General features: G+C 45.5%; 75 protein-coding genes. 22 read left to right on the forward strand and 53 right to left on the reverse strand.

All coding sequences use genetic code 11. The features are described from left to right. Nucleotides 1–1,706: 1,706 nt before the first annotated feature. The 16 genes from JJU34_RS12020 to JJU34_RS12095 all read right to left on the reverse strand — a co-directional run bounded on the left by JJU34_RS12020 (nt 1,707) and on the right by JJU34_RS12095 (nt 21,702). Entirely contained in the window at nt 1,707–2,477 is a 771-nt protein-coding gene (locus JJU34_RS12020) for a CRISPR-associated endonuclease Cas6 (RefSeq protein ID WP_228692619.1), read from the reverse strand. Then, nucleotides 2,474–3,589 (reverse strand): type III-B CRISPR module RAMP protein Cmr6, encoded by a 1,116-nt coding sequence (gene cmr6, locus JJU34_RS12025; RefSeq protein ID WP_228692620.1) that lies wholly within the window; start codon nt 3,587–3,589, stop codon nt 2,474–2,476. Before cmr6 ends, JJU34_RS12020 begins: the two co-directional genes overlap by 4 nt. Before the next feature lies 1 nt (nt 3,590). Further along, entirely contained in the window at nt 3,591–3,992 is a 402-nt protein-coding gene (locus tag JJU34_RS12030) for a hypothetical protein (protein ID WP_228692621.1), read from the reverse strand. Then, on the reverse strand, nt 3,989–4,771 hold the full coding sequence (cmr4, locus tag JJU34_RS12035; RefSeq protein ID WP_228692622.1) for a type III-B CRISPR module RAMP protein Cmr4: 783 nt from the start codon (nt 4,769–4,771) through the stop codon (nt 3,989–3,991). The genes JJU34_RS12030 and cmr4 overlap by 4 nt, the downstream gene beginning before the upstream one ends. 122 nt (nt 4,772–4,893) lie before the next feature. After that, the gene (locus JJU34_RS12040) at nt 4,894–5,982 is read right to left on the reverse strand and encodes a type III-B CRISPR module-associated Cmr3 family protein (RefSeq protein WP_228692623.1); all 1,089 of its coding nucleotides are present in this window, start codon (nt 5,980–5,982) and stop codon (nt 4,894–4,896) included. Then, nucleotides 5,975–7,654: a type III-B CRISPR-associated protein Cas10/Cmr2 gene (locus JJU34_RS12045; protein WP_228692624.1), complete on the reverse strand. Its 1,680-nt coding sequence runs from the start codon at nt 7,652–7,654 to the stop codon at nt 5,975–5,977. Before JJU34_RS12045 ends, JJU34_RS12040 begins: the two co-directional genes overlap by 8 nt. Continuing rightward, nucleotides 7,651–8,862 carry a hypothetical protein gene (locus JJU34_RS12050; RefSeq protein ID WP_228692625.1) on the reverse strand — a complete coding sequence of 404 codons (1,212 nt, stop codon included), beginning with the start codon at nt 8,860–8,862 and terminating at the stop codon, nt 7,651–7,653. The genes JJU34_RS12045 and JJU34_RS12050 overlap by 4 nt, the downstream gene beginning before the upstream one ends. A gap of 12 nt (nt 8,863–8,874) precedes the next feature. Next, nucleotides 8,875–10,560, reverse strand: coding sequence for a CorA family divalent cation transporter (locus JJU34_RS12055; RefSeq protein ID WP_228692626.1), 1,686 nt, complete (start codon nt 10,558–10,560; stop codon nt 8,875–8,877). A gap of 120 nt (nt 10,561–10,680) precedes the next feature. Then, nucleotides 10,681–11,457: a hypothetical protein gene (locus JJU34_RS12060; RefSeq protein ID WP_228692627.1), complete on the reverse strand. Its 777-nt coding sequence runs from the start codon at nt 11,455–11,457 to the stop codon at nt 10,681–10,683. A 244-nt stretch (nt 11,458–11,701) separates the two neighbouring features. Beyond that, nucleotides 11,702–13,711, reverse strand: a complete 2,010-nt coding sequence (locus JJU34_RS12065; protein WP_228692628.1) for a hypothetical protein — start codon at nt 13,709–13,711, stop codon at nt 11,702–11,704. A 277-nt stretch (nt 13,712–13,988) separates the two neighbouring features. Beyond that, entirely contained in the window at nt 13,989–15,590 is a 1,602-nt protein-coding gene (locus tag JJU34_RS12070; protein ID WP_228692629.1) for a SusD/RagB family nutrient-binding outer membrane lipoprotein, read from the reverse strand. Between the two features lie 2 nt (nt 15,591–15,592). Then, nucleotides 15,593–18,649 (reverse strand): SusC/RagA family TonB-linked outer membrane protein, encoded by a 3,057-nt coding sequence (locus tag JJU34_RS12075; RefSeq protein ID WP_228692630.1) that lies wholly within the window; start codon nt 18,647–18,649, stop codon nt 15,593–15,595. Between the two features lie 478 nt (nt 18,650–19,127). Continuing rightward, the gene (locus JJU34_RS12080; protein ID WP_366512701.1) at nt 19,128–20,108 is read right to left on the reverse strand and encodes an acyl-CoA desaturase; all 981 of its coding nucleotides are present in this window, start codon (nt 20,106–20,108) and stop codon (nt 19,128–19,130) included. A gap of 134 nt (nt 20,109–20,242) precedes the next feature. Then, a complete protein-coding gene (locus JJU34_RS12085) occupies nt 20,243–20,584 on the reverse strand; it encodes a cupin domain-containing protein (RefSeq protein ID WP_228692632.1) in 342 nt (113 codons plus the stop codon). 145 nt (nt 20,585–20,729) lie between these two features. Further along, nucleotides 20,730–21,248, reverse strand: a complete 519-nt coding sequence (locus JJU34_RS12090) for an AraC family transcriptional regulator (RefSeq protein ID WP_228692633.1) — start codon at nt 21,246–21,248, stop codon at nt 20,730–20,732. A gap of 163 nt (nt 21,249–21,411) precedes the next feature. After that, on the reverse strand, nt 21,412–21,702 hold the full coding sequence (locus JJU34_RS12095) for a hypothetical protein (protein WP_228692634.1): 291 nt from the start codon (nt 21,700–21,702) through the stop codon (nt 21,412–21,414). Between the two features lie 368 nt (nt 21,703–22,070). On the opposite strand from JJU34_RS12095, the gene JJU34_RS12100 reads away from it, so the two are divergent. Then, nucleotides 22,071–22,346 carry a hypothetical protein gene (locus JJU34_RS12100; RefSeq protein WP_228692635.1) on the forward strand — a complete coding sequence of 92 codons (276 nt, stop codon included), beginning with the start codon at nt 22,071–22,073 and terminating at the stop codon, nt 22,344–22,346. Nucleotides 22,347–22,422: 76 nt separating this feature from the next. Here the strand turns inward: JJU34_RS12100 and JJU34_RS12105 are convergent, their stop codons facing one another. Together JJU34_RS12105 and JJU34_RS12110 are read right to left on the reverse strand one after the other, a co-directional pair. After that, a complete protein-coding gene (locus JJU34_RS12105) occupies nt 22,423–22,932 on the reverse strand; it encodes a hypothetical protein (RefSeq protein ID WP_228692636.1) in 510 nt (169 codons plus the stop codon). Between the two features lie 122 nt (nt 22,933–23,054). Beyond that, entirely contained in the window at nt 23,055–23,375 is a 321-nt protein-coding gene (locus tag JJU34_RS12110; protein WP_228692637.1) for a hypothetical protein, read from the reverse strand. A gap of 372 nt (nt 23,376–23,747) precedes the next feature. On the opposite strand from JJU34_RS12110, the gene JJU34_RS12115 reads away from it, so the two are divergent. From JJU34_RS12115 to JJU34_RS12135, 5 genes are all read left to right on the forward strand, one after another. Further along, nucleotides 23,748–24,881 carry a sialidase family protein gene (locus tag JJU34_RS12115; protein WP_228692638.1) on the forward strand — a complete coding sequence of 378 codons (1,134 nt, stop codon included), beginning with the start codon at nt 23,748–23,750 and terminating at the stop codon, nt 24,879–24,881. A 194-nt stretch (nt 24,882–25,075) separates the two neighbouring features. Next, a complete protein-coding gene (locus JJU34_RS12120) occupies nt 25,076–25,597 on the forward strand; it encodes a hypothetical protein (RefSeq protein ID WP_228692639.1) in 522 nt (173 codons plus the stop codon). Then, entirely contained in the window at nt 25,594–26,076 is a 483-nt protein-coding gene (locus JJU34_RS12125) for a phosphoribosyltransferase (RefSeq protein WP_228692640.1), read from the forward strand. The genes JJU34_RS12120 and JJU34_RS12125 overlap by 4 nt, the downstream gene beginning before the upstream one ends. Then, complete coding sequence (locus JJU34_RS12130; RefSeq protein ID WP_228692641.1) at nt 26,066–27,913, forward strand: TonB-dependent receptor; 1,848 nt, start codon at nt 26,066–26,068, stop codon at nt 27,911–27,913. Before JJU34_RS12125 ends, JJU34_RS12130 begins: the two co-directional genes overlap by 11 nt. Nucleotides 27,914–27,926: 13 nt before the next feature. After that, nucleotides 27,927–28,961, forward strand: coding sequence for an aldo/keto reductase (locus JJU34_RS12135; protein ID WP_228692642.1), 1,035 nt, complete (start codon nt 27,927–27,929; stop codon nt 28,959–28,961). Between the two features lie 62 nt (nt 28,962–29,023). Here JJU34_RS12135 and JJU34_RS12140 read toward each other — a convergent pair whose 3' ends face one another. From JJU34_RS12140 to JJU34_RS12180, 9 genes are all read right to left on the reverse strand, one after another. Next, nucleotides 29,024–29,323, reverse strand: a complete 300-nt coding sequence (locus JJU34_RS12140; protein WP_228692643.1) for a hypothetical protein — start codon at nt 29,321–29,323, stop codon at nt 29,024–29,026. Between the two features lie 44 nt (nt 29,324–29,367). After that, a complete protein-coding gene (locus JJU34_RS12145) occupies nt 29,368–30,405 on the reverse strand; it encodes a glycoside hydrolase family 43 protein (protein WP_228692644.1) in 1,038 nt (345 codons plus the stop codon). Between the two features lie 101 nt (nt 30,406–30,506). Then, nucleotides 30,507–31,625, reverse strand: a complete 1,119-nt coding sequence (locus JJU34_RS12150; protein WP_228692645.1) for a Gfo/Idh/MocA family oxidoreductase — start codon at nt 31,623–31,625, stop codon at nt 30,507–30,509. A gap of 34 nt (nt 31,626–31,659) precedes the next feature. After that, entirely contained in the window at nt 31,660–32,427 is a 768-nt protein-coding gene (locus JJU34_RS12155; RefSeq protein WP_228692646.1) for a ThuA domain-containing protein, read from the reverse strand. 16 nt (nt 32,428–32,443) lie between these two features. Next, on the reverse strand, nt 32,444–33,028 hold the full coding sequence (locus JJU34_RS12160; RefSeq protein WP_228692647.1) for a plastocyanin/azurin family copper-binding protein: 585 nt from the start codon (nt 33,026–33,028) through the stop codon (nt 32,444–32,446). Nucleotides 33,029–33,035: 7 nt separating this feature from the next. Continuing rightward, nucleotides 33,036–36,146, reverse strand: a complete 3,111-nt coding sequence (locus JJU34_RS12165; RefSeq protein ID WP_228692648.1) for a PVC-type heme-binding CxxCH protein — start codon at nt 36,144–36,146, stop codon at nt 33,036–33,038. A gap of 343 nt (nt 36,147–36,489) precedes the next feature. Further along, nucleotides 36,490–36,819, reverse strand: coding sequence for a BRO family protein (locus JJU34_RS12170; protein WP_228692649.1), 330 nt, complete (start codon nt 36,817–36,819; stop codon nt 36,490–36,492). Between the two features lie 18 nt (nt 36,820–36,837). Next, nucleotides 36,838–38,307, reverse strand: a complete 1,470-nt coding sequence (locus JJU34_RS12175) for an ATP-binding protein (RefSeq protein ID WP_228692650.1) — start codon at nt 38,305–38,307, stop codon at nt 36,838–36,840. Then, the gene (locus JJU34_RS12180) at nt 38,297–39,244 is read right to left on the reverse strand and encodes a DUF4062 domain-containing protein (RefSeq protein WP_228692651.1); all 948 of its coding nucleotides are present in this window, start codon (nt 39,242–39,244) and stop codon (nt 38,297–38,299) included. The genes JJU34_RS12175 and JJU34_RS12180 overlap by 11 nt, the downstream gene beginning before the upstream one ends. A 737-nt stretch (nt 39,245–39,981) precedes the next feature. Between JJU34_RS12180 and rpsA the strand changes: the two genes are divergently transcribed. Next, complete coding sequence (gene rpsA, locus JJU34_RS12185) at nt 39,982–41,760, forward strand: 30S ribosomal protein S1 (protein WP_228692652.1); 1,779 nt, start codon at nt 39,982–39,984, stop codon at nt 41,758–41,760. Between the two features lie 42 nt (nt 41,761–41,802). Here the strand turns inward: rpsA and JJU34_RS12190 are convergent, their stop codons facing one another. Beyond that, nucleotides 41,803–43,047, reverse strand: a complete 1,245-nt coding sequence (locus JJU34_RS12190) for a metallophosphoesterase (protein ID WP_228692653.1) — start codon at nt 43,045–43,047, stop codon at nt 41,803–41,805. A gap of 120 nt (nt 43,048–43,167) precedes the next feature. Between JJU34_RS12190 and JJU34_RS12195 the strand changes: the two genes are divergently transcribed. From JJU34_RS12195 to JJU34_RS12210, 4 genes are all read left to right on the forward strand, one after another. Continuing rightward, the gene (locus JJU34_RS12195; protein ID WP_228692654.1) at nt 43,168–44,244 is read left to right on the forward strand and encodes a metallophosphoesterase; all 1,077 of its coding nucleotides are present in this window, start codon (nt 43,168–43,170) and stop codon (nt 44,242–44,244) included. An 85-nt stretch (nt 44,245–44,329) separates the two neighbouring features. After that, nucleotides 44,330–44,743 carry an META domain-containing protein gene (locus JJU34_RS12200; RefSeq protein ID WP_228692655.1) on the forward strand — a complete coding sequence of 138 codons (414 nt, stop codon included), beginning with the start codon at nt 44,330–44,332 and terminating at the stop codon, nt 44,741–44,743. A gap of 10 nt (nt 44,744–44,753) precedes the next feature. After that, a complete protein-coding gene (locus JJU34_RS12205) occupies nt 44,754–45,173 on the forward strand; it encodes a hypothetical protein (RefSeq protein ID WP_228692656.1) in 420 nt (139 codons plus the stop codon). A gap of 21 nt (nt 45,174–45,194) precedes the next feature. Beyond that, nucleotides 45,195–45,755: a DUF1349 domain-containing protein gene (locus tag JJU34_RS12210; RefSeq protein WP_228692657.1), complete on the forward strand. Its 561-nt coding sequence runs from the start codon at nt 45,195–45,197 to the stop codon at nt 45,753–45,755. 31 nt (nt 45,756–45,786) lie between these two features. Here JJU34_RS12210 and JJU34_RS12215 read toward each other — a convergent pair whose 3' ends face one another. Genes JJU34_RS12215 through tsaD form a run of 4 tightly spaced genes read right to left on the reverse strand, consistent with a single transcriptional unit; the run spans nt 45,787 to nt 48,556 of the window. Further along, nucleotides 45,787–46,293, reverse strand: coding sequence for an HNH endonuclease (locus tag JJU34_RS12215; RefSeq protein WP_228692693.1), 507 nt, complete (start codon nt 46,291–46,293; stop codon nt 45,787–45,789). An 8-nt stretch (nt 46,294–46,301) separates the two neighbouring features. Next, nucleotides 46,302–47,117, reverse strand: coding sequence for an NlpC/P60 family protein (locus tag JJU34_RS12220; RefSeq protein ID WP_228692658.1), 816 nt, complete (start codon nt 47,115–47,117; stop codon nt 46,302–46,304). Further along, a complete protein-coding gene (gene smpB / locus JJU34_RS12225) occupies nt 47,083–47,547 on the reverse strand; it encodes an SsrA-binding protein SmpB (protein WP_228692659.1) in 465 nt (154 codons plus the stop codon). Before smpB ends, JJU34_RS12220 begins: the two co-directional genes overlap by 35 nt. After that, nucleotides 47,540–48,556, reverse strand: a complete 1,017-nt coding sequence (gene tsaD, locus JJU34_RS12230; RefSeq protein ID WP_228692660.1) for a tRNA (adenosine(37)-N6)-threonylcarbamoyltransferase complex transferase subunit TsaD — start codon at nt 48,554–48,556, stop codon at nt 47,540–47,542. The genes smpB and tsaD overlap by 8 nt, the downstream gene beginning before the upstream one ends. Nucleotides 48,557–48,567: 11 nt before the next feature. On the opposite strand from tsaD, the gene JJU34_RS12235 reads away from it, so the two are divergent. The 4 genes from JJU34_RS12235 to JJU34_RS12250 all read left to right on the forward strand — a co-directional run bounded on the left by JJU34_RS12235 (nt 48,568) and on the right by JJU34_RS12250 (nt 56,430). Continuing rightward, nucleotides 48,568–53,175 (forward strand): translocation/assembly module TamB domain-containing protein, encoded by a 4,608-nt coding sequence (locus JJU34_RS12235; protein WP_228692661.1) that lies wholly within the window; start codon nt 48,568–48,570, stop codon nt 53,173–53,175. 37 nt (nt 53,176–53,212) lie between these two features. Then, nucleotides 53,213–54,508 (forward strand): deoxyribodipyrimidine photo-lyase, encoded by a 1,296-nt coding sequence (locus JJU34_RS12240; RefSeq protein ID WP_228692662.1) that lies wholly within the window; start codon nt 53,213–53,215, stop codon nt 54,506–54,508. Nucleotides 54,509–54,631: 123 nt separating this feature from the next. Beyond that, nucleotides 54,632–55,594: a DUF2027 domain-containing protein gene (locus JJU34_RS12245; RefSeq protein WP_228692663.1), complete on the forward strand. Its 963-nt coding sequence runs from the start codon at nt 54,632–54,634 to the stop codon at nt 55,592–55,594. Nucleotides 55,595–55,596: 2 nt separating this feature from the next. Continuing rightward, nucleotides 55,597–56,430, forward strand: a complete 834-nt coding sequence (locus JJU34_RS12250; RefSeq protein WP_228692664.1) for a hypothetical protein — start codon at nt 55,597–55,599, stop codon at nt 56,428–56,430. An 11-nt stretch (nt 56,431–56,441) separates the two neighbouring features. Here JJU34_RS12250 and JJU34_RS12255 read toward each other — a convergent pair whose 3' ends face one another. After that, complete coding sequence (locus JJU34_RS12255) at nt 56,442–57,587, reverse strand: cystathionine gamma-synthase (RefSeq protein WP_228692665.1); 1,146 nt, start codon at nt 57,585–57,587, stop codon at nt 56,442–56,444. A 209-nt stretch (nt 57,588–57,796) separates the two neighbouring features. Between JJU34_RS12255 and JJU34_RS12260 the strand changes: the two genes are divergently transcribed. Continuing rightward, nucleotides 57,797–58,474, forward strand: a complete 678-nt coding sequence (locus JJU34_RS12260) for a VTT domain-containing protein (protein WP_228692666.1) — start codon at nt 57,797–57,799, stop codon at nt 58,472–58,474. A gap of 45 nt (nt 58,475–58,519) precedes the next feature. On the opposite strand, the gene JJU34_RS12265 is transcribed toward JJU34_RS12260, so the two are convergent. The 13 genes from JJU34_RS12265 to JJU34_RS12325 all read right to left on the reverse strand — a co-directional run bounded on the left by JJU34_RS12265 (nt 58,520) and on the right by JJU34_RS12325 (nt 71,531). Then, nucleotides 58,520–59,377: a TraB/GumN family protein gene (locus tag JJU34_RS12265; RefSeq protein ID WP_228692667.1), complete on the reverse strand. Its 858-nt coding sequence runs from the start codon at nt 59,375–59,377 to the stop codon at nt 58,520–58,522. 32 nt (nt 59,378–59,409) lie between these two features. Continuing rightward, complete coding sequence (locus JJU34_RS12270) at nt 59,410–60,141, reverse strand: RluA family pseudouridine synthase (protein ID WP_228692668.1); 732 nt, start codon at nt 60,139–60,141, stop codon at nt 59,410–59,412. A gap of 54 nt (nt 60,142–60,195) precedes the next feature. Further along, complete coding sequence (locus JJU34_RS12275; protein WP_228692669.1) at nt 60,196–61,776, reverse strand: peptide chain release factor 3; 1,581 nt, start codon at nt 61,774–61,776, stop codon at nt 60,196–60,198. A gap of 137 nt (nt 61,777–61,913) precedes the next feature. Continuing rightward, a complete protein-coding gene (locus tag JJU34_RS12280) occupies nt 61,914–63,137 on the reverse strand; it encodes an ATP-binding protein (protein WP_228692670.1) in 1,224 nt (407 codons plus the stop codon). Between the two features lie 120 nt (nt 63,138–63,257). After that, on the reverse strand, nt 63,258–64,568 hold the full coding sequence (locus JJU34_RS12285) for an ABC transporter permease (RefSeq protein ID WP_228692671.1): 1,311 nt from the start codon (nt 64,566–64,568) through the stop codon (nt 63,258–63,260). Then, nucleotides 64,558–65,460, reverse strand: a complete 903-nt coding sequence (locus JJU34_RS12290) for an ATP-binding cassette domain-containing protein (RefSeq protein ID WP_228692672.1) — start codon at nt 65,458–65,460, stop codon at nt 64,558–64,560. The genes JJU34_RS12285 and JJU34_RS12290 overlap by 11 nt, the downstream gene beginning before the upstream one ends. A gap of 47 nt (nt 65,461–65,507) precedes the next feature. Next, the gene (locus JJU34_RS12295) at nt 65,508–66,401 is read right to left on the reverse strand and encodes a hypothetical protein (RefSeq protein WP_228692673.1); all 894 of its coding nucleotides are present in this window, start codon (nt 66,399–66,401) and stop codon (nt 65,508–65,510) included. Between the two features lie 73 nt (nt 66,402–66,474). Next, nucleotides 66,475–67,581 carry a molecular chaperone DnaJ gene (gene dnaJ / locus JJU34_RS12300; RefSeq protein ID WP_228692674.1) on the reverse strand — a complete coding sequence of 369 codons (1,107 nt, stop codon included), beginning with the start codon at nt 67,579–67,581 and terminating at the stop codon, nt 66,475–66,477. A gap of 6 nt (nt 67,582–67,587) precedes the next feature. After that, nucleotides 67,588–68,166 carry a nucleotide exchange factor GrpE gene (locus tag JJU34_RS12305; protein WP_228692675.1) on the reverse strand — a complete coding sequence of 193 codons (579 nt, stop codon included), beginning with the start codon at nt 68,164–68,166 and terminating at the stop codon, nt 67,588–67,590. A 75-nt stretch (nt 68,167–68,241) separates the two neighbouring features. Next, nucleotides 68,242–69,234, reverse strand: coding sequence for a GTPase ObgE (obgE, locus tag JJU34_RS12310; protein WP_228692676.1), 993 nt, complete (start codon nt 69,232–69,234; stop codon nt 68,242–68,244). A 156-nt stretch (nt 69,235–69,390) separates the two neighbouring features. Continuing rightward, nucleotides 69,391–69,963, reverse strand: a complete 573-nt coding sequence (locus tag JJU34_RS12315) for an adenylate kinase (protein WP_228692677.1) — start codon at nt 69,961–69,963, stop codon at nt 69,391–69,393. Nucleotides 69,964–69,994: 31 nt separating this feature from the next. Next, complete coding sequence (hpt, locus tag JJU34_RS12320; RefSeq protein WP_228692678.1) at nt 69,995–70,531, reverse strand: hypoxanthine phosphoribosyltransferase; 537 nt, start codon at nt 70,529–70,531, stop codon at nt 69,995–69,997. An 82-nt stretch (nt 70,532–70,613) separates the two neighbouring features. After that, nucleotides 70,614–71,531 (reverse strand): aminopeptidase, encoded by a 918-nt coding sequence (locus JJU34_RS12325; protein WP_228692679.1) that lies wholly within the window; start codon nt 71,529–71,531, stop codon nt 70,614–70,616. 178 nt (nt 71,532–71,709) lie between these two features. Here JJU34_RS12325 and JJU34_RS12330 point away from each other — a divergent pair, with 178 nt between their 5' ends. The 4 genes from JJU34_RS12330 to JJU34_RS12345 all read left to right on the forward strand — a co-directional run bounded on the left by JJU34_RS12330 (nt 71,710) and on the right by JJU34_RS12345 (nt 75,099). Then, nucleotides 71,710–72,987, forward strand: coding sequence for an OmpA family protein (locus tag JJU34_RS12330; protein ID WP_228692680.1), 1,278 nt, complete (start codon nt 71,710–71,712; stop codon nt 72,985–72,987). A gap of 67 nt (nt 72,988–73,054) precedes the next feature. After that, nucleotides 73,055–73,708 carry a uracil phosphoribosyltransferase gene (gene upp / locus JJU34_RS12335; RefSeq protein WP_228692681.1) on the forward strand — a complete coding sequence of 218 codons (654 nt, stop codon included), beginning with the start codon at nt 73,055–73,057 and terminating at the stop codon, nt 73,706–73,708. A 6-nt stretch (nt 73,709–73,714) separates the two neighbouring features. Further along, the gene (locus tag JJU34_RS12340) at nt 73,715–74,644 is read left to right on the forward strand and encodes a calcium/sodium antiporter (RefSeq protein WP_228692682.1); all 930 of its coding nucleotides are present in this window, start codon (nt 73,715–73,717) and stop codon (nt 74,642–74,644) included. Then, nucleotides 74,638–75,099: a hypothetical protein gene (locus JJU34_RS12345; RefSeq protein ID WP_228692683.1), complete on the forward strand. Its 462-nt coding sequence runs from the start codon at nt 74,638–74,640 to the stop codon at nt 75,097–75,099. The genes JJU34_RS12340 and JJU34_RS12345 overlap by 7 nt, the downstream gene beginning before the upstream one ends. Before the next feature lie 61 nt (nt 75,100–75,160). Here the strand turns inward: JJU34_RS12345 and JJU34_RS12350 are convergent, their stop codons facing one another. From JJU34_RS12350 to JJU34_RS12360, 3 genes are all read right to left on the reverse strand, one after another. Beyond that, complete coding sequence (locus JJU34_RS12350; RefSeq protein WP_228692684.1) at nt 75,161–76,117, reverse strand: hypothetical protein; 957 nt, start codon at nt 76,115–76,117, stop codon at nt 75,161–75,163. A 65-nt stretch (nt 76,118–76,182) separates the two neighbouring features. Continuing rightward, nucleotides 76,183–77,547 carry a hypothetical protein gene (locus JJU34_RS12355; RefSeq protein WP_228692685.1) on the reverse strand — a complete coding sequence of 455 codons (1,365 nt, stop codon included), beginning with the start codon at nt 77,545–77,547 and terminating at the stop codon, nt 76,183–76,185. Then, entirely contained in the window at nt 77,531–78,076 is a 546-nt protein-coding gene (locus tag JJU34_RS12360; protein WP_228692686.1) for an RNA polymerase sigma factor, read from the reverse strand. The genes JJU34_RS12355 and JJU34_RS12360 overlap by 17 nt, the downstream gene beginning before the upstream one ends. 230 nt (nt 78,077–78,306) lie before the next feature. Between JJU34_RS12360 and JJU34_RS12365 the strand changes: the two genes are divergently transcribed. Continuing rightward, nucleotides 78,307–79,029, forward strand: coding sequence for a hypothetical protein (locus JJU34_RS12365; RefSeq protein WP_228692687.1), 723 nt, complete (start codon nt 78,307–78,309; stop codon nt 79,027–79,029). A 58-nt stretch (nt 79,030–79,087) separates the two neighbouring features. Next, a complete protein-coding gene (gene lipA / locus JJU34_RS12370; RefSeq protein WP_228692688.1) occupies nt 79,088–79,966 on the forward strand; it encodes a lipoyl synthase in 879 nt (292 codons plus the stop codon). 64 nt (nt 79,967–80,030) lie between these two features. Here lipA and lpdA read toward each other — a convergent pair whose 3' ends face one another. The 4 genes from lpdA to JJU34_RS12390 form a co-directional block, all read right to left on the reverse strand. Further along, nucleotides 80,031–81,428 (reverse strand): dihydrolipoyl dehydrogenase, encoded by a 1,398-nt coding sequence (gene lpdA / locus JJU34_RS12375; RefSeq protein WP_228692689.1) that lies wholly within the window; start codon nt 81,426–81,428, stop codon nt 80,031–80,033. Nucleotides 81,429–81,531: 103 nt separating this feature from the next. Further along, entirely contained in the window at nt 81,532–83,082 is a 1,551-nt protein-coding gene (gene odhB / locus JJU34_RS12380) for a 2-oxoglutarate dehydrogenase complex dihydrolipoyllysine-residue succinyltransferase (protein WP_228692690.1), read from the reverse strand. An 84-nt stretch (nt 83,083–83,166) separates the two neighbouring features. After that, nucleotides 83,167–85,965: a 2-oxoglutarate dehydrogenase E1 component gene (locus JJU34_RS12385; RefSeq protein WP_228692691.1), complete on the reverse strand. Its 2,799-nt coding sequence runs from the start codon at nt 85,963–85,965 to the stop codon at nt 83,167–83,169. Nucleotides 85,966–86,204: 239 nt separating this feature from the next. After that, nucleotides 86,205–87,203 (reverse strand): NAD(P)H-binding protein (locus JJU34_RS12390; protein ID WP_228692692.1); only part of this gene is annotated, 999 nt, incomplete at its 5' end.

The raw sequence follows: 87,203 nt of genomic DNA on the forward strand, positions 1-87,203 counted from the left end.
TACATCAAGTCTTACGTCTTGAGTCTTATATCTTGTGTCTTTCTATAAGTCTACCCTTTTTAAGATGCTCACTTCAACGCTTTATATAAACCAAATAAATATGAAAAAACCGTTTCAGTCTACCCTTTTTAAGATGCTCACTTCAACCCTTGATTTTTGAAACATGTTGAAAAACAAATTATTAAACCATCTTTTCCAATATGCAATATGGCTATATTCGGAATCGGGGTCTTTTTTCAATGTTTTTTTGAATGGTCTACTATCAAGGGGATTTCTAAAGGTAAATATAGAGAACTGAGTCGTACCAAACAAACCTACCACCATAAAGTATGGGCCGTTCCCGTCATTTCAGCCAAATCAAAGGGCAGGGTTCCTTTAAAAGAATTAACATCTTCGAAGCCTTTGGAAAAGCGCGCTTTCGTATTCACTAGTACATCAAGTCTTACGTCTTGAGTCCTATATCTTGTGTATTTCTAATCAGTCTACCCTTTTAAAGATGCTCACTTCAACCCTTGGTTTTTGCAACATGCTGAAAAACATACTTTTAAACCATCTTTTCCAATATGCAATAGGACTATATTCAGAATCGGGCTCTCTTTTCAGTGCTTTTTGCATTGATCCGGATGGGGCTTCCTTATAGGAATACACCTATCCCATACTGTATAAAAATATGGTTTGTATTATACTATCATCCGTTTATCAAATACACCACAAACATCACAAAAAGTAAAATAGCAAGAAAAATTGCCCAAAAATGGGCTGATTCTGATTCTAGGCCAGCATCCTTCGACATGAGCAATATTAGCGAATGAATTAGATAACAAACTATCAGAAAGAACAATAGGCCAAAATATTGAATACTGGAAACTAATTCTTTATTCGAATAAAGTATTTCTGTAACATTAAAAATCGTAAGCCATCCAACAAGTAATACGAAGAATAATGAATAGACGTTTATCAAGAAAACACTTTTGAGACGGTTCAATTGAAGAAGTGTTGAAGAATGAAAAAAACCAGTGGCAAGCTGAAAAAACAAAATTAAGCCAAATTTAAGCGCAAAATTCCGTTCAGTGATTTCTGCGAAATAGGTTAATTCAATGTTATTAAAAATAGAGGGTATAGCTAAATATACATTTAAAATTGTAAGAATGGACGCTGTTAAATGTATCAGCCCTAATAAAACTCTGCCCATATTCGAATATAGCAAATTCTATTGATAGTCAAAAAACCAAAAATATTCGTCAATCGCCGCTTACGACGCATTAAATTAATACTTTTTTCCGAAAACTTATTCTTGATAAAATCAGACTCCCAATCGATTTTAAACCAACTACTTTAAAAGTGTCGCAACCAACCCATTGGTAATTACCCCGGCAACAATCCATTTTACCAAATCATATTTGGGCTGAGAAATTGCCTGGGTTTCTTCCCCTGCCTTTTGAAAAGTGTACATGACACATAAGATTTTGTCCTAAGTCTTGAGTCCACCTACAGTTTGAGACTTGAACCAGTCTACCCTTTTTAAGATACTCACTTCAACTTATGATACTAGGTGTTGTAATGAACACGTCCGGTTTCAGTCTACCCTTTTTAAGATACTCACTTCAACCATCCGCGCTTTCATGGACGATACGTCCATGTTACCGTTTCAGTCTACCCTTTTTAAGATGCTCACTTCAACCTGAACCCCATTCCCATGACGTAGGCTATTCGGGATCGTCCGTTTGTTTGGAAGTAATCGGCTGCAATTTGCCAAAGCCTATACTTACCCCCTGCCCTATACTCAATTCCGGCGGCAGGTTGAGGTTGGCAATCAGGGTAACATCTAGCGCAAGGCGTTTAATTCCATAACTGTCCTTGAAGCCCATCCAGTCAATCGTGCTCAGGTGAATCTGCAGCTTTTCCCGATCGGGAGCCACCTCCAATGCATCCAATGTTTGCCAGAGATGCCCCCAAATAAGCCGTTCAAGAATGACGACCCGATCGCTTAGCTTGGGGGTTCGCTTCCAATGGGCAAATTGGGAGGCATTGAAGGGAAGCCACTTGTTTAGGCGGTATTGGGTCATTTTGCTTTCAATAGTTGGCCGCCAAATACCATGCGTATGTGCTGCCATAATCAATTGAACCTCTTCGCCACCCAAACTAAGCGAATCCCCAGCCAGCGACATCCAAAGCTGCAATGCCTGGGCTCCAGGGCCTATCCCGAATATGGCTGCTTTTCGGTGGCGGATTTTATATTGGATAAGGGGATAACGAAAGTGAGTATCGGCCAAAGGGGGCTGATCCGATGATGTAGCCTCATCGGAAATCAAGACCTCTTGATGATTGTGAAAAAGATCGGACGCCACTCCGGCCGCTTCAAAAACAGCCTTGAGACCTGCCACACTCTCAATTACCGCTCCTCGAAATTTTCTCAGTTGGCTTGGATGTAGCGGTATGTCAAACTGGATATAGGTATAGGGAATTCTATCGCTCATGACTCAGAAAGGGTTAGTGTACAAATGATGTTTTCGAAGGCTATATAGTCCTTCTGGATTTTTACAGTAACAGGCTTCCCCACCAATTCCGCTGAAAACTGCTGAATTTTTTTATCTCCCACTTTAAGGCTTTTACGGTATACCAGCGCACTTTTTTTTCCGCTATCATTGGAAAACCGGACCTTTAAATACCCGATATGTACCCCAACAATTTCACCGGGATAAGCCTTATCCTTTTCGATGAACCCTGCTCCATTCCCATGCAGCTCATCCAAATACTGGACGGGATTCAGCTGTCCATAGCCTACATTGGTCTTGGCACCAATTCCCCGAGCCATTAGCAATTGCTTAAAAAGTTCCAGCTTCACCTCCTTTGTCACCTCTGGTATCACCATGCTGTCGAATAGCCTAAAATTAAATAGAAGTATAATTCCCGGCATTACTTTCAGGAACATAAGCGGCACGGGATCTTTAAACCAATCCGGATGCGGAGTAACGTAATCGGTGCCAAGAAAGGGATAAGACCTTCTATTAGCCGGAGAGAGCAAAGCTCCGTAAAAACAATCCCTGCGATAACTCGAAAGAAAATTTCCATCAGGCTTGGAATAGTCCACCCCCTCGAATATCTCCATTTCAAGCCGTCTAAGTTGGTCTCCTTCAATGTTTACAGATTTACCTTGCTTTTCGAGTATCTCATTGATCAGGGTGCTTATCCATTCGATTTTCGCGGCTTCTAGCTCACCTTCTTTGTTACCCGGAAAATTGGACCGCAGCATGCCCTTGACAGAAGATCCTGGGACTTCTGGAAGCCCGGTGGTATAGTCAAAATAAAACCCAATTTTAGATTCACCTTCCGCTCCGGATTCGTGTTGGTATCCACTTCCGATCAATAGGCCTGGATAGGTTAGGGAAAGCTCAAAAGAATGTGCGGCGAAGAACACATCCTCCCGCAAGTGTTTTAACGGTTGACTAACGATGCTTTCAGAGAGGGTTTGATAATTTTCCTTTTCAGCATGTTCTAGATTTTTTACCTTATCCAACGCTGCATACATACCCCGGTAAAAGCACCAGCCGGAATTGGCATCTGGCGAAAATTTCTCTATCCGAGTCATATTATTTAAGGGGGAAGGTTCGAATAACAAGCTTAATCGCCACTGCGGCATCCAATATCTGCCTACGAAGCATTTGTTGGTCATTGCTCTCCCGATAGTAATCAAAGAGGTTTTTTGCATCCGAATTTAGCGTTCCCCGGTACTCTTTGACTACCTGAAAAATAGCTTTCATCATGGGCTCACGGTCCACTTCTCTGCCGGATTTGAGCTTTTCATTGCCTTTGCTATTTTTACTTCGAAGATTATAAAGTAAAGCCAAGGGCATGCCGGCTTGAATCACGGATGCTCCAAAAGAAGCTATATACCCATTGTATTGCTTGCTGATGGAATCATCCGGATTTTTCATCCATTTCCTCACCGCTTTAAAAGCCATGGGAATCATTTTTTCTACACGGTTATTCATGGCCTATTGGGGATAAAAAATTTACAAAGACCGTAGCCAATCGACGCATTGGCTCCGATTTGAACCATATCTTCGAGCCCTTTTTCGAATGTATCCCGCATTTCGGGGGATTGGATGATAAATGTGGCAAAACGTGAGTCGTAGGGTACAACTTCTTCATACCATAGGTTTTCACTTTTACCGTTTTCCAGGTGGTTTCGTGCGATTACCGGCAGCTCCAGAGATTGGAAATCATCGGGATGCAGCAGTGCTAAATTTTCCCCAAACGCTGCATTTACCCACGGCAATAGCGTTATATTTTGAATTTGCGAATCATCCTTTATAACCCAGTCAAGTTCTTCAATGATGGCCCCTCGGTATTCATCACTAAAAACAATGGGGTGTCCTTTTTCAGGGGACTGAAAAGATAAGCTCAGAAGATCATTCGGTACAGGCAAACCAAAGTTAGTCAGTTTTTGGATTAGGGATTTAACAACACTTGTGGACGTTGCGTTAAAGTAGGGTGATTTGCTACTACGAAGTGGCCTTGAAAGAAGGTCAGCGGAAAGAAACTGCCATTTTCCGGCATTCTTTTCGTCTCCAAATATAGGTAAGACTTCGGTGTTATTATTTTGAAAGAATTCCCGTAAGGCTCCTTTGATACTGGATGAATGAATGGTAGGAAGCTGGGTGTTAACATCCCGCTGCACCAGGTTGTCCACCACCCCAAAGCTCGTCTCACCACTGCCTACGTGCAGATTGGTGATGCACTTGATGACATAAAAAGCTGTGTCCTTCATAAATTTAGTTTTTTATTTTTTTGGTCAAAATTGTCTGCTCCTGACTCATATTTGAGAGATCTTGCCACTATAATAATTCGTTGTTGTTTCTTTTGTGTCATGGTCTATTCCTACTAATTCTATTAAATTTCTCTGAAACAGTGATTGAACCCTACACAGGTCAAATGTCTAAGATCGTTTTCGTTTTCCTTTTTCTTTTCCTCTGACCCCTCTCCTGATTGAGTGCTGCCTACAGTGATTTGGTCGGCAATCCTTTCAGCATCTTCGGCACTATTGGCAAACAAGACCGAACCCTTCTTGAGTAGGTGATATTTATTACTTTCTTTTTTAGACTCGAATTTTCCGGAAGGAAAAATACCAGCCCGGAAAACATTGGTATCCGTAAGTGCAAAGTCGCAGTAGGAAAATAAGGATGGGTACACAAAAGCATCGCTGAGAAGACATACCTTATTTCCAGCGTCTCCGGAAAAAAAACTAGGTAAGTCGTCTACCTTCGACTCAATACGCACCCGGAATTGCCGCTGTTCCCCTCCAAAAAACACGATGGTATCCGACAAATTCACCGGATATTCCTCTTCCTTGAAGACATAGACATTTTTCACCCGGGCATAGAAAACAAACGCACCGTCATCCCGAAACCTGTAAAACTGTTGTTTGAAAAACCCTTTAGTTTTAGAACCCTTTTGTATGCCTACCTGTGTGGCTTGTTGGAAAACCGTACCAAATGGGATAGCCATCTGATTTTCATCAACCAACAAATCCGGATACTGCATTTTCGGGTCAAAATCTGGCATAAAAGGAACCTTTGGAATTGATTGATTTGCCCAGAGGCAATTGCCGGTTTTCTCCCAGCTTAATTCCATTTGGGAAAGTGGGTGGGCAATTCGGAGCGAAACTCCCCCATAGGAGACTAATAAGGGCGATATTTCTTCTATCGCCCCAAAGTTTGTCACCTTTGACTCGGGATGAAAAGATTTTTCACCAATGAGTGCTTTTGCTTTTTCGGAATGATTTGAAAGGGGAAGGCATTCATTTTCCTGTAGTAACAGAAAGCGAAGCAAACCCAAAAGGCCGCTTTGCTGGGGATAGGGATTGCTGTAGGCAAGGTAGTTTCTTCCCTTTTCATCGGAAAGCTCCCCAAAAGTTCTCTCCCCTCCAAAATAATAATCCTCCAACGGAGTAAGCGTAATTTTGCAGTTATACTCAATCATTATCGTCGCGATTTAAAAATTTGACCAATCGGATGGCACCATACAGATTTTCCTTGCGGTCCCCTTCCTGATAATCCTGAAACACTCCTTGTATAAGCGCTCGAAAGCCTTCGATAAATACCTGAATCTCTTGTTTCTGGTGAAAGGATTCATTGAAATTTTTATTAAGAAGATGTTCCAATGACGTATCATCCATTCCAACCTCTTCGAGCAAAGGCCAATCACGTCCGAGATGGTAAATAACTGAATTTAGAAAACTATTTTCTTCAATATTAAGCCTAACCAGCTTTTTGAAGACAGAATAACTATCTATTCCCTGGCTCTCCGCATCTAATCTCGCCTCTTTCCGAAATATCGCCGAAAACGTTTGCCCACTGTGCTTTTGTATTTGAATGGCCACCGCATTTTTCATCCCGTTTCGAAATTCAAAATGTTTTGCTTTTCCAAATAGTTGACCTCGTGTAATCTCCAAATTCTCATACATGGGGAATTTGTGATATCCCACCGAAACCCCATAAGAAAGGGTAGGGAATTCTGTCAATGGTAAGCCGGAGAGCTCCTTGCTAAATAACTCATCCAGGCTATCGATCAAGGAAAATAGATCTTTTTTGCCATACCTCAACGGAGCAAAAAAGAGAATATCATCCCCACCTACAAACGCAGGCACTCCACCGTATTCCCGAACTTTATCGGCAGCTTGCAGTGAAAAACTAAGCAACGCCTTCGAAAACACACCGTACATCTGATCATCCAACGCTTTGATGCAGTTGCCAATGCCATCCCCGTCTGCCTGCACAATGGCAATATACTTGTGGTAGGTTTTGAATTCTCTTGGAAAAGAACGCTCCAAATAAATTAAGGGGTCGGATATTTCTTCGCTAGAATCCGGTAAAGACACAGAAGCATCATCCGATTCTATTAATGTACGAAATGCATTTGATGGTTCCTCTTCAAGTTGTTCAATCAAATCCCTCGAAGAAATTTCCACAAGACTTTCAAATCGGTTCTTGGCAAAGCGATCGTTTCCGAGGGCATCTTTTACCAGAAAGGAATTCACATTCCGGTGCATCAGGCTAACACTGCCTAGTAAGATCTCCAACCAGTCCATCTTCTCTTCGGGGAAAATCTGGGTGTGCAGCTCCAAAACATCCAATTTGGCAAACAGGGAAGCTACTATTTCTTTCTTTTGAAGCTTTTTTGCCTCGGGGGATTCGTCTACATTAATTGATACGGCATATACTTGGAAATAATCCAAAAAAAATTCCTTCATGTCCTTACAGGCTTTTTTAGGGCTTTCCTTAAACAATTTTGGATTCTGATCTAACAAAAACCTATAAGATGACTTAAACAAGCTTGTTTTTACTTGATTGATCAGTTTGACAACTTTCTCCCAGTCAAATTCTCTATTTTCTGATGGAATGGAAAACACACAACGGTCTGCAAAAATCCCCGCTCCGTTAGGACTTTTTAAAATATCATGCTCCTGTCCTCTCCAAGTTACCAAATCTACATAGGGGACTAAAAAATCTGCTTTTTTCTCTTTAAAAGCTATGATCAATGATTTCATCAAGTAGGAAAAGAGGTAACTTGCCGCCCAGAGTTCTCTCGTTTTTCGGGCTTTGCCCAGCGTCTTGATCAGCGGGCCTAGGGTGATGGCGTAGTATATAGTCATGGATTAAAAATTTTCGCTGTTCCAACTGTGAGATTAAAATCATAAGCGGTGAAGCTACTACCCAGATGCTTGTGGAATTCTAATATCAGATCATTTATCTTTATAACTTCAACTGGAGTGGCTAATTTCGCTGAAGCTTCGTCACTGGAAAAACGAAACAACTGGTTTTTCATTAACTCGGGAATGGAATCTGCTATAATATAGACCCTCCATTTGCCCTGATAAAACACTGGTTTAAAGGTGATGGGGGACTTAAATCTTGCGATTTTAAGTTCCGGATTAGCTGCCAAGTGCTCAATTTTAATATTCAATTCCTTGTTAGGGTAAACCTCTCCTCGTCTCTTATTTTTAAATTTCGGAAAAAAAACATATCCCATTGATAAACCAAGAAAGGCTCTTGAAAATTTAGGGCTAGTTCCATCGGCTGGCAATCCTATAAATTTCTCCTTCAACCAACGCTTCTCCCAAGTATACGTCGATTTTAGTTTTACTTGCTGATATTTATACAGGAATGACTTTTTAAACTCTCTGGGAAAATTAACCCCAGATTTTAGCCGCTGATGGTAGTAACTGATAAATTTCATTACCTGAACAAAATCCTCTCTTCTAGCCACCCTTTTGTCTCCATCTACTTTTCTAGGTTTACCTTCATGCTTGACAAATTTTGGATCGACAAGCTCTAAAATTTCAAAATAAGGGTAACTGAAATTTTCACACTCCATTTCTAGAAAGGAAAAAGAGCCATATCCTTTGGACTGTCGTGTCCCAAAGTTTGTCATAAATAAAAATTCCGCGAAATACGTTTCGATTTCTTCCAGAAGCCCGGCATAAAAACTAAAAATAACCACCTCCAAAGGAGCCTTTGCATGATTTAGATGTTTAATTTCCTTTTTATTTCCCGTACTCCCAGGTTTAAATTCCTTTTTACTTCCAGTATCCCCAAAATACATGGGTGCATTGGTTCTAGAAGTTACATTGTTTTCGCATGATTTTGTCAACAAAACCCTTACTTTGTAGTTTAATGCCTCTTCTTGTTCAGGAATAAGCCATTTATTATAATCCTCTTTATTTTGAATTTTCTTTTTTAAGAACTCATCCAGCTTCGGCTTCAGTTCTGAGGCCCGAAGTGTGGCACCCATTTGATCACCCTGAAAGTGGATCATGGGGGTGTGTTGAATTAGTTGGAAGCGGCGTTCAAATTTGGACATAGTAGGTTAGTGTTAAATAAAAGACCATATCAGATAAATTCCAAGTGCCATAAATGTGAAGTAGAAAACTACTCGAATGGCAGTATGGTACCGACGATGTTTGGACTTATATTTAAATTTTGTCAGCACATCCATTACCAACACCATCAATACACTTATAAAAATAACCACGCCGATCCTAGACCAAAACGGCCCCGAAAAAGCCCCACCACGTAGAAAATCATCCTCCAACACATGCCATTCCATCAATGATGCCACAAATCCTAGTGGCAGGAAAACAGCACCAATAATGGAAATCGTAGCTAGCAGACTATTTCCCTTTTCATTTTTCTCAAACGCAGAATAGTTGTGCAACTCTTCAATTTGCTTATCCAAAGCCATAACATCCTCCCTAATCCGCATTTGTCGATGCATCATGTCATACAGCTCAATTCCCTGCTCTTGGGGAGTGACTTCGTTAAAATAGATCTTGTTGATGAAAACGAGGTATTTTTTATACAAAGTGGCAATTTTCTCAAGCGTTAAATCCCCCTGACTGCTGTCTAACAATAAATGAGACACATGAGTAACTTCATCCGCATAATTGATCACAGTAGCGCGTTGCACTAAACACAGCTCTGCCATTTTATAGTACATGGTTTGGAGGTGCCGGACTAAATACAAGGGCACCCTATCTTCTGTAAACATTACAAAACTATAGCGGCTTACGCCAAAAAGCGTCCCCAACTCAAGCCATCTCTTATAGGTAGCCTGTTGAACCAACGAATTCTTCATTTCCAAATTCCAACAGGTAATAAATCCAGCATTATCGACAAACACATATTTATACCACCAATCATGTGCTTTATTAGACCATGCATTTAAACCTATATTGAAATAATCTCTTAACCTTTTAAAAACCTTGGAATTCGCATACCAACAGACCAAATGCATACGACTATCCAATATAGGGTCAACACTTACTTCGAATGCAAGTCTATTCGCCCTCTGATTCGTTTTTGCAGATTTCCTTCCTACTCCTAAAAACCCCACCGGAAACAGCGCATTGATGAAGGCTGGTATTTGAAAGACTCCTCTTTCGATATTTTTCGCGTCGGTGTAGGACTGAAAATCCTCATAAAAGCCCGATGTCCGAAAGCCATCGTATGTCCCTAAAGAAATAAAATGGGGTAACTCATTGGACTTGGTGTCATCTAATCCGTCTTGAAAACTAGTCTTATCTTGGATGCCTGTGATTACTGAAGTATTTGACAGCCCAAAATGAGGAGGATAGAGCCTTCTCCCTAATTGATTTATGCGAAGGATCTCATCGGGGTCAGCGTATTTAAAATTTCGCAAATGAAAAGATAATACAGCTACACCTGTGCTGTAGATATTAAGGAGGATACTATCTAAAGTAAGGAAAAATGTTTCAACGTTCTTAGGGACTTTTTTATTCGGCAATTCGTCTGTCTTGTTTTTATTTTCCTCCCATTCCGTAACGTTTCCGATTACATAATACCAATCAGCAATTTTAGACTTGTCGAATTCAAAATGATTGATGAGTTCTTTATTTCCCTCACAGGATTCATCCCGCAACTCAGCGGATAAATCGTAAAGAATCTCACGAACATGCCCAAAAAAATAATTGAACTCATTGTATTGCTCTCCTCCTTGGATGCTGAATTCTTTTCGTTTCCAATCAGTGGCATCAAGCAAACCCCTAATTTCCTCGATTCTGCACCGCTTTAGCAGACTTTCATCCTGCCGATATTTGGTGAGTTCCCATTTAAATGGGAAAATAAAAACATGGTGACTATACAGCTTTTGTTCCATGGATTATGTCAAATGAGAGGTGAGGGAAACGATTTTATTTTTTACTTTTAGAATATCATCCTTTGGCAGCGCGCTTTTTGATATGCCAAAATAGCCTGCATCACCTCCTCCTTCGTAGGCCTTGCCATTGGTAATAAATTCCCTGAAATGACCTGCGACTAGATTTTTTCCAATACCATAAAAATTCAGCGAACTATCACTGTATATAAGTAACTTGGATGTTTTTCCGAACAATTTATCTGGAATAGGGCTAAATCTGGACAAACAGGTATAGATGACCCATAATTCATGTCTTACTTCAGCATTCGAAATGTCGATGTCCGCCTGCTTTTCCTCCTCTTCCGTCACTCCCTGCACTTTCCTATCCGCCCTCCGTATTTCATCAATCTCATCCTGGGAAGCCCCCATCTCCTTCATCGCAGGAATATATCCCTTATCGTTGGCCGCAACCAGCAACTGCCGTCGATCTAATTCCAACCCCAACAGAGAAGCAACCTGCTCTATTGCAGACGGTAAATGCTGCAGTTCATTATGATGATCGATCAGTCCGCAGCCTTCAATCGACTCTCCCCGCAATTCAATACCGAAAACCTGCTTGTCTTCTTCAAGAGCCTGATGGATCTGGGAAAGATAGGGTTCCTGACGATAGGCTTCCCAAATGGCGTTGTCCCAACCGAGCTTCGCATCCAAAAAGGGCACGTTATGCGCTGCTAGCAGTTTCTGGATTTCTACCATTTCCAGATCGTACCCGCCTAAAAGAAAGAGAAAATTTTTTAACATTTCCGCCACATAAAAAAAACAAATGTTATAAACCGTAATTGACAGTGTAAAATATGCACTTTGAATCAAAAACCAAACTTTATTTCAAATAATTTTAAAATAAAGTTTGGTCGGGAATTCCCTAGTAACGACAAACCAAACTTGGAAAATCAACCAAAATACGCATTCACTTTCCCTATTGTCTTCGACTAAAGTACGCGAATCCCAAAAACACGAACCCGAAAGTCAGCTAGTTTTATTCCTGCTATTCCTCCAAAAAACTATAAAACACAAACTGCTTTTGATCCGGCATCAGGTAGTACATCCCTGCCAACACATCGTCCACGTAGATGGAGGGACTTTGGTCATCCAAGCGAAGCCGAAAAAGCTCCTCCCCTGTCTCGATGTCCACCTTTTTTATCCCATTGCCACCATCGTCAAACTTGGTGGAAACCATGACGTAGTCTCTCGACAACTGCATCAGCGACCGGCGTTCCGCAACCCGCGAAAAAGCCTGCGTAAACAGATCCGTAGTAACGGCCACCGACGCAGATCCACCGTATAGGGCATCAGCTAGTACTACTTCGCGGTAGTCCGAAGCACTCATCGCCCCAACTTCGTACATCGCTTGCGTTACCTTCTGGGTTTCCTCACGGAATACATAACCCGCAGCTAAACTCCCCAACCGCAAGTAGATGGCCCTTGCCTTATCCGACATGCAGGGCTTTGCAAAATGGTGCTGATAGCGTATCGTGCGGTCAAAATTCACAAACATCATGTTCTGATTCGCTCCGATAAAATACCCATCTTCCCGTACTTCCAGTCGATTAGGTGTCTTGTCCGCGGGATCTCCTTTGAAATTGGTTCGCAATAACCGAACACACCTCCCTTTTTCAACATCCAGCTCGTACAGGTCATTGTCCTGAATCAATGCCAAACGGCCCCGATCCAACGCGTTTGCAATAAATAAAGGTAGATCTGGGTTCAATTTCCTATCTCCCTGGGACAGCCTCGACAGTCCGCGATCCAAATCTACCAAGTCTATCGCCTGGTCGGTAACCACCACCACACCATCCGGAGTATATTCCATAAACCGCAATCCATTGCCCTTTAGGGGATAAGCCTTTTTCCAGCTCGTTCCTCCTTTGGCATCCGTCACAGCAATCGCAAGCTCACCAGAATCATTCGCCTTGAGTGTTACTAGGTAATTGCCGTCATCTTGCTGCGTAGACACCTTGGTGATGCTGTAACCTTTGAATGCTTTGACGTATTGAATCAGCGGCGTGAGTGTTTCGATATCCATCAGATTAAATGCACCGCGACCCGATATCATCATATGCTGTCCTACTGGAAGCATATACTGCAGGTTGGTAAGAATGTCCACCGGACTTAGAAAATTTTCGGATGCCTGGAAATCGTCCTTTGATGGGGCGTATTCATGTAATAATTCACCGGAGGCCAGATCGTACTTCTTAAACGCACCGCTTTTTACGGTAAAAAACCACTCTTTGTCTGAATGAAACCGATAGAACGGAACTTCACTCTTGGGTAATTTCCACAAATACTCTCCCGATTGACGTTGTAAACGATACAGGGTATCCGCGTACTCGGCAAACAAATGACCGTGAGGGTCGGCTTTAACCGTCAATTTATCGTTTACCGTAAACCCAGCAAATTGTACCGGCTTTTCCTTTACCCAGCTTACATTTCCAGTTTTAACGTCGGCCAAGCCGAACATCCTGGTTTTACCATTTACCCCTTCGAAAACAAAAGAACTTACTTCTCTCAGGTAATACTTTCGGGTAATGTAGTCTATAGCCACATCTTTGGTATCAAACAACACTTGACCCGATAATGGATCAAAAACACAGGCTCTAGCAATTTGTTCTCCCTCATTGAATGTGCGGGAAGCATTTTCCTTAAATTCCTTGAAGGCCCCTTTCAATCCCTTTTTCTCACCATCCTCTTTTTCCTTTTTGATTTTTGGCAAACCAACAATTTCAAAAAAGGGTGTATCCGGAACGGGTCTAAAATTCGCCATGGGCCAACCTCCAAACTCCTCCAACGTCCAAATAATCTGTCTACTTTCCGGATCCAATCCATGGATCCCTTCAGAGGTGGATACCAGCATCACCCCGGTAGCAGTTGGGTAGTACCATTGGATATTTTTCTCAAAATCAACTTTCCAGGAGGGCTCCTGTGCCTTCAATTGGGGTAAAAACGATGACGCAGCTAGCAGTATACTGCAAACGAGAAATTGAACGTAGCGATCCATAGCGGTGTGGGATTTTTTATTTACCTGAAAATAAACTGCTTGTGTAACTCAAAAAGCATTTTATTCGCTATCAATGTCGTTTTATTCGTGAACACCCCCCAAATCGGGGTGAACCTAATCCATGAAGAGGACTTGCTGTCATACCGTTGGTACACAGACCTATCCCTTCGAGAGCAGCAGATTCCCTACACATCCTCTGCGCACCAAAAAAAATAAGGCCCCGGATTGCTCCGAGGCCTCTTTCTATTCCTCAAGGGAAGGGCATGGCGACCTAAGATCAGTTACCGCCGTCCCACCAAATTCTCGTCAACCAGCTATCGCCTCCCATTCGTGCGATCGCGTTTCGCAGACCTTCTTCGTTCACACCAGCCTCACTTACCGGGAAGGGCTGTCTTCTCGGAATTTGGCCGGAAGCGAAGTTGCCTGGGAAGTTTACAGGAGTCAACTCGGGATATCCAGACCGTTTCCAGTTGTTCCAGGCCTCCACAAAATTCGCAAACATGCTGGTGGTTGCCCAGATCTGTTCGTTGATCATTTTCAGCGACGCCTCTGTAGTGCTTACATCTAGGGGATTGGCGGTTGCATAATTTGCCGCAGCCGTTGCAGATAGGGTAGGACCACCGAAGTGGTTCATAGATATCATTGCGGCTTCAACTCCGTTTCGGTAGAATTCGGCCGCAGAACCTGATATCAGACCCCTAGCTGCTGCATCTGCCAACAACAATTGAACCTCCGCATACGTCAAAATAAACACCGGAGCCTCTCTGTCCCGGTAGATACCTGTGGGCCTGGAGTAGGCACCGATCACAGCCACGTCGCCTCCCGAACCAGTGGCACCGGGAAAGTCGGGGTGATTGGATATGTCAAATTGACCACCTGCCATATCAAATCCATTGGGCAGTCCAATTTGTACCGCAGGATCGTTGTTTCCCACTACGACACCGTTTCGATTAGCCGACAGACCTGCCGGTGGCACCTCCGCCACAATACTCAAGCGGGGATCGTTGGTAGCCTGAAGGAAATCGATCATCACCTTGGACCAACGTACTTCATAGATATCATCGGGCACATTCAATGCATTTGCACTGGAATTGGCATACCCATTGGCTTCATCAGAAGGGACCAACGCGTCGTCTTCCGATGACGTAAACACACCACCGGCAACCGCCCGTTGCGCCCAAGTCTGGGCCAACGTAGGGTCCACGTTGACGAGACGAAGAGCCATTTTAAGCATCAGCGAGTTGCCAAACCTTCTCCACTTTTCAATGTCACCTCCAAAGATGATGTCATTTTGGATCGGATCTCCAGCAGCATTTAACACATTCACAGCAGCCTCCAGCTCGCTCAGCATCCCGATATACGCGTCAGATTGACTGTCGTAGCTGGGCTGCATGATTCCCTCCTCTGCGCGCAACGCCTCCGAAAAAGGGATATCCCCGTAGATATCCGCAAGGAAGGACAGCGTATTCACCTTAAAGATACTGCCCACTGCATTCAGGTTGGTTAACTCCCGTGTTTGGGCCAATCGCTGCATTTGATTGATTCTGGAGGCCGTTTCAAATCCCGTAATCCAGGCGTTTTGGATGTAGGAATTGGTGCTTCCGGAAATCACATACTTGTCCCCATTGGAGTAGTAATTGGCACCCCCTGTAGACGTGGAAGCCAATGCCTGAATCCACATACTCTGAAACAAAATCGCCCCAGTATATCCCGTGGTCATGTTACCATACCCAAACGAAGCGGTAGGAAGCAATAGATTAGGATCAAAAACGTCGGCACCGGGTCTGTTTGGATCGGTATTCACCTCTTGAAACCGGTCATCACACGAAGTGGAAATCAGCATGCCGCTGACTAATAAAAAACCTATGTATTTTTTCATGATTAGTTCAATTTGAAATTTAGATTGAATCCAACTGATTGCACCGGTGGCAGTGCAGTACCTTCAATGCCCAAGAAGTTAATATTGGAACCGAAAGTAGCCTCAGGATCTATGTTCTCTGCTTTTCTCCAAAGGATGGCAAGGTTTCTTGCCACGACCGATGCGGTCAGTCCCTTAAACACCGGAACAGAATTGAACCAAGTTTCTGGGAAAGTATAACCGAACGTCAATTGGCGTAACTTGATAAAATCGCCATCTACCACACTTGTTTTGGTGACATTTTGCGCAAGCGCCTGATAATAATTCTCTGCAGGTGCAGTCACGCCATTGGTCGTAACACCACCTTCACGTCCTACTAGCGTGTTCTGGTGAAGTCCTCTGAAAGTGGAATAAAACTCGGTAGCCGATAACACTTTGTTACCAAAATTGTAGTCAATCAAGAAGGAAAACGAAAGCCTTTTGTAGGTAAACTCGTTGTTCAATCCGCCAAAGTGCGTAGGCAGAACCGAACCCCAGTTCTTTAGCTCTCCTCTCATGGGCAAGCCAGCTTCGTCCACCATGATGTTGCCATTTGCATCGTATTGATAATCAAACGCACGGATTTGAGGACCTGGCAGACCCGGCACATAGGCTGTAACCGCGTTTCCTAAGGTAGCCCTGTTTTGTCCCAAATTGATGGGGGTGTTTGCCGCGTTGGTGCTCAACACTTCGTTTCTCACGTTGGTAAAGTTCAAGGAGGTTCTCCAAGTGAACACCTGATTTTGTATCGGTGTACCTGATACCAAGACTTCTAAGCCCCTATTGTTGACCGAACCTGTCGCCACTACGGCCGAGTTGAAACCGGAGGCTATGCTATAGCTTGCGTTCATGATCTCGTCTCGGGTAGTTTTGGAGAAGTAGGCAACGTCAAAGGTCAACCGGTTGTTGAACAAGTTCAGGTCAAGACCAATCTCTATTTCGTCTGTCGTGAAGGGCTTCAGGAAGAGGTTTGGTAGATTGAGCGGTGAATTTCCTGCCGCAACACCGTTGATAGAATTCGCTGAACTATAATAAAACTGCGTCTGATAGGCTGCGAAAGGCTCCCCACTGGTCACCGCATAGGAAGTTCTGAATTTACCAAAATCCAAGGCTGGAATATTGAGGAATTTGTCGAACAAAAACGCTCCGGTCACCGATGGAGAGAAGATACTGTTGTTATCCACAGGCAAAGTGCTGTAGACGTCGTATCGCCCAGTGGTTGTTAAAGTCAAGAAGTCTTTGTATTCGAACGCCATGGAATAAAATCCGGAAAGTACTTCCCTCTCGTTGAAACCATAGGAACGGTTGAACACCTCCACGTTGAAGGGAGAGTACAAACCTGGAATTACAAATCGCTGACCTCCCACGCCTACAGATTCGAATCGGTTGTTACGGAAAGTACCCCCAACCAATGCATCGAGTCCTAGGTCATCTGTCAAGTCCAGGTCGGCTCCAAAAAGTGCATCTACGTTCAGTTCGGAGCGTGTAGAAAGTCCCCTTGAATTCAAGTTACCTTTCAAGTCCGGCGCATAAGCCAGCCCGGTTGGCTCCACGGAAAAGACATCGTCGTTTGACACGTCGCTACCTACCCGAAACATCGTGTAGATTTTCGGAGTAAAATTATAGGTGGCAGCCAGTGCGGAAATGTTTCTTTTCCTTCCTAGGTCATTTATCCCTTTGTTTGCAATAAAATAGGGGTTAGTCACGAAAATATCATCGCTAAACACAATTTCATTTCCCTGCGCATCGTATCCTGGAGCAAAAATGCTTGGTGCGATATTCGGAGCTAGAAATAGAAAGTTGTTGGGGTTTCTAGGACCGTCGCTTAGATTCGGAGCGTTGGTTGTCCTTTGGTCAATATAGTTGATCATCGCAGAAATGTTAAACTTCTCTGTGATGTTCTGATCTACGTTTAAGTTGATGCTCAACCGGTCGTTTCCGCTGTTTGGCACGATAGAGTTGGACGCTACATTGGAAACAGACATGCGGAAGGACCCATCACCGACACCCTTAGAGACTGCAACAGTGTTGGTTACGTTTGTTCCAACATTGTAAAAATCCAAGTAATTTTCATTGGATGGCTGATATGGGTATTGGTTACCGTCATAACCGATCACTGTGCCACCCATGCGCTCACCCCACGCAAATCGTCCCGTAGTGCGTGCGTCGGCCACCGTCTGTGGACGCTGTCCATTTCTTCCCTGACCAAACTCATTCTGGAAATTCGTAAAGTCCATCGGGCGGTCGGTCATTACGTTTAAGTTGTAGGTAAGCGACCAGTCATCGCCTTTTTTAGCTCCCTTGGTGGTGATCAAAATCACCCCGTTAGACGCCCTTGCTCCATACAAAGCAGACGCTGCCTGACCCTTCAATACCGTCATCGACTCGATGTCGTCAGGGCTGAGGTTACCGATACCGTCACCGTTATCCGAACCTCCCCATTCTCCAGCTGCTCCTCGCTGCGTGTTATCCATCGGGATTCCATTGATCACAAACAAGGGGGACCCTGTACCAGAGATACTGGGCAGACCCCGCAACACGATGTTTGAAGAACCTTGGGGACCGCCGTTGGTGCCCTTTACCACCAATCCGGCTACCTGCCCGATGAGTGAGTTGGCCACGTTCGGTTCCCTGGCCTTGTCCATTACGTCGCTACTAACCGTTGTAATGGCATAACCAAGTTTCCGCTTTTCTTTGGTCAAACCCAGAGCGGTTACTACCACCTCTCCTAGTTCACTTGCTTCCTCTACAAGCGATACATCCAACTGGGTGCGGTTGCCCACTGTAAATTCCTGATTGGCAAAACCGATGTAGGAAAAAACCAACACGGTGCTTTCCTCTACGTTGATGGAATATTTCCCGTCCATGTCCGTAGTTGTTCCGGTTTGTTTACCCTTCTCAAATACCATCACACCCGGTATGGGCATTCTGTCCGACTGGCTTACCACCGTCCCCGTGAGGGTTCGGGTTTGTGAGTAGGCTTCGATGCTGACAAACAGCAGCAGCAACAGCCCAAAATAGGTAGTCAACTTTGTTTTCATAATTAATGGTTTAGTTTATTATTAAATCAGACTCGAGTGAATCAATAGTGGATAATCACCCGTACAATTAAGCAGTGGAATCCTAGTGCGCCACTGAAAATCAACTACTTAAATTTCTTTTTTTATCAATGACCATATTTTGTATATTATTGTTTATTTTTTGTTAAATAAAATTTATTCGAGTTTATATGCCCAAATATATTAATTAATTAAAAAAAGTCAAATGCGAAAACTAAAAATTGTTAACCGAAATTCAATTCTTTGTTAAATTTATCTTAAAATACCGATTCAAAATATCACACAAAGAACTCTAGACATTACACATATAATTATTCCGTGTTTTCGTAAAAAAAGAGAAGAATATTAAATCAAATGTCAAAATCACATTTTAAATGAGAAGTTAAAAACCCGCGCAAAAAATTAATTGCGCGGGTCAGAAGGTATTCCCCATGGTCAGTAACGGCAATTGCCGGGCAGTCTATTTGATTTCACCCGACGATACGGGTCGCCCCATCTGCTTTAAAAACCGGACATGCGAGCCGAATGCAGAAAAAAACGTGGGACTTTCGTGATAAGGCAAGCCAAACTCTTTGGCGGTAGCCTGGACAATCTTCGAAATCTCCGGGTAGTGCACGTGGCAAACATTCGGAAACAGGTGATGCTCAATCTGAAAATTCAATCCCCCTACCAGGTAGCACACCAATTTGCTTTCACGGGCGAAGTTCGCCGTAGTTTTCATCTGGTGAACAGCCCACGAATCCTCCATCGTAGCTTCCTCATGGGGATTAGGCATGCTTGTCAGTTCTACCAAATGGGCTAACTGAAAGACATTACCCATCACGGTTCCCTCTACCAGATTCATTACCAACAGGACCAACAAAATTTGCCACCAGGCATGATCCATCACCAAAAACGGCAACACCAAAAACAACACATAATACAAGCCCTTGTAGAGAAACAGCTTGTACACCTCACTCTTTGGGTGAGAATGCCCACCTCTACCTATGGTCCTGCCAAAAAACTTGATATAATCCTTTCTGTAAAACCAAGAAAGTGACGATAACGAGTAAAGGAAAAACGCATAGATGTGCTGATACTTGTGCACAGGCTTGAGCTCTTCCTCCGCATGTATGCGGATCATCCCTGGAGCCACTTCCAAATCCGCATCATGACCCACGATATTGGTATATGTATGGTGTATCTGGTTATGGGTAATTTTCCAGATATAGGCATTTGCGCCGATAATATTGAACAACCATCCAAGCAGGTGATTCTTCCAGGGCTTGCTGGAGTAGGCTCCATGAAGCGCATCGTGGCATACATTGAAACCAATGAATGCCATGCTGCTTCCAAGTCCCGCCGCCAGCAGAAAATTTACATAGAGAGGAAAACCTCCAAACAGCAGACTAACATAAAAAATTACCGTTAAACTCAGAAACAACAAGGTCTTGCTTACCATTGTCCAGTTAGCTTTCTTTGAAATATTCCTACTTTCAAAATGCTCATTGATCCTAGTTTTAACCGTATCGAAAAACCGTACGTTATCGGATTTTCTAAATTTCAAATTACTTCTCATATATTACTTTTCTGATCTTATTCTCCTAAACCTACTTCGTCATACCCACTTTTGATTACTGTGGATATCATTTTAAACCGCTCCTTAGCCTTAAAACTACAACTTGCATGGGCAGGGATAATGATGGACTCTCCTGCAAGCAGCACCTTTGCTACATTATTAATCAGGATTACCGCTTCCCCGTCAATTACCTGCACAAACACATCAAAGGCGGAGCGCTGTTCCAGCCAAGACTTGCCGGTATCAAAGGAAGATGCCGTCACCTCCCCGGTAGCCTTACGAATGATGGCCATACTTTCGATTGTGTCGGGAATATACTCCAACATGTCAACCATTACCATTACCTTGGATTTTTCCATTTCAATTTCCTCCGTTCCTAATACGTACAATTAAGCTCAAAGTAATTCGAGCTAACAAAGCTAGACAATCTATGGCAGCTTGCACTACCGTATAAAATAAAAGAAACCAATCCCTCAAACTACTTTTCTAGGAGAAAAGTCAACGCTATAGCTTTTCCAGGTTCTCCTCCCTGCGCTTTTTAACCTTCCTGAAAAAAGACGGGGTTAAGCCTGTCTCCTTTTTAAACTGATTTGACATATGGGCAGCACTACTGTAATGCAGCTTGTAAGAAATCTCCGAAAGGCTCAATTCATTATACAAAATTAATTCCTTCACCCGTTCTATTTTATGTTTGATGATAAACTTCTGGATCGTAGTCCCCTTCACTTCGGAAAATAAATTGGCAAGGTAGGTGTAATCATAGCCCAGCTTCTCACTGATGTAATCGGAATAGTTCACCTTCGGCAACTCATCGTCATAATGAATCATTTCAATGATAACATTTTTGATGCGCTCTATCAGAATGCTTTTATGATCTTCCATTACCAACAACCCGGATAGCTTAAGGCCTTTCGAAAACTCTTCCAACTGAACGGGCGTCACTTCACCAAGAATATCGACAACACCTAGTTGAAGTGAATCATATTTTAGGCCAAGTTTTTCAAGTTCGGCCTTTACTACCATTTTACACCTCAAGCTGACCATATATTTGATGTACACTTTCACCGCTCAGTAGCCTTTTACTATATGTACGTAATTCATTTCAAAACAACCGATACTTCCTAAATATATATCTTGCATTTAATCAAATATTCATGATTTCATAAAATAAACAAACTACTTCTTCTCAAATTACCAAAATCAACGCAATAACGATCAACAAAACGCCCACCGCCCAAATAGCACCATTTCCCCTTCGCCTCTCTTTTTTTTGCTCCTTGTGCTCTTCGACTCTCTTTTCTATGTCAAAATCAAGCTTTTCCGACGCAATTTTCGTTAAACTGTCCTCTTTAGGTACAATGTCACTCATAATTTCCAAACTTAAGGAATTCTGCAAACCCACTCCAGCTTGACTCGACCAAGCATTTTGAGAAACCAAAAGCAGAAAAGTCAACGCGATGACTCTGTGTAATTTCATAGTTATATCATATTGATTCACTGCAATTTCGGCATTTTTCACTAAAATATTTTACGCTAACCAACTTATTAATTACATAAATCACAGGCTGCTAATAAACCCCCTTAAAATGGGATTTATATAAAAAATACTGATTATTTTAAAATTTTAAAAACGTAAAAATAGCGACCTTTATAACGTTAAATTATCAAGTTAGTACATTCGAGCATTGCGTATACGCAACGAAGGAGAACAACTATCAGCTACCTGAACGACGGCAGACCGGTGAAAGGCACCTTAACTGCAGAGGGTAGCACCTAGATAATCTAAGGACTAGCTGTGCCCCTACTCGAAACAAGTTACATCCAGTGAAAAACAAGTAATATCCTATGAAGACTTACCTGAAAATCGACCGATTTATGTTCAGTAAAACGATGAACGAAAACTATGAAGAACAAAAATTCTTCATAAATAACAGAGAGACAACCACTACTATGTATCAAATCATGATCCAACGGGACAAACATGACGAAAAAGACTTCATGGTAGTCACTGAAAGCAGATTTGAACATGTGGAGGACAACCAATGCCTACTAGTGCAAAACTGGTTCAACAGAAAATTCTACATAAACGGGGTACAAAGGGCATTCACGCACTTTAACTAACGAGAAAAGCACCAAAACTTACTTCTTTTTTCTAGTCATTAGATAGACTCCTAATGCCAGTTTGTATCCTACGCCATTAATTCCCGGATGGATTTGGTGATTTATGTAGCTGCTGCAATAGTTGCTCCCACTTCCTTCCCAATACAGCCTCCCCATCCAAATCGGAATACCTGTTGCCATCATACACTTCCAGCCGATATGCAACCCGTCCATCTTGTGTAATCAAATGAAGCTCAATGGAATCAAAAACCTTTCGCTTTTCCACTTTGGTGACGACTTCATGGTAACGCTCTATCATACTGACCCGGAGGATAGACCCTAATTCAATACAAATTGGCGCACTTTCTTTCAAATTATTTGTATATATCAAGATATTCTTACTCCTATCCAAGCCAAGGAAATAGCGGTTTCTCCAAATTTCCGTGTCTGAAAACACCAATCCCTGAGAAGCAGCAAAACCTTCCAAACGCTTAATAGCCCTTGCCTTGGCACGATTGGTTTTGCGTATGTGCAAGTAAAGAGGGACAACAAATAGTGCGATGAGCGAGGTGGCCACCGCCAATGACATATAATCTATAGCAAACATGATTGTAGCGTGTTTTTATCACAGATTTACTCTACTAGCCAATCTGTACAGGTAAATAAAAATTACTGATTTAGGGAGACGCAGCACCTAGCCGCGAAGTGTCCAACTGGACAGGTTAAACCCTACCAAAAATAATGGGTGGGAAACTTCAATTCGCGTATGTCAAAAGACGGATACACCGATAAGCACCGCGCTAGCACGTGCGCAATCGAAGTTCGCAGATATACCTGTGAAAAGACAATATTGGGAAGTAGTGGTACGCCCCATCCCAAAAACTGACCCACGGACACTTTACCCGCTAACTCTGAACCAAGGATAGCAGGCATTTCTACCCATCCTGAAACAGCGGTACCTGAGAGGGAAATGCTATCAGCATCATGCGCTGAGCCGACCACAGAATCCGTCGGACCGAAAGCGTCTATACCTCCCCTGACTACTGTCAAAAAAAACAATAGGAGGCATATATACGGCCTCAAGCGCTTGGTAAAATCAGACGTTTTCAAAAGACCTAATAAGATAAAATCCTCTTTTTAATGGTACCGGTGAAAAAACAAAAACAGGGTAAAATAAGTGCTAGTAAGTTGCTATTTTTTTCTGCTAACAGAAAAATATTTACACTCCCCTTTCAACCACTCCCAGCGCAAAGCCCAATCATTCATAAATTCACGGAATCGTTTTTTAGTTGATTATTTTCTAACACTTCTTTTGTCACCATTGGAATTCAAACCCTCCCCGGCGAACTTGGATAAAAACACCCTATTTCTAGTCCATTTCCCAAAAATACCGTATATCCTAAAATAGTTCAATCCAAGTCCATGAAATCCATTCTGCTCCTCCTAACCCTTGCGATCACCAGCGTGGGCTTGTATGCCCAGCCCCATCCAATCCATGTAAAAGTCTATCATGAACAAGGCAAATTCGGTGGATGGCCGGCCAATTGGGGAGTATGGATTTGGGAAAACGAAATCCTAGTGGGTTTTGCGCAGGGAGATTACGAAGACCTCGGCGAAGAGCGCCATCACCTGGCAAGAAACAAGACAGAACGGCACCTTCTCGCCAGAAGTAAGAACGGAGGAATCACCTGGACGATCGAAGATCCCGGTAAAAAGGGCAGTCTTTTGCTGCCAAACAATGGAGTGTTTCATGGACAACTCCGCACAGACGTTGCTCCAGAAGAACCTATCGATTTCCTGGAACCCATTGATTTCCTGCACCCGGATTTGGCATTTACCGTGCGAACCGACAATATCCACGCCGGTCAGTCCCGGTTTTGGTATTCCTATGACCGCGGACAAAATTGGAGAGGGCCGCACTTGCTGCCGAATGTTGGGACTCCGGGTATCGCCGCACGAACAGACTATCAGGTATACGGCAACCGGGAAGCCCTGCTGTTTGTAACCGCTGCCAAAGAAGATGGTAGAGAAGGCCGCCCGGTGACTCTTCACACCGAGGATGGAGGTCTGAGTTGGCGCTTACTATCCTACCTGGGGGATGAACCCGAAGGCTTTGCTATCATGCCTGCCAGCGCGAAACTAAGTGACACGGAACTTTACGTAGCTGTGAGACGTAGGGAAGGAGACAGGCGCTTTATCGGTGCCTTTCGGTCTCTGGATAAAGGAAAAACCTGGCACCAAGAGGCGGACCCCGTCGAAGATTGCGGGATCGGAAATCCCCCTGCCTTGGTGAAGCTACAGGATGGCAGACTATGCCTGATTTATGGATACCGAGCTGAACCTTACTCCATCATGGCCCGCCTTAGTAACGATGGCGGGAAAAGCTGGTCTTCCGATTACGTGATCCGATCGGATGGCGCCAACCGAGACATGGGCTACCCAAGGGTCGTACAAAGGCCGGATGGCAAACTGGTCATTCTCTATTACTTTAACGATCTAACAAGCGGCCCCGAGCGCTATATTGGCGCCAGCATTTGGGAACCACCTCTTCCCTAGCAAGGCCTAACTACGCCTCTTTTAAGCGTTTACCCACATACTACCCATCAGAAGGAGATCAGACGGCCAAAACCATACAAGACACGTAGCCGCTCATTGGCCACTCACCAGGTAAAGAAAGTGCCTCGGGGCAAAAAGGTTGAAAATCCGCCTTAATTTGCGTACCTTCAAGTTCTTACAAAACCTGAAATCACATGCAAGCATCTCTGACCCGCTCCCAAAAGATCAGCACGGTAAAAACAAGCGCAGCATGGCTCGTGGCCGCCGTCATTTTCCCGATTCTCGTTCACCTTATTCCCCCTTACCAAGGTATACCGATCGGAGCTTATTTATTGCCCGTGTTTTATATACCGCTAATCGCCCTTTGGCTGAGCGGTTGGAAAACGGCCATTTTCATTACCATACTGGCTCCGCTGGTGAATTTTTTCCTTACCGGTAGCCCCCAATCCGGCATCATGGGCATGCTCACCATAGAGGTTTTGTTGTTCACCGGAATGGCGGCTCTTTGGATGACCACTCCGGTACGTTGGGCGGCAGGTCCCTTAAGCTATGTAGGAGCTAAAGTGATTTCCTCCACCCTGCTCATCCTATGGCCGATCCTTCCCGCATCACCTTGGGAGTTTTTTACAAACTCACTCCAAAATGGAGCCCCCGGAATCCTCATCCTTCTCTTGCTTAACTTATTGCTGGTGAGATTCGCTCCAATACAAAAATGAACCATCCCGTTCCGGAATCCATAGCCAAAGGAACAACTGCCTTGAAGCCCTTGGTGGATTTGTCCACTGTCAGCGAGGCAATTCGGTCCTATCCCTTTCCACAGGCTGACCTGATCTTGGGCATTGCGAGTGGCGGTACTTTTCCCGCTATCCTGATAGCCCATCAGCTGGGGCTACCTTTTCGGTCGGTACAGGTAAATTACCGAAACGAGCTCAATCAACCCCATCGCCAAGCACCGGAATTCCTTTCGGCCCTGCAGCTCCCTGTTATATCACCTTCTTCAACCATTTTATTGGTGGATGATGTCAGTGTGAGTGGTAAGACCCTTGGTAAGGTGAAAGCGGCACTACCGGATTATTATAAGGTCATCACTTTGGTGCTGAAGGGAAAGGCAGACCACGTGCTTCTACCTCACTTGAACACCTGTGTGACATGGCCCTGGCATCCTCCAATAAACACCCCGCAGCATGAAGGTTAACGCGCTACTGCTTGGCATAGTATACCTCCTTTCGGGATGGGTCTGTGCACAGGAAAGAGACAGCTTACAGGTAGACTTAGATCCGGTGGTAGTCACCGGAACCCGGATGGAGATGCCCAAAAGAAAGGTTGCAGCCGCCATCACAGTGATAGACCGAGCCACCTTGGAGCAATCCGGCGAAATAAATATCCTCCCGGTTCTGGTGCACCGAGTGCCTGGATTTTTCTTAAATGACCGGGGAACCACGGGATTTGGCGTTGGTCCAAACTCTGGAGGCAATATCAGCATCCGGGGCATCAGTGGCTCTCCCAACAACCGGGTATTGGTACTGATTGACGGTCAACCACAATACATGGGGATCTTTGCCCACCCCATCGGAGATGCCTACACCACTTCCGATATCGAACGGGTAGAGGTGCAGCGTGGAGCCGCATCCCTCCTCTATGGGTCCAATGCCATGGGGGGCGCCATCAACCTGATCACCCGAAAAACACATACACCCGGCTGGCAGGGCAGCGGTAACCTGGCCTATGGTTCCTTTGGCACCCTGTTGGCAAACGTACATGCGGGATTTCGATCGGGAAAATTTCACAGCACAGCCTCTCTGAACAGAAATCAAACAGCTGGTTTCCGCGAGGATGCCGAGGACAGCTTTGAAAACACTGCCTTTTACCTAAAGACTGGATACGACTTCACCCAAACCTATCAATGGTCTTCGGAAATCCAACTTTCTGACGCAACCTATTTTCAACCTGGCACAGTAACCGCTCCTCAGCAGGATGACCGCAGGGAATTTCTAAGAGGCAGAATCGCTACTTCCTTAATAACCAACCATGGGCCCGTATCCGGTGCCCTACTCCTTTACCACAATTTCGGAGACCATCGCTTCGACAGTGGCTTTGAATCCAAAGACCAAAACCAAGGCATTACCTTTTTCCAAAATATCACCCTTTTGCCCGACCAGGTAATCACAGTGGGATTAGATTACAAACGCTTTGGAGGAACTGCGTTTAACGAGACACTTCCTCCCCCTGCCCGTGTGGGATTGGGTGTGCAACATTGGGTGCAGGAAACGGATGTGTATGCACACATTCAGCAAACCTTTGGCGAAAAGCTACACCTGAATGCGGGAATCCGTCAGGTAGAAAACTCACAATTCGGTAGTGCTACACTCCCAGGATTTGGTCTTTCGTGGGAAGCCGGTCCCAATAGTACCCTAAAAGCGTCTTCAGCCAAAGCCTTTCGAAGTCCCTCAGTGGTAGACCTCTTTTTGTTCCCCGCCTCAAACGAGGCACTGAGACCAGAGGAAATGTGGAACCATGAAGTCGGAGTCTTGCAGGAACTCATCGGCCAAAAACTAGCTATCGAAGCCAACATCTTCCTGGCAGTGGGCGATAACCTCATCGTGGTAAACCCCATGGAAACTCCGGCTAGAGGAAGGAATATTGGTAGCTTTACCAACCGCGGAGTGGAATCCCAGATACGGTTTACGCCCTCCGAGGGACTGGAATGGATCTTAAATTATTGTTTTTTGGATGCATCCGAAAACGTTCTCTTCGCACCCAAACACCACATGAACTCGCAGGCTACGATACGAAGTGGAAAATTCAACCTCATGCCTTCTATCCAATACTTAGCAGACATGAGCATAAGCCCCGAACCGGGACACCAAACGGTAAGCTATGCCCTGATCAACCTCCGCGTAGGCTATGCCATCACCCCAAAGATCCATGCTTACCTAGCAGGCAACAACTTGACCAATACAAGTTACGAAGTAGAACGGGGCTTCCCCATGCAGGGAATCAATATCATGAGTGGAATTCACGTGAAAATTTAACAAAATGTGCCTTATGGAAAATCGAGACAACAAAAACAAACGGAGGGACTTTCTGAAATCTTTGGCTGGACTAACGGCCGGCATGATGCTCCCCCTAACGGCCACCTCAGCAGGCCTTGGCAGTTCAGAGGTCAATTCACCAGCTTCCAGAAATGTGGATCGTCTCGGCGAATTGCTCCCTTTGCGGAAATTTGGACGAAGCGGAAAATCCATCACCATGTTGGGGCTGGGCGGTGCCCACATCGCTCGGATGAGCGATGCCGAAGCGGAAAAAACCATAGAGAAAGCACTGGAAGAAGGCGTTCGCTTTTTCGACAATGCGGAGTCTTACGGAGGAGGTGAAGGGGAGCGGAAATACGGACGCTTTTTGACACCCAAATACCGGGACATTGCCTTTATCCAAAGTAAAACGACCGCTAGAGACGCCAATACAGCCAAAGCACACCTGGAAGGCACCCTAAAACGTATGAATACCGACTATTTGGACTTGTATTATATCCATGCCGTGACCAGCCCTGCGGATGTGGATAGTCGGTTGAAAAATGGGGTGTTGGATGTACTAATAGAAGCAAAAAAAGCAGGAAAAATCCGGCACATTGGCTTCTCGGGCCACTCCGATTTTAAGGCCCATATTCGCATCCTCGAAAGCACCGACCTGATGGAAGCCTGCCAAATGCCCATTAACGCATTTGATCCCAATTACAAGAGCTTTATCACCAACGTCCTGCCAATTCTTTCCGAAAAACAAATTGCTCCAGTCGCCATGAAAACCCTTGCCAATGGAGGCTTTTTTGGCGGCACCACCCATTTCAACCACGGTGATAATCCGAAAATTGTACCTGCTGTACTATCCATCCAGGAAGCCCTTCATTTCTCTTGGTCCATGCCGATCAGCACACTGGTAACCGGTGCCGATCACGCAGCGATGCTCATGGAAAAAGTGGAACTCGCCCGGAGTTTTCGAATGATGGATGAAGCCAAAAGGCAACAACTGGTAGAAAAGGTAGCCAGCTTTGACGGTAGACTGGTAGAATACTATAAGGTGTAACAACAACTACGTTACGGGTAAATTAGAGTAAAATGAATACGGATGCTCCGCAAGGCGTCCTTCTACCCTAGCCAATGCCGCCTGCGTCTCGCCATCGATATGGAAGGCTGTACGATCTGAATTCTCGATGATGACTTGATCGCATGGTATGGGAAGATCGGCAGGTCAAACTGGAATTTGTTGTACTCAAAAGCCTGATCTACGGGGCTCTTGAAATACCCCGCCATGCCCCGCTGTTCCTCTTCTTCAAAACGCTTGATCAAACCAGCATTAAACCCAAAATCAGCCGAGTGAAGGCATAACTCTCCAATTCTTCCTACAAAAGAAGGGGAATACACAGATCCCGGAATTGAAAGGGCCATTTTCTGGATCTGTACAAATTGCGTCGGGTGGCTCCCTCGCACAGTTACTCCCCTGAGGGAACCGGAATTTGCACCCCAGCGGGAATAGGCGTTCCAAAATCAGGGGATCCGTCAATATGCCAGGTAAATGACTGAAGCCTGATATCCCGATCCCAGCCTGGCTGCTCCGTTTTCTTGGAATGGTATACTATCCAATCTTCGGTACCATCCGGCGACTTGGCAAAACTACAGTGCCCGGCACCAAGGACTTGGTCGTTTCCGATAAATACCGGCCCTCTTTTCACCCAGCTTTCCGGCACCAATGGGTCGGCCCCATCGCGTAGGGTCAGTTGTCCCAGTCTGTATTCCTTCAGCCAAGACTCCCGGGTGGAATAAATGATAAAGGTCTTACCGTTTCGCTCCAGCATTTGGGGCCCTTCTATCAGGTTCAGTGGCCCTCCCGCCTCCCAGGGCTCTATGGGAGAGGTGATCTTGACCCGGTTACTGGAGATCGTATACGGATTACTCATCTCAGCTATATAAAGATGTTGTTCAGTCTTATCCGTATCCCGGTTTTCTTCCCAGCCTGACCAGATGGCGTACATCCTACCTTTGTGTTGCCATGGGGTGAGGTCAATAGCCCAAACTACGGAGCTTGGGTCCTTGATAGTATCTCCGGTATACAGCATACCGAGATCTTCGTAAGGGCCAAAAGCATCGCTTCCTACTGATCGCAATACGCCGGAGCGTTGATGAATAAAGGGGCCACCCGGCTTACTTCCTGCTGTGTAATAGATATACCAGCGTCCGTCTATATGGTGTATTTCAGGAGCCCAGATATTGGCAGCGTTCCATCCCGTTTCGGGAGATTTCCATACCTGTACCATTTCTCCCTGATCGGTTAATTTTTTGGACTTGGAGATGGCTATTCCACCTCCTTGGCTGGCGCAATAATAGTATTCGCCATCTTTTTGAAATACCCAAGGGTCCGCACCATCCCTGATCGGGTTGGAAAAGGTGGATTGTGCAAAACCCGAAAAATTCACCGCTAAAAACATAACAAGCAATGCGCCGGAAAACCGCTTTATGTTGAGTTGTATCATATGAGGAATAGGTTATCGCCTCTGTAAATCCTTCTGCAAAACGGAAAAAATTACGGGTATCTAAATTCGATACCCGTACACTAAATCCAATTGAGGGTCAATTAATCCTCAAAATCCGGAATGGTGATGCGCTTACCCCCATTCATAGCCGATTCATGGGCACAGATTCCCGCGCAGGTATAGTTTGCCGCCAAGGCAGCATCCACCGCGGAGTCTCTTCCCTCAATGATCGCCGCCACAAATTCCTGTACCAGGTGTGGATGCGACCCTCCGTGCCCTGCACCCTGTAAAAAGGACACGTGGTTGGGGTCATCAATCTTTTCGCGTTTGGTAAAATGCTTGATCGGTTCGATCAGCAGTTCATCCGTATCGGGCACCTCAATGCGTTCCGCGTCTTCTCCTCCAGGGAATATCACGTGGTGTTCGTCTGCCAGCTGCTCCCATTCAAAAGACATCCTTGTTCCGTACACATCGTAGGACTCTCTATACTGCCGCACCACATCGAACAAAGAACGGGTAGCTTCTGCTACCACATCGGAATGCTTAAGCGTAAACGTCGCTGTTTCTACCGCAAATGGAGAACCGTATCGCTTCGCCAAATCCTCAGAAAGACGGCCGGAACCGTGGCAAACCACCGTCTCTGCCTTGGTATTATTGATCCTGAGCAGGGGAGATATCGCATGGGTACCGTTCAGCATCGGCGGGAAACCCTTCCAATATTCTGCCCAACCTTCCATACTCATATCCTGTATATGTGATCCGCGCACAAACTGTATTTTCCCTAACTTGCCCGTTTCGGCCAAGTTTAGGCCATAGAGAAACTCCCGCGTGTAAAGGGCGGTTTCCATCATCATATATACCTTGTTGACACGCTTCTTGGCCTCCACAATGGCCTTGCAATCCTCCACGGTCATCGCCATGGGAATGGTACAAGCCGTGTGCTTGTGTGCATTGAGTGAGGCCAAGGTCATCTTAGCATGCTCCGGCACGGGGGTTACAACGTGTATCGCATCCACATCATCGCGCTTGGGAACATCCTCAAAATCAGTGAAGCACAGATCTCGGTTCAAATTGAAGCGGGTGGCAAGGTCATCGAGCGTTTCTTGATTACGCGTACAAATACCCACTTCCTTGATATTGGGGTGGCTTTGGTATATCGGAATAAACTCTTTGCCAAAACCCATGCCTACGATGACGACGGTTATTTTTTTGTCACTCATGATAAATAAGTTGTGTTTATGGTTTGGTTAAAAATTACTTTGCTGCCCAACGGATCGCATTTCTAAGTAGTTGTTTATAGGCTTTCAGTTCGTGGGATTCCCCATCGTGCCCAAGTGCAATCCCTACGATGCGGGCATTGGGGTGCTTTACCACAAAAACTGAGGGGTATTCCTCAGGCTTTTCATTCTTGGCTGTGGCCAGTATCTCTATCCCTGCTCCGTTGGGATCCACTTTGTGATAATAAAGCTCGTCCTTCAGTGTAAACTTCGCAGGCACCCCTTTCATAACGGGATGCTTTCTGTTGACCGCAGTTACCTCAAACGGACCGTATTTGTCGTGACCCCGAGATCCCCCGCTTACGAGCTTTAAATTATATTCCGGCCAATCTGCCCAGTTGTACCATAGCGCTGCGTGTCCAAGCACAAGCCCCTTGCCACTATCGGCATATTTCATGATCGCCTCCCGCGTCTTCGGATCTTTAAATGGCTGATTGTTGGTTAGGTAGAGCACATCAATCCTATCCAAATACCCCAAAACCGCATCTGTATCATCGGTATACGTCACGTCTGCAAAGCCCTTTTCGGAGAGCGTCTTTACGTCGGTTCCTTTGTACCAAGTATCAAAATCGTGAGATGCCCCCCCTCCCACCATAAGTACCCTAATGGGCTTTTTAGGTGGATCGGCCCTTAGTTGGGCAAACAACGCTCCCCAAAGGAGCAGCAAAATCGTAAGTCCCGGAATCAGCAAACGACTCCGGCGGAAGTGGGGGGCCATTTCATTGGGTTTTAACTTCATCTTCATAGCGTTATTGGGAAAATTAAGGTTTTTCTACCACCATCACCCCATTCATCATTCGCCAGTGTCCTGGGAAGGTACAAACAAAGGGATAATAACCGGGCTGGGTAGGTGCGGTAAATTTCAGGGTATATACATCGTTTGGTCCTAGCATTTCGGTGGCAAACAGCACTTCGGGCATTTCGGGGACATAATGCTTTTCCGAGGCCTTAGGATCTCGAAGCATGGCGTCCGCAGCCTCTCCTACCTTTTGCAGGGAATTAGGCTTCAGGATCAGAAGGTTATGCTGCATCCCATCCCTATTATCGAGTTCAAGGATTATCTTCTTGCCTGCTTTCACTGCAAAGGTATCTACATCGAATTTCATCTGTTCAGGTATCACCTCTATCCATATCGTCGTGGCATCATGCTGATCAGACTGGGAATCCCTGTTTCCTGCAATTCCCACCGCACGAATCGGTACAGCGGGCATATCAATAGCACATAGCGTGATCCCATCTGCCGTCGAAGTGGGTGGGCTGGAAAGCTTGCTAAGCAGATCTGTCCAACCCAAGAAAATTGAAGAAATCACTAATGCCAATAGGCCATTCCTTGAAATTAGATACATAAATCCGTTAATTTAATTCAAGTGTCAATTGCTGAAGATTACCTTCAAATGGGAAATCCTTTTCGTATGGTCCGATATTATCCTGTCCGCCTAAGTCACGTCCGGAACGAACACTCGGATGCAAGTCTTGGCTGAAAAGGCGTAACCCGGTTGATTCTCCAAGCAGCTGATTGTCCATATACAGTGCCGCCCTTCCTTTGGCATCCAGTGTCGCATTCACCACAAAACTGGAAGGAAGGACCTTACTACCTGAGGTGACTTTGGTTTGCTTGCCATCTTGGGAGATTTCCCATACCAAGGTATCGTCCTGCACATAAAGCGCATAGCCATTTTGCCCGTCGCCGTGAGCGACGATAACTCCTGAGATCTTTTCATCTCTTCGACCCGATACCGTTGCACCCACTCGGATCTCTTTTCCCGATACGGCAGGTGAGTGGTTTAGATAGCTTCTTCTGCCAAGTTCGTAACGTTCCGCCTCCACTCCGGCCAGAAGCCGGGCAGCCAATCCACTAATAGCTTTCCCATGTGCCGCTTCGGAAAAAGATGCTCCGTGTGCAGAAGCTGCCGCAAACAGAGCACGTACCAACCAATCGTCTTGGGCGTGGGTATCATCCTGGGCTGCCTGTAGAAGCAGCCGACCTACGGACGGTGTTGACGGCAATTCGGCCAACTCAAGAAATGCATGCATACGGACATTCAGATCCGAATCGCGGAATACACCGGCGCTTTCAAACGTACTCAACGTAGCCTGGGTACGCGGCAACGCCGCCATGGCTGCCTTTCTTACTCCTGCGGCGGGGTGCGTTAGGGCAGCTGTCACCGCCTTTGAGGCCTCGGCATGACTGCCGTCAAGAAATCCAAGGCCATGTAGTGTCCAGATAGCATGCAGGGCCGGGCCATTCAACCCGATTTCGTCCACGTTCCGATCATTGACCAGGCGAATAAGATCTACTGCCACCGATTTATCCTTGGATTCGACCAACAAGCGCTGGGCGGTCATTCTCCAAAACAGATTGGTATGGGAAAGTGCGGCCAGCAATCCTTGTGTGTCCGACTTGGAAAGACTCATCGGCTTGGTGTCCGCTGCACCTTTGTAGACCACTCGGTAGATTCTCCCGTGATTGGTATCCCTTAGCTCACTGTGAAATGCATTGCCTTGCCCATGCGGTTGATCCTCAAAGGGCAACACCATGCGGGAGGGTGCCTGCCGCTCCACAAATACATTGTGCTGTATGATAAAATTGTACCAATCGGCAATCCATACGGCACCGTCTGGGCCTACTTCGGCATGTACCGGCCCAAACCACTCGTCGGAACTGGCCAGCAGGTTCCAACCATCTTTTTCCTGAAAACCTGCACCAAGCGGCTCGATGATTGCATTGTGGGTCAGCCTGATTGTCGGTTCATTTACAAAGGCTACACGGTTCCAGTATTCCTTTGGATAATCTCTTGCCGTATAGAAATTAATGCCTGCAGCGGAGGTAAATCCTCCTACTACATCCACCTGACGCAAATTTGGTGTCATCGAATGGGCGTCGTAGTGGCCGTCAATTTTTTGGATAGGTTGAACCTGGAAAGGAGGCTGCTTCTCTCCCTCCTTTGGACCAGGCAGTGTTCGCTGCATGTGCTTGGCCGGAACGGAGAAGTAAGCCGCGTGGGTATTATTAGCGGTAGAAATAAATACGTTGTTGTCTTCGGTAAATCCCAGTCCCCATGTGTTGTTACTGGAACTGGCCAGGTATTCAAAGTCCGAGCCGTCCGGATTGAGCCGATAGATTCCTTGAGGAAAAGTCATCCGCTTACCGTTTACTGTACCGTTGAAACCAGAATAACCGGTTACCCCCCAGATCTTGTTGTCAAATCCATATTTGAGATTGGAAGGTCCGGCATGGGTATCGTTTTTGCCCCAACCGGTCATTATCACTTCGCGCACGTCGGCCACGTCGTCCCCGTCGGTGTCCTTCAGAAAAACAAAATCAGGGGCCATGGAAACGATCACACCGCCATTGGCAAATACCATGCTGGTGGGAATATTCAGGCCTTCGGCAAATACCGTGAACTTATCGGCACGCCCGTCTCCATTGGTGTCCTCGCAGATTTTGATTCGGTCGTTTGCCGCCCCGTCCGTTTCTTTGAAGGTATTGGGGTAATCCACGGATTCCACGATCCATAGTCGCCCCCGCTCGTCCCAAGCCATGGCGATGGGGTTTTGAATGTCCGGTTCAGAAGCGAAGAGGCTGATTTCAAAATCCACCGGCTTTTGGATTAGCTTTTGGGATTCCTCTGCGGAAAGTGCGGACTGAATGCGCGGCACTTCATACCGCTTGGTAAAATCCGATATCGGCTCATCGTAAATGGAAACCTGTGGGATGTTCAGGGCTTTTACCAACGCAATGACTTCTTCGCCCATGGCCCATTTCACGCCATTTGCCATGAGGTCCAAAAAGCCTTGCTGCTTCCAGGTGCGTTCGTCGTGCCCAAAGGCAGTGTAGAACACTCTTCCTTTTCCTACGTTACGAACCCAAGTATACGGTTCTTTTTTACCATCTTCCTCCCTTACCATGAGTAGCTCCATATCCGGATTGATGCGCTGATGCACGTAGGTTTCGTCCCAGGTCGTAAAAGGGGTGATCCCTTTCATCACGGGATGGGAGGAGTTTACGATGGTAGCAGCAAATTCACCCTCTCCGTGGGAGGCAAACTGGCCACCAATGGTCTCGATATACCAGTCCGAGTTTTTGAAGCAGCCGGTGGCGGAATGCAGGGGGATCAGGCCTTTGCCTTCGGCCAAAAATCCTTTCAACGCATCTTCCTGTGCTTTGGGCAGCACCTCGTGATTGGCGTAGATGAGCAGCGCATCGTATTTGTTCAGGTTTTCCGGTGTTAGGTCCTCCACCTTTTCGGTGTAGGTAAGGTTGATACCCTGATTAAAGAGCGCGGTGGCAAGCCAAGGCGAGTACAATCGGGAATTATGGTGTTCGCTGGGATGGCCCAAGAAAAGGAGCTCGGCGCGGCGGGGTTTTTCAGGGTTGTCGGCCGTTTGAGGATTGTGAAGCGAGGAAATGGCTCCAACACTCAAAAAAGCAGTTAGCAACACGAAAAGGATCCATCCCCTCATTTGCGGAAGAGCTGGGACTAGATGATTTTTGGCTATCATGGGGTTACCAAGGGTGGTTTATGGGTTTAATTTCTTTACCGTAATATTCTGTGAGGTTAAAGATGCAATATCTTCAACCGATATACAAGCAGCCAATCGGATGTTTTGAAATGTACGGAAACTGACAAACTTAACCTCTTGGAACCTAAACTACCAAAGCGTTTTTTACGGTAGCCAAAATACAGGGAGGAGTGGTTGCCGCCGGCTAGGCTACAAGCACTATCTGTGAAACCAATTCGGTGACGTCGCTTTCAAAAAGGGTATAGCCCTTTTTCTTGCTTTGCCGGTCAATGCTTGTGTCGTTTTATAAAAACCAATCCAGAAACTTCATCGCCTTATTATTGGGAAACCTTTTGGCGAGAGCTATAACTCCATCACTATCCAGCATATCTGCAAGACGCTTTTTGCCATCTGGTGCTAAAAATTTAAACTGGGTAGTGACACTAACCACTTCATTATTTTCTTTTTTAAACTTTGCTTTCAGGTACTTCCAGTAGTTTCGGACTTTCGTATAATCGGGTTCATCATTAAGTACACCAATAATATCCAATACACTAAACCACCATTTGGAACCTTCATCGTCCCAAACGGCCCGTACCTCACGGTCATCAAAAAAACGGATGGATAGTTTCATGTTTTCCTGTAGCTCTTATTATTCTTTGATATAGTAACCACCTGTTTTTGTCATAAATCTCTCTGATACTTTGTAACCTCCGGCTCTCTTTGAACCTTTATACTCAATAACTCCAAGTCGTTTGAGAAGAGAAATATGACGTTCTAAGGTCTTATAAGACTTGTCCAACTTCTCCGCAATTTCAGAAGCTCTCAGACTTTTTTCAGTCAGTATCAGTAAAACTATTTGAATCATTGATTCCATTACTCGTCCGGTTATTCCCTCTATTAATCCCTCGCTTATTCCCTCACCTGCCAACTTAGTTATTCCCTCAGTTATTCCCTCAAATTGATGTTTAACATCTGGAAAAGTTAATTCTAAAATATTGTTGGCATTTTTCCACCTAGGAATCTTAAAACCTTCTTCCTTACAGTTTCTTATCATACGGAGCGTACCCGTACCCAACATTTCAATTAAATTGTTATAAAAACACATCTGAGCAATGTCAGGATTACGAAGTATTGAATTATGTTCCGTTTTCAAATCATTTACAGTCATATTATTTTGAAGCCCACCATAGTTCCTTACAACTAATCGGTCTGAAAATAATTCTATGACCAAAAAAGACTGGCTAGCACCATACTCTCTGTGTACTATTGCATTAAGTAAGCCTTCACGCAATGCTTTCTCCGGATATCTCTTTTTTTCTGTTCTATAAACACCCTCGATTACATTTTCTTTACCGATAAAAGTGTCGAAATCCGACAAAATTTTCCTGACATTACTAAATAGATTTCCATTATAAATCTTGTTCTCTTTAAAACTATCACCCGATGTTGTTCCTGGATGTACCACAAACTTAATAATTGACTGAGGAATAAATTGAGTTGGGTTTTTCCCAAACAAAATCATACAGGCATTGGTAATATTGCCATTTACAATAAGGCCACGACTTATTAAAAATTTCTCCGAATTGCTGAAATCTTCATTGGAACTATAGTTCCTATACGTATTGATTGAGTTCTGAACTTCATCAATATCTAAATCATCAAGGCTAGCGCCCAATACTGCCTGTCGCTCCCATCTTTGCTCTGACTCTACCTGTTGGTCTAACAATGCGGAAATTGATTTACCAGAGCTGGTTCTGGTCTGAGAACCCTGCCGGATATAAATGGTGTTATTAAAATAATATGGTTTTTCAGCCCCTTCCCAAACCGAAATTAACATTACATTCTTTTTCTTGTAAGGGAAAATGTTTGCGAAAATCGGCGCGATGGGTCTGATTTCTTGAATCAAGAAGTTCATTATTTTCATTTTAGTAGACTCATCAATTCCAATTTCAGAAACCGATTTATCTTCATTTACTCCAATTACCAAATCACCTCCTTTGGTATTAATAAATGACGTGATTACTTTGGATATGGCATCATAATCAATACCTGCCTTTAACTCAAGACGCTCCCCTTCAGGTTGATCTAATAAATTCTTTATGATAAAGCTATCTTCCATTTCGCGTTCCCTTTAGAAGTGATTCAATAAATTCAGAGTCTTGAAACTGGGTCTGAATATACCTTTGGGCTTCTGCCATTACCAGAAACTCCTGTGCCCAGTTACCATTCCTCATTGCCACATTAATTCCATGATCCATTATCACAAAACTGTATAGGTCGATTGTTCTAGGATCGATGTCTTTATTTGACTTAAGAATATTTCTATTTTTTACCTTTCCTTCTTGCTTCTCTTCATAGGTCACTTTGACTTCAATGTGTTCAAGAATTTTTGAACAAAAATCCACATCCCGATGCACATAAAACCACCTCGGTTTTTCAAGATCAATTGCTTTTCTGATTTCTTCAAAGGTTATGTTTTTATCCTCTACCTTTACCGCATCTTTGTTTCTGATATTTCCTGTTCCGTAGTAAGGACGAACAATACCAATAAACAAATCTGTATTCACAACCGAATTTATGCAGTTTTCTAAGTTTGAAAGTTTTGGATTGACTTTGATACTTCCATAGTAGGAATTTAAAATCCTAAAATTCTTCAATTCGAGGTCTGAAATGATTTTCGAGAGTTGATCTTCAAAACCATACACAGTCGAAGCCAGCATTAATTCCTGAGCTTTCTTATGCTTTTTACCTTCAACGATGTTTTGATTCACTTTATCTAAAAAAGTTGAAAGCCTGAAAAAATCTGTAAGCACTATATGATTACGTTTTTTGTAACTTTTGCTTTTAATCTCGTTGTAGATGTCTACAGTCCGAATATCAAAAACATTCTTATTGGATGACTGCGTTACTCCGTCTTTCAAAACTAAATCATTGAGCAAATGCCTGGTGAAAGTAACATTGCGATGTACAGCATACCAATAGGGTATTCCCAATTCAATAGCTTTTTCAATTTCCATGAGTGGGATATTTTCCTCTGTGGCAACAGATATGCTCATTTTTTTGGATTAATCAAACCCAAAAACAAATCACATTTTTCTAGCTTGGATAAATGATTTTCCAAACTGAACCTTGCCCCAGCCTTATTTATTAGGTCTTGATTATAAATTATTTCATAGTTGGGCAAAAATGATATTATCTGCCCCAAATCCCGAGGAAGTAAATCTGTGGCACTCAACCATATTTTCAGCTTTCTTTTTTTCATTTCAAAAAATTCAGACTAAGATTCCAATATCACCTTCAAGATCTCCGGACTCCTTTCCTTAAACATCCCCATACGCTTCACCACCTCATTTTCCGGATCGGTCCACTTGGCATGCAGCTGATTGATCACTTTTTTTCAGCATCTTTACAAGCCATTTTTATCAAATTTACCCAACCTTTCTGGAATCCAAAGGAATCCGCATGCCAAATTCAGTAACTTAAAATCTAAGGCCAACGAAAACTAGTCTGCCAATTTCCACCTCAAAGTTATTATCTGAAGTTCTCCGTATACGATCCCCTACGGACAATACCGCACTGATATGGCAAAAAGTTAAAACAGAACAAGCTCCATCCTCATTTATCAACTGCATACAATCCCCTAACTTTTTGTCCCTAAGCTATTTCGATTCCTGAAAATAATTGTAAATTTGCAGTCCGTTCGGGTGAGCGGCCCTTTATCGGGAATCTAAAACAACTAAAACCCTCAACCTGAAGACCCTAGGGTTGTTGATTTTCAGGGTCATTGCGTATTATGCCAAACAACGAAGATTTTAACTGGGACAAGTACGAAACCAAAGGATTTGGTGAAGGCTATACCCAAGCAGAGCGTGCCGAAATGGAGAAGCTCTACGACAAAACCCTCAACGAGATCACCGAGAAGGAGGTCATCACGGGCACCGTCGTAGGCATCAACGACAAGGATGTCATCATCAACATCGGCTTTAAGTCCGACGGATTGGTACCCTTGAGTGAATTCCGCGACCTGGAAGACCTCAAAATAGGTGACGAAGTGGAACTGTTTATCGAAGAACAGGAAAACTCCCTGGGACAGCTTGTGCTTTCCCGCAAAAAAGCCAAAATGGTGAAAGCCTGGCAACTGATCGAAGACGCGTTGGAATTTGACAACGTGATCGAAGGATTGGTGAAAAGAAGAACCAAAGGTGGTCTGATCGTAGACATCTACGGTGTGGAAGCCTTCTTGCCAGGATCTCAGATAGACGTGAAACCGATCCGCGATTTCGACATCTATGTGGGTAAGAAAATGGAAGTGAAAGTGGTGAAAATCAACCACGCTAACGATAACGTAGTCGTTTCACACAAAGTCCTGATCGAAAAAGATCTGGAAAAACAAAAAGCAGAAATCCTCAACAACCTGGAAAAAGGTCAGGTGTTGGAAGGAGTGATCAAAAACATGACCAACTTCGGTGTGTTCATCGACTTGGGTGGTGTAGACGGACTTCTGCATATCACCGACATCTCTTGGGGACGTATCAACCATCCCGAAGAAGTGCTTAACCTGGACGACAAAGTTCAGATTGTGGTACTTGACTTCGACGATGACAAGAAGCGTATCTCCCTCGGCATGAAGCAGCTTACTCCGCATCCATGGGATTCGCTTTCTGCTAACCTAGAAGTAGGTTCCAAAGTGGAAGGCAAGATCGTGAACGTGGCAGATTATGGCGCATTCTTGGAATTGGCTCCCGGTGTAGAAGGATTGATCCACGTGTCCGAAATGTCCTGGTCTCAGCACCTGCGCAACCCTGCCGACTTTGTAAAAGTAGGTGACGAAATCGTTGCAGTGGTACTTACCTTGGACAAAGACGACCGAAAAATGTCCCTTGGTATCAAGCAGCTTACCGAGGATCCTTGGACCAAGCAGGAGATGGCAGCAAAATATGCTGTAGGAACCAAGCACAAAGGCATCGTAAGAAACCTGACCAACTTCGGACTGTTCTTGGAACTGGAAGAAGGAATCGACGGTTTAGTGCACGTGTCGGACCTGTCATGGACCAAGAAAATCAAACACCCTTCCGAATTCGTGAAAGTAAACGAAGAATTGGACGTAGTGGTATTGGAACTGGATCTGGACAACAGAAGATTGGCATTGGGTCACAAGCAACTCGAAGAAAACCCTTGGGATACCTTCGAGAGCGTATTCCCTGTAGGCTCTGACCACAAGTGTACCATCATCTCTAAAAACGACAAAGGAGCTATCCTTGAACTTCCCTATGGTTTGGAGGGCTTTGCCACCACCAAAAACCTGGAGAAGGAAGACGGTTCTCAAGCAGAAGCTAGCGAGGCCCTAGACTTCAAAGTGATCGAGTTTTCCAAAGATGACAAGCGTATTGTGCTTTCGCACACGGCTACCTTTAAGGAAGATGCTTCACTGAAAGGCAAGAAAGCGCCTGCGAAGAAGAAACCAACGGGAACCGAATCCGCTGCGCCAGCAGCAGAAAAATCTACCCTTGGTGATTTGGATGCCTTGTCTGCTTTGAAAGAAAAGATGGACGAAGAAGCAAATAAAAAATAAGTACATACGCTTATTCTATTAGAAGCGCTGAAGGGAAATCCTTCAGCGCTTTTTTTTGGGCTTTAGATTCAGTTCGCCGATTACCTCACCATCATCCTTTACCATGGTGGCTTGTACATTTTCTCGGGTGCAGACTACTTTGATCAGCGTCCGGTTACCAGCCACTGGCCCGCCTCCAATCATCACCGGATAGCTGTGATCGGCATCCGGAGGATGTATACCGTAGCGATGGGTATGCCCGGACAGCATCAGGTCAATCCCGCCTTGTTCCAATAGGTCCCCAAACATCTCCCGGCAATGCGTAGGCCCGTGCCAATCTCCGGAATGCCACAGCGGTATATGTATCAGCACCACCTTAAATGTCGCCTGCTTAAAGGCCTCCGACTGAATTTCCCTACGCAGCCATTCGCGCTGTACCTCCCGGTAGGGATCAAATGCCACCAAGCCCCTGTATTCCCAATTGTCGTCTGACTTGTCTTCTCCTCCATCCAGCACAATGATGCGGACAGGCCCTCTGTTGAATGCATGGTAAAACCTCTCGTCTACAAAGGAAAAATAATCGGGGATCTGCCGGGAAAAAGCACCGCGCACTTCGTGATTGCCCTGCACGAAGAGAAACGGGGTCTCTTTGGCAAAAATATCCACACAGGGGCGTAAAAACTGTTGAACAACCTGCTCCTCGGATTCCGTATTGTCAAACACATCCCCATTGAACACCACCAGATCAAAGTCCTTTTCATTCCCTTTGTAGCCAAAACGGTACAGCAGTTCCGGGATGGTTTGAGGCCGTTCGTGGTGATCGTTAAATACGACCATACGAAAACTGGACTCATCGGCAGCCGGGGTTTGAAAGGAGTAAACAGGGCTTGTATAGGTGGTCCCAAAGTGAAACTGTGAACCGCTGACCCGGACAATCTCTGTGGAAACAATCCGATATTTGTGGGACCTCCCGGATTTAATTCCTTTGAGTTTGATCTTATTTACCCGATTATTGGCCTGAATCAGTCCGTTGTGCACATCAAAAAACTTCCGGTGCAGGTGATTCCCGTCACCGTATTCCACCCAACTGAAACAATTACGGTTGGTAATCCACATGATCGTTGCTTCGTCATGCAGGACATTTTGCAGATAGGGGCCGGCCTGTACCTCCAGGGGCTCATCTTCGTTTTGTGCCATGAGTCCTGCTGTGGGTAGCAAGCTGAGAGATCCTAAGGCGGTAATCTTTTGGAGAAAAGAGCGGCGGCTGGCCGGTGTGATAGACGTGTGATCGGAGGTTTCTGAAATCATGTGTATATAAAAACGGGTATTTTGGCTTGCCTAAAATAGAAAAAATCCCGCTCGGAAAAAACAAAGAGGTGGCAGTACGGGAAAATGCTATCTTTAACCATACAAAAACCTACAAAAAAAATGAACTATCGCATCGTGTTGGCGTATTGCCTGGCTTTTATTTGGTTTGGACTCTCAGCTTCTGCCCAAAACCAGCTTTTTCAAGCCCCTGCTCTCGAAAAGGAAGACGCTTGGTCCCTAGTTTTGATCCCCGACACGCAATCTTATGTGAAGTTCAAACGGAACCAGCCTATCCTGGATCTCATGGTAAACTGGTTGGACGAACACATTGATCCGTTACATGTAAAGTTGGTGCTTCATGTGGGTGATCTGGTAGAACAAAACGGCTTGATGAATCCCGACGGTAAAGTGGCCAATCAGACCGGCATCCAACAATGGGAGGCCGTTGCCCGGTCCTTCGCCACTATTGACGCTAAGGTCCCTGTGATTGCCACCACGGGAAACCATGATTTTGGCATCGTCAACATTGAAAACAGACAGACTTCCTATAACAGGTACTTTCCCCTGGAAAAAAACCACCACAACCAGCAAATGATCCGCGATGTCGCTTTGGATGAAGACGGAATGCCTACCTTGACCAACGCTACCTATGAATTCACCTCTCCTGAAGGAAGAAAATTCCTGATTTTGGTGCTTGAGTTTGCACCTAGGGAGGCGATGCTGCAATGGGCGATCGAAACTGTAAACAAAGATGCGTATAAAAACCATACCGTCATCTTATTGGCTCATTCGTACTTGGACAGAAACAGTAACCATATCGAGACAGAAGGCTATTCCATCACGGACCGTAACTACGGAAAAGCAATCTGGGAAAAACTGGTAAAGCCATCCAAAAACATTCAATTGGTCTTTTCTGGACACATTGGCGCACCCGATGACAAATCCGGCCACGTCGGATTCCGAACCGATATCAATGCAGGTGGAAAGAAGGTCCACCAAATGACCTTTAATGCCCAGGCACTAGGCGGAGGATGGCATGGAAACGGAGGAGATGGCTGGTTACGTCTGCTGGAGTTTCAGGGCAATCGGGTAGCTGTACGCACCTTCTCTCCGCTGTTCGCTATTTCACCCAGCACCCGGCATTTAGCATGGGGGGAGGACGCTTTCGCTCCCTTTTCCTTTGAGCTGGATGAATAATTGCGGAAAATTTTAGCTCGAAATGTAGCATTGGGTAGGATTTTTGCGTCTGGTAGTTGAAGACTAAACCAACTCCTATTTTACCATGATCAAAAAATTCACCCCTGTGCTGCTGGCACTCGGCCTGTTAGCCTATGCTTGTCAGTCGGACGAAGAACCTCCGCAAATCCAATCACTTGCCCACACCCATTGGGAGGTGACAGGGTATATGCCAGAAACTGCTGCGGCGATGCATTCCAGCCCCATAAAGTACAGGCTGGCGTTTCTAAGTGATTCCACCTTTATCCTGAAACTAGACGCAAATGCCCTAACTGGGAAGTTTAGTTATGGTCCAGGAGGAACCTTTCGTGTTACGGAGGTCAAAAAAACGCAGGATTGCTGCGACAACGTCTACGCACTGGAAATGGAAGCGATATTCAAAAGTGCTACTGACCTTACGCTACGCCAAGACATGGGCACGCTGGCAGGAAAAGGAGAACTTTATCTAAGACGAAAATAATGCACACTCGATGAACCTGTACCGATTAGTAGTAGGTATCTTTTTGATAGGAATTCAGCTTTCCTGCGGTGAGGAGGATGAACTAATTGCCTGTAATGCCTTCCCTACGGTAGACAATGCGCTTTATGTACAACTCGGTAACGACGTACAGGTTACACAGGCATCTATGCTATCTGGCTGCCTGGAGATCCGCTATTCGTATCAGGGATGTGACGGAAACCGGGAAGCTGCGTTGGTATTTGACGATCGAGTAGCCGAGAGCTTCCCTCCGACCCGCTGGGCACGATTGTATATGGAAGAAGCGGGTGATTGCGCGCAAACCCATTCACGCACCCTACGGGTTGACCTTACCCTAATACAGGTGGCTGATCTGAACAGTGTGCAAATCGTTTTGGAAGGATGGCCCGATCCTATTGTTTACAGGTATTAGCTTTTACAAAACCGATCTTCTATGTTCGAGAAATTTACGTGGATCAACGAACCGAAACGTTGGAAGCTCACCGAAACTGCCTGCTCAATGATTACGGATGCCAAAACGGACTTTTGGAGAAAAACGCATTACGGATTTATCCGGGACAATGGACATTTTTTTTATACGGAGATTTTCGGAAAGTTTGAAATCAAGATCAAAATCTCCGGTAGCTACCGAGATCTCTACGACCAAGCCGGCATCATGCTTCGGCAAGACGAAAAAAACTGGCTAAAGACTGGTATTGAATACGTACACGGACAGCAACAGGTCAGTGCGGTGGTGACCCGGGAATTTTCCGATTGGTCGGTTAGCCCCTATGTCGGCAACCCAGCGCATCTTTGGCTAAAGCTAACCAGGGAAAACGATTTCGTGGAGATCCAATACGCTTCCGATGATAGAAATTATGAGCTGTTGCGGATCGCATACATGCCTCCAAGTGATTCGATTTTTGTGGGATTGATGGCAGCCTCGCCGGATGGGGAAGGGTTTGAGGTTTCTTTTTCCCAGATGCAAATTACCCAAGATGGCCTTAGTGGGTAGATTCTAAAACTTACAAGACGTTAAGAACCCCCTACCCTACCTTAACCTCTAAAAAAGGCAGCCACTCCTCTGCATGGCGTTCGGCGTACTCTGCCAAAAAATAGGAGAGTGTAGGTCTGAAGGGCTGTCGACTTAGTTGCATGCCCATTTGTTCTGGAGTTTTGTCCCCTTTCAGGGTATTGCATCTGTGGCAAGCTGTCACCAGATTATTCCAACTCGTTTTTCCACCTTTCGACTTGGGCACTACGTGATCGATGGTTAGGTTTTTGGCAGATCCACAATACTGACAACTCATGTGGTCCCGTTTGTACAAATTGACTCTATTGAGCATTACGCCACGGTAGGGTATGTTTTTGTATTCGTACAAGCGGATAACCGCAGGGTAATGAAAATCCCTGTCAACCGTCCGTATACGTAGATGATCAAAATTGGCAATAGGTGTCGCCTTTTCCAACAGGGTGAGTACGATAGCCTTTTGAACATTTACCACCGCAACCGGGGTATGGTCTAGGTTTAATACCAACACTTTTTTATCCATTCGCTCCATCATAATGATACCAGCTTGATGAATTCATGAACTTGGTTCCGACCGGAAATGTTTCGCTTGGCAACCGCCTTATCCGGGTTGAAAGGGGTGATCACCAGCGCTCCGTGCATTTCGATAAGCTCTTCATTGCCCAGATACATTCCTACCCGGTCTGGAATCTGAGCTAAATTCTTAAAGACCACCAAGTCTCCAGGCAACAGCTCAGCGTGGTCAATGTGCGTTCCGTAATCCAACAAAGAAGAAAGGTATGCCGGAACCGTATATCCAGCTTGTTTATAGACCAGGTGAACGAATGCAGCCATACTTAAGCCATAGAGACTCCTTCCTCCGTAAAAAAGAGGAGTATTCACAAACGCGGTTGCCAAATTAACCAATTGATCACGATTGTATTTTTCGGAAAAGCTCTTCCAGGCACCCTGAATTTGCACACTTTCCCGGAGATCAAAGAGCTCGTTGTCTGAAAAATACAGGTTGCTACCTGGAAGCAGGTTTAGCTGTCTACCTGAGAGCTGTATGGTCACAATAGCCGATAGAGTGACTTGAAAATCATTTTGTTGCAGACGGTGAAAAGCCTCCTCTCCCAGGGAGTCGTGCTGCACCGCACGTATCCACCCGGAACCAGCAAACCGCTCGGCTTCGATCATCAGCCATTGACGATCCTCCGAAACCTTCAGTAATCGATAGGTCTCCCCATAGAGTAATTGGCTGACTAATCCTGATCCGATAGAAGCCGAAGCATAGACCGGCAAAAGGCTTACTCGGCAGATTCCGAACGTATCCTCAATAGGCCATGCGTTGAAGGTCCCGTTTTGCATCTTTTTCCTTTATAGACTGTCGCTTGTCGTGGGTTTTCTTTCCCTTTGCCAAGGCTATCTCTACCTTCGCCAATCCCCGGTCGTTGATAAAGACACGAACTGGCACAATGGAAAGACCCTTTTCAGAAAATTTAGCTTCTAATTTATTCAACTCCTGACGGTTAAGCAACAGTTTTCTTTCACGAACCGGATCGTGGTTATAATGAACGGCCAAACTATAGGGGGCTATGTGCATTTGCTTGATAAACAATTCCCCTTTCCTAAAATAGCAATAGGCCTCTGTAAGGGACACTTTCCCCTCCCGGAGAGACTTAATTTCAGTGCCCCTTAGTGAAACTCCTGCGACGTATTTGTCCAAAAATTCGAACTCAAAACTCGCTTTTTTATTCTTTATATTGATGATTTTCTCGAATCTACTCTTCTTAGTCATTGTTTCCGATTTTCATTTTTGCCGAAGGACTTACCTCCAAATCACAAAAGATCCCGCGCTGGTATTTGAAATAACCTGCCATGGCGATCATCGCCGCATTGTCTGTGCAATATTCCAGACGAGGGACAAATACCTGCCATCCCATTTCCTCCGCCAGATCGGTGAGGGTTTGCCTTAATCCCCTATTGGCCGAAACACCCCCAGCAATGGCAATCTGACTAACACCATACGTCGCTGCCGCCTTCTTCACCTTCAGCATCAACATACTGATTAGGGAAAATTGAACGGACGCACAGATATCCGCCATCCTGGTTTTGATAAAGTCAGGATCTTCCTTTAGCCTATCCCTCAGAAAGTACAACACCGCCGTTTTGATCCCACTAAACGAAAAATCCAGTCCCTTCATACTGGTCACCGGAAAACTAAAAGCATGGGGATCTCCCGCTGCAGCTAGCTTATCCAGGTGGGGACCTCCCGGATAGGGCAAACCCAGTAGTTTGGCGGTTTTGTCAAATGCCTCACCTACTGCATCGTCCAGTGTCTCTCCGACCACCTCCATGTCTAAATAGTCCCGAACCAACACCAACTGGGTATGTCCTCCACTGACAGTCAGGCAAATAAAAGGAAAAGAAGGCTTGGGGTCCTCGATAAAATGAGCCAAAATATGGGCTTCCATGTGATTCACCTCGATCAACGGGAGCCCTAGACCAAAGGCAAAGGCTTTGGCAAAAGAACCTCCCACCAACAAGGATCCCAACAGTCCCGGACCACGGGTAAAGGCGACTGCACTTAGCTCCGCTTTTGATATCCCCGACTGACTGAGTGCTTCATGGATCGTTGGGATCAGGTGCTGCTGATGTGCCCTAGATGCCAACTCCGGAACCACCCCTCCATATTTCTCGTGAACAGATTGGGTAGCAATAATATTATTGAGTACTTTGCCATCAGAAATCACCGATGCTGACGTTTCATCACATGAGGATTCGATAGCTAATATATTTACGGTCATTTATTTTACGATTGGAAAAGAAATCGAAAGTTACGGAAATTTTACGTAAAGCACTTAAACTGCTTTCGAGGGTAACGCTGTTCTTTTTGGTCCTGTTCCTGTTGGCTGTGGGCTTGCTGCAAATCCCCTTTATCCAAACAACGGTCGCGGGATATTTCACCTCCCTGATCTCCGAACGAACTGGCTACCGAACCCATATAGATGCCGTAAACATCCGCTGGTGGGATGCCATAAGTCTGAAAAACGTAACCGTATACGATTTGCAGGATAGCCTCATGGCAGACCTAGAAGAGGTGTACATCGATTTTTCGATCAGAGGATTGCTGGATGCCGAAAATCCCGGACTGGACGAGGTTTCCCTGAAGCAGGGAAATGTACACCTCATCACCCATCTGGGAGACGACCAACTAAACATCAATGTCTTCCTGGAGCGCTTGGGTCAGATCTTCAAAACATCCACCTCTAAAACGGATAAAAAAGCGATTAAATTCGTGATCGATGCCATCAGTTTGGAAAAAACTTCCCTGGACATCTTCGACTACAACGTCCAACTACTTGCCAACACATTCGACTACAGCAGGTTGCGATTTCGAAATCTCGTAGCCATAGCAGATAACTTTTGGGTGCATTCGGACACAGTTGCCTTTGACCTAAAGTATCTGCAAGGCACAGAGGCTACCTCCGGTATTCCGGTCCAACAGCTACGAACGGAGTTCACTTATAGTTCTACCGGAATGGAACTGGCAAACCTTTACCTACGATCAAACCAAACACAGATCAAAGATTACTTGCGCTTTAGCTATGACAGTCCCCGCAGCTTGCGGAATTTCACCGAGGAAGTGCGCATCTCCGCCAATTTAGATGAAGCGGTGCTGCATCTTCCAGATTTGGAATACTTTTCGGCTACCTTTCCGGATGTGGATGACCTGGTTTACCTAAGTGGCGAGGTACATGGCACCGTTCAGGAACTGCTATCGGAACAGCTACTGCTTCGATTTGGAGAGCGCAGTGCGTTATTTGGGAAGTTCAGCATTCGGGGACTACCGGAAATCTCGGAAACTTATTTCAATCTTTCCCTGGTAAACTCCACATTGATAAGTGCAGACTTGAAGCCGTATGTGAGCCCCGCAGCGCAAAAAGAACTGGATAAATTCCGGGATATCCGCTTTGATTCCGATTTTTCCGGCTTGTTATCTGAATTTACCGCTAGTGGTGATTTTCGTACCCGTATAGGGACCTTTCGGGGTCGGGTGAATTTCCGGTATACCGACGACAACACTCCCTACTATCAAGGCAATTTGGAAGCAGTCAACCTGGATATCGGTATTTTGCTGGAAGACCGGCAACTCTTTCAAAAGGCAAGTTTCCGTGGAAACTTCAAAGGCTCTGGACTCACTGCGGAATCGGCGTTGATCGAACTGGATGCCAACTTCCGCAACCTCGGCATCAACAACTACAACTATTCGGGTATAACCACCAACGCTACCTTCGGAAAGGAACTCTTTACCGGGCAGCTAAAAATCAAAGATCCAAACCTGGTGATGGATGTGGACGGCACGCTGGACTTACGAAACCAAAAGGACTCCGCAAACCTGATCCTCAAGTTGGATACGGCGTTCCTACAGGAACTGAATATCACGAAAAACAACCTCTTTTTAAGTGGAAGCTTTGAGCTTGACACAAAGGGTATAGAGCTCGACAATATCGAAGGAGTGACCCGGTTTAGGGATGTACTGATCAGTTACGAGGGCAGGGACCTATTTCTGGACTATTTTCTGTTTCAGTCCTTGTTTACCGACGAATCCCGGGTCATTTCATTAAACTCCGACCTGCTGGTAGCCGGCATATCCGGGAAATTTCAAGTGGCGGAGCTCGTAACGGACGTGCAGGAATTATGGGAGGACTACCTGAACATTGTAACCAATGAACCCACCAAAAAACGACTTCCCGGGGCTAGCGACGATTACTACATCGATATTTACATGGACTTAAGGGACCCAAATCCGATCATAAACCTCTTGGAGCCTTCCCTGTACATTTCGCATCAGACCTCCTTGGAGGGAGCTTTCTATCAGACAGCAGAAAACACCGTTTTTAATTTTTTCGCAGCCATTGACACCATCTATTTCAACGGCAATTACTTTTTTGACAACAACATAGACTTCAACACGGCTAAGCGAAAAAATTCTTCCGACGTCTTGGCGGCCTTTTACCTCTATTCCAAGCGGCAGCAATTGGGATCGAGCCTGACTTTCCACAACCTGGCCACCGAAGCCATCTGGAGTGAATCCACTATAGACCTTCGGGTAGGCCTGGATCAGCTAGCCACTGACAGCTACCTGCGGATCAACAGTGAAATCAAATTGGAGCCAGGCAACACGATGATCACCTTGGAACCATCAGACATCAAGCTTTTGGATAATTACTGGGAGTTTGTTACCGATAACAGTATTTACCTTAGAAACGACGAAGTGGCTTTCAACAACGTGAAATTATTCCACGAAGACCAGTACATCTCTGCCAATGGTAAAATCAACGCCAATCCTTCCGAATCATTGGATATCAAAATAAATGACCTAAGCTTGGACTTTCTGAATTCCTTTGGGCTGATGCGCTACGAAGGTGTGGCAAATGGTGCATTGATCTTGACGGAATATCAACGCAAAGATGGCTCTGAGGGCTATCTGAATATACGGGATATCCATTTAAACGATTTCTTGATCGGTGATATCGATGCGTCGGCATTTTTTGAAGACGAGTCCATTTATGTACAAATTGACAATTTCCGTGAAAACAAAAAATCCATCGAGGTAAGGGGTACTGTCGGTGATTTTGACAACGAACTGAACTTGGTGGCCATATTTGAAGAAACCAACCTCGCGATCGCCGAACCGTTTTTGCAGGGGCTGCTTTCCGATCTAAGTGGTACAGCCAGTGGGAGGTTAAAGGTAGAGGGTACTCTGGGAAAGCCGGAGGTTACTGGGCAGGGTACACTCTCGGCAGGGCGGTTTTTATTCAACTACCTGAACACCCAATACCTGGCAGACGGAGAAGTCTTGTTTGACCCAAACGAAATCAGCTTTAGAGCGGTGACGCTTCGGGACATCAACAACAACCGGGCGACCCTATCCGGAGGACTCACCCACGATAATTTCTCCAACTTTATCGTTGACGTCAATGCCTCCCTTACCAACATGCAGGTACTAAATACCACACTGGCCAACAACGAACTGTTCTATGGAACCGCCTTTGCCACCGGTACCGTCGCTGTATTTGGGGCCTTCAACAACCTTGAAATTACAGCTAACGCTACCTCCCAACCAAATACACGCATTTTTATCCCACTAAGCAGCAGCGATGCCCAAGTACAAGAGGATTTCATCACCTTTATCAATGTATACGACACCACTGCCCATGCAGGTACCGGCAGTCGCGGCCAAAACTCCGCCATCAGCAATCTGAACCTGAACCTAAACCTGGATTTAAACCCCAACGCATACTTGGAGATTCAAATCGACCCTAGAACGGGAGAAAATATCCAAGGGCGTGGACGGGGTGTGCTAAATCTCAACGTGGATACGCAGGGAAATTTCAACATGACCGGCACGTATGAAATCGTCGATGCGCTATACAATTTCTCCTTGTACAACATTATCAACAAACGATTTGTGATCGAGCCGGGTGGCCGCATCACCTGGTTTGGTGATCCCTATCAGGGAAACATGAATATTCGAGCGAGTTACGAAGAAAATGTATCGATGATTGGTTTGCAAAACAACCCCAATGCCTCCGAATTTGAAACTGCCGAGCTAAAACGCAGGTATCCGGTAAAGGTGATCATGAACCTTGAAGGCCAGCTTCTCTCGCCCGATATTGGTTTTGCTTTTGACTTTTCGGCCTTCCCAGAGGGCAGCGAACTCCAAACGACCATTTCGGCCTTCCAGAACCGATTGGCAAATGACGAGCAGGAAAAAAACCGGCAAGTGTTTTCCCTCATCATGCTTCGGCGGTTTTCCCCGCCGGGCCAGTTCAGCGGTGCAGGAATAGGATTTTCCAACCTGAGTCAATTGGTTTCTTCCCAACTGAATAGCCTCATTGCGCAGGTGGATCAGAACCTCGAAATAGACTTCGACCTCACTGCCTTGGATGAAACCGCGCTGGAAACGTTTCAGTTGCGCGTTGCCTACACATTTTTGGATGGACGGCTGCGGGTTACCCGTGACGGAGGGTTTACAGACCTTCAGGGGAATGCTGACTTCAATACCATTGCGGGAGATTGGCAGGCCGAATACCTCCTAACCGAGGATGGTCGTTACCGAGTGAGGGTTTACAACCGCAATAACTTCAATACCCTGACGGCATTGGCGATTAATAACCGGGCCCCAAACACCTATGGGGTTTCCGTATCACAGAATTTACTGTTCAGTTCCTTTAGAGAACTCTTCCAGAACCTCAGCAGAAGAAGTCGCACGCCGCAGCAATTTATAGACGATGACAACTCACTCCGGTACAATTTCGAAATCAAACTGGATGAACTGGCGCCAGATCTTTTCAAGCCGGATCCCGAGTTGGAGAGACCCGCCATTCAGATCTTAGACAGGCCTGCTGATTTTCGATAACGCGCAAACATTTTTGACTCGGGTTGATTTATAAGAGATGGAAAAGGTTACGGTATTTTGGTTTAGAAGAGACCTCCGGCTGGAAGATAATTACGGCCTTTATTACGCCTATACACAAGAAGTGAATGTGCTGCCGTTGTTCATCTTTGACACGGAAATTCTGGAAAAACTGGAAGACAAACAGGATGCCCGGGTTACTTTTATCCATGAACAACTGCAAAGACTACAGCGGGAGTTGGCAGCATTTGGCAGTAGCTTGTTGGTAAAAATCGGCAGTCCACTCAGTGTCTACCAGTCGTTACTAGGTGAATACGACATTCAATGCGTGTACACCAACCGGGACTACGAGCCCTATGCTCGGGAAAGAGATAAAGCTGTAAGCAACTTACTGAAAGCCAAGGGAATCTCCTTTTTGGATTTCAAAGACCAAGTAATTTTCGAAAAAGACGAGATACTGACCGATAGCGGTCAGCACTATAAGGTATTTACACCCTACAGCCGCAGTTGGAAACAGCGCTTGCAAGCGACCAAACTCAGCCAAGTGCAGTTGGATCCCAAAAGAAACAGCTTCTTTCATACCCAGCCCTTCCCCCTGCCCTCATTGGATGAAATAGGCTTTCAAGAAGCTACTATTTCCATCCCTCCTTTGGAAATCAACCGCCCACTGATCCAACATTACGATGAAACGCGGAATTTTCCGGCAAAGCCCGGCACTTCCAGGCTCGGCATACACCTTCGCTTCGGAACCATTAGTATCCGTAAGTTGGTATCCGAAGCCATGCCGCTAAATGAAACCTTCCTGAACGAACTGATATGGAGGGAGTTTTACATGATGATCCTCTATCATGCCCCTCAAGTAGTCAACCAAGCATTTAAACCGGCATACGACCACATTCCCTGGAGAAATAATGAGGAGGAATTTCAAGCATGGTGCACTGGGAATACCGGATACCCCATCGTGGACGCGGGGATGAGGGAACTTAACGCCACGGGCTACATGCACAATCGGGTACGCATGATCACGGCTAGCTTTCTGACCAAACACCTATTGATTGACTGGCGCTGGGGAGAAGCTTACTTCGCAAAAAAACTACTGGACTTTGAATTGGCCTCCAACAACGGGGGCTGGCAATGGGCGGCGGGTACCGGCACAGACGCCCAACCCTACTTCCGGGTTTTTAATCCCACCTCGCAGCAGGAGAAATTCGACAAAGACAGAAAATACATCCAAAAATGGGTTCCCGAGTGGAATTCGCCAAATTACCCCAAGCCGATAGTTGATCATAAATTTGCACGGGAGCGCGCCCTGGAAACCTATAAAGCGGCCCTTTAGCCCCGAACTGTATATTCCATACCGGGAGTTTTTGTATCCTCTTGCCGAAAACCGTTTACTTTTAGAGATTTTTTATGTTCTTTACATTCGAAACCCTGATTTCAGGTAATCCAAAAAGAACACATGAACGTAGGAGATAAAGTAAGATTGCTTCACGGCAAAGAAGAAGGCACTATCACGAAAATCCTGCCAGGGGGTGAAGTGGAGATAGAAATAGAGGAAGGATTTCGTATCCCCGCACTAAAATCGGAAGTGGTTCTAATAAGTGAGGTGGAATCCACGTATTTTGGATCCGAAAAAACACCAACTACCACCTGGCAGCCTAAAACTGCGAAAGCCGCTACCGATGCCGGAACAGGCTTGTACTTGGCCTACATTCCTTTTAACGACCACAACCACGGAGTTTACCTCGTCAATAACCTGAACAAGGATGTGCTGTATGCCGTATCTGAAGTGCACGGCGAAAATTCCAAAACACTGGGTGCGGGCGTAGCCAAGGCAAAGTCCCAACACATGGTGGAAGAGAAATCCATCAAGCTTTTCGAAGAATGGCCGGCACTGCTAATACAGATCATCCCTATCAATTTCCGCCTTGAAAAAACAACAAAACCATTCGAACGAAAGGTGAAATTCAAGGCCTCTTCCTTTTTCAAAAGCAAAGGCAGGGCACCGGTATTGGAGAAAGAGGGCTATGTGTTCCAATTGGACCAAACTGTGTCCGATTTAGACGTGCAAAAGCTGAATCAAGAACTCAACCCAAAAAACGCGGTGGACAAACCCCTCCGCCAGCAGTTTAGCCGGCCGGAGCGGGAAATTGATCTTCATATTGAAAAACTCAGTAGTGAACATGAATTTCTGAGCAACTCAGATAAGCTCAAGATACAGATGGAGGCGTTTGAAAAAAACCTGAACTACGCCATCGCTACAGGCATGGATGAAATCACCTTTATCCATGGGATCGGAAACGGCGTACTACGGAAAGAAATCCACCGCTACCTAAGTCAATTAAACCACATCAACTATTTCAAAGACACCCATAAAAGTAACTTTGGCTACGGGGCAACTTTGGTCAAAATCCACGAATAGCTATGGAGGAACATAAGGTAAAAGTACTGAAACTCTTTGAGGTGCAACTGGAGGAAGGGAAGTCTCTTTTCGAGGATTTAACCCGTAAAATACGTTCCAAAAAAGCCATTGCCTTGGAAGAAAAATTATTCTTCTTCCAGACGTTTCTCGAACTGCTGGGCAAAATCCACTTCAAAGAAAAAACGCTCAGCCTCAAGCTCTTTAGTCCTTTCGATCTCATTTTCCGGAATACCAAAAAAATCCACCATATCAAACTTATCGAACAACAGTTGCTACTCTACCAGGAGGCACTCAAAGAATCCTACCCTTCCTATTTAGACGAAATCGACAAACATAAGAAGTCCATCTACAACGATGTTTTTGATACCATCGTAGCTGCACCACTCAAAATATGGGAGGATCTCTATGTTACGGTATATAACTACACCAAAAATCTCACACCGCTTCAGCTTAACACCTCTAGCAACCAAATCATCAACGAGGAGATAGACTTTTCTCAGTTTGACGTTAAGAATGAACCAGATCCTCAATCCATCAAGAATGTGTATGAAAGCCTGCAAAAAATCATCCTACTCGAAAGGGTACGCATGAGTGGTGGGCTGAACCCCGTATTTACTTTTCCAGTACACGAAAAGATCAATACGCTTACCTTGTCGAAATACGCCTGGTACCAAAACCACCTTTTTTTTCAACATTTCATCCACTATCTGCGGGACAAAGAACAGTTGGAAAAGAAATACCTATCCCTGGCCAAACACACAAAAAAACAACACAAAGCGCTCACGAATGACGTAATCAACATGAGCGATGTACTGTTTACCAAAGTATTTCAATAAAGAGTCATTTCCTACAATACATCCAACGCAGCGGCTAAATCCCGCTTTAGATCCTCTGCATCCTCTATCCCTACACTCAAGCGGATCAACGAGTCCACCAAGCCTACTTTCTCTCTTTCTTCCTTTGGAATACTGGCATGGGTCATCGTGGCTGGGTGTCCACATAGCGACTCCACGCCCCCTAGGGATTCCGCCAAAGAAAAAAGATGCAAATGCTCCATTACCTTGAAAGCAGCTTCCGTACGATTGTCCTTCAGGGTAAAGGATATCATCCCACCAAAATCCTTCATTTGCTTCAGCGCTATCTGATGGTTGGGATGAACCTCAAAACCCGGCCAGTACACACGCTCAACCTTCGGATGGTTAACCAAGAAGGCCGCAATGGTCTTTCCATTCTGACTATGCCGCTCCATTCTTATATGGAGCGTTTTGATGCCCCTCAGGACCAGAAAGCAATCTTGGGGACCTGGCACGGCACCGCAGGCATTTTGCAAAAACGCCAACTCCTGCCCCAATTGCTCGTCATTTACTACGATCGCACCCATGACCACATCGGAATGTCCAGCAAGGTACTTGGTCACGGAGTGCATCACGATATCCGCTCCTAAGTCTAGCGGAGTCTGCAAAAAAGGAGTGGCAAAGGTATTATCCACCGCCAACAATACACCCCGCTCTTTTGTGATCTCGGCAATACCTGCGATGTCGATGATATTCATCATGGGGTTAGTCGGTGTCTCTACCCAGATCAATTTGGTCTTTTCATTGATGTACTCATTCAAATCCTCCACACGCTCCATGGAAACAAAATGGAACTTGATTCCATATTTCTCAAAAACCTTGGTAAAAATCCGGTAGGTTCCTCCGTACAGGTCATTGGTACTAATGACTTCATCGCCGGGCTTCAACAGCTTCAAAATCGCGTCAATTGCGGCCATTCCCGAGGCAAAACACAGCCCAATTTTACCGTTCTCCAATGCTGCGAGGTTATCCTGCAGGGTGGTCCTAGTAGGGTTGTGAGTACGGGAGTATTCGTACCCTTTGTGATCTCCGGGTGCCTGTTGCACATAGGTGGACGTCTGAAAAATCGGGGTCATAATTGCCCCTGTAGAGGGATCAGGAGCTATGCCTGCGTGTATCGCTTTGGTTGCAAATTTCATGTTTCTTTTTTTCAAAGGTAGTAGAGGCCTCGCTTTTTTATACCCATAGCTTGACTACAGGTACCTCGTGACCAATTCCCTGTGTTCTGATAGTACTGCTACAAGCAACGTGCCGAAACAAATTTGATTGCTGCTTCCACACAGAGGGTTCGGCAAAACTTTACTAGTTTTGTCCAAAGATGGAGAAAAAACCGACTTTTTTCAAACGTATGAGGGACATTTCCCAGCGTAACCCTCAATTCTTTTGGGCCTTGGCTTGGGTCGCTGTGATTCCTAGTGTCGGATCCTTGCTCAGCATCCAATACCTGCTGGTAAACTATGACCAATGGACCGTTCCGGTACTGGATTCTCTTCTGTCAATAGGGATATTCGTCGCTGTGACTGCTTGTAGCATGGGCTTTGCCCTGATTCCAACCACCCTGCTAGCGATTCTTTCGGGATATATTTGGGGCTGGCAAGCATTTCCGTACCTTATTGCCGCATACACCCTTGCTGCTGCGCTAGGCTACCTAGCAGGAAGATCGGTTAGCGCTGACATGCTGGACCCACTGCTCGAGCAATACCCAAAAGCCAGAAAAGCCATCGACACCAAGCGGCAACAAATCGGAAGTTTGATCTTTTTTATACGAATCAGTCCCGCTATCCCCTTTGCCTTTTCAAACATACTTTTTGCACTACTTGGCACGGGGTTAAAGCGGGTTCTTTGGTTCGGTCTTTGGGGCATGCTTCCCAGAACTACACTGGCATTTTCATCAGGGATCTTTGCCGAAAACCTCTACGAAGCCATTCACGATGCTTCCCGATCCAACACAGACTTCATCCTTATTTTTTGTTTTTTGGCCATTAGCATCGTGGGAATTTGGCATTTCTTCCGTCAAAAATCCTGACACAAAAAGTTACCCACTCGGCACATCCTGTTGAAGCGTCTCTGCTTATTTTCGTTCGATTCGCTTGAGACGGTACCCTTCGTTTTTCAGTAGTTGAATAAGACCATTCTCCCCGCCCAAGTGTCCTGCCCCTACAGCGAAGAATACAGGACCCTCCCGCATCCATTTGCCCATGGGCTCGATCCAGTTCAGATTTCTATTGTCCAATAAGATGTCTTGGTAATCTCGGTACTCCGGACTTTCAGACACCATCTTTACCAGCAATTCTATGTCTTCATCCCTATAGGCTTTGATCAGCCGTTGAAATTCTACCCTCCCTTTATCCAAGTCCATCGCATACTCATAAAAACTCCGGTATTGTTCATCGAGAGGAATCTGATCAAATACCGATAGCTGATCATCTACCGACTCCAGCCCGTGAATTTCGGCCTTCGTAGACTTGGCCAATTTCATTAGCTCGGACTCGTAGGACTTTGTCTCGCACTCCAATAAACTTGGGTAAATCAATGACATCAGCATAAAAGGTCTAAGCTTTTTTAACATCCCAATATCCACACCGGTGCGCTCCATCAGCAGGTTACGGATCTCTTTATATTCGCCATCCGACAAATAATCCGTTATAGATTCTCCACCCTCGTTATGCATTTTTGACATCATGGAGATGGCGAGGTTTGGATCGTCCAGATCAACTTCCAAAATCAGGGCCTTCGAGCCAGCCAGCTTTTCGGTCAATACGCCCCCTAGCTGCAACTCATCCTCACACAACAGATGGACCGTGCCCATCAAATACGAGGGCTTAGAAAGACCATTTCCTGAAATCTCCCAAAAAACACCCTGATCCTGCCCCGTTACCGGAAAGGTTAGGACAAAAAACAGACATACCCTTCCAATCGCTCCAATCATATTTTTCAATTTTTCAAAGGGTACACAAAAACTCAGCCACTAAAAGTACGGTCCAAATGCTGATCCTTGGCCCTTACCTCTTCAAATTCCAAAAATTGCTCCCAGAAAGACTCCTCTGGAAGTGCCGCCCTGATATAAAGCCGCTCTTTCTTGACTGGATGGTCAAATACCAGGTGGAAAGCATGCAGGTTAATGCTGGCATCCAGATTTGGCTTGGGAAACCCGTACTTTACATCACCTCGGATGGGACAGCCCAATGATGCAAGCTGCACCCGAATCTGATGGGGTCGCCCGCTTATAGGCCTCACCTCCAAGAGCCAATGCTCGTTCAGTTGACCCAACCTCTTGTAATTGAGCTCTGCTTTTTTTGCCCCTGGAACTTCCCGGTCGTACGCGGTCACTACGTTCTTTTGTTCATCTTTTACCAACCAATGAGTCAGCTTACCCTTTTCTTCGTTGGGCTTGCGCTTCACCACCGCCCAATAGACTTTGTGAATATCCCGCTTTCTAAACAGTGCCGTCATCCGTTCAAGGGATTTGGACGTCCGGGCAAACACCACTATGCCACTCACTGGACGGTCAATCCGATGTACCGGATGTAAAAACACCTCGCCAGGCTTCTGGTATTTCTCTGCAATGTAATCCTTGCAGTAATCGGTAAGCGTTTTATCTCCAGTCTTATCGCCCTGAACCAAGACCCCCGACCTTTTATTGACGATGAGCAGGTGGTTATCTTCGTAGATTACATTAAAAGGCTTCTTCATAGGTCAATGTCTGCTTGCAGGTGTAAAGGTACTCAAATCCAGATAGATCTCCGGTCAGTACTCAGAAGTAAAATGAAATTCAATTTCCGGAAAATTATCCTGAACCATTTGCAGCCAAGCCTTGCTTTCGGCCATGAACACCAACTTTCCATCCTTGTCCCGAGCGATGTGCCGCTGCTTGGAACGAATAAACTCATCCAGCTTCTTCCGGTCCGAACTATGAATCCAACAGGCTTTGTATAGGTTCATAGGAACAAAATCCGCTGTCGCATTGTACTCATTCTTCAATCGGAACTGGATCACTTCAAACTGAAGTTGCCCCACAGTGCCCACCACCTTTCGGGCACCTATTTCAAAGGTAAACAACTGGGCTACTCCCTCCTCCATAAGTTGCTGAAGTCCCTTTTCCAACTGCTTGGTCTTCATGGCATCTTTGTTCACCACCTCCCGGAAAATCTCGGGCGAAAAACTAGGGATCCCCTTGAAATGCAGGTCTTCCCCCTCGGTAAGCGAATCGCCGATCTTTAGGTTACCGGTATCGTACAATCCCACAATGTCTCCCGGAAAAGCCTCGTCGACAATCTCCTTATCCTGTGCCATAAAGGATGTGACATTCGAAAACCGCAATGCTTTGGTGCCACGAACGTGATTGTAGGGCTTGTTACGCTCAAACCTACCGGAACAGATCCTCAAAAAGGCAATTCGGTTCCGGTGTTTCGGGTCCATATTGGCGTGTATCTTGAAGATAAACCCGCTAAACTGATCCTCATCCGGCTTAACTTCCCTTGCTTCCGTTTGACGGCTTCTGGGGGTAGGGGCTATTTTGATGAACGTGTCCAACATTTCCTGAATCCCAAAGTTGTTCACTGCTGAACCAAAAAAGACAGGAGCAACCTTCCCTTGAAGATACTCTGCAGTATCAAAGTCAGGATAAACTCCCTCTATCAACTCCACATCCTCGCGCAACTGATTGGCCAGGGTGGTTCCGATGTACTCATCCAAACGGCTATCGGACAAATCTTCGATGGTCATGCGGTCATCGGTGATTTTCCGCTGACTTGGTGTAAAAAGATTGAGCTGCTTGTCGTATAAATTATACACCCCCTTAAAGGATTTCCCCATCGAAATGGGCCATGACAGGGGACGCACCTGAATGGATAGTTTCTCCTCCACCTCGTCCAACAACTCATAGGGATCCCTTCCCTCCCGGTCCAACTTATTGATGAAGCAAATTACCGGCGTGTTTCGCATTCTACAAACCTCCATCAGTTTCTCCGTCTGTATCTCGACTCCCTTTACGCAGTCTATAACCATGATCACGGAATCCACGGCAGTAAGGGTCCGGTAGGTATCCTCCGCAAAGTCCTGGTGACCGGGCGTATCGAGCAGGTTAATCTTTACACCTTTGTACTCAAACCCCATCACCGAGGTAGCTACCGAGATTCCCCGCTGCTTCTCGATCTCCATCCAGTCCGACTTGGTAGCTGTATCGATTTTATTTGACTTAACGGCCCCCGCTGTCTTGATTGCACCGCCAAAAAGCAACATCTTTTCGGTTAGGGTGGTCTTTCCAGCATCAGGGTGTGCTATAATTCCAAAGGTTTTCCGCTTTTGGATTTCTTGAATCAAACTCATGGTATCACAGGGGTAATTTCAGCCTGCAAAGGTACGGAAAATCAATAAGAAATCGCGCATGACCAGCGCTTCACGACTAGAGATGATTAAAAATGATACTAGGCTACAGAAACTAGGCCTTGCACCAATCAAAAAAACTACCACATGGTTTCATCTTTAAACTGTGCGGGATCGGTGACACCCCGAAGGACCACCCGGAAAGTGGTGCCTTTGCCTAGTTCGGATGCGTTTACGAAAACCCGTCCCTGATGATATCCCTCAATGATACGCTTGGCCAACGTAAGTCCCAATCCCCAGCCTCGCTTTCGCGTGGTAAAGCCCGGATTGAATACCTTCTTAAACATCCCCTTTTCCATCCCCTTGCCTGTATCGCTAATGTCAATAAAAACGTATTTCTCGCTTTCCTTGACGATATCTATGCTGATCATTCCCTGCCCTTTCATGGCATCCACCGCATTCTTGCAGATATTCTCCACTACCCACTCAAACAGCGGTTTGTTCAACATAGCCTCAATGTTCTCTGCATGGGAGTTGAGCTTAATTTCCACCTTGCTGGAAATCCGGGGCCGAAGGTAGGTGATGGTTTCCTCCACGGCATTGTACACATTCTCTGCCTTGATCACCGGTGTACTGCCTATATTGCTAAAGCGCTCTGTAACCACTTGGAGCTTTTTGACGTCTTTATCGAGCTCCATGATGACTTCCTTGTTTTCCTCCCAAACGGGTGAATTCTTAAAGTAATCGATCCAGGCCATCAAAGAGGCCAAGGGCGTGCCTAGCTGATGGGCGGTTTCTTTGGTCAGCCCGGCCCAAAGTCTGTTTTGCTCAGCTACCCTTGATTGGTTAAACAACGCATAAGCCAAAAGTCCGAATACCAAAATGACCGAAAGCTGAACGTACGGATAGTATCGCAGCCTAGTTAGCAACTCGGAATTCCGGTAATAGATAAAATAACTATCCTGCAGCTTGATAGGCTCATACAGTGCCATCATCTCTGCCAGTTCCGCACGCAGCTGCCGGTCAATTTCTGCGTCTGTGCTGTTTCGTTTGAATTTGATATTCTTGTACTCCAAAGGGTTACCGGACGCATCGGTGGTTATCACCGGAATGGAGCGGTTTTCTTGAATGATGTCTTGAAAGATAAAGGTTAAGTTGTCTGAATTAACGGAGGCGTACTCCAAGGCAGATGCATACAAATCCACTTGCCGGCGTTCTCGTTCCTTTAATTCCTCTACCAGCGTGTTGGTATAATAAATCGACCCAATACTGATCACTAGGGAAAAGCCAAAAATAATCCACTTCACCTTGCCTTTATTCTGATAAAAATCCAGCGTAGTGAGATCCTGAAATGTACTTTTCATAAAATATGGTCCGAATGAGCTAGGTACACACGTTTTTCTGCCGAAACCCGCGAACACTCAATAAACTGTAAGGATACGGAAATATTGCCTTTTGAACAAAATAATCAGATGCGGAAAACCTCAGTTCTCCCGAATCCATTTCCAAAGGGTCTTATACCCTACCTTCGATCCGTGGATTAGAATACCGATTTTGTAGATCTTGCCGGCAGCCCAAGTGGTAGAAAGAAACCCAAGGATCAACAGACTCATGGATATAAAAAGCTGAATGAAGGGCACGCCAAAACTGACCCTCCCCATCATGGCTACCGGAGAGGTAAACGGAATGATAGACAGCCAATAGGAAATTTTGCTATTGGGGTCGTCCAGCACAAAAATGAACAAGCCCATATAGGCGATCAACAGGGGAATCGTCACCGGAAACATAAACTGCTGGGCATCCGACGGGCTGTCTACGGCCGCTCCAATCGCTGCGAAAAATGCTCCATATAACAAGTATCCGCCTATAAAGTAAATAATGAACGTGAACACCAACAGAGGAAAATTAACTTCCTGTAAAACGGCCAAGATATTAACAATCTCGCTGTTTTCGGCGATCAGGGAGGATGTTTCCGGGCTGGACATCTCCAGCAGCTGCTCCTGCGGCATGCGCATGCCAAAATACCCCATCACCAAAGAGGAGACTACACTGATTAGGACAATCCAAATCAAAAACTGAGTGAGACCAACGGCACCAATACCCACAATCTTACCCATCATCAACTGAAAAGGTCTCAATGAGGAAACCAATATCTCAATGATTCTACTAGACTTCTCCTCGATTACCCCCTGCATAATTTGATTGCCATACACAAAGATGAAGGTGTATATTAAAATGCCTGTAATAAAGCCAATGCCATAATTCACCATGGTATTGGACACCCTCTCGCCTCCCGATTGCTCCAACCGGATGGAAGTGACTGTCACGTGAGCCTTTAGCCGATCCAACAGAAAGGGATCCACCCCCGAATCCTGCAGTTTCTTTTCCTCTACCCTACTTTTCACCATAGACTCAAGGCTCTTCACTACCGATAAGCTAGGGGTTTCTTCAGTAAAAAGGGTCACCTGAACCGGACGGTCTCCCTGTATGCGGGGGATGTGTAGCAACCCAAATCGGTTACTGCTGCGCATTGATGCTTTGGCATCCTCTAGCCCCCCACCCACGTAGGAAAACACAAACATTTCGTTACTCTCCAAAAAGAAGGTGCCGTTTTCATCAATCACCTCTACTATGCGGGCCTGATCTCCGGGCGTATCACTTAACCCTAGCCATAAAAAAACACCCAGTATGGAGGGAAAAATCAAGGGCGTCAGAATGGTCGCTACGATGAAGGATCTCTTTTTAACCCGCGCCAAATACTCTCTTTTGATAACCAATAGAATCTTATTCGCCATGACTCTCATTGATTTTCTGAATGAAAATTTCCTCGATGCTAGGAATGACTTCCTCGAAATGCAAGACCTCCCCAAAGCGCATAAACCGAAGTAGCCAATCATTACCCTTCTCGCCTCCAAGATTTATCGAGTATAACAGGGTGTCTTCCTCCTCTATGAACGCCGCAAAATCGGGTAGCATCGTCCTGTCAAAGGGCCTAATCCGGATTCGGTATTGATTTGACCGGGAATCTCGCCGGATCCTACGCACCGGTCCGTCTAGGATTTTACGGGACTTGTTGATCATGGCAATGTGATCACATAACAGCTCTACCGATTCCATCCGATGCGTAGATAAGATGATTGTAGTGCCATTCCGCTTCAATGCCAATATCTCGTTTTTGATGATCTCGGCATTAACCGGATCAAAGCCCGAAAAAGGCTCATCCAAAATCAACAGTCTGGGCTCATGGATGACGGTGGCGATGAACTGCACTTTTTGAGCCATTCCTTTGGAGAGCTCCTGAACCTTCTTTGTTTTCCAAGGATCGAGACTCAGGCGCTTGAGCCAGCTGTCTATCCGAACCTTTGCCTCTCTACTCGAGAGCCCCTTTATTTGGGCAAAATAAAGAAGCTGCTCATCTACAGCCATCCCCTTATACAAGCCCCGTTCCTCTGGCAAGTAGCCGATATTATGGACATGCATCATCTTCAGCGGCTCCCCATTGATAAAGATCTCACCATTATCCCTATCGATGATCTGGTTGACGATTCGAATCAGGGTGGTCTTGCCTGCGCCGTTCGGGCCAAGTAACCCGAAGACCGCACCCTCCTCCACAGATAGGTCTATGTCCCGGAGGGCCACGTGGCTACCGTACGATTTATTCAATCCCCTGATCTGTAAAATGTCCAAATTGCTGGTAGGTTAAGAAAAACGTGACCAAATATGGCCTCTTAATACTATTTCAAAGATACTGAACCCACGGAAACATCAATCATAAAGGTCATGAGATTTTTAGCGTCTTTCTTATAACCAGTACTTACGTAGGTTTTTTCACCGATCTCCCTGAGGTGAGAAGGCAACTTGGTGCGGCACATGGCGGTTGATTTGATTTTTACCAGATAGGGCAGATCTTGGTGGGGAAGGGTGATATTTACAGATCCTGCCGCCACTTTTGTAAACACTTGACTGGCTTCTGCCATCAAGTCAGAAAAGTGCAGATTCACTGACCCATAGCTGACATCGAACATCATTTGCCTTGCATTTGAAAAGTGAAGATCTTCCCCATAAAGTGCACCCATATTGATCGTAACACTCAGGGTATCCATATTGATGGAATTGGGGACCTGATTGGCATACGCCAGATAAACATCCGCGGAAGCTGTTTTTACCTTGCAATTGGAGACAGGCAAGTTGGAAAAATCGAGATGAGCCTTTCCAATGCCGAAATGCAAATTCAGATCATACAGGTAATTCGGATCCAAACCCACTTCCCAGTGGTGGTCAAAATCATGGTCTGTATTTGAAAAAAGTCGGTATGAAAGACTCCGCCCCAAACTTTCAGACTCCACATTTTTATGTTCCAGGCGCGCCGTGAGCACTCCGTCGTTGACATGATGGGTGAAGGAAGGAAGTATGTTTACTTTTCCCAACTCGGCCGTCGCATAGATCGGCTTTCCGAAGTACCCACGTTTGAAAGTTGAAACACCTTTGTAGCAGGAAAATTCAAAATTGACCAAGTCGAACCCGTCCCGTTCTTCCACTACAAATTGCTTAGCTATCTGTGCAACGGACTCAACAACCAAGCTGGATGCCAAGAGTAAGCATTGTAATAGAAACACTTTTTTAAGCATACGACATAAGTACGTTCGATGCACTAAAAGGTTGTACCTAACAGTGTAAATAACTGAGCTCGTCTGAAATGGTTTAGAAAAACTCCTTTACCTTGTCAAATATGCTTTTTTCTGATTTTCCTGGATTAGGTCTAAAATTCTCAGAATCTCTCAACGATTCCATTACCTGACGCTCCTCTTTATTCAGTTCCTTGGGAGTCCATACGTTTACGTGAATCAATTGATCCCCTTTGCCGTAACCATTTAGCTCTTTGATACCCTTTCCTTTCAAGCGGAGTATTTTACCACTCTGCGTGCCGGGCTCTAGCTTAATTTTGACCTTGCCTTCGATCGTGGGTACCTCTATGGACGCGCCTAAAACGGCATCGATAAAGCTGATATACAAATCATAGACAACATTGTTGCCATCGCGGATCAGGACGTCATCCGAAATCTCTTCAATTACGATCAGTAAGTCTCCGGGGATTCCTCCAGGGATCTCATTCCCCTTGCCAGAAAGGCTTAACTGCATTCCCTCACCAACACCTGCGGGGATATTGATAGGTATGATCTCCTCAGAAACTACTAACCCCTGGTAGTCTGCATTGGCGGGTTTCTTGTCCACGGTCTTGCCGCTGCCCTGACAGTTCGGACAGGTACTGGCTGACATCATCTGTCCAAGCATGGTATTAACCACTTTTTTAATCTGGCCAGACCCTTGACAGGTCGCACAATTTTTGAAGGTCACACCCTCTGCAACCTTCTGCCTCTTTACCTTAATTTTCTTCTCTACACCATTTGCTACCTCGCTCAGATTCAATTTAAGCTTGACTCTGAGGTTGGTTCCCTTCTTGGTGCGACGAGAACCGCCTCCTCCACCAAAAAAGGAATCAAATCCGCCTCCACCAAAAATATCTCCAAACTGGGAGAATATGTCATCCATATTCATACCGGCGCCTCCATATCCGGAACTGCCGCTCACACCCTGGTGTCCAAACTGATCGTATCGCTGACGTTTCTCCGGATTGCTGAGGACTTCGTAAGCCTCTGCGGCTTCCTTGAACTTCTCTTCAGCTTCCGGGTTGTCGGGGTTTTTATCGGGGTGGTATTTGATGGCCATTTTCCGATAGGCCTTCTTGATTTCATCGGCATTAGCTCCTTTGGCTATACCTAAAACCTCGTAATAATCTCTTTTAGCCATCTTTTCTTAGTGTCCTATTACAACTTTTGCATATCTGACCACCTTGTCACCTAGTAGGTAGCCTCGCTCTACCACGTCCACAATCTTGCCTTTGAGCTCCTCGGAAGGGGCTGGAATCTGCGTGATAGCTTCGTGCATATCCGCATCAAATGCCTTTCCAACCAGATCTTCCATAGGACTTAAGCCCTTTGATGAAAGCGTATTGACCAGCTTGTTGTATATCAACCGCTTACCCTCATCGATGGTTTCGCCTGATTCCTGCTCCTCTGCTTTGATTGCTCGCTCAAAGTCATCCAACACAGGTAGCAACTCTTTGATCACATCTTCAGACGCCGTCTTTATCAGATCCAGACGCTCCTTGGCCGTTCTTCTTCGGTAATTTTCAAACTCTGAGTAAAGCCTGAGGTATTTTTCTCTCAATTCTGTATTTTCTAATGCAAGTTTCTCCTCTGCAGTCGGAGAGGTTTCGTTTGTATTCGAGGATTCTCCTTCAGCGTTGGGATCGTTATTTACAGCCGAATCGCTTTCCACAGTTTCCTTTTCCTTAAGAACATCTTCCTGTTCCATATGTTCTTTTTCCGCCATATTCAAATATGTTTTAAAAGTTTTTATTGCTTATACAATTAACCTGCCACAGCAGAAAAACCTGACAATCTGACATTATTCGTGAATTTTTTGCCAAATCAAATCCTTAAGCCGGTCCAAATTCTTCCCGGTTACCGACGAAATAAAGACATGTGGAACCCCTTTGGGGAGCTCGGCCACCAACGCCTCGGTCAGTTCTTCGTCCAAGAGATCTGATTTTGATATGGCTAACAAATGCTGTTTATCCAAGAGTTCCGGATTGAATTTCCGTAATTCATTCACCAATATATCGTATTGACCGCCGAGATGTTCCGCATCTGCCGGAATCACGAAGAGGAGAATGGAATTTCGCTCGATGTGTCGCAAGAAACGCAAACCTAATCCCTTGCCCTCAGAGGCACCCTCTATGATTCCTGGAATATCTGCCATGACAAAAGAGCGGTCATCGCGATAGGCCACCACACCGAGGTTGGGTACCAGGGTCGTGAATGGATAGTCTCCTATCTCCGGCCTTGCAGCCGAAATACTGGACAACAAGGTCGATTTTCCGGCATTAGGAAACCCTACCAAACCCACATCCGCCAGTAGTTTCAACTCTAAGATGATCCACTCCTCTATCCCAGGCTCCCCAGGCTGTGCAAAGTGCGGGGCTTGATTGGTGGCTGTTTTAAAATGGTCATTGCCCAGCCCACCGCGTCCACCGGGGGTAAGGATAAATTCCTGCCCTTCCTCGGTTATTTCACAACGAACCTCTCCCGTCTCGGCATCTCGGGCCACGGTTCCCATGGGAACCTCCAAAATCATATCGTTTCCATCAGCACCCTTACGGCGCCCCCCTTCACCACCTCGTCCCGGCTCGGCTATCACATGCTTTTTGTATTTGAGGTGAAGCAACGTCCAAAGTTGTCCATTACCCTTTAAAATAATGTGTCCTCCTCTGCCACCGTCGCCGCCATCTGGTCCGCCTTTAGGGACATGTTTTTCCCTTCGGAAATGGACCGAACCAGCACCTCCCGCACCAGAACGGGAACAAAACTTCACATAATCGATAAAATTGGAATCTGCCACCGGAAATAAGTTATTGATTTATTGGGATACCCATTTACATTTACCCCTACTTCCTAACAAGACGCGTGAGAAAATTTAGGAACGGGACCAAATGAAATTGGCTAAGCACTTACGCCTAGCCAATTCACTGCAAAGATACCACTATTTTATCGGTTATCAATAATTGTCGATTACCTTGCAAATGGCATTAAAAATACCATCAATAGTGCCTACTCCTTCCACCTGACTCAATTTTCCCTGTTGATCATAGTAGCCGGCAACGGGCAGCGTTTCGTCCAAGTACACTTTTATTCGGTTGCTGATCTTGGCTTCATCCTGATCGTCTACACGGCCGGAGGTTTTTCCCCTTTCCTTGATGCGCTTCCTAAGTTCCTCTTCGGGAACTTCCAATGAGATCATTCCAGAGATGGCCATTCCTTTGTCAGTAAGCAAGGCATCCAAGGCTTTTGCTTGGGCTACAGTCCTGGGGAATCCATCGAAAATAAAGCCCGTTGGATCTTTGGTTTCATTGATTTTATCGTCCACCATCCCAATAACTACTTCATCCGGCACCAAGTTGCCTTCATCCATGTATTTTTGAGCGAGCTTTCCCAAATCAGTACCTTCTCCCAGATGCTTCCGAAAAAGGTCCCCTGTGGAAATATGGTCTATCTTGTACTTTGCTATCAGCTTTTCACTCTGTGTCCCTTTTCCCGCACCGGGAGGTCCAAATAAAACGATATTAAGCATATTTGATTACTATTTAATTGATTAAAGACTTCTAAATTTCTTTCACTACGTATATGCCCGGCAAATTTCGACCAAATCCATTGTAATCCAGCCCATATCCGATCACAAACTGATTTTGGATCGAAAAACCCACATAGTCCAACGGGATTCCGTCCACCTCAAGTGCCTCCGGCTTCTGAAGTAACGACGCGATGGTTACGCTCGCAACTTGCTTCTCTGCTAGGATAGAAAGCAAATATTCCATGCTTCTACCAGTATCTACAATGTCCTCTACCACGATGATTCGCTTCCCCGTCAAGTCATCTGTCAACTCCACCTTTGCCGTGATTTTTCCCGATGATTGGGTGCCTTGATAGGAGGAAATCTTGATAAACGCTACTTGGGAGGGAATGGTGATTTGCTTGACCAAATCCGAAAAAAACATAAACGCACCGTTCAGAACCCCTAAAAAAATCGGAGATTCTCCGGCAAAATCTACATTTATTTTGTCGGCAATTTCCTTGACGCGATGCTGGATTTCAGAGGCGCTTATGTAGGGAACAAAATTCCGGTCTAAAATACGAATCATAGGGAAAGTTACGGTGCCTCACTGGCAAGCTCTTGACAAAGATAAAGAATATATAAGGTAAACAAAACAAATCCTCCCACACTTACAGATGAGCCATTAAGAATCGGTACATGCGTAACATGGCGTCCAAGTCATCCCACGTCACCCTTTCTCTAGGGGTATGCGCGTTTTCTTCTGGAGCACCAATGAAACACCAGTCGACGGGATAGGGAGCATAATGCACTTCACGCCCATCACTGCTACCATAAGCCTCTACCTCCAACTGAAAGGGAACACCACTCTCATTGGCCAATCTGATAATCGTGTCCAGAAACGATCTTCGGGGAATATGTTTATCTCTGACGGAAATAACCACCCCATCCCCGGGTCTGACTCCCTCTGTGACCCAAGTGATATCCGAGATTAGGGCCTGTTGAATGGGCCATCGCTCATAAATATACTTCATCAGGAGCGGTACTGCCCCTCCCCCATGTTCTTCGTATGTAGAAAAAACGACCACCCCATCTGTTAATTCTTCACAGAGCTGAAGGGCGTTAAACACTCCCAGTCGATTATCCAAATACGCCCCCTGAATATACTCACCCGTCACTTTAAGCTCTTGCCGGTAGGTAAGAATGGTACCCGGAAGTATGTATCGGTCGAAATCGTGGTACAAGTTTCCATCGTCCAACCGAAGGCAGCATTCTATAAACCCATAGGAGTCCTCCCCCACCAAAACATCTCCATCCAATACTTCCGGACCTCCTATTGGCACCAGCTGATTCTCATAACGGGCCATAAAACCAACGGTATCCATATGCGCAAAAACAGCCGTTCTGGGCTTCCCAAACACTAAAATTAAATTATCTTGAAGATTTTTGCCAAAATGAATTTCTGGCGTAACCTTCCAGTCCTTTCCCCGTTTCAACACATAATCTAGGATGAATGTGGTTACCCTGCTTTCATCGCCAGATACACCGGATAGGTTTAATAATCTGGTTAATACGGGATTGGTTGGCATAATTTGTGTTGACTGGTTTTCTATAATTCGGATTATTAATTTAATTTTACAAAACAAAATGTGGAATAGTTTAGAGTTCTCGCAAAATATTCTACATTTGTAATTGGAATTGCTACTTCGAAACAAATCTTAATTCAAAACAATTTAAAAACTGAAAGTTGAAAAAAAATTTTTTACCATGAAAAAATTAATATTATCAACACTAATGGCTGGCGCCTTAGGGTTTGGAGCCCAAGCGCAAAACGACTTCAACAAGTGGTCTATTGATGTCAACGCAGGTTTTAACAATGCGATGGCTCCGATGACTCCTGGCTATTTCAGCCCTAACCCACTAAACATTGGGTCGGCTGACATCGGCGTAAGGTATATGTTCAATGAGAAGTTTGGTGCCAAATTGGATTACGGTTTTGGTTCATTCAGTAATGAATCCAGTTCCCCTTCCTATTCTTCCAACTATTATCGTGTTAACCTCCAAGGTGTTGCAAACTTGGGAAGGATCATGAGTTGGGAAACGTTCACCAGAAGACTTAACTTGTTGGGACATTTTGGTGCAGGCATCGGACAATTGACTCCGAAAGAAAATCAGCATGCAGACTTTAACGACAGACAGTACAACTTTATTGTTGGATTGACAAGTCAGGTAAAACTGGGTGAGCGAGTTGCATTGAACGGTGATGTAAGTACCATTTTAGCTGGAAGGCAAGATGTTACTTTTGACGGAGCCACTTTCATCACCCGATCTGATCCAGGATATTACGGGATCAATGGTGTTTATTGGACCGGAACATTGGGTTTGTCTTTCTACCTAGGCGGTGGAAGCACTCATGCTGACTGGTACATTCGTGACAGCCAGTATGCAACCAAAGAAGAGCTTGCCAATCAAATTGGTGAGATCAGGGATATGCTGAAAGACTCTGACGGAGACGGTGTTCCAGATTACTTGGACAAAGAGCCTAACACTCCTGCTGGTGCTCGCGTAGATTCTCACGGTAGAACGTTGGATTCTGATGGTGACGGCATTCCTGATCACTTAGATAAGTGTCCATTCGTACCAGGTCCAGCATCTATGGACGGATGTCCTCCACCTGACACTGTTGAAGAGGTAGATTACCTGAAGAAAGCAATCAACGATGGCTACGTAAATGTTTACTACGCATTTGATAGCGCAAAACCACTTGGTTACTCAGCATCTGCTATCAACTACGTGACAAACTTCCTGAAGAGAAATCCAGGAGTAAGCGTGGAACTGAAAGGATTTGCTGACGAGCTAGGACCTGAAAACTACAACATGAAGTTGTCTGAGCGAAGAGCGAAAGCTGTGTACGATGTAATGATCGCTGCAGGTATCGATGCCTCTAGAATCTCTTACAAAGGATATGGTGAAGATACTAGTGTTGACAAGCGTTCTGCGGATGCGCGTCAGCTAGCTAGAAGAGTTAGCTTCGAAGTTAAGTAAGCAACCATAAATAATTAGTGAAAACCCGGTCTTTACAGATCGGGTTTTTTTGTTTAATTTTCCACCCATGTTTGTATTAAACCGGAATAACTCCGTAGCCAACCACTTCTTGGCGGAGCTCAGAAGCACGGAGCACCAAACCAATCGATTGGTCTTCCGAAGAAACTTGGAACGTCTCGGCCAAATCATGGCTTATGAAATCTCGAAAGATCTGACCTATGCGAAATCCGCAATCAAAACACCCCTAGAAGAAACAACCATCCCTTTGGTTGCCGAATCTCCGGTAATTGTTGCAGTCATGCGGGCAGCGATCCCCTTTTTCAATGGCGTGTTGAGTTTTTTCGACAAAGCCGATAGCGGGTTTATTGGTGCATTTCGTAAAGATCATTTGGAACACCAGCCCGTAGAGATTGAGCTGGGTTACCTTGCTGCTCCCCCTATTGATCAAAAGGATGTAATCTTGGTTGACCCCATGTTAGCAACGGGAAAATCGTTCGTGAAAAGTGCCCAAGCCCTTTTGAAATATGGTACACCAAAAACCTTTCATCTCCTGTCTGTAATTGCCTCACCAGAAGGGGTTGATTACCTCCAACAAAATATGACTTCGCCCTTTAAGCTTTGGACCTGTGCACTGGACGAAGAGTTAAACTCCCACGCCTATATCGTCCCAGGACTTGGTGACGCCGGCGATCTTTCGTTCGGCCCTAAACTATCATTCTGATACCAAATGATTTCTTATATTTTATTGACAGTAGGCCTATTGCTGCTATTAGCAGGCGGTAAAGTACTCGTAGATGGTGCATCTGCTATTGCTGCACGCCTGGGGTTAAGTGCCGGCTTGATCGGTCTGACCATTGTCGCATTCGGGACTTCCGCTCCCGAGCTGTTGGTAAGTGTCACCGCTGCTTTAAAAGGCAACAGTGACATCGCCATTGGCAACGTGGTTGGGTCAAACATTGCCAACATCACCCTGGTGCTGGGTATTACCGGTCTCGTATTTCCGGTAGTGATTACACCGTCCATCTTAAAAATGGACTACACATTTACATTGGTCACTACGTTGTTTTTCTTTCTGCTCGCTCTCAATGGAATAATTTCTTTTTGGGAGGGAATTATATTGGTTGTCGTTCTCATTGCAGTTAATCTCTATTTTTTCAAAAAAATTGGTAGGGTGGAAATGAGTGATGAAGAAACTATCGAGCTGAAAAAAAAATCACTTTGGCTATCAATTGGCTACGTGCTACTTGGAATCCTTGGGTTATATTTTGGGGCAGAATTATTCGTTGAAAATGGTGTGATCATTGCACAGACACTCGGCATCAGCGAGCGAGTGATCGGCATTACGGTGATTGCGGTGGGAACGAGCCTTCCTGAGCTAATTACTTCCGTTATTGCGGCCATTAAAAAAGAAACAGATATAGCCATCGGAAACATACTTGGCAGCAACATGATGAACATTCTTTCCATCATTGGGGTCACCGCGTTAGTCCGTCCTATTCCAGTATCTATAGACTTTATTTACAATGATTTTCTATGGATGATTGCGTTTACCCTATTGCTCTTTCCACTTATGCGCATCAAATACAATATTTCACGGATTGACGGTGGTCTATTACTTGGTGGGTATATGGTTTACATCTTCTTCCTGGTATGGTAGAATACATCTTGACGTTTCTAGGCATTTACTTCCTGTGTTTGTTTAAATTCATTGCGGGTCCTGTGCTCGGATACGCTGCGGGGTACAGCATTCTGGAAATAGAACTGGTGACTGTGTCGGGGATGATGACATCCGTAGTAGCCTTTACGTTTGTCGGTGAATGGATAAAACGTACTTGGACCATTAAGGTCCGCAAAAACCCAAAAAAATTCACCAAACAAACTCGAAATATCATCCGAATATGGCAAAAATTTGGTGTCTGGGGCATTGCCGCCCTCACACCGGTTTTGCTAACACCCATCGGTGGTACCGTGATATTAACCTCATTTGGCATCCCTAAGAAAAAAATTATGCTGACCATGCTCATGAGTGCGCTAGTATGGGCATTCATTTTTGGTGTGTCTATTCATGAAATTCTGGACATCCCGTTTTTTAGGAATTTTCTGCCAACATAAAAAAATAGGAAAGTACCCTACGGCACTTTCCTATTTGTATATCTTATAGCAATGGCTTCGATTACAACACACTCCAGACGGTAGCCTTAAACAACACCGGTGTAAACGGTCGAACCAAGTCAATCTGCTCACCCTTCAAGTACAAATCTTCCCGGATATCAGAAGGAATAATCTGTATGGAGCGATCGTATGCGGCAAAAGAATACGCCAGTACCTCCACTACCGCATCCTGCCTGACCCCTCTAAGTCCTTGATCTAGAAAAGGGAGTGCTCCGGAAGTGCCTATAGTGACAGAAGGCCGTGAAGTAGGCGTAGACGAAAAGGTCGAAGTAGTCTCCCCCAATTGAAATAACTCAAAATCAAAGACCACAATACTACTATTAGCCGACACCGCCTTTTCGGTATCTCCTTCATCTACAATTCTCCGGTAAATACCATCGGAGATCTCTTCAAAACCTTCCAGGTCATTCGCTTCTATATAGTCTAAAATCAACTGCTTCTCTCTGGCTTTCAATTCAGCTTGCGTGTACTTTTTAGCAAATTTCACCCGAATCACCAGGTTTGAATTGGAAAGAATCAACTGCTGATATCCATAATTGCCAAAAGCCAAATAAGAGGGCGAATAGACCATCAACTCTTCTCCAACACGGGATAAGCCCGCTGAATAGGCAAACACAACAGGCCAAATACCATCCATGGACTGCTTAAATAGTATCGGCTCCTTGGTCTCATCCATATGGGACTTAATCAACTGACCATCCAATGAGCGGATTTCAAAATACACTCCCACATAATCATCGTTCACAATCTCCGCACCTGCTGGATTTTGGGTAATCTTCTCATAGTAAAACCCGGTTTGAGTCTTGGTGGCAGCAATTTGATTGTTTTCAATGTATCGCTCCAAAATGGCATCATCCCGAGCAATTACTCTATCCAACTCTGACTCTGATTCCTGCAAACAACTGCTGACCGATAAAAGGAGAGCCGACGCCGCAAGGTACTTATACAATTGATTCATAATTAACTGTTTATGGTGATTTATTAGCTTTTTAATAGGATAAAACGATTGACGAACCTTGAAGGTTATTTTCGTAGGTTAAAATTCATCCGCAGGTTCATACCCGCTACCGAAAATTGCTGGTTGACAAAGGTAAGATCTCCAAGTGGCAATTTATAAAAAGGTTCAAGAGAAATAAACATCCCATTTTTTAGATTGTATTCGTACCCAACAGATAGATTTAACATGCCCCCAATATCTGCCCTTCCACTGCCTTCCGGCCGGTATACCGAAGTAAACTGCTCTACCGAAGGTGCAAAATTCAATCCGGCAGAAGTAGACGTAAAAAAGGAATTGGTTTCAAACGTTTCGGTAGCTGCCTGATCCAGGTATACCATACTCGACAACCCGGTGATGAGAAACAGCCCGGTATTCTTTCTTTCCAACAGCAGGTACTTCAAATTAACCGGTATATCTAGACTGGCCAAGCTTAGCTGGGACGATGAGCCGATGAAATTTGAACTGGTGCGGATATTGTTCGCCATGGCCATTTGATCCGCTCGCGCGTAGGAAGCTTCTGCAGCAATGGCCATGCTTGGAGCCATATCCGGGCTAAGCGTCTGCCGTGCATAGGTCATGCCCACATCCAGCCTCAACTTCCTTGAAAGCGAAAATTCGGACATCACCCCTGCACCCAAATTCATTCCATTCACCGCATCAGAACTTGCCTGCGGAGCTACCAACACACCCAGCTTGATCGGCGCAGTGGATTTGGGCACCACTGGAGAGGGTTGTTGTTCGGCACCGTCTGCCATCCACTGATTAAGCACCTGCAATGCCTCGTTCAAGTCCATCCCTTTGGAATTGCTTTCTGGAGATATTACCAGAGAATCGGCCGGCTCATTTATGCTTGGTTTTGGCAGCACACCATCGGGTATAGCTACGGATGTGCCCTGTTCGGTTGGACGTTTCACCGATTCGCTCGCTAGAAACTCTCTGGCTGAACGCTCATTGGTAGGGACGTGCCTATCAGGTGATGACGTGGACGACAAGGCCCTTTGAGGAGTGGGAACGACCCTTTTCGGAGGCTCTTCCTTCGTCAAAGCATCTGCTACTCCCGCTTTTGTAGGAGATTCAAAATCGGCCTGATCACCTGCACTGATTGTTCCTTGTACAGAATCTTCCGCTACACTAGACTGTTCCATTGAGTCAGCGACAATTTCCATCGGGGAGGTAAACTCTACTCCGAATGGTCCATAAAACAGTACCAAAAACAAACTAGCTGCAAATCCAGCGGTGATAAACGGCCAGATTAAGCGCAAGGAAGTCTTCTTCGGTTTAAAATAAGCATTGGATAATTTATCCCACTGCGCAGGATCATAGGGCTCCTCGTAATGCTCGAAGGAGTCCCTAATTTTATCCACTAACTTTTTATCAAACTGCTCTTTCATTCCTCACATGGTTTAAAGCAATTACTTTTTCCCTCAACATATCCTTGGCTCGCGCCAAATATGTCCTACACGTACTAGAGGGTATGTTTAGGTGGGCCGCTATTTCATTGTGCTTGTAGCCTTCGATTTCAAACATATTGAATATAATACGAAGGTTATCGGGCAATTCACCTAACAACAGTAGGATATCCTCTCTGGACAAATCATCTACCGCATTGGCATGGCATGCTTCCACCTCTACTTGCTCTATATCTACCATTCCCGAAAACCGGAGATTTTTCCTGTAATAATCCACCGATGTATTGATCAATATTCTTCTCAACCACCCTTTGAAGGAGTTTCCCTCGCTATACTGCTCCAACTTGTCAAACACCTTCATAAAACTATCGTTGACGATCTCACAAGCTTCCTCCCGATTTCCCGAATAGCGCAACGCCACACTCATAGCATAGCCATAGAAGTGCTTGTAAAGCCTCTCGAGTGACCTTGGATCCCCTTTTCTAGCTTCCTGTATGAGATCTTTCTCCAAAAGATTAGATGATTATATGGCGTTCTTACTGTGTAGACGTACCCGATTACGAAAACGCTACAAAACTACTCAACTTTTTTAAATTAGTTTTTTGCCATGCCCGGCACAATCCAACAATAATAGCAGCAGTAACTTTTGATACTACCGATTATCTGCTATTTTTAACTTTCCAATTAAGAACATTGTCTGGGGTTCCGACGTTTACTTTCTGTCTGTTTATGAGAAACAACATGAAATACCTATTTATTCTCTGCATCTGTTTGTTGAGTTACTTCTCCTCGTTTGCTCAAAGGGAGGATGCAGGCAATTACGACTACGACAGGGAAGTTTTATTCGGCATCAATAAAAATACCAACGGGGGCTTGATCGGAGGTGTAAGTTTTAAGATCGGAAGTAGCATAGATGACAACCTGTTTCAGTTTTTCCAGCTAGAGCTAGCCAATGTAAAAAACCCAAAAGAAGTACGATACAGTACCGCTTTGGGCAACAGTTTCATTTTTGGCAAATCGAATTATCTCTATTCCATCCGGCCCCAATACGGAAGGGAAATCATTATGTTTAGGAAAGCCCCGCATCAAGGCGTGCAGGTATCTGCGCTTGCTGCACTCGGCCCCACTCTCGGCTTGGTAGCTCCCTATTACATCGAAGTATACCAAAGCCGGACGGAAACCATCCGACAACAGTACAGCCCGGAGCTACATCAAAGTAGGTTTGACGTATTGGGACCTGGTAGGCTATTTGAAGGTATCGGAGAGTCCGAGTTGGCATTTGGGGGGCATGCCAAGGCAGCGTTGGCGTTCGAATTTGGTTTTTTTAAGTCGAATGTAACAGGTCTGGAACTTGGCTACCTCTTGGAAGGTTTTAGTAAAGAAATCGTACTGATGCCTACCACGGAAAACCGCCAAATTTTCCAGTCGGTCTACTTCACCCTGTACTATGGGTTCAGAAGATGATATCAGGTTGGCTAGGTCGGCGTGAATGCGTAACTTTGTACCTGACTCCAATTGAACTATGATCGAATTACCCGTAATCTCCGAGGAACAGACCAAACGAAAAAAACCTGATTGGCTTAGGGTGAAACTTCCCGTGGGTAAAGAATACGCTAGCGTGCGAAAACTGGTGGACGAACATAAGTTGCACACGATCTGCGAGAGTGGAAATTGCCCAAATATGGGAGAATGCTGGGGTGCCGGTACTGCTACCTTTATGATTTTGGGAAATGTGTGTACACGTTCCTGTTCCTTCTGTGCCGTAGCCACTGGAAGACCACCGGAGTATGATACCGATGAGCCCCGCAGGGTAGCTGAGGCGATCCAATTGATGAAAGTCAAACATGCTGTGATTACTTCTGTAAACAGAGACGAATTAAAAGACCGTGGAGCTGAAATCTGGTATCAGACGGTGGTAGAAACAAAACGCTTGTCACCTACTACAACCATCGAAACGCTCATCCCGGATGTAAAATCCAATTGGGACGCCCTTATCCGCATGATAGAAGCAGGCCAAGAGGTCGTATCACACAACATGGAAACAGTAGAAAGGCTATATAGAAGGGTCCGTCCACAGGCCAAATACAGCCGCTCCTTAGAGCAGATCAAACGTACCAAGGAATTCGGAAAAAGAACCAAAACAGGTATCATGCTTGGGCTTGGTGAGACCGTGGATGAAGTACACAAGGCCATGGATGATTTGGTAGCACACGGATGCGACATTCTTACACTCGGGCAATACCTTCAACCTACCAAGATGCACATTGAGGTAGCCGAGTTTATTCACCCAGATCAGTTTGCTGCCTACCGGGAAGAAGGACTAAAAAGAGGATTGAAATACGTGGAGTCCGGGCCATTGGTAAGGTCGTCCTACCACGCCGAACGACACGTAAACGTGTAACGAATACCATTAAAAAAGGTCTCCTAAACTTGGAGACCTTTTTTTCTATGACATGTTAACCCATTCATATATGAAGGGCTCTGTTATCGGTTGCTGCCAGACAGGCCTCCCTAAACACCTCTGTATAGGTCGGATGCGCGTGAGACATTCTTGCGATATCTTCCGCAGACGCTCGAAACTCCATAGCTACCACTGCCTCTGCTATCATATCCGCTACACGTGGCCCAATCATATGTACACCCAGAATTTCATCCGTTTTGGCATCCGCAAGGACTTTGACTAACCCATCCAGGTCGCCAGAAGCACGGGCTCTACCGGATGCCATAAAGGGGAACTTACCAGTCTTATAGGCCATACCCTTGTCCTTGAGTTGCTCCTCCGTATATCCCACGCCGGCCACCTCCGGCCACGTGTAAACGACGTTGGGAATCAGTAGATAATTGATATGCGGCTTTTGCCCTACCAATTGCTCTACTACAAATACGCCCTCCTCTTCTGCCTTGTGGGCCAACATGGCACCCTTTACCACGTCACCAATCGCATAGATGGAATCTATGTTTGTCTTCAAGTGCTCATCTACTTCAACCTGACCACGTTCATTGATCTTTACGCCAGCAGCTTCGGCATTCAAACCCTCTGTAAAGGGCTTTCTGCCAATAGATACCAACACGTAATCTCCCTTCAATGTTACTTGCTCACCCTTGGAATTATCCGCATTCACGGTGACTTCATCTCCGTTTCGCTCCACAGCTGTCACTTTGTGCTTCAGGTAAAACTCTACCCCCAACTTCTTCAGGGACTTTTGCAGCTCTTTACCCATCGTGCGATCCATGGTGGGAATCAGCGAGTCCATAAATTCTACCACAGAGACTTTGGCACCTACCCGCGCAAAGACAGACCCTAACTCCAACCCTATGACACCGCCACCGATAACAATTAGGTGCTTGGGAACTTCTGCCAAATTCAATATTTCGGTTGAGGTGATGATCCGCTCCTTGTCCAGCTTAATAAAAGGAAGCCCGGCCGGTTTGGAACCCGTCGCAATGATAATATGCTTACCGGAAAGGTCCTCGGAAGATCCATCCCCCTTAGTGACCCTCACGGTGGTTTTGTCTACAAAGGAGCCTATACCCTGATGAACATCGATCTTATTCTTTTTCATCAGGTATTGAATACCGTCCACATTTTGTTTGACCACTTCCGTCTTGCGCTTGATCATTTGCGGCATATTTACCTTCAGCTCTTTCAGGTCAATCCCGTGGGATTCAAACGCATGGGCTGCGTTATGATAATGCTCAGAAGAATCCAAAAGCGCCTTTGAAGGAATACAGCCCACGTTTAAGCAGGTTCCGCCTAGGGTAGGATACTTCTCCACGATGGCTGTTTTTAAACCAAGTTGAGCTGCTCGGATAGCCGAAACATACCCTCCAGGTCCTGAACCGATTACAATAAGGTCGTACATGTTTGATTTAGTTACTCCCATTTCCCTTCGAAAGGAAGTGGGATTGTGAGTGAATAAAAAAACCCATCAAAACCCCTGGTTTTGAAGAATATAATCTGATTACTTACACACCTATCAATAAGCGCGTAGGGTCTTCCAGCAGTTGTTTGACTCGTACCAAGAAGCTAACAGACTCTCTTCCGTCAATGATCCGATGATCGTATGATAAAGCCAAATACATCATGGGTAATATCTTTACCTCTCCATTTACTGCCATGGGGCGCTCCACGATATTATGCATGCCTAAGATAGCCGATTGGGGGGCGTTGATGATCGGTGTAGACATCATAGAACCAAATATCCCGCCATTGGTGAGGGTAAAGGTACCACCTGTCATCTCATCGATAGTCAGTTTACCGTCTCTTGCTTTAACAGCCAAGCGAACTACCTCTTGTTCAATTTGTGCAAAAGACATTTTCTCAGCATTTCGGATTACCGGCACCACAAGCCCCTTGGGAGAGGATACCGCGATGCTGATATCACAAAAATCGTGGTAAATGATCTCATTACCGTCAATCTGCGCATTGACCGCAGGCCATTCCTGCAAAGCCATACAGGCTGCTTTGGTAAAGAAGGACATGAAGCCCAAATTCACATTGTATTTATCCTTAAACTGGTCTTTGTATTGCTTTCTTAAATCCATGATCGGCTTCATGTTCACCTCGTTGAAAGTGGTCAACATAGCCGTCTCATTTTTAGCGGCCACCAGGCGTCTAGATATGGTTCGGCGCAGGGAAGACATCTTCTCTCGTCTCGCATTCCTGTCTCCTTCAACCGCCGGATTGATTGGCTTTGATTCAACGGGTGCACTCGATGCCGCTTGCTTGGCCGGTGTCTTGGCTACCTTTTGCGCATTTTCTGCGTCCTCTTTGGTAATTCGGCCATCTTTACCTGTCCCTTTTACCGAAGATGCTTCGATACCTTTTTCGGCCAGAATTTTAGCCGCCGCCGGCGAGGCATGTCCCGTAGCATAGCTCTCTTTATGATTACCTGCAACTTCACTTCCCTGTGGAGTGGCCTCAGTAGCAGCAGCACTACTAGACGCGGCAGGTTTTCCCTCTCCGGTTTCTTCTATCTGACAGATCAACCCACCGATCTCCAGCGTATCTCCTTCTTTGGCCACATGCCGTAATATCCCAGAAGCCTCCGCAGGTAGTTCGAATGTGGCCTTGTCAGAGTCTACTTCAGCGATGATTTCATCCAACTCCACAAACTCTCCGTCTGCCTTGAGCCAAGTAGCCAAGGTAACCTCAGTAATGGACTCACCTACTGTAGGCACAACCATATCTTTTACTTCTCCGCTACCCTTTTTTTCCGCTTTCGCTGATTGTTCCTGGGACTGATCAGAGGCGCTTGAAGAAGGTGACTCCACGTGCGTTCCCTCTGTATCAATTTCACATATCACTGCTCCAATATCCAAGGTGTCCCCCTCTTGCCCTTTGATCTTCAGCACACCGGAAGCCTCCGCTGCCAGCTCGAAGGTCGCCTTATCTGACTCCAATTCGCAAATCACCTCGTCCATTTCTACATAGTCGCCATCATTTTTAAACCATTGGCCTATGGTTACTTCGGTAATGGATTCCCCTACTGCGGGAACCTTGATTGCTATACTCATGTGGTCTTCGCTTAAATTTTGAGCTCACAAAAGCTCGATAGTATCTTATTATTTTTGTTTAAATGCCTGGATTATGCTCGATTCCTAGTGGATATGCAACGCTTTTTCCAGAATCTGCCTTTGTTCCTCCTGATGTACCTTGTTAAAGCCAGTGGCGGGAGAGGCACTAGGCTTTCTGGCCACCACATTCATGGACGGGATATCCCTGAAAAGATTCCGAACCATGTATGCCCAGTATCCCATATTTTCGGGCTCCTCCTGTACCCAGAGAACTTCCGCATCACCATAGGCTTTCAACGCCTCCATTAGCTGGGTCTTGGGTAGTGGGTGTAGCTGCTCAACGCGTATAATCGCCACATTCTTGATCTTCTCCTTTTCTCTCAGTTCATCCAGTTCATAGAAAATCTTGCCGGAACATAAAACGACGCGCCTCACTTGCTTTGGATCTGCCGTGGTATCCAGTATCGTCTCTCGGAATCGCCCAGAGGTAAATTCCTCCACGGGAGAAAATACTTTCGGATGTCTCAGCAAGGATTTTGGGGACATAACGATGCAGGGTTTTCTAAACTCCCAGGTCATCTGACGCCTCAGCATGTGAAAAAAGTTGGAGGGCTCAGTGATATTGGCTACTACCACATTATTCTCTGCGGCCAACTGCAAAAACCGCTCTGGACGGGCATTGGAGTGCTCCGGGCCTTGGCCTTCGTATCCATGTGGGAGCAGCATCACCAGGCCATTCATCTTTTGCCATTTGGATTCACCAGAAGTAATGAACTGATCAATCATGGTCTGGGCACCATTGGCGAAGTCCCCAAATTGCGCCTCCCAAATGGTCAACGCATTTGGATTAGCCATCGCGTACCCATATTCAAACCCCAACACCGCATACTCAGAAAGAAGGGAGTTGTAGATGTAAAATTTACCCTGACTGTCTTTTAGCTCCTTCAGGGAGTTGTAGGGCTTGTTGGTCACGGCGTCGTGGATGACTGCATGGCGGTGCGAAAAGGTACCACGCTGACAATCCTGACCGGTGATTCTCACCGTTCTGCCATCAAGCAGCAAAGAACCATAAGCCAAAAGCTCGGCCGCAGCCCAGTTTAGGGATTTTGTCTTGAAAAACATCTCCTTCCGCTGCTTTACCTGAGCCTCAATTTGCTTGATCGGCTTGAATCCTTTAGGAATAAATGTCAATGCATCGGCTACCTTCTTAATTGCATCTTCCGAAATCCCAGTATCTGGCGACTGCTCAAAATCTGCGGCCGTAGACCTACGCAGTTCCAGCCATGCCTTTTCAAATGCGGAATACGTGTAAGGCAATGGTTTTTCCTTTACCATATTAAGCCTGTCCTGCAACAATTGACGGAACTCTTGGTCCATCTGCTTAGCCAACTGGGCATCCACCGCTCCTTTTTCCAGCAACTTTTTGTTGTAGATTTCCCTTGGGTTTGGGTGCTTGGAGATGACATTGTACAACTCCGGCTGCGTAAACTTGGGCTCATCCGACTCGTTGTGCCCATGCCGTCGGTAACATACCATATCCACAAAAATATCTCTGTTGTATTTTTGGCGAAATTCCACTGCTAACTTGGCAGCAAAAACAACTGCCTCGGGGTCATCGCCATTGACGTGAATTACCGGGGCATCGATGATCTTGGCAACGTCCGTACAATAGATCGAGCTTCTCGCATCGTCAAAATCGGTGGTGAAACCTACCTGATTATTGATAACAAAGTGGATCGTACCCCCTGTGTAATAGCCTTTCAATCCAGACATTTGGGTCACCTCGTACACGATCCCTTGACCGGCAACGGCCGCATCTCCGTGAATCAAAACGGGGATCATCTTATCGGCGTCACCATTGTATTGATGATCAATCTTAGCCCTTACAAACCCTTCTACAACCGGATTTACAGCCTCCAAGTGGGACGGGTTGGGAGCCAATTTCAAAATCATCAGCTTATCGCTGGTAGTTGGAACTTCACTGGAAAATCCCATGTGGTACTTCACATCCCCATCGCCCATGGTCAGGTCAGGCTTTGCAGTTCCTTCAAACTCGGAAAAGATCTGCTCGTAGGTCTTGCCCATGATATTAGCCAGTACATTTAATCTGCCCCGATGGGCCATACCGATCATCACTTCCTCCACACCCATCTCGGCACCTTTGTTGATCATGGCGTCCAAAAACGGAATGGTACTCTCTCCGCCTTCCAAGGAAAATCGCTTCTGCCCAAGATACTTGGTATGTAAAAAATTCTCAAAAACCACCGCCTCGTTCAGCTTGGCCAGAATACGCTTTTTTTCTTCAATTGGCGGATTAAACTCCAATGCTTCCTTTTCGATCTTGATCCTGAACCAATCCAAAATCTCTGGATCACGGATATACATGTACTCAAAGCCCATGCTACCCTCGTAGATAGTCTTGAGGGACTCGATAATCTTACTTAGCTTGGCATTGCCTATTCCGATCTCATTACCGGCCTGAAACTCCTTGTCCAAATCCGAAGCATCCAATCCAAAGTCACCCAGATCCAATAAGGCCCTTCGGTCTCTACGCTCTCTGACCGGATTGGTTTTTGAACGTAGGTGGCCGCGGGACCTATACGCATGAATGAAAGCCCTGACCTTGATTTCCTTAGGCAGCTCCTCCATGTCCATGATGGAACCCTTCGTTGCCAAATTTCCATTCACGGCAGCACTTGAAGCGGATAAGGAAACCTCAGCCCCACCTTGCTCGTCTTCGCCATACTTGGTGATGGCAAAATCAAAACCATCGAAAAAGGCCTTCCAACTCGGGTCTATCGCGTCCGGATTCTTCTTGTAATCCTCATATAGTTCGTCTATATAAGCTACATGGGCATTGGAGATGTACGAATATTTATCCATTGTTTGTTAATTTCAGCTTTACAAAGCTATATAAATTTGCTTTTCTTTAAAAACCGCTTATACGAATATACGCATATATCTGATAATCAGCATAAATTATTTTAGGTTGCCATTTTTTATTTTGCATTCATCCATTATTCATTGATTTTGATCAGGCATGTTGCAATATGAAATACTTGGTTTGGAACACACAGTCCAAAACCCCTCCATTTTGAAAAAAAAGCGCGATATTTTTTAGATTATCTACGATAAGGAAAGTTCAGAGGGTCAGGGTACTCGAATTGAAAACCCGTTTCCAGAAATTTCTGTGTTGAAATTTGCTTCCAAGACTCCTTTTCCGATGCATAGCTTGCTGGAGGTGCAAAGCCCAACTCCCTTGCATTGGATTCGTATATGGCTGCCTTTCTCGGATGCTGTGGAGCTACGACGTTGAATACTTCGCCCCAAAGGCTCTGTTCGATTACCCATTGCACCGCACGAACGGCATCGGTTCGGTAGATGTAATTTGCAGGTGCGTGCCCTACTACGTTGGTCTTTCCGGAAAAGTACCTTCCGGGGATACGTTCGTCTCCAAGCAATCCCCCAAACCGAAGGATCGTAAGATCCCTGCCCCATGCTCGCGACAACAGCTGCTCCGCATGAAACAGAGCCGGGTTACCCGTCGTGGTATCCGTGAGCAAATCGGTTTCTTTCGCTACCTGATTTTTGCTAGGGTATACCGATGTTGCACTGATGTAAATGACCTGCTTTACATTACCCTGCTGAGCCAATGCATGAATCTGTGCCACCTGCTCAGGATGAAAGGAATCGGGTCGCGTTCTTCTGGAAGGTGGAATGTTGATATACAAAATATCCGCTTCAAAAAGCGCCTCAAACCCATCTCCTCGTGGATCAGGATCCAATTCAAAAAGACAGGCATTCATTCCTTTACGCTGAAAATTAAGTCTTTTTTCTTCACTGGTGGTGGAGCCAATCACGTCGTGGCCGCTTCCCTCGAGTGCGGCATATAGTGGCTCTCCAATCCACCCCAACCCTAGAATACTGATTTTCATATGCTGACTAGTGAATACGATAATGAAAGAAACAATGGGTCTATCCCAATCGAGTAGGAAGATAGGGATTAGTTCCCTATCTGTCCTCTCACACCACCCTGCGTACCGTTCGGTACAGGGCGGTTCTTTAAGTTTTGACTCTAACCTTTTGGTAGTAATCTGATAAGAACACATATCCTGCTTGCC

The organism is Lunatimonas sp., assembly GCF_020832325.1.
GTDB lineage: Bacteria > Bacteroidota > Bacteroidia > Cytophagales > Cyclobacteriaceae > Lunatimonas.

Coding starts and splice junctions, on each gene's coding strand:
- JJU34_RS12255 (WP_228692665.1), bottom strand. CDS start 57,587: ATGAAATTTGCAACCAAAGCGATACACGCAGGCATAGCTCCTGATCCC.
- JJU34_RS12075 (WP_228692630.1), bottom strand. CDS start 18,649: ATGAAAACAAAGTTGACTACCTATTTTGGGCTGTTGCTGCTGCTGTTT.
- JJU34_RS12125 (WP_228692640.1), top strand. CDS start 25,594: ATGAACCATCCCGTTCCGGAATCCATAGCCAAAGGAACAACTGCCTTG.
- JJU34_RS12215 (WP_228692693.1), bottom strand. CDS start 46,293: ATGGATAAAAAAGTGTTGGTATTAAACCTAGACCATACCCCGGTTGCG.
- JJU34_RS12050 (WP_228692625.1), bottom strand. CDS start 8,862: ATGTCCAAATTTGAACGCCGCTTCCAACTAATTCAACACACCCCCATG.
- JJU34_RS12345 (WP_228692683.1), top strand. CDS start 74,638: ATGGTAGAATACATCTTGACGTTTCTAGGCATTTACTTCCTGTGTTTG.
- JJU34_RS12070 (WP_228692629.1), bottom strand. CDS start 15,590: ATGAAAAAATACATAGGTTTTTTATTAGTCAGCGGCATGCTGATTTCC.
- JJU34_RS12175 (WP_228692650.1), bottom strand. CDS start 38,307: ATGGAAGATAGCTTTATCATAAAGAATTTATTAGATCAACCTGAAGGG.
- JJU34_RS12165 (WP_228692648.1), bottom strand. CDS start 36,146: ATGAGGGGATGGATCCTTTTCGTGTTGCTAACTGCTTTTTTGAGTGTT.
- JJU34_RS12265 (WP_228692667.1), bottom strand. CDS start 59,377: ATGATTGGAGCGATTGGAAGGGTATGTCTGTTTTTTGTCCTAACCTTT.
- JJU34_RS12315 (WP_228692677.1), bottom strand. CDS start 69,963: ATGCTTAATATCGTTTTATTTGGACCTCCCGGTGCGGGAAAAGGGACA.
- JJU34_RS12115 (WP_228692638.1), top strand. CDS start 23,748: ATGAAATCCATTCTGCTCCTCCTAACCCTTGCGATCACCAGCGTGGGC.
- JJU34_RS12385 (WP_228692691.1), bottom strand. CDS start 85,965: ATGGATAAATATTCGTACATCTCCAATGCCCATGTAGCTTATATAGAC.
- JJU34_RS12285 (WP_228692671.1), bottom strand. CDS start 64,568: ATGGCGAATAAGATTCTATTGGTTATCAAAAGAGAGTATTTGGCGCGG.
- JJU34_RS12355 (WP_228692685.1), bottom strand. CDS start 77,547: ATGAAAGAGCAGTTTGATAAAAAGTTAGTGGATAAAATTAGGGACTCC.
- JJU34_RS12190 (WP_228692653.1), bottom strand. CDS start 43,047: ATGATTTCAGAAACCTCCGATCACACGTCTATCACACCGGCCAGCCGC.
- JJU34_RS12220 (WP_228692658.1), bottom strand. CDS start 47,117: ATGCAAAACGGGACCTTCAACGCATGGCCTATTGAGGATACGTTCGGA.
- JJU34_RS12200 (WP_228692655.1), top strand. CDS start 44,330: ATGATCAAAAAATTCACCCCTGTGCTGCTGGCACTCGGCCTGTTAGCC.
- JJU34_RS12180 (WP_228692651.1), bottom strand. CDS start 39,244: ATGAGCATATCTGTTGCCACAGAGGAAAATATCCCACTCATGGAAATT.
- JJU34_RS12120 (WP_228692639.1), top strand. CDS start 25,076: ATGCAAGCATCTCTGACCCGCTCCCAAAAGATCAGCACGGTAAAAACA.
- JJU34_RS12330 (WP_228692680.1), top strand. CDS start 71,710: ATGAAAAAATTAATATTATCAACACTAATGGCTGGCGCCTTAGGGTTT.
- JJU34_RS12275 (WP_228692669.1), bottom strand. CDS start 61,776: ATGAGTTTGATTCAAGAAATCCAAAAGCGGAAAACCTTTGGAATTATA.
- JJU34_RS12155 (WP_228692646.1), bottom strand. CDS start 32,427: ATGAAGATGAAGTTAAAACCCAATGAAATGGCCCCCCACTTCCGCCGG.
- JJU34_RS12160 (WP_228692647.1), bottom strand. CDS start 33,028: ATGTATCTAATTTCAAGGAATGGCCTATTGGCATTAGTGATTTCTTCA.
- JJU34_RS12170 (WP_228692649.1), bottom strand. CDS start 36,819: ATGAAACTATCCATCCGTTTTTTTGATGACCGTGAGGTACGGGCCGTT.
- JJU34_RS12340 (WP_228692682.1), top strand. CDS start 73,715: ATGATTTCTTATATTTTATTGACAGTAGGCCTATTGCTGCTATTAGCA.
- cmr6 (WP_228692620.1), bottom strand. CDS start 3,589: ATGACTCGGATAGAGAAATTTTCGCCAGATGCCAATTCCGGCTGGTGC.
- JJU34_RS12030 (WP_228692621.1), bottom strand. CDS start 3,992: ATGAATAACCGTGTAGAAAAAATGATTCCCATGGCTTTTAAAGCGGTG.
- JJU34_RS12105 (WP_228692636.1), bottom strand. CDS start 22,932: ATGTTTGCTATAGATTATATGTCATTGGCGGTGGCCACCTCGCTCATC.
- JJU34_RS12325 (WP_228692679.1), bottom strand. CDS start 71,531: ATGCCAACCAATCCCGTATTAACCAGATTATTAAACCTATCCGGTGTA.
- JJU34_RS12305 (WP_228692675.1), bottom strand. CDS start 68,166: ATGGCGGAAAAAGAACATATGGAACAGGAAGATGTTCTTAAGGAAAAG.
- JJU34_RS12080 (WP_366512701.1), bottom strand. CDS start 20,108: ATGGTAAGCAAGACCTTGTTGTTTCTGAGTTTAACGGTAATTTTTTAT.
- JJU34_RS12095 (WP_228692634.1), bottom strand. CDS start 21,702: ATGAAATTACACAGAGTCATCGCGTTGACTTTTCTGCTTTTGGTTTCT.
- rpsA (WP_228692652.1), top strand. CDS start 39,982: ATGCCAAACAACGAAGATTTTAACTGGGACAAGTACGAAACCAAAGGA.
- JJU34_RS12100 (WP_228692635.1), top strand. CDS start 22,071: ATGAAGACTTACCTGAAAATCGACCGATTTATGTTCAGTAAAACGATG.
- JJU34_RS12205 (WP_228692656.1), top strand. CDS start 44,754: ATGAACCTGTACCGATTAGTAGTAGGTATCTTTTTGATAGGAATTCAG.
- JJU34_RS12280 (WP_228692670.1), bottom strand. CDS start 63,137: ATGAAAAGTACATTTCAGGATCTCACTACGCTGGATTTTTATCAGAAT.
- JJU34_RS12090 (WP_228692633.1), bottom strand. CDS start 21,248: ATGGTAGTAAAGGCCGAACTTGAAAAACTTGGCCTAAAATATGATTCA.
- JJU34_RS12295 (WP_228692673.1), bottom strand. CDS start 66,401: ATGCTTAAAAAAGTGTTTCTATTACAATGCTTACTCTTGGCATCCAGC.
- JJU34_RS12260 (WP_228692666.1), top strand. CDS start 57,797: ATGAGGGACATTTCCCAGCGTAACCCTCAATTCTTTTGGGCCTTGGCT.
- JJU34_RS12250 (WP_228692664.1), top strand. CDS start 55,597: ATGGAGGAACATAAGGTAAAAGTACTGAAACTCTTTGAGGTGCAACTG.
- JJU34_RS12210 (WP_228692657.1), top strand. CDS start 45,195: ATGTTCGAGAAATTTACGTGGATCAACGAACCGAAACGTTGGAAGCTC.
- JJU34_RS12045 (WP_228692624.1), bottom strand. CDS start 7,654: ATGACTATATACTACGCCATCACCCTAGGCCCGCTGATCAAGACGCTG.
- JJU34_RS12365 (WP_228692687.1), top strand. CDS start 78,307: ATGAAATACCTATTTATTCTCTGCATCTGTTTGTTGAGTTACTTCTCC.
- smpB (WP_228692659.1), bottom strand. CDS start 47,547: ATGACTAAGAAGAGTAGATTCGAGAAAATCATCAATATAAAGAATAAA.
- JJU34_RS12145 (WP_228692644.1), bottom strand. CDS start 30,405: ATGATACAACTCAACATAAAGCGGTTTTCCGGCGCATTGCTTGTTATG.
- lipA (WP_228692688.1), top strand. CDS start 79,088: ATGATCGAATTACCCGTAATCTCCGAGGAACAGACCAAACGAAAAAAA.
- hpt (WP_228692678.1), bottom strand. CDS start 70,531: ATGATTCGTATTTTAGACCGGAATTTTGTTCCCTACATAAGCGCCTCT.
- JJU34_RS12150 (WP_228692645.1), bottom strand. CDS start 31,625: ATGAGTGACAAAAAAATAACCGTCGTCATCGTAGGCATGGGTTTTGGC.
- JJU34_RS12130 (WP_228692641.1), top strand. CDS start 26,066: ATGAAGGTTAACGCGCTACTGCTTGGCATAGTATACCTCCTTTCGGGA.
- cmr4 (WP_228692622.1), bottom strand. CDS start 4,771: ATGAAGGACACAGCTTTTTATGTCATCAAGTGCATCACCAATCTGCAC.
- tsaD (WP_228692660.1), bottom strand. CDS start 48,556: ATGACCGTAAATATATTAGCTATCGAATCCTCATGTGATGAAACGTCA.
- JJU34_RS12195 (WP_228692654.1), top strand. CDS start 43,168: ATGAACTATCGCATCGTGTTGGCGTATTGCCTGGCTTTTATTTGGTTT.
- JJU34_RS12140 (WP_228692643.1), bottom strand. CDS start 29,323: ATGGCCCTTTCAATTCCGGGATCTGTGTATTCCCCTTCTTTTGTAGGA.
- JJU34_RS12135 (WP_228692642.1), top strand. CDS start 27,927: ATGGAAAATCGAGACAACAAAAACAAACGGAGGGACTTTCTGAAATCT.
- JJU34_RS12060 (WP_228692627.1), bottom strand. CDS start 11,457: ATGTTAAAAAATTTTCTCTTTCTTTTAGGCGGGTACGATCTGGAAATG.
- JJU34_RS12020 (WP_228692619.1), bottom strand. CDS start 2,477: ATGAGCGATAGAATTCCCTATACCTATATCCAGTTTGACATACCGCTA.
- JJU34_RS12240 (WP_228692662.1), top strand. CDS start 53,213: ATGGAAAAGGTTACGGTATTTTGGTTTAGAAGAGACCTCCGGCTGGAA.
- dnaJ (WP_228692674.1), bottom strand. CDS start 67,581: ATGGCTAAAAGAGATTATTACGAGGTTTTAGGTATAGCCAAAGGAGCT.
- odhB (WP_228692690.1), bottom strand. CDS start 83,082: ATGAGTATAGCAATCAAGGTTCCCGCAGTAGGGGAATCCATTACCGAA.
- upp (WP_228692681.1), top strand. CDS start 73,055: ATGTTTGTATTAAACCGGAATAACTCCGTAGCCAACCACTTCTTGGCG.
- JJU34_RS12245 (WP_228692663.1), top strand. CDS start 54,632: ATGAACGTAGGAGATAAAGTAAGATTGCTTCACGGCAAAGAAGAAGGC.
- JJU34_RS12270 (WP_228692668.1), bottom strand. CDS start 60,141: ATGAAGAAGCCTTTTAATGTAATCTACGAAGATAACCACCTGCTCATC.
- JJU34_RS12350 (WP_228692684.1), bottom strand. CDS start 76,117: ATGAATCAATTGTATAAGTACCTTGCGGCGTCGGCTCTCCTTTTATCG.
- JJU34_RS12085 (WP_228692632.1), bottom strand. CDS start 20,584: ATGGAAAAATCCAAGGTAATGGTAATGGTTGACATGTTGGAGTATATT.
- lpdA (WP_228692689.1), bottom strand. CDS start 81,428: ATGTACGACCTTATTGTAATCGGTTCAGGACCTGGAGGGTATGTTTCG.
- JJU34_RS12040 (WP_228692623.1), bottom strand. CDS start 5,982: ATGATTGAGTATAACTGCAAAATTACGCTTACTCCGTTGGAGGATTAT.
- JJU34_RS12065 (WP_228692628.1), bottom strand. CDS start 13,711: ATGGATCGCTACGTTCAATTTCTCGTTTGCAGTATACTGCTAGCTGCG.